This window comes from Rhodanobacter terrae, from assembly GCF_042657005.1.
GTDB lineage: Bacteria > Pseudomonadota > Gammaproteobacteria > Xanthomonadales > Rhodanobacteraceae > Rhodanobacter > Rhodanobacter terrae.
Genome location: NZ_JBHSNG010000002.1, coordinates 112,722 through 224,628, shown reverse-complemented (window position 1 = coordinate 224,628; position 111,907 = coordinate 112,722). Strand labels below are relative to the sequence as shown.

General features: G+C 64.4%; 108 protein-coding genes, 2 tRNA genes and 1 pseudogene (2 of these 111 only partly in view). 52 read left to right on the top strand and 59 right to left on the bottom strand.

Features of this window, described 5'->3' with window-relative positions; genetic code table 11:
* Together ACFPPB_RS02950 and ACFPPB_RS02945 are read right to left on the bottom strand one after the other, a co-directional pair.
* Positions 1–779: the 5' portion of a glutathione S-transferase family protein gene (locus ACFPPB_RS02950; protein ID WP_377324241.1), read on the bottom strand. It extends 106 nt beyond the left edge of the window; the window shows 779 of its 885 coding nt (coding positions 1–779); the start codon lies at positions 777–779; its stop codon lies off the left edge, out of view.
* Positions 780–896: 117 nt separating this feature from the next.
* A complete protein-coding gene (locus tag ACFPPB_RS02945) occupies positions 897–1,793 on the bottom strand; it encodes an SDR family oxidoreductase (protein WP_377324239.1) in 897 nt (298 codons plus the stop codon).
* Between the two features lie 81 nt (positions 1,794–1,874).
* Here ACFPPB_RS02945 and ACFPPB_RS02940 point away from each other — a divergent pair, with 81 nt between their 5' ends.
* Complete coding sequence (locus tag ACFPPB_RS02940; protein WP_377324237.1) at positions 1,875–2,720, top strand: helix-turn-helix transcriptional regulator; 846 nt, start codon at positions 1,875–1,877, stop codon at positions 2,718–2,720.
* 71 nt (positions 2,721–2,791) lie between these two features.
* Here the strand turns inward: ACFPPB_RS02940 and ACFPPB_RS02935 are convergent, their stop codons facing one another.
* Positions 2,792–3,343 (bottom strand): YdeI/OmpD-associated family protein, encoded by a 552-nt coding sequence (locus ACFPPB_RS02935; protein WP_377324235.1) that lies wholly within the window; start codon positions 3,341–3,343, stop codon positions 2,792–2,794.
* A gap of 311 nt (positions 3,344–3,654) precedes the next feature.
* Between ACFPPB_RS02935 and ACFPPB_RS02930 the strand changes: the two genes are divergently transcribed.
* Entirely contained in the window at positions 3,655–5,085 is a 1,431-nt protein-coding gene (locus ACFPPB_RS02930) for an alpha-L-fucosidase (protein ID WP_377324233.1), read from the top strand.
* Positions 5,086–5,546: 461 nt separating this feature from the next.
* Here the strand turns inward: ACFPPB_RS02930 and ACFPPB_RS02925 are convergent, their stop codons facing one another.
* Positions 5,547–6,221 (bottom strand): XAC0095 family protein, encoded by a 675-nt coding sequence (locus tag ACFPPB_RS02925; RefSeq protein ID WP_377324231.1) that lies wholly within the window; start codon positions 6,219–6,221, stop codon positions 5,547–5,549.
* A 249-nt stretch (positions 6,222–6,470) separates the two neighbouring features.
* Here ACFPPB_RS02925 and ACFPPB_RS02920 point away from each other — a divergent pair, with 249 nt between their 5' ends.
* Entirely contained in the window at positions 6,471–6,830 is a 360-nt protein-coding gene (locus ACFPPB_RS02920; protein ID WP_377324229.1) for a helix-turn-helix domain-containing protein, read from the top strand.
* 80 nt (positions 6,831–6,910) lie between these two features.
* Here ACFPPB_RS02920 and ACFPPB_RS02915 read toward each other — a convergent pair whose 3' ends face one another.
* A complete protein-coding gene (locus ACFPPB_RS02915; RefSeq protein ID WP_465269342.1) occupies positions 6,911–7,672 on the bottom strand; it encodes a YceI family protein in 762 nt (253 codons plus the stop codon).
* On the opposite strand from ACFPPB_RS02915, the gene ACFPPB_RS02910 reads away from it, so the two are divergent.
* The 4 genes from ACFPPB_RS02910 to ACFPPB_RS02895 all read left to right on the top strand — a co-directional run bounded on the left by ACFPPB_RS02910 (position 7,671) and on the right by ACFPPB_RS02895 (position 10,223).
* Positions 7,671–7,949 (top strand): hypothetical protein, encoded by a 279-nt coding sequence (locus tag ACFPPB_RS02910; protein ID WP_377324227.1) that lies wholly within the window; start codon positions 7,671–7,673, stop codon positions 7,947–7,949. The genes ACFPPB_RS02915 and ACFPPB_RS02910 overlap by 2 nt on opposite strands.
* 55 nt (positions 7,950–8,004) lie before the next feature.
* Positions 8,005–8,415, top strand: coding sequence for a VOC family protein (locus tag ACFPPB_RS02905; protein WP_377324225.1), 411 nt, complete (start codon positions 8,005–8,007; stop codon positions 8,413–8,415).
* Between the two features lie 527 nt (positions 8,416–8,942).
* Positions 8,943–9,479 carry a hypothetical protein gene (locus ACFPPB_RS02900; RefSeq protein WP_377324223.1) on the top strand — a complete coding sequence of 179 codons (537 nt, stop codon included), beginning with the start codon at positions 8,943–8,945 and terminating at the stop codon, positions 9,477–9,479.
* 252 nt (positions 9,480–9,731) lie between these two features.
* Complete coding sequence (locus ACFPPB_RS02895; protein ID WP_377324221.1) at positions 9,732–10,223, top strand: hypothetical protein; 492 nt, start codon at positions 9,732–9,734, stop codon at positions 10,221–10,223.
* A 596-nt stretch (positions 10,224–10,819) separates the two neighbouring features.
* Here ACFPPB_RS02895 and ACFPPB_RS02890 read toward each other — a convergent pair.
* Positions 10,820–11,455 carry a hypothetical protein gene (locus ACFPPB_RS02890; protein ID WP_377324219.1) on the bottom strand — a complete coding sequence of 212 codons (636 nt, stop codon included), beginning with the start codon at positions 11,453–11,455 and terminating at the stop codon, positions 10,820–10,822.
* Between the two features lie 638 nt (positions 11,456–12,093).
* Between ACFPPB_RS02890 and ACFPPB_RS02885 the strand changes: the two genes are divergently transcribed.
* A complete protein-coding gene (locus ACFPPB_RS02885) occupies positions 12,094–13,719 on the top strand; it encodes a PAS domain-containing protein (RefSeq protein WP_377324217.1) in 1,626 nt (541 codons plus the stop codon).
* Between the two features lie 51 nt (positions 13,720–13,770).
* On the opposite strand, the gene ACFPPB_RS02880 is transcribed toward ACFPPB_RS02885, so the two are convergent.
* From ACFPPB_RS02880 to ACFPPB_RS02870, 3 genes are all read right to left on the bottom strand, one after another.
* The gene (locus ACFPPB_RS02880; protein WP_465269343.1) at positions 13,771–14,724 is read right to left on the bottom strand and encodes an IS4 family transposase; all 954 of its coding nucleotides are present in this window, start codon (positions 14,722–14,724) and stop codon (positions 13,771–13,773) included.
* 171 nt (positions 14,725–14,895) lie between these two features.
* Positions 14,896–15,282, bottom strand: coding sequence for a VOC family protein (locus ACFPPB_RS02875; protein ID WP_377324214.1), 387 nt, complete (start codon positions 15,280–15,282; stop codon positions 14,896–14,898).
* A 138-nt stretch (positions 15,283–15,420) separates the two neighbouring features.
* On the bottom strand, positions 15,421–19,062 hold the full coding sequence (locus tag ACFPPB_RS02870; RefSeq protein ID WP_377324212.1) for a bifunctional diguanylate cyclase/phosphodiesterase: 3,642 nt from the start codon (positions 19,060–19,062) through the stop codon (positions 15,421–15,423).
* 488 nt (positions 19,063–19,550) lie between these two features.
* Between ACFPPB_RS02870 and ACFPPB_RS02865 the strand changes: the two genes are divergently transcribed.
* Positions 19,551–19,841 (top strand): hypothetical protein, encoded by a 291-nt coding sequence (locus ACFPPB_RS02865; RefSeq protein WP_377324210.1) that lies wholly within the window; start codon positions 19,551–19,553, stop codon positions 19,839–19,841.
* A gap of 754 nt (positions 19,842–20,595) precedes the next feature.
* Here ACFPPB_RS02865 and ACFPPB_RS02860 read toward each other — a convergent pair.
* From ACFPPB_RS02860 to ACFPPB_RS02850, 3 genes are all read right to left on the bottom strand, one after another.
* The gene (locus ACFPPB_RS02860; protein ID WP_377324208.1) at positions 20,596–20,937 is read right to left on the bottom strand and encodes a HepT-like ribonuclease domain-containing protein; all 342 of its coding nucleotides are present in this window, start codon (positions 20,935–20,937) and stop codon (positions 20,596–20,598) included.
* Entirely contained in the window at positions 20,927–21,250 is a 324-nt protein-coding gene (locus tag ACFPPB_RS02855) for a nucleotidyltransferase family protein (protein ID WP_377324206.1), read from the bottom strand. Before ACFPPB_RS02855 ends, ACFPPB_RS02860 begins: the two co-directional genes overlap by 11 nt.
* Positions 21,251–21,394: 144 nt before the next feature.
* Positions 21,395–21,706, bottom strand: a complete 312-nt coding sequence (locus ACFPPB_RS02850) for a helix-turn-helix domain-containing protein (protein WP_377324204.1) — start codon at positions 21,704–21,706, stop codon at positions 21,395–21,397.
* 227 nt (positions 21,707–21,933) lie between these two features.
* On the opposite strand from ACFPPB_RS02850, the gene ACFPPB_RS02845 reads away from it, so the two are divergent.
* On the top strand, positions 21,934–22,110 hold the full coding sequence (locus ACFPPB_RS02845) for a hypothetical protein (RefSeq protein WP_377324202.1): 177 nt from the start codon (positions 21,934–21,936) through the stop codon (positions 22,108–22,110).
* Positions 22,111–22,119: 9 nt separating this feature from the next.
* Here the strand turns inward: ACFPPB_RS02845 and ACFPPB_RS02840 are convergent, their stop codons facing one another.
* The 11 genes and pseudogenes from ACFPPB_RS02840 to ACFPPB_RS02790 form a co-directional block, all read right to left on the bottom strand.
* Complete coding sequence (locus ACFPPB_RS02840; RefSeq protein ID WP_377324200.1) at positions 22,120–22,740, bottom strand: Fic/DOC family protein; 621 nt, start codon at positions 22,738–22,740, stop codon at positions 22,120–22,122.
* Between the two features lie 351 nt (positions 22,741–23,091).
* Entirely contained in the window at positions 23,092–23,763 is a 672-nt protein-coding gene (locus tag ACFPPB_RS02835) for an XAC0095 family protein (protein ID WP_377324198.1), read from the bottom strand.
* Positions 23,764–24,678: 915 nt separating this feature from the next.
* Entirely contained in the window at positions 24,679–25,656 is a 978-nt protein-coding gene (locus ACFPPB_RS02830) for an IS1595 family transposase (RefSeq protein WP_377324490.1), read from the bottom strand.
* Positions 25,657–25,739: 83 nt separating this feature from the next.
* Entirely contained in the window at positions 25,740–26,885 is a 1,146-nt protein-coding gene (locus ACFPPB_RS02825; protein WP_377324196.1) for a hypothetical protein, read from the bottom strand.
* Positions 26,886–26,949: 64 nt separating this feature from the next.
* Positions 26,950–27,783 carry a hypothetical protein gene (locus ACFPPB_RS02820; RefSeq protein ID WP_377324194.1) on the bottom strand — a complete coding sequence of 278 codons (834 nt, stop codon included), beginning with the start codon at positions 27,781–27,783 and terminating at the stop codon, positions 26,950–26,952.
* Between the two features lie 67 nt (positions 27,784–27,850).
* The gene (locus tag ACFPPB_RS02815; protein ID WP_377324192.1) at positions 27,851–28,810 is read right to left on the bottom strand and encodes a restriction endonuclease; all 960 of its coding nucleotides are present in this window, start codon (positions 28,808–28,810) and stop codon (positions 27,851–27,853) included.
* 107 nt (positions 28,811–28,917) lie between these two features.
* Positions 28,918–29,163: pseudogene (locus ACFPPB_RS02810) on the bottom strand (urocanate hydratase); the annotation flags it as partial.
* Positions 29,164–29,255: 92 nt separating this feature from the next.
* Positions 29,256–29,606, bottom strand: coding sequence for an HVO_A0114 family putative DNA-binding protein (locus tag ACFPPB_RS02805; RefSeq protein ID WP_377324190.1), 351 nt, complete (start codon positions 29,604–29,606; stop codon positions 29,256–29,258).
* A complete protein-coding gene (locus tag ACFPPB_RS02800; protein WP_377324188.1) occupies positions 29,603–29,968 on the bottom strand; it encodes a toxin-antitoxin system TumE family protein in 366 nt (121 codons plus the stop codon). Before ACFPPB_RS02800 ends, ACFPPB_RS02805 begins: the two co-directional genes overlap by 4 nt.
* Positions 29,969–30,123: 155 nt before the next feature.
* Entirely contained in the window at positions 30,124–31,794 is a 1,671-nt protein-coding gene (hutU, locus tag ACFPPB_RS02795; protein ID WP_377324186.1) for a urocanate hydratase, read from the bottom strand.
* A gap of 85 nt (positions 31,795–31,879) precedes the next feature.
* Entirely contained in the window at positions 31,880–33,514 is a 1,635-nt protein-coding gene (locus ACFPPB_RS02790) for a tetratricopeptide repeat protein (RefSeq protein ID WP_377324184.1), read from the bottom strand.
* Between the two features lie 291 nt (positions 33,515–33,805).
* Here ACFPPB_RS02790 and ACFPPB_RS02785 point away from each other — a divergent pair, with 291 nt between their 5' ends.
* The 9 genes from ACFPPB_RS02785 (at position 33,806) to ACFPPB_RS02745 (ending at position 43,290) form a co-directional block, all read left to right on the top strand.
* Entirely contained in the window at positions 33,806–34,174 is a 369-nt protein-coding gene (locus tag ACFPPB_RS02785; RefSeq protein ID WP_377324182.1) for a response regulator, read from the top strand.
* 1,502 nt (positions 34,175–35,676) lie between these two features.
* Positions 35,677–36,759 carry a catalase family peroxidase gene (locus tag ACFPPB_RS02780; protein ID WP_377324180.1) on the top strand — a complete coding sequence of 361 codons (1,083 nt, stop codon included), beginning with the start codon at positions 35,677–35,679 and terminating at the stop codon, positions 36,757–36,759.
* Positions 36,756–37,328, top strand: coding sequence for a cytochrome b (locus tag ACFPPB_RS02775; RefSeq protein WP_377324178.1), 573 nt, complete (start codon positions 36,756–36,758; stop codon positions 37,326–37,328). Before ACFPPB_RS02780 ends, ACFPPB_RS02775 begins: the two co-directional genes overlap by 4 nt.
* 87 nt (positions 37,329–37,415) lie before the next feature.
* Positions 37,416–37,988 carry a YybH family protein gene (locus tag ACFPPB_RS02770; RefSeq protein ID WP_377324176.1) on the top strand — a complete coding sequence of 191 codons (573 nt, stop codon included), beginning with the start codon at positions 37,416–37,418 and terminating at the stop codon, positions 37,986–37,988.
* A gap of 129 nt (positions 37,989–38,117) precedes the next feature.
* On the top strand, positions 38,118–38,681 hold the full coding sequence (locus ACFPPB_RS02765; RefSeq protein ID WP_377324174.1) for a hypothetical protein: 564 nt from the start codon (positions 38,118–38,120) through the stop codon (positions 38,679–38,681).
* A 170-nt stretch (positions 38,682–38,851) separates the two neighbouring features.
* A complete protein-coding gene (locus ACFPPB_RS02760) occupies positions 38,852–40,357 on the top strand; it encodes an AlkA N-terminal domain-containing protein (protein ID WP_377324172.1) in 1,506 nt (501 codons plus the stop codon).
* Positions 40,354–40,872 carry a methylated-DNA--[protein]-cysteine S-methyltransferase gene (locus ACFPPB_RS02755; RefSeq protein WP_377324170.1) on the top strand — a complete coding sequence of 173 codons (519 nt, stop codon included), beginning with the start codon at positions 40,354–40,356 and terminating at the stop codon, positions 40,870–40,872. Before ACFPPB_RS02760 ends, ACFPPB_RS02755 begins: the two co-directional genes overlap by 4 nt.
* 443 nt (positions 40,873–41,315) lie before the next feature.
* Positions 41,316–41,897, top strand: coding sequence for a TetR/AcrR family transcriptional regulator (locus ACFPPB_RS02750; protein ID WP_377324168.1), 582 nt, complete (start codon positions 41,316–41,318; stop codon positions 41,895–41,897).
* Positions 41,881–43,290: an apolipoprotein N-acyltransferase gene (locus ACFPPB_RS02745; RefSeq protein WP_377324166.1), complete on the top strand. Its 1,410-nt coding sequence runs from the start codon at positions 41,881–41,883 to the stop codon at positions 43,288–43,290. Before ACFPPB_RS02750 ends, ACFPPB_RS02745 begins: the two co-directional genes overlap by 17 nt.
* Before the next feature lie 9 nt (positions 43,291–43,299).
* Here the strand turns inward: ACFPPB_RS02745 and ACFPPB_RS02740 are convergent, their stop codons facing one another.
* Positions 43,300–43,686: a hypothetical protein gene (locus ACFPPB_RS02740; protein ID WP_377324164.1), complete on the bottom strand. Its 387-nt coding sequence runs from the start codon at positions 43,684–43,686 to the stop codon at positions 43,300–43,302.
* A 49-nt stretch (positions 43,687–43,735) separates the two neighbouring features.
* Here ACFPPB_RS02740 and ACFPPB_RS02735 point away from each other — a divergent pair, with 49 nt between their 5' ends.
* On the top strand, positions 43,736–45,019 hold the full coding sequence (locus ACFPPB_RS02735; RefSeq protein ID WP_377324162.1) for an alkaline phosphatase family protein: 1,284 nt from the start codon (positions 43,736–43,738) through the stop codon (positions 45,017–45,019).
* Positions 45,020–45,085: 66 nt separating this feature from the next.
* Here ACFPPB_RS02735 and ACFPPB_RS02730 read toward each other — a convergent pair whose 3' ends face one another.
* The 6 genes from ACFPPB_RS02730 to ACFPPB_RS02705 form a co-directional block, all read right to left on the bottom strand.
* Complete coding sequence (locus ACFPPB_RS02730) at positions 45,086–46,345, bottom strand: MFS transporter (RefSeq protein ID WP_377324160.1); 1,260 nt, start codon at positions 46,343–46,345, stop codon at positions 45,086–45,088.
* Between the two features lie 81 nt (positions 46,346–46,426).
* Complete coding sequence (locus ACFPPB_RS02725; RefSeq protein ID WP_377324158.1) at positions 46,427–46,900, bottom strand: hypothetical protein; 474 nt, start codon at positions 46,898–46,900, stop codon at positions 46,427–46,429.
* 208 nt (positions 46,901–47,108) lie between these two features.
* Complete coding sequence (locus ACFPPB_RS02720; protein WP_377324157.1) at positions 47,109–48,110, bottom strand: multidrug resistance efflux transporter family protein; 1,002 nt, start codon at positions 48,108–48,110, stop codon at positions 47,109–47,111.
* A 666-nt stretch (positions 48,111–48,776) separates the two neighbouring features.
* Positions 48,777–49,202 (bottom strand): GlcG/HbpS family heme-binding protein, encoded by a 426-nt coding sequence (locus ACFPPB_RS02715; RefSeq protein ID WP_377324156.1) that lies wholly within the window; start codon positions 49,200–49,202, stop codon positions 48,777–48,779.
* Positions 49,177–50,562 carry a sensor histidine kinase gene (locus tag ACFPPB_RS02710; protein WP_377324154.1) on the bottom strand — a complete coding sequence of 462 codons (1,386 nt, stop codon included), beginning with the start codon at positions 50,560–50,562 and terminating at the stop codon, positions 49,177–49,179. Before ACFPPB_RS02710 ends, ACFPPB_RS02715 begins: the two co-directional genes overlap by 26 nt.
* A complete protein-coding gene (locus tag ACFPPB_RS02705; RefSeq protein ID WP_377324152.1) occupies positions 50,559–51,260 on the bottom strand; it encodes a response regulator in 702 nt (233 codons plus the stop codon). Before ACFPPB_RS02705 ends, ACFPPB_RS02710 begins: the two co-directional genes overlap by 4 nt.
* A 135-nt stretch (positions 51,261–51,395) precedes the next feature.
* Here ACFPPB_RS02705 and ACFPPB_RS02700 point away from each other — a divergent pair, with 135 nt between their 5' ends.
* Entirely contained in the window at positions 51,396–51,902 is a 507-nt protein-coding gene (locus ACFPPB_RS02700; RefSeq protein WP_377324150.1) for a Spy/CpxP family protein refolding chaperone, read from the top strand.
* A gap of 293 nt (positions 51,903–52,195) precedes the next feature.
* On the opposite strand, the gene ACFPPB_RS02695 is transcribed toward ACFPPB_RS02700, so the two are convergent.
* From ACFPPB_RS02695 to ACFPPB_RS02670, 6 genes are all read right to left on the bottom strand, one after another.
* On the bottom strand, positions 52,196–52,363 hold the full coding sequence (locus ACFPPB_RS02695) for a hypothetical protein (protein WP_377324149.1): 168 nt from the start codon (positions 52,361–52,363) through the stop codon (positions 52,196–52,198).
* 171 nt (positions 52,364–52,534) lie between these two features.
* Complete coding sequence (locus ACFPPB_RS02690) at positions 52,535–53,734, bottom strand: efflux RND transporter periplasmic adaptor subunit (RefSeq protein ID WP_377324147.1); 1,200 nt, start codon at positions 53,732–53,734, stop codon at positions 52,535–52,537.
* A gap of 10 nt (positions 53,735–53,744) precedes the next feature.
* Entirely contained in the window at positions 53,745–55,244 is a 1,500-nt protein-coding gene (locus ACFPPB_RS02685; RefSeq protein ID WP_377324488.1) for an ABC transporter permease, read from the bottom strand.
* Positions 55,219–56,106, bottom strand: a complete 888-nt coding sequence (locus ACFPPB_RS02680) for an ABC transporter permease (protein ID WP_377324145.1) — start codon at positions 56,104–56,106, stop codon at positions 55,219–55,221. Before ACFPPB_RS02680 ends, ACFPPB_RS02685 begins: the two co-directional genes overlap by 26 nt.
* Positions 56,103–56,834, bottom strand: coding sequence for an ABC transporter ATP-binding protein (locus ACFPPB_RS02675; RefSeq protein ID WP_377324143.1), 732 nt, complete (start codon positions 56,832–56,834; stop codon positions 56,103–56,105). The genes ACFPPB_RS02680 and ACFPPB_RS02675 overlap by 4 nt, the downstream gene beginning before the upstream one ends.
* Positions 56,835–56,910: 76 nt before the next feature.
* Complete coding sequence (locus tag ACFPPB_RS02670; RefSeq protein ID WP_377324141.1) at positions 56,911–58,281, bottom strand: formimidoylglutamate deiminase; 1,371 nt, start codon at positions 58,279–58,281, stop codon at positions 56,911–56,913.
* 90 nt (positions 58,282–58,371) lie between these two features.
* On the opposite strand from ACFPPB_RS02670, the gene ACFPPB_RS02665 reads away from it, so the two are divergent.
* From ACFPPB_RS02665 to hutI, 3 genes are all read left to right on the top strand, one after another.
* Positions 58,372–59,931 carry a GNAT family N-acetyltransferase gene (locus ACFPPB_RS02665; RefSeq protein WP_377324139.1) on the top strand — a complete coding sequence of 520 codons (1,560 nt, stop codon included), beginning with the start codon at positions 58,372–58,374 and terminating at the stop codon, positions 59,929–59,931.
* Positions 59,932–60,181: 250 nt separating this feature from the next.
* Positions 60,182–61,660: a chloride channel protein gene (locus ACFPPB_RS02660; protein WP_377324137.1), complete on the top strand. Its 1,479-nt coding sequence runs from the start codon at positions 60,182–60,184 to the stop codon at positions 61,658–61,660.
* Between the two features lie 25 nt (positions 61,661–61,685).
* Positions 61,686–62,948, top strand: coding sequence for an imidazolonepropionase (gene hutI / locus ACFPPB_RS02655; protein WP_377324135.1), 1,263 nt, complete (start codon positions 61,686–61,688; stop codon positions 62,946–62,948).
* Here the strand turns inward: hutI and lpxK are convergent.
* From lpxK to ACFPPB_RS02585, 14 genes are all read right to left on the bottom strand, one after another.
* The gene (lpxK, locus tag ACFPPB_RS02650) at positions 62,885–63,886 is read right to left on the bottom strand and encodes a tetraacyldisaccharide 4'-kinase (RefSeq protein ID WP_377324133.1); all 1,002 of its coding nucleotides are present in this window, start codon (positions 63,884–63,886) and stop codon (positions 62,885–62,887) included. The genes hutI and lpxK overlap by 64 nt on opposite strands.
* A 9-nt stretch (positions 63,887–63,895) precedes the next feature.
* A complete protein-coding gene (msbA, locus tag ACFPPB_RS02645) occupies positions 63,896–65,686 on the bottom strand; it encodes a lipid A export permease/ATP-binding protein MsbA (protein ID WP_377324131.1) in 1,791 nt (596 codons plus the stop codon).
* A complete protein-coding gene (locus tag ACFPPB_RS02640; protein WP_377324129.1) occupies positions 65,683–66,114 on the bottom strand; it encodes an ExbD/TolR family protein in 432 nt (143 codons plus the stop codon). The genes msbA and ACFPPB_RS02640 overlap by 4 nt, the downstream gene beginning before the upstream one ends.
* An 8-nt stretch (positions 66,115–66,122) precedes the next feature.
* Entirely contained in the window at positions 66,123–66,788 is a 666-nt protein-coding gene (locus ACFPPB_RS02635; protein ID WP_377324127.1) for a MotA/TolQ/ExbB proton channel family protein, read from the bottom strand.
* An 87-nt stretch (positions 66,789–66,875) separates the two neighbouring features.
* Positions 66,876–69,170 (bottom strand): DNA internalization-related competence protein ComEC/Rec2, encoded by a 2,295-nt coding sequence (locus ACFPPB_RS02630; RefSeq protein WP_377324486.1) that lies wholly within the window; start codon positions 69,168–69,170, stop codon positions 66,876–66,878.
* Between the two features lie 500 nt (positions 69,171–69,670).
* On the bottom strand, positions 69,671–70,399 hold the full coding sequence (lolD, locus tag ACFPPB_RS02625) for a lipoprotein-releasing ABC transporter ATP-binding protein LolD (protein ID WP_377324125.1): 729 nt from the start codon (positions 70,397–70,399) through the stop codon (positions 69,671–69,673).
* Positions 70,392–71,633 (bottom strand): lipoprotein-releasing ABC transporter permease subunit, encoded by a 1,242-nt coding sequence (locus ACFPPB_RS02620; protein WP_377324123.1) that lies wholly within the window; start codon positions 71,631–71,633, stop codon positions 70,392–70,394. The genes lolD and ACFPPB_RS02620 overlap by 8 nt, the downstream gene beginning before the upstream one ends.
* 111 nt (positions 71,634–71,744) lie before the next feature.
* A complete protein-coding gene (locus tag ACFPPB_RS02615; protein WP_377324121.1) occupies positions 71,745–72,182 on the bottom strand; it encodes a protein YgfX in 438 nt (145 codons plus the stop codon).
* On the bottom strand, positions 72,154–72,408 hold the full coding sequence (locus ACFPPB_RS02610; RefSeq protein ID WP_377324119.1) for an FAD assembly factor SdhE: 255 nt from the start codon (positions 72,406–72,408) through the stop codon (positions 72,154–72,156). The genes ACFPPB_RS02615 and ACFPPB_RS02610 overlap by 29 nt, the downstream gene beginning before the upstream one ends.
* Before the next feature lie 90 nt (positions 72,409–72,498).
* Positions 72,499–73,281: a succinate dehydrogenase iron-sulfur subunit gene (locus ACFPPB_RS02605; protein WP_377324117.1), complete on the bottom strand. Its 783-nt coding sequence runs from the start codon at positions 73,279–73,281 to the stop codon at positions 72,499–72,501.
* Between the two features lie 94 nt (positions 73,282–73,375).
* Positions 73,376–75,163 carry a succinate dehydrogenase flavoprotein subunit gene (gene sdhA / locus ACFPPB_RS02600; protein ID WP_377324115.1) on the bottom strand — a complete coding sequence of 596 codons (1,788 nt, stop codon included), beginning with the start codon at positions 75,161–75,163 and terminating at the stop codon, positions 73,376–73,378.
* A 19-nt stretch (positions 75,164–75,182) separates the two neighbouring features.
* Positions 75,183–75,587, bottom strand: coding sequence for a succinate dehydrogenase, hydrophobic membrane anchor protein (gene sdhD, locus ACFPPB_RS02595; protein WP_377324113.1), 405 nt, complete (start codon positions 75,585–75,587; stop codon positions 75,183–75,185).
* A complete protein-coding gene (gene sdhC, locus ACFPPB_RS02590) occupies positions 75,584–75,976 on the bottom strand; it encodes a succinate dehydrogenase, cytochrome b556 subunit (protein WP_377324111.1) in 393 nt (130 codons plus the stop codon). The genes sdhD and sdhC overlap by 4 nt, the downstream gene beginning before the upstream one ends.
* Before the next feature lie 92 nt (positions 75,977–76,068).
* Entirely contained in the window at positions 76,069–76,236 is a 168-nt protein-coding gene (locus tag ACFPPB_RS02585) for a DUF1674 domain-containing protein (RefSeq protein ID WP_377324109.1), read from the bottom strand.
* Between the two features lie 153 nt (positions 76,237–76,389).
* Between ACFPPB_RS02585 and ygfZ the strand changes: the two genes are divergently transcribed.
* Both ygfZ and ACFPPB_RS02575 read left to right on the top strand, forming a co-directional pair.
* Complete coding sequence (gene ygfZ, locus ACFPPB_RS02580) at positions 76,390–77,193, top strand: CAF17-like 4Fe-4S cluster assembly/insertion protein YgfZ (protein WP_377324107.1); 804 nt, start codon at positions 76,390–76,392, stop codon at positions 77,191–77,193.
* 485 nt (positions 77,194–77,678) lie between these two features.
* Complete coding sequence (locus tag ACFPPB_RS02575) at positions 77,679–78,101, top strand: cell wall hydrolase (protein WP_377324484.1); 423 nt, start codon at positions 77,679–77,681, stop codon at positions 78,099–78,101.
* A 100-nt stretch (positions 78,102–78,201) separates the two neighbouring features.
* Here ACFPPB_RS02575 and ACFPPB_RS02570 read toward each other — a convergent pair whose 3' ends face one another.
* Entirely contained in the window at positions 78,202–78,702 is a 501-nt protein-coding gene (locus tag ACFPPB_RS02570; RefSeq protein WP_377324105.1) for an outer membrane lipoprotein, read from the bottom strand.
* 27 nt (positions 78,703–78,729) lie between these two features.
* Complete coding sequence (locus tag ACFPPB_RS02565; RefSeq protein ID WP_377324103.1) at positions 78,730–79,311, bottom strand: glycine zipper 2TM domain-containing protein; 582 nt, start codon at positions 79,309–79,311, stop codon at positions 78,730–78,732.
* A gap of 176 nt (positions 79,312–79,487) precedes the next feature.
* Between ACFPPB_RS02565 and ACFPPB_RS02560 the strand changes: the two genes are divergently transcribed.
* The 21 genes from ACFPPB_RS02560 to ACFPPB_RS02460 all read left to right on the top strand — a co-directional run bounded on the left by ACFPPB_RS02560 (position 79,488) and on the right by ACFPPB_RS02460 (position 97,631).
* Positions 79,488–80,267, top strand: a complete 780-nt coding sequence (locus tag ACFPPB_RS02560; RefSeq protein WP_377324101.1) for a TatD family hydrolase — start codon at positions 79,488–79,490, stop codon at positions 80,265–80,267.
* Positions 80,268–80,359: 92 nt separating this feature from the next.
* The gene (locus ACFPPB_RS02555; protein ID WP_377324099.1) at positions 80,360–80,884 is read left to right on the top strand and encodes a MarR family winged helix-turn-helix transcriptional regulator; all 525 of its coding nucleotides are present in this window, start codon (positions 80,360–80,362) and stop codon (positions 80,882–80,884) included.
* A gap of 11 nt (positions 80,885–80,895) precedes the next feature.
* Entirely contained in the window at positions 80,896–82,386 is a 1,491-nt protein-coding gene (locus ACFPPB_RS02550; RefSeq protein ID WP_377324097.1) for an efflux transporter outer membrane subunit, read from the top strand.
* Positions 82,373–83,581 (top strand): HlyD family secretion protein, encoded by a 1,209-nt coding sequence (locus ACFPPB_RS02545; RefSeq protein WP_377324095.1) that lies wholly within the window; start codon positions 82,373–82,375, stop codon positions 83,579–83,581. Before ACFPPB_RS02550 ends, ACFPPB_RS02545 begins: the two co-directional genes overlap by 14 nt.
* Positions 83,582–83,589: 8 nt before the next feature.
* Positions 83,590–85,155, top strand: a complete 1,566-nt coding sequence (locus ACFPPB_RS02540) for a DHA2 family efflux MFS transporter permease subunit (protein WP_377324093.1) — start codon at positions 83,590–83,592, stop codon at positions 85,153–85,155.
* An 82-nt stretch (positions 85,156–85,237) separates the two neighbouring features.
* Positions 85,238–85,735, top strand: coding sequence for a polyhydroxyalkanoate synthesis repressor PhaR (phaR, locus tag ACFPPB_RS02535; RefSeq protein ID WP_377324091.1), 498 nt, complete (start codon positions 85,238–85,240; stop codon positions 85,733–85,735).
* Positions 85,736–85,851: 116 nt separating this feature from the next.
* A complete protein-coding gene (phbB, locus tag ACFPPB_RS02530; protein ID WP_377324089.1) occupies positions 85,852–86,628 on the top strand; it encodes an acetoacetyl-CoA reductase in 777 nt (258 codons plus the stop codon).
* 88 nt (positions 86,629–86,716) lie between these two features.
* Positions 86,717–88,171: an FAD-dependent oxidoreductase gene (locus tag ACFPPB_RS02525; protein WP_377324087.1), complete on the top strand. Its 1,455-nt coding sequence runs from the start codon at positions 86,717–86,719 to the stop codon at positions 88,169–88,171.
* The gene (locus tag ACFPPB_RS02520; protein WP_377324085.1) at positions 88,164–88,571 is read left to right on the top strand and encodes a DUF3293 domain-containing protein; all 408 of its coding nucleotides are present in this window, start codon (positions 88,164–88,166) and stop codon (positions 88,569–88,571) included. The genes ACFPPB_RS02525 and ACFPPB_RS02520 overlap by 8 nt, the downstream gene beginning before the upstream one ends.
* Positions 88,572–88,632: 61 nt before the next feature.
* Complete coding sequence (gene ccmA, locus ACFPPB_RS02515) at positions 88,633–89,268, top strand: cytochrome c biogenesis heme-transporting ATPase CcmA (RefSeq protein ID WP_377324083.1); 636 nt, start codon at positions 88,633–88,635, stop codon at positions 89,266–89,268.
* Between the two features lie 85 nt (positions 89,269–89,353).
* Positions 89,354–90,040 (top strand): heme exporter protein CcmB, encoded by a 687-nt coding sequence (gene ccmB / locus ACFPPB_RS02510; RefSeq protein WP_377324081.1) that lies wholly within the window; start codon positions 89,354–89,356, stop codon positions 90,038–90,040.
* Between the two features lie 10 nt (positions 90,041–90,050).
* Complete coding sequence (locus tag ACFPPB_RS02505) at positions 90,051–90,809, top strand: heme ABC transporter permease (protein WP_377324079.1); 759 nt, start codon at positions 90,051–90,053, stop codon at positions 90,807–90,809.
* Positions 90,806–91,051, top strand: coding sequence for a heme exporter protein CcmD (gene ccmD, locus ACFPPB_RS02500; RefSeq protein ID WP_377324077.1), 246 nt, complete (start codon positions 90,806–90,808; stop codon positions 91,049–91,051). Before ACFPPB_RS02505 ends, ccmD begins: the two co-directional genes overlap by 4 nt.
* Positions 91,052–91,075: 24 nt before the next feature.
* On the top strand, positions 91,076–91,552 hold the full coding sequence (ccmE, locus tag ACFPPB_RS02495; RefSeq protein ID WP_377324075.1) for a cytochrome c maturation protein CcmE: 477 nt from the start codon (positions 91,076–91,078) through the stop codon (positions 91,550–91,552).
* A gap of 113 nt (positions 91,553–91,665) precedes the next feature.
* Positions 91,666–93,642 (top strand): heme lyase CcmF/NrfE family subunit, encoded by a 1,977-nt coding sequence (locus ACFPPB_RS02490; RefSeq protein ID WP_377324073.1) that lies wholly within the window; start codon positions 91,666–91,668, stop codon positions 93,640–93,642.
* Positions 93,639–94,181 carry a DsbE family thiol:disulfide interchange protein gene (locus ACFPPB_RS02485; protein WP_377324071.1) on the top strand — a complete coding sequence of 181 codons (543 nt, stop codon included), beginning with the start codon at positions 93,639–93,641 and terminating at the stop codon, positions 94,179–94,181. Before ACFPPB_RS02490 ends, ACFPPB_RS02485 begins: the two co-directional genes overlap by 4 nt.
* Positions 94,182–94,285: 104 nt before the next feature.
* Positions 94,286–94,714, top strand: coding sequence for a cytochrome c-type biogenesis protein (locus tag ACFPPB_RS02480; protein ID WP_377324482.1), 429 nt, complete (start codon positions 94,286–94,288; stop codon positions 94,712–94,714).
* Positions 94,711–95,763, top strand: coding sequence for a tetratricopeptide repeat protein (locus ACFPPB_RS02475; protein WP_465269341.1), 1,053 nt, complete (start codon positions 94,711–94,713; stop codon positions 95,761–95,763). Before ACFPPB_RS02480 ends, ACFPPB_RS02475 begins: the two co-directional genes overlap by 4 nt.
* Complete coding sequence (gene metX, locus ACFPPB_RS02470; RefSeq protein WP_377324068.1) at positions 95,763–96,890, top strand: homoserine O-acetyltransferase MetX; 1,128 nt, start codon at positions 95,763–95,765, stop codon at positions 96,888–96,890. Before ACFPPB_RS02475 ends, metX begins: the two co-directional genes overlap by 1 nt.
* Before the next feature lie 48 nt (positions 96,891–96,938).
* The gene (locus ACFPPB_RS02465; RefSeq protein WP_377324066.1) at positions 96,939–97,520 is read left to right on the top strand and encodes a cysteine dioxygenase family protein; all 582 of its coding nucleotides are present in this window, start codon (positions 96,939–96,941) and stop codon (positions 97,518–97,520) included.
* 25 nt (positions 97,521–97,545) lie between these two features.
* A tRNA-Leu gene (locus ACFPPB_RS02460) sits at positions 97,546–97,631 on the top strand.
* Between the two features lie 292 nt (positions 97,632–97,923).
* On the opposite strand, the gene ACFPPB_RS02455 is transcribed toward ACFPPB_RS02460, so the two are convergent.
* The 6 genes from ACFPPB_RS02455 to ACFPPB_RS02430 form a co-directional block, all read right to left on the bottom strand.
* Entirely contained in the window at positions 97,924–98,700 is a 777-nt protein-coding gene (locus ACFPPB_RS02455) for a hypothetical protein (RefSeq protein ID WP_377324064.1), read from the bottom strand.
* Between the two features lie 391 nt (positions 98,701–99,091).
* Positions 99,092–99,580 (bottom strand): c-type cytochrome domain-containing protein, encoded by a 489-nt coding sequence (locus ACFPPB_RS02450; RefSeq protein WP_377324062.1) that lies wholly within the window; start codon positions 99,578–99,580, stop codon positions 99,092–99,094.
* 214 nt (positions 99,581–99,794) lie between these two features.
* Positions 99,795–100,904, bottom strand: a complete 1,110-nt coding sequence (locus ACFPPB_RS02445) for a hypothetical protein (protein ID WP_377324060.1) — start codon at positions 100,902–100,904, stop codon at positions 99,795–99,797.
* A gap of 90 nt (positions 100,905–100,994) precedes the next feature.
* Entirely contained in the window at positions 100,995–103,373 is a 2,379-nt protein-coding gene (locus ACFPPB_RS02440; protein ID WP_377324058.1) for an MtrB/PioB family decaheme-associated outer membrane protein, read from the bottom strand.
* Positions 103,374–103,388: 15 nt separating this feature from the next.
* A complete protein-coding gene (locus ACFPPB_RS02435) occupies positions 103,389–104,420 on the bottom strand; it encodes a DmsE family decaheme c-type cytochrome (protein ID WP_377324056.1) in 1,032 nt (343 codons plus the stop codon).
* Positions 104,421–104,475: 55 nt separating this feature from the next.
* A complete protein-coding gene (locus tag ACFPPB_RS02430) occupies positions 104,476–104,964 on the bottom strand; it encodes a c-type cytochrome (RefSeq protein WP_377324054.1) in 489 nt (162 codons plus the stop codon).
* Between the two features lie 432 nt (positions 104,965–105,396).
* Between ACFPPB_RS02430 and ACFPPB_RS02425 the strand changes: the two genes are divergently transcribed.
* Both ACFPPB_RS02425 and ACFPPB_RS02420 read left to right on the top strand, forming a co-directional pair.
* A complete protein-coding gene (locus ACFPPB_RS02425; protein WP_377324052.1) occupies positions 105,397–107,427 on the top strand; it encodes a PAS domain S-box protein in 2,031 nt (676 codons plus the stop codon).
* A complete protein-coding gene (locus ACFPPB_RS02420) occupies positions 107,424–108,104 on the top strand; it encodes a response regulator (RefSeq protein ID WP_377324050.1) in 681 nt (226 codons plus the stop codon). Before ACFPPB_RS02425 ends, ACFPPB_RS02420 begins: the two co-directional genes overlap by 4 nt.
* Positions 108,105–108,218: 114 nt before the next feature.
* On the opposite strand, the gene ACFPPB_RS02415 is transcribed toward ACFPPB_RS02420, so the two are convergent.
* A complete protein-coding gene (locus ACFPPB_RS02415; protein WP_377324048.1) occupies positions 108,219–110,156 on the bottom strand; it encodes an SUMF1/EgtB/PvdO family nonheme iron enzyme in 1,938 nt (645 codons plus the stop codon).
* 101 nt (positions 110,157–110,257) lie between these two features.
* Here ACFPPB_RS02415 and rnd point away from each other — a divergent pair, with 101 nt between their 5' ends.
* From rnd to ACFPPB_RS02400, 3 genes are all read left to right on the top strand, one after another.
* Positions 110,258–111,373, top strand: coding sequence for a ribonuclease D (gene rnd / locus ACFPPB_RS02410; protein WP_377324046.1), 1,116 nt, complete (start codon positions 110,258–110,260; stop codon positions 111,371–111,373).
* A gap of 62 nt (positions 111,374–111,435) precedes the next feature.
* Positions 111,436–111,511: transfer RNA gene (locus tag ACFPPB_RS02405), tRNA-Ala, on the top strand.
* A gap of 161 nt (positions 111,512–111,672) precedes the next feature.
* Positions 111,673–111,907, top strand: partial view of an Arm DNA-binding domain-containing protein gene (locus tag ACFPPB_RS02400; RefSeq protein WP_377324044.1) — the start only. It continues 317 nt past the right edge of the window; 235 of the gene's 552 nt are visible here — the first part of the coding sequence; the start codon lies at positions 111,673–111,675; the stop codon falls past the right edge of the window.

Here is a 111,907-nt window from a genome sequence, read left to right as displayed (position 1 = left end):
GGAAAGCCGGCCACCAGATCCGTGTGCCGGATGAACCTCAGCACGGTAGTCATCAGAACGTCGGCCGCCGAGAAACGGCCCAGCAGATAATCGCGACCGTCGAGGCACTCGGAAAGCGCGGTCAATCGGGCCATCGCCTCCTCGACCGCCCCGGCACGTCGCAGCTTCGCCCATGCTTCGCCGGCGTGCAGCTGATCCAGCACAAAAAGATTCCACAGCGGCGGCTCGACGGTATTGAGCGCCGTGAACATCCAAGTGAGCGTTTCGGCACGCCGGCCGGCAGGCATCAGTGCCTCGCACCGTTCGGCGATGGCATGGACGATGGCGCCCGATTCGATCAACGTGTCGTCGCCGGATTCCACAACCGGCACCATGCCGAAAGGATGCTTGCGCCGATAGGCCTCGGAGCTGCGCTCCTCGGTATCGATCCACCGGCTTTCATAGGCAAGCCCCGCCTCTTCCAGCGCCCAGCGCACGCGCAGGTCGCGCACCAGCCCCTGGGCAAAAGGCGGCACCCAGCTGAAACCCCACACGGCAATCTTTTCCATCTCGCTTCTCCTCACGGTCACTCTGTCGATGCCGGTTGTCCCGGCGCGTTGGTTGGTGATCGTGAGAAAGGTTGCGGCCGGGCCATCGCCAGGTGGGAGTGACAAGTGTGGCGCGATTGAATTGGGTTCGCGCAAAGGGACTCGCTGATCACAGCCGCGGCGCGTGCGAGGTGAGACGATCTCCTCGGTGCGTTGAAGCGGGTTCGACGCTATGGCTATCAGGGCGTCCAATCCGCGTCATCAATGACACTAGGCAGAGGAGAGTCCAAGGCATGGCAGCCGGACCGACATTCCTGGGATTGGATCGTCAGCCCCCGACAGCCCTCCAGCCTCCAGCCTCCGCCGATTTCAGCCTTCGGGGATGTGCAAATTTTCGAGATCGACGATCAATCCGGGGCCGGTCGGCTTCCATTCCAGCTTTCTCCGTGTCTGTTCGCTGGAGGCGGGCACGTCGTGCGCGGCAAACATGGCGAGCCAGCCGAAAAAGGCCGGAGCCTCTTCCTGGCCGATGGATTTGACCGGCAGTTTCAGGCGTCGGCCAATGGCTTCGGCGATGTCGCGCATCGACACGCCCTCCTCTGCGACCGCGTGATACCTGGCATTCGGCTCGGCCTTTTCGATCGCCAACCGGTAGAGGCGGGCAACGTCGAGAACGTGCGCTGCCGGCCAGCGATTGAGTCCGTCCCCGACATAGGCGCACGCGCCCTTCTCACGGAATATCGCGATGGCGCGGGTGACGAGGCCTTGCGTAACCGTGTCGTGGACTTGCGGGAGGCGCACGACGGAGACGTTGACCCCGTCCGCGGCGACAGCGGCGGCCGCTTCTTCCGAGGCTGCGCGCGGATGCACGTCGCAGCCGATGATCGCATGGTCTTCCCTGGCCGGCTGACCGGGCACGGTATTGGCCAGCCCGGTTCCGGAGGTCACGATCAAGGGCCGGCCGGAGCCGGCGAGAACCGAGCCCAGCGCCTCGATCACACCACGATCGTCCTCGCAGTTCTGGACGAATCTCGAGAAGTCGTGGTTGAAGGCCAGATGGATGACGCCGTCCGATCGGGCGGCCCCCTCCTTGAGGCTGTCAGGGTCCGCGATCGACCCGCGATAGACCTCGGCGCCGGCGGCCGCCAGAGCCGGCGCCTTGTCGTCCGAACGGCAGAGGCCGATCACCTGATGGCCCGCCGCGATCAATTCCTTCACGACGTTCAAGCCGATGTTTCCAGTAGCACCCGTAACAAACACACGCATGAGCCAGGTCTCCGAGTTTCGTTGGAGACCAATGTCGCCGTAAAATCTATCCCGGTAAATTAGTGAAATCATCATAGTAAAATGACTAACAGGATCAGCGAGCGTCCGGCTGCCGAGAACCCGTTAGGGACCTATCTGCGCGATCGCCGCACCAGGCTCGACCCGGCCGTCCTCGGCTTTCCCCCGGAGCGTCGCCGCACCTCCGGCCTGCGCCGCGAGGAAGTGGCGCAGCGAGCCAACATCAGTCCGACCTGGTACACCTGGCTGGAACAAGGGCGCGGCGGCGCACCCTCGGCCGAGGTGCTCGATCGGATCGCGCGTGCGCTGATGCTGACGGATGTCGAGCGCGAGCATCTCTTCCTGCTCGGCCTCGGCCGTCCGCCCGAGGTCCGCTACAAGAAGAACGGCGGCATCACGCCGCGGCTGCAGCGCGTTCTCGATGCGCTGGACCCCAGCCCCGCCCTCATCCGGACCGCGACCTGGGACGTGGTCGGCTGGAACCGGGCAGCCACCGTCATCCTGGGCGACTACGGCTCCGTACCGCCGCATCAGCGCAATGTGCTGCGCACGCTCTTCCTCGACCCGCGTGCCCGCGCCGTGCAGTACGACTGGGAGAGCGTGGCGCGCCACGTGGTGGGCGCGTTCCGCGTGGACGCCGCGCGCGCAGGGGCCGCGGCGGAGGTGGAGCCTCTCGTCGATGAACTCAGCCAACTCAGTCCCGAGTTCAGAACGATGTGGCGGGACAACGACGTTCGCGGCACCCATGGCGAAGCCGTCAAGCACATCCGCCACCCCGCGCTCGGTCCGCTGGCGTTCGAATACTCCGCCTTCGCGGTCGACGGCCGGCTGGACCTCAGCATGGTGGTCTACAACCCGGCGACATCGGAGGACGCCGACAAGATCAGGTCGGTGATGGAATGTCGGTGACGCCGTGGCAACAGAGGAGACGGAGGTAATTATTCGAAAATTGATTACCTCCATCCTTATCTCGTTCCGCCCTACTCCGCCGCTTCAGGCGCGCCCATGCTGCCCTTGCTGTACATCCCGGAGCGATCGAAACAGCAGGCATTGCGCTTGCCGCACGCCAGCTTGTCGCATGCGGTGGCGATGCGCTTGCCGCGCGTCTCGGCCTTCTTGCCAGAGGTGATCCAGTGGATCCAGTCGCGGCGCGCCACCGGCGTGATGTCGGCCCATGTCGCCTTGGCGTCCGCGTTGGACGCCAGCGCCTTGCGCAGGTCGGCGGGTACCTTCGGTTCGGGCTCCTTCTCCACCGGCGCGATCTCCAGCGCGACGCTGTCGCCCGCGGCGACCCCCGCGGCCTCGCGCAAGGCCTTGTCGATCTTGAGCCAGTGACTGCCGTGGCCATCCGGTTCCAGCGTCGCCTGGAAGGGCCGGTCTTCAAAGCGGCCCTCGACGGTGACCATGCTCCGCGTCGGCAGCTTCGCGCTCGCGGCCACGGGCAGCACCAGGAAAGTCCACGCCGCGCCCTTGGGTATCGCGGGGCGCGACAGCTTCGCCCTGAACTTGATCACCGCGGTAGGTTTGGCCATGGCGAAACGGTAGCACCGGTCCTCGCGATCGACGAAGCGGGACCAGTTGGCCCCGTACGCTATCCACGTGGGTGATCAGTGCCGCCATCGGGCATGCGTGCGTGGGGAAAGCGCCTCTGCGGCGATTGGTGAAATAGATGAGGGCGGATGGAAGAGCGCATCGAGCGCATTTTCGAACGTCAGGTGCTGCAGCGCAGCTTGAATGTTTTCTATTTGAAAAATAGATTCATATATGAAATTTCGCAGTTCGGGTGTTCCGGCCCGTATCGCCACTCGTGGCCGCAAGGCAGACATCGAAGGGGATATATGCAATGAAATCGCTGATTCATGCCGTATCGCTGGCGTCGATGCTGGTGGCGTCATCCGCCTCGGTGGGCGCGAAGCAGGTGCCGCAGTTGCCTTCGTCTCATCCGGTTCCCGCGATCCAGGACACCGAAACACCTGCGCAGCGCGATGCGCGCATGGCGCAGTGGCGGCAGGCGCGGTTTGGCATGTTCATTCACTGGGGGCTGTATGCCGTGCCGGCGGGTGTCTGGCAGGGCAAGCCGGTCGACGGCATCGGCGAATGGATCATGTACAACGCGAAAATTCCCGTTGCCGACTACAAGAAACTGGCATCGCAGTTCGATCCGACGAAATTCGACGCGCACGCCTGGGTGGCCCTGGCGAAAGCCGCGGGCATGAAATACATCGTCATTACCGCGAAGCATCACGATGGCTTTGCGATGTTCGATTCGAAGGCCAATCCTTTCAACATCGTGGATGCGACGCCGTTCAAGCGCGATCCCTTGCGGGAGCTCGCCAGGGAAGCACAAAAGCAGGGAATCAAGCTGGGTTTCTACTATTCGCAGGATCAGGACTGGACTGCGCCAGGCGGCGCCGCGCTCACGTTCGACAAGTCGCATGACGGCCACTGGGACAAGGCCCAGCTGGGCAGCTTTGCCGAGTATCTGCATACCAAGGCCATCCCGCAGTTGAAGGAGCTGCTGACCAACTATCAGCCGTCACCGGCGATCGTCTGGTTCGATACGCCCACTGCCGACATGACGCCGCAGCTCGCCTCGGAAATCGTCGCGCTGCTCAATCAGCACCCGAACCTGATCTGGAACAATCGTCTCGGCGGTGGCTACAAGGGCGACACCGAAACGCCGGAACAGAGTGTTCCCGCGCAGGGCTACCCGGGCCGCGACTGGGAAACCTGCATGACGATCAACGACACCTGGGGCTACAAATCGACCGACACGAATTTCAAATCGACGCAGGAACTGCTGCGCACGCTGGTCGATGTCGCGAGCAAGGGCGGCAACCTGTTGCTCAATGTCGGACCCGACGCACAAGGGGTGATTCCCGCGCCGGAAGTGGAGCGCCTGCAGGCGATCGGCAAATGGCTCGATGTCAATGGCGAATCGATTTACGGTACCGGCCCTACGCCATTTCCCGGTGCTCGCGGAAAGTTTTCGACCACGGATAAAATGCTCGGCGGGAACAAGCTGAAGTGGATCCCGGCCTGGGATTGGCGCGCCACCCAGAGGCCGGGGAAAATCTATATTCACCTGTTGACCTGGCCGGGCAAGGCATTCCACCTGGCGAACGCAAATGTGCAGGTCAAGCAAGCCTATTTCCTTGCCGATCCGAAGCGTGCGCCGCTCATCTACACGCAAAAGGGAGGTGCGCTCGATCTGCAACTGCCCGGCAAGCCGCTCGATCCGAACGACACGGTGGTCGTGCTCGAGACCGACTGAATCCCGGCTGCTGCAGGAGGATGAAGCTCGGCGTTGCGCTGTAGCTGCCAGGTCCTTTTAGACGTCCCTACGGCGCACCTCGAACAACTCCGATTTGTAGGAGCGCACCCTGTGCGCGAACCCCGTCACCGCATCGCACCGTGCTTTCGCGCACAGGGTGCGCTTGTATGTTTGGTCCCGGCGAGCGAGAAAGAGCTTGCCGGGGTTCCCTCCGCAAAGAAGCGCTTCCCCGCGAGATCACATCGCCGTGGGCGGCAATCGTCCGGACAAAGCGGTCGAGTGCAGCGACCTTATCGAGACTGATGCCGAAGGCTAGGCGCCTGGAAGCGATATCGCCACCCCAGCTCACAACTGCTGGATCAACTGGGTGTGCCGGCATGAATTCGTGGGGAAACCTCAGGGACAGAGCCGAGTTTCTACGACGCTTGCCTCAGGAAAGCGCGCGCTGCCCCCGTCTCCCGCTACTGATAGGTCGGGTGCTGCCGCACGACGCAGGACGCGCCGCCCGAGGGCCAACGCGCGAGCAGCGCGAGATAGGTGGCCTGCTCCTCGCGCACGCCGGGTTTCGTACCGTGCGGCGGTTCCAGCCGCTGCTCATCATGGATGTCGTCGATGATGTCGTGCAGCTTCTCCGCGTCGCGGACGATGGCGTCGCCCATGATCGACAGCGTGACGTCGGATAACTCGGCATGATCGCTGCAGGTCACCACATTGCCATGGGCCCGCAGGCTGCTCAGCAGCAGGTTGATCTCGTCGAGCTGATTCAGGGTGACACCGAAGAGGTGGCGGTTGCCGGCTTCATCCATCACCGGCTCGGCGGCGTTCGGTGCGGCGGCTTCCGTGCAAGCCTCTGCTTGCGCATCGGCCTCGCCTGCCGCCGCCATGTCGCCACGCTCGGCCGGCCGGGAGAGTTCGTCCAGCACCTGCCCGATCTGCTCCTTCAGCAACTCCATGCAGATCGCCACTTCGCCCGGGCGAATCTCCGCATACCACTCCCGATCCTCGTCCGGCCTGCGCGGTCGCGCCAGGTTGGCCAGAAACTCCACATACTCGCGCAGCTGCTTCAGCCGCAGCTGGCTGTCCTCCGGCAGGAAATAGCCGGTCGTTTCCAGATCATCCGCATCGAACGTCGACATGGTCGCCTCCTGGTTCCATAGAAGTGCCCATCTGAAAGGATCAGAGTCGGCTTCTACAACTCTTCCTCGAGAACGTGCACTCTGACTCCTGTTTCCGTACCTCGCATGGCAACCATAATGCAACTGAAACGTGGCATTGTCAACAACCGAAAGTCGCCTGATCGCGAACGTGCGTGCGCAACAATGCAACGCACCTGCTAAACGTCGCCATGCGCAAGCACCGGGGACGATGCGACAACAGGAATTTGAATGGCCGCACCCTACGAGAACTTCGCGAATCGCCTGCGAAAGGCGCTGGACCGGACCGGTTTCGTACAAGGACGCGGAAGAACGAGCGCCCTGGCGGATCGCTACGCCGTATCGCGGGAAACAACCCGCAAATGGCTCACGGGCCTTGCCCTGCCCGAACTCCCTCGCATCATCGAACTGGCCAAGGATTTCGACATCAGCCTCGAATGGCTTGCCACCGGGCGCGGGCCCATACCGCTGGGCGTGGGAGAAACCAGCGCCGTCTATCGGCGGCTGACCGACAGCGAGGGTCGCCTGCTCGACGCGTTCCACAAGCTGCCCGAGCCCAAGCGGCAGTTGCTGGTGAAGTTCCTCTCCTAAAAACAAGAGGACGGGGACACGGCCCAGGGTGACCCCGTTTTGCTGCGCCAACTACTCTCTTTGTCGGGTTTCGGAATGGGTCATTGGTCCTGAACTGCTTCGACCTGAATGCGGAGGGTGACTTTCATGTCCATTCCGAATGACTTGCCGCCATCCAGTCCGAATTGGTCCCGCTGGAACGTCCCCAGCGCGTCGGCGCCGCAACGCAGCCGTGGCTTCAACATGAAATCGGGGATGCATTTGAACCTGTCGATGGCGAGTGTCAGCGGCTTGGTCACCCCGCGCATCGTCAACGTGCCGACGGCCTTGGTCGGCGCCCCGTCGACGAAATCCGTGAGCTTGCCGCGATAGTGCGCGGTCGGATACTTCGCCACGTCAAACATGCCGCACTGCGTCTGACACATCGGTGCGCTTGCGCCGAGCATCACCTTGTTCAACGCCGGATTGCCGAAGTCGATGCTGGCGATGTCGACGGTGACATCGACACTGCCGGTTTTGCCCACCGTATCGAGTGTGGCGGTGCCCGTGCTGTGATCGAACTTGCCGCGCCAGATCGACAAGCCCATGTGGTCCGCTTCGAAGCTGGGGTACGTGTGGTCCGGATCGAGGGTGTAATGCACCGGCGCGGACGCGGCGGTGGCCGTGGTTGTCGTCAGCAGCAACAGCATGGCGAGCTTGTGAAGGCGCATCGTGGTTTCTCCGTGACATGGACATGGTTGAGGGTGGCTGACCGAATGTCGGCTTTCCGAATGTCGGCTTTCAGGGTTGCGACGAACGGCAACGCTGCAGATCGACATCCTGTCCCGCTCGCCGAAATGGCCGGTGTGCATGATCACCCACATGAAAACCACCAGCCGTCCTGCCGCCAAATCGAAGGTCGCCAAGCCCACGCGGGACGCCTTCGTGCGCCTTGCGGCCAGTTCCACGGCCGTCGAGACCGGCCGGCCCATCGGCAAGATAGAGCGCGCCCTGCGCGCGACGGCAAGTTCAGCAGCCTACAGCCGGCGCGCTGACCCTTTCGGTCAGCCCGGCGAAATGGTGACCCGGTTCGTCCCCTTCTTAATCCGAACATCCGTTCATCCATGTCGAAAACGTCGAATGCCGTTCGTCGAATGGTAGGCAGCACCACTACGCTGCCTCTCAACCAAACTGGAGCATATCCACCGTGCCACGAATGATTTTTGTGAACCTTCCTGTTGGCAATCTCGACGCGTCCATGGACTTCTACAAATCCATCGGCTTCGAGAACAACCCTCATTTCACCGACGAAACGGCGGCGTGCATGGTATGGAGCGAGGCCATCCACGTCATGCTCCTCACGCACGCCAAGTGGCGCACTTTCACGAATCGCCCCATCCCGCCCACTGGCTCAAGCGAAGTCATGCTGGCGATCTCACACCTCGAGCGCGAAGCAGTCGACGCCATGAGCGAGGCGGCGGCGGCCAACGGCGGAACCGCCGACATCAATCCCGTGCAGGACCTTGGCTTTCTGTACAGCCGCAGTCTGGCCGACCCCGACGGACATGTCTGGGAGGCCATGTGGATGGACCCGGCAGCCATTCCCTCGGGCGATCAGCCGGGCTGAGCCAGCCAACATACCGATCAATCTGCGCAAGCGACAAAGCGGGGCCAGGTTCATTCGTCTGGCCAAAAGTGAACCTGGCCCCGTGTTCGATCTTGGCACCGCATGAAACACAGCGGCTGGTGGCCAGAGGCAAGACGGGACATCATGATCTCTGACGCAGATCGGAGACGGGTTTTTGCGTGCCTATTGACCTGAGGATGCTCTGAATAAGCCCCAGCGCAAAGTCTGGAAGCCTTTTATCCCGACGACTAGCGGTGGCAGGCGTTGCACAACGGCTGCGGCTCAACTTTGTGGGAGCGACTTCAGTCGCGACGGTGTGGCAGCGCGCCGCGCCGCCCAGCTGTACACCGAACAGTTGCGACGCTGCGGGCCGCTGCTGCGGCCATCGCGACTGAAGTCGCTCCCACAGGCGGAAGCTTGTTCAGGTGTTCCCTAAATTACCTCCGGCCGCTGATCTCGCGGGACTGACAGAACCTGCGGCCGAAATCCGCACTGTATAGCGGGTGGTCAACCAGGGAGAGAACCTCATGCCCAAGACACATTCCGGTCACGCCGTTGCTTGCCTGCAGGTGGGCGCCTTGGGAATAGGCGAAGACCACACCATGGCCGCTGGACGCAACCTGGCGCTTTGGCTCATCGAAAACGGTCATGTGCAACACCTGTTTGTCGAATTTCCCGCACCGAACTACGGCCAGGCACTCAATGCAGCCATACAAGCGGCCGGAACACAGCCACCGCCGACGCGCCAGACCCTGGCGCAACAGATGAACTGGGAGAATCGCCACCTTCCCGCCATCCCGTTGGGTGAAGTGATGGCGGAGGCGTTGCTGCGAGGGGTCACGGTGCACCTCGCGGACGATTCGATGCAGATGGTGCACCCCAACCGCTTCGCTCGAAGACACACCACTATTCAGAACGTATTTCGCCAAGTCGCCGGCCAAGTCGGGACACCCTCGGCGGCAGGCGCGGTCGGTTGCCTGCTCCTGTGGGGAGGAGCCCACTTCGAGGGCAACCACGCGCTCGACAACTACATCATCAACCTACCCTTCGTGATCATGGATTGAAGCCAAAGTGCCATGAACGGATTCCGCCGGACCGGCCGCTTCAATACCCCGGCCTCCCGCAAGGATGCTCGCCCCATGAGCAAGGGATGCGTGTGACCTCCGCCCCGTTATCGGGCCACCATGTCAGGCGCCGGGGCGATGCCTGCAGCCATCTGAAACTATCTGGAGACAGCCATGGGATTGTGCGGTAGCAGGATCGCAGCCATCGATCAGGACCCCGACTCGGTGCCAGTTCACTCCACGTCGGCCACGATGGAAAAACTGCTGGAAGAAATGCAGACCCCATCGACCACCGTTACGGTCACTCTGTTGTCCGACCCTCATGACATCCCTTATCCCGATGGGGCACAGGCGGTGAAGAACACCGAGGTGACGGTTGCCACCCGTTACCGCGCCCGGTGCACCGGCATAGGCTGCATCGCGGAAATCGGCGACAAGGTTTTCCTTGTCTCGGACTCGTTCGCACCCTGCGTTCCCATCATCGTTTTCAACGCGAACGGTGCGTGGCTCGCGCACTCGTTCGGCCTGTCGGGCGTAGATCAGGTTCGAAAAGTCGCAATCGCGCACAATGACTGCGATATCATCATCAGCAAGAAACATGCGCGAAGTGCGCAGATCGCCCGGGCGATCTTCGAACAACTGGGGGAGTTTTCTGTCCAGCTCCTGGACGTCGATATCAGCGGCACGATAGGAGTCGTGGTCAGCGCGGTCAGCAAGACCATTCTGGTCTATCGCCAAACCTAGCCCTGCGTTGCACATCGACGTCGCCGAAGAAAACGCGCCGTGAAACACCGGAGCAAAAATTTCTCGTGGAGACCTGATCAGCATCAAAACTCAGCCGTCACCGTTCGCCCTGAGCGTAGGCCCGGACGGCCGCTGTCGAAGGATCGCCCGGGACGGTGCTTCGACTTCGCTTGCTGGCGCAAGCTACGCTCGGCACGAACGAGTGTTGGCGACTGAAAATCAGGGCCCGTCGGGTCGCCCCAAAGCCTTGCTAGGGAAACTCCGATTTTGCTCGTCATCCCAGCGAAGGCTGGGATCCAGCGTCTTTAGGGCGGTCTGAATAAGTCCACTGCGGCCTGGAGAAGGGCGCCCCTTGTGGGAGCGACTTCAGTCGCGATCGCGTAGCAGCGCGCTGTGCCGCCCGATTGTGCATCGAGCCGCTGCAACGCCGGGATGCTGCAGGCCGCTGCCGCGGCCATCGCGACTGAAGTCGCTCCCACAATCTCGGCGACGAGCAGAAGCTTGTTCAGACGTTCCTTTAGCCCATTAAACAGAAGGACACTGGATTCCTGCCTTCGCAGGAATGACGAGCGAGCTGCCGATTAATCGGACCTTTCCTAGGGATTCTTTGCGTCGAACGGAATGACCGATCCCATGTTGAGCGAGCCAAGCCGCCCCGACCTGATGTGATAGCTCCCCGTCAACAGGACACTGCGGGCCAGCGTTCCATTGGGCACGACCGCGCGAATCTGCTGAAGCATGTGGGTATCACGCAACGCCAGGCCTTCGGCCGAAGTCTCCGCAGGCCCCGTCATCTTCCCCTTGCCTGCCGAAACACGGGTGTTGCAGTCCACCAGGAAGATATTCACGCCTCGCCGCACCGCGAACTCCATCAACCGGGCTGTCTTGACCGGGTTCGTCTTGTCGCCGGGCCACATGAGGCTGGACTGGGCTCTGAATTCCTGCCATGCCGGAATCTGGCTGATGTCCTCGGAGCCCGCTGCGCGGTCCCTCAACCAGCGACCCAGCGTTTGGCCTCCCGGGAAGTCGAAACCCAACTCGGCGGGCACGAACTCGACATCCTCCAGGAACAAATTGTCCACGACCCCATCCTGGATCAAGTTGCACAACAGTCCGCGAGGATGCGGATTGACATGCGTTTCGCCGATCATCAACCCACGCGCCCTGACATCCAAGTTCGCGGCGCGGCGCAATTCCCCGGCTCGTTGCAATTCCTCTTCATCGAATGGCATCGACCTACTCCTCAGTCCGAACGTTCGCTATCGAATCTAAAAAACAGAAATCAGAGCACACATGCTTTTAGGCCGGCTCGTCGAATGGCCGACCCCGGTTTCGCCAAGGGCGATCGCCTTAAGGATGGTCTGAATAAATCCACTGCGGTCTGGAGAAGGGTGCCCCTTGTGGGAGCGACTTCAGTCGCGATCGCTAGCAGCGCGCTGCGCCGCCCGATTGTGCATCGAGCCGCTGCAACGCCGGGATGCTGCAGGCCGCTGCCGCGGCCACGGCGACTGAAGTCGCTCCCACAATCTCGACGACGAGCAGAAGCTTGTTCAGACGTTCCTTAATTCGGCGCCCAGTCGTGGAAGTGATGCCGGACGTGGCCGGCCGGCATCTGGCTTGGCCAAAGCCGAGGCCGTCGAAGTCTTCCCTAGGATAAGTGCGTGAAACCGCGCCGGATCCGGTCACAGGGTGCGGGGTTGTCCCCTTCCGCACACCGGCCCATAGCGCTACATCGTCTTGGACGATCAGAAATTATCCTTGAAACCTTCTCCGCCGACATGGCGGGCCCGATGGACTGCATCATCCTGGCCCGGGCATCACGCTCAGGGGGTGGACAGGACGATAGGGCTTCGATGAGCATAAACGACAGATGCTTGTCCCTTCCACGCCGCCCGACGAACTGCTGCAGCTGCTGCCCGACGCGGTGGTGCAAACGGACGCGCTCTGGATCATCACCTACCTCAATCCCGCCTGGCACAAGCTCACAGGCCATTCGCTGGATGGAGCGCTCGGCAAGTCTCTGCTCGACTTCGTGCATCCCGACGACACGGGAACCTTGCGATCAGGCATGCCGGTGTTCCGGCTGCGCATGGCAAACTCGGACTATCGCTGGATGCGTCTGCAGATGCATCCGAAGTCCGATGCAGCGAATCGAGTGATCAGTCGCCAGGGCGTTCTGATCGAGATCACCGAAATCACCGAACAAGTATTGATGGAGGTCCGCCAGCGCTTCCTGCGGCTGCTGGAAACCATCGACGGCGTCGTTTGGGAAGCAGAGCTCGGCGTGGGCAATACGTTCCTGAGTCCGCAGGTCGAGCGCCTTTTCGGCTACACGGTCGAAGAGTGGCGGTCCGACCCCGGTTTCTGGCGGCAGCATGTGCATCCCGACGACTTGGCCGAAGCGCTGGTCATTGACGATGCCGCGTACCACGCAACGCACAGTTACGCGTACGAGATGAGTTACCGGTTGACTGCCAAATCCGGCAAGGTCGTATGGGTGCGCGACCTGTGTCGCGTCGATGTCGACAAGGGTCGCCCGAATCGCATGATCGGCCTGATGATCGACGTGACCCAACAAAAAAAAACCGAACTCGAGCTGGTGCAATCCGACAACCGCTATTCACTCGCCACCCGCGGATCCAATGACGGCATCTGGGATTGGAACCTGCAAACGGATGTCTTGCATGTGTCCCAGCGCTTCAATGAGATTGTCGGGCTGAGCGACACCGGCAACCTGCATGATGACGGCTGGCATTTTCTGCAACAGCTCATTGATCCCGATGACCATGAGCGCGTGCAGATGGCGTACCGCAGGCACCTGTCGGGCAACCGCCCGAACTTTTCCGTCGATTTTCGCGCTCGTCATGGATCGGGGCGATTGGTGTGGCTCAATTGGCGCGGGGTGGCCCAATTCGAAAACGGCGTTGCCGTTCGGATGGCCGGGTCGTTGAGCGACCTGGCGGAACGCGGCAGCTCCTACGACGCATTGACCAACCTGCCCGGCCGGCCCTTGTTCCGCGATCGCCTTGAGCACGCCATCGCGCTGCATCAAGACGGCGCTTCGAAACGTGGTGACACGCTGACACAGGGCGACAACACGATGTTCGCAGTGCTGGTGCTGGACCTCGACCGGTTCAAGGCAGTCAATGACACCCTTGGACACCATGTAGGCGACCAACTGTTGCAGCAAGTTGCGCGCCGGCTCGAGTCCTGCGTGCGGGCTGTCGATCTTGTCGCCCGCATGAGTGGCGATGAGTTCAACGTGCTGCTCGAGTCTGTCGATCACGCGGGTGCAGCCGACCGGGCCCGACAGATTGCCGCCGCCCTCGGGGCCCCCTATCAGATCGGCATGCACACAGTGACCAGCGTCGCAAGCATCGGGGTGGTCAGCAGCCAAGCCGGCTTCGCGACAACCGATGACTACCTGCGCGCCGCCGACGCCGCCATGTACCAGGCCAAGAGCCATGGATTGGGCGTGTGCGTTTTTTCCGGATAAGGAAAAGGGGACACCAAAAAGGGGGACAGGATCTGAGGTTTCCCCACGAGTTCATGCCGGCACACCCAATTGATCCAGCAGTTGTGAGCTGGGGTGTCGTAGCTGATCGATGAGTTCGTTCAAGCGCGTGCTCGACCATCGCCGCACAAGTGCCTCGCGGCCCAGCCGCATGACAGAGTAGAGGCGTCGTCTCGATCGGAACGGCGCGAGCCAAGCGTCGATACCACTGGCTTCGCACGCCATGCCCACGAGCCAGCTGGCAAACGCGGCCATCGCGCTGAGCAGCAAGAGCACTTCGATACGCGCTCCTTTGCGGGTGAGGCTGTCTTCGAAGCCCTGCCCGTAGCGATGGGATTTCAGATCACGGAACGACAGCTCGATCTGCATGCGCCGGCCGTATAGCGTGATCAGCTGGCGCGCACTGAGCGCTAACGACGGAGAGGCCACCAGCAGCCACGGCTCGCTCTCGCGTTGCGCGTTCTTTCGGCTGTTGGAGTTGCGCGCAAGCAGGCCTTGCCGATTACGGTGCTTGCGCCCTTTGGGTGGCTTGGCATGCAACACCACGCGCGCTGTCAGGGGATTGCTGCGTGCGATATTCATCGATCCGAAATCGCGCGGCTTGCGTGCCGCCAAGGCATACATAGCTTTGCACGTCACCCATTCACCAGGCTCGTCGGGTACCTCGACGGGTTTGAGATACGTCGTGTTGCGCAAGCGTCCCAGCCACTGCCAGCCCATCGCCTCGACGGCTCGGAACCATGGCCCACGGAAGCCGGCATCGGTCACCAGAATCGGCCGCACGTCATCGGGCAGCACCTGCGCCAGGCGTTGTAGGAACCGCTTTTCAGCCTTCGGCGAGCCTTGTTGCCCGTTGGGAAACACCATGTCCAGGATCGGCAGCGAACGGCCACCCACGGGAATCGCCGCACGCAGCAAATGCCAGCTCCGATCGGACTTCAGATCCGACCAATCGATGAGGATGACGGGTTGTTTGCTACGCACCATCCACAACGGCGCCTGGACTCTGATACGGGTTTTCCATGATTTCCCCTGATCGATTTTGAGTGATTTGCAGATAGTCTGCGACGCGCCGCCGTTCCAGGTCATCGCATTAAGGATGTCCTGCCCCGACCTGCCCTCGATGTGCTTGATGCCCCCGCCCCCCCTTTGCTCTGTTCACTGACCAGCCGGCGGCTCCCACAGCTCCGCCTTGTTCCCCTCCGGATCGATGACCCAGCCGAAATTACCGAACTCGGACTCGTCGATCTTGTCGACGACGTTGCAGCCTTCGCTGCGTAGGGCCGCCAGCAAGGCGCGCAAGTCGGCCACCCGGTAGTTGACTATGAAAGCCGCCTGGCTCGGCTCGAAGTAACTGGTGTCGGCCGCTAAGGGACTCCACGCCGTTGTCCCGACACCGGGCGGATTGTCGGACGACGCCCAAGGAAACGCCGCACCGCCCCACGCCTCGATCTCGATGCCCAGGTGGACCCGATACCACTCGGCCAGGGCCTTCGGGTCCTTGGCCTTGAAGAAGATGCCACCAATGCCTGTAACTCGTCTCATGCTGGGCCTCCGAGCAAGATGTGCTTACTTAAATAGAGAGGCAAAGGGGACTGAGGCAGTTAATTCGCCTTAACTTTCATCCCGGTTTCACCTCGCCAGCTTAACTTCCTCCGTCCCGGTTTCATTGGACGGTTCCGATCAAGGTCCAGTCGTGAGCAGCAGGGAAGTCGCTTCTCCCCCAGTCAAAGGGCGATACAACCAGTAGCCCTGAAGGCTGTCGCATCCGAGCCGCACCAGCAGGTCGCGCTGGAGTTCGGTTTCGACGCCCTCAGCCACGACACCCAGTCCGAAGTTGCGTGCCAGCGCGATGATCGTGCGAATGATCGGCGCCTCCTCCTGGTTTCGCTTCGACTCGACTCCGATCTCGCGCACGAAGGACTGGTCGATCTTCAGCGTGGTAACCGGTAGCTTGTGCAGGTAACTCAGGGACGAATAGCCAGTGCCGAAATCGTCGATCGCAATTCCCACGCCCAGGGCACGCAACTCGAACAGGTTGGCAGACGTTTCAGTCACGCTCTGCAAGATCAGACTCTCGGTGATCTCCAGTTCCAGGGCACTGGGTTCAAGTCCGGTGTCGCGCAGTGCGCGGATAACGGTAGTCACCCAGTCGGGCCGCTTGAACTGGATCGCCGAGACGTTCACTGCCACACGCAGGGAAGGATGATCGCAGCGCCACCTTGCGATCTGGGCGCAGGCCTCCCGCAGCGCCCATTCTCCCATCTGGACGATCAGGCCGCTCTCTTCAGCGAGCGGAATGAAGCGCGCCGGTGAAATCATGCCCAAGGTGGGATGGTGCCATCGCATCAGGGCTTCGAATCCCTGAATGTTGCCTTCCGCGCCACATTGCGGCTGGTAGTGCAAACTCAATTGACCCAACCTCAGCGCATGGCGTAACTGACCCACCAGTTCCATGCGCTCTCGTGCCAGCGCGTTCATCTCCGGAGCGAACCACTGGAAATTGTCGCGACCGCTGTCCTTCGCCCGGTACATGGCCGAGTCCGCATTGGCCATCAAGCTCTCGCCATCCAACCCGTCGGTTGGATAGATGCTGATACCCAACGACACGCTGATGAACACCTCCTGTCCTTCGATCTGAAACGGAGCCTGCAGGGCTTTAGTCAGTTCGGTTGATACACGCATGGCGTCCTGTGAATTCTCCAGTTCACCGACCACCGCGACGAACTCATCGCCGCCGACCCGCGCCAGGGTATCGCTCTTGCGGATGCATGCGCTTAGGCGATTGGCAGCGTGCTGCAGCAACGCATCACCTGCGGAGTGGCCAAGCATGTCGTTGATGTGCTTGAACCGATCCAGATCCATGTAGAGCACCGCCACCTGTTGCTTCTTGCGCTTCGCCTGCGCCAACGCCTGCGTCAGACGATCCTGGAACAGCAGGCGATTTGGCAACCCGGTCAACGCATCGTGGTGGGCCTGGTGCTCGAGTTGATCGGTGAGCAGCCGATGCTCAATAGCCACTGCAGCAAGCTGCGTTGCCATCGCCATGAACGCCAGATCCCGCGCGCTGGGTGCGGATGGCTCGGCACGGTAAATAGCGAAGGACCCCAGCACGCCTCCTGCGTTGGAGGGGATCGGCATCGACCAGCAAGCGCGCAATCCATGGGGCAACGCCAGCTGCCGATGGTCATCCCAGTCGGGATCGGTGGCGATGTCCTCGGTGATGACGATCTCTCCCGTGGAGCACGCGCGACCGCACGACCCGACTGTCGGCCCAATCGGCAAGCCGTCCAATGCCTGGGAATAGACCACTGGCAAGTGCGGAGCAGCCGCTGTTTGCAGGCGACCTTCCTTTAGCAGGACCACCGAACACTTCGCTCGTGGGATCACTGCTTCCAGCATGCTGCTGATGCGGGAAAGAATATCCGGCAGCGACTTGTTCTGCGCGACCTGCTCAAGGATCAGGCTGCGATCCCGCTCGAGCAATTCCTCCATCTTCCGTGAAGTGATGTCCAAACACGCCCCGACAATTGCCACAGCGCGCCCCCCTTCGTCGATCACGACCTCACTCTGGTCGAAAATAGTGCGTACTTCGCCATCCGGCCGGATGATGCGCAATTCGTGGTTGAAGGGTTTTCGATCGAGCAGTGCTTGCAACACAATCGATTCGACCTCGGCGCGATCGTCAGGATGCACGCGGCCGAGGAAATCCTCAAAGCCCGGCGCATGAGCAACCGGGTCAACCCCGTATATCCGACAGAGCTCGTCGGACCAGCTCAAGGTCTGGCTGGAGAGATCCCAGTTCCAGTTCCCCAGATGGACCATCCGTTGGGCTGCTTCCAGCCGGGACTCGCTCAGATGCAAGGCTTCCTCAGCTTGCTTGCGTACGATCGCCGCAGCTACCTGACTGGACACGAATTCAAGCAACGCCTTGTCCTTGTTCGTGTAGCGCAGATCACCGGAGTAGCTCTGCACGACGAGGGCGCCGATCGTTCGTGATTGCGCCTTGAGGGGAACCCCAAGCCAATCCACGGAACCCACACCGAAGGCGTTCTTGTCTTGATTAATCCGCTTGCGCTGCCCTTCCGGAGTCAGGAGCATTGCCTCCCCAGTGCGGATGACTTCACCGGACAGGGTGCCGTCGTTGAGCCTCATCGGATCAGGCGTGCGATCGAACTCGTCCACAAAGTACGGGAACGTCAGCTCGTCCCTGCCTGCATCGTAGAGAGCGACAAAGAAGTTTTTTGCCGGAAGCAACCCGTCAATGATGCCGTGGATGCGATGAAACAGTTCTTGCAGGTTGGCGGTGGTTTGGGCCGCCTCGGAAATTTGGTACAGCGCTGCCTGCGTCTGCTCGTCGTGTTTGCGCTCCGTGATGTCGCGCAAGGTGGCGACGATGACGTGTTGTTCGCCCATCAGGATGGGTGTGAGCAGCACTTCCGCTGGAAATTCAGCCCGCTGTGCGCTGCAATGGATCCATTCAAAGCGATGGCTGCCGTTCCGCAGAGCGATGGAGATCATTTCTTCGGCTTTCTCTGCGGATGGCCAACCGTCTGGCTGATTCGGCGGAGAAAGATCGGTTGGGTGCAGCGACAGAATTTCGGCCTTGTCCATGCAGCGGAGCATTGCCATCGCCGCTCCATTGCAATCAATGAAGCGACCGGTTGCGCTATCGAGGAGCAGCATCGCGTCCGCCGTGTCTTCGAACATCAGGCGGAACCGACTTTCGCTCAGCCGCAATGCCGCCTCGGCTTGCCGACGAAGGGCTCTCGCTTCGAAGTAATCGAGAGTGAACGAAAGGTGGCCCGCCGCCTTCTCCGGCAGCTCGACCTCCTGGAGACCGAAGAAATCCAGTTCATCCGAATATCCGGCCAGCGCGCCGCAGATTTGCCCACCCATGCGGACAGGAAAAGCTCCGATCGACCGGAACCCGGAACGCACCGCCGCACGGCGCCAAGGCAGCGTTTCCGCAGCTCCCAGAAAATCGTTGAGCACGCAGGGCCGGCCATTCCGAATGGCCAGACCGATCGGTCCCGAGCCTTCGGCGGATTCATCGCTGCGTACAACAATGCCGTTCAGATAACCGTGTGTGTCGCCGTACTGATTCTCGACACTGACGTTGAATGTGACCGGGTCGTTCCAGCCGATCCAAGCCATCTTCAACTTGCCAAATTCAACGAGAGCTTCGCAAATCTTCGCAAACAGGTCCTCGCGGGTTGTCACCCGAAGAAGCACGGCTTCGTTGATGTGACTCAGCGCGGCGTAGAGCTGCGTCATGCGGTGCAATGCACGGGCCTGGGCCCGGCTGTCGGTGATTTCGATCATCACGCCACACAAGGTCGTTGGAAGACCCGACTGGCTTCGGGTTTAGTGTTGTAGATACTTGAGTGCGCACCAATGATCATAAAAAGGAGCTCCGATGGTGTCGGCTGCCGCCAGATCGATAGGCATCAAGAGTAGTTACCAACGGCTGTTGTGGGCCGAACTCTGCCCGTCTCAGCTTGCCCGGCCGTCATCGGGACCGCAAGGGCAGTTCACGGTAGAGTCGAGATGTGGCGCGGTGGCGTTAGGTTCGGCATATCTGTAGCCGCCTCTTTCGATTGACGGTGCCTTACTGTCCGAACCATGACTCCGTTTCCACATCCCGCTCATCGAACCGAACATGCAGATCTCCCGCATCCGGCTCTCGGACAAAACATCACGCCTTCGTCCACGGCACGTCACGCCCAAGTGCGGAAAGACGTACGAAACCGAAGTACCCGTAAAGATGCGAGAGTGGATGGCTCCCGCCCCTGCGTCGCCTCACCTTATGCTTGTGGCGCAACCACCGGCGTAAGCGTCTGCGACGCCTCCAGCAGCGGATGTACGGGTGCATCGGTGCAGCGATTGACGGCCAGCTGACCGCCCAATTTCCTGAAACCAAAGGAAAGAAGATCATCGTTTCAGTTGACTTCTACGGTGCTCCTCAGAGGGAAGCCGCTGAGTTTTTCGACAGGTTCTCAAAACAAGTGTTCCTGATCCCGTCGTACAGCGCTGCTTTGAAGCAAAGCAGGTTCGTGAATGAAATCGCTTTTGAAGCGAATTTTGAAACACCGCCGATATAGGCCATCCATGGCCTGCCATCAGTCGTTGTCGCAGAAGTCCGGCGTGATCGGTTTGTGTCCGAACACCGTCTCGGCGAATTTCGCGTACCCGATTTTATTTCCTCCGTCCCCTTATCGCCGCCCTGATTTGTTCCGACAGTCCCGCGGAAACACTCTTTGCCTCATGGATGAGGTTGCCGTGCACCTCATCGGTGAGCCAGAAAGGCTCAGCGGTGAGGTTTTCGATACTCGGCCGTGAAGCGTTCTGGCTCGGCGCCGGGTGAACAGGCTTCATGCATGAGCGGGAAGACCTCATCGTTGAGCAGCGGGAGCCTCATGCGTGAGTCTTTCTGGCTCATCGATGAGGCAAAAAGACTCGACGACGAGCCGGCGAGCCTCATGCGTAAGTGGTTGTTGCCTCGTCGATGACATGAAAAGACTCGACCGTGCGCATGGGCGGCAACATCGTTGAACAAGGGAGCCTCACGCGTGAGTCTTTCCGGCTCATCGTTGTGGCAAAAAGACTCGACGATGAGTCGGCGAGGCGCTGGACGAAGACGCATGGCCTCGGCGCGGGGACCGAAAGACGCAAGCGACATGGAACAGCGCGGCTGGGACGTGGCGCCCGGCAAGGCGTGCTGCGGTCCCGGCATGCGTGTGGATCTGCAACCGTCGTCGATCGAAAAAACTCGAGGATGCAGGCGTGCCGAGGTCCGCCGGTATCGAGTGGCACAGCAGGTTGGAGTCCAATCCCCCGTGAAGGAGAGCGCTGGCTTCAGTGACCCGCGAGCAGCTCATCCACCTGCTGGCGCAGCGGCTCCAGTCGGGACTGCACCACGTCCCAGACCAGGGCATCGTCGACCTCCGCGTAGCCATGGATCAGGATGTTGCGGAACGCGATGATCTGGCGGTGGTGTTCGATCCGCGCCAGCAGCGCCATATCGTGGCGGCCGAGCTGGGCCAGCGCCTCGCCGATGATCTCGAACTGGCGCTCCACGGCGGCGCGCAGCATGGCATTGCGCTGGTATCCGGCCCAGTCGCACCCGTCCACGAACCCGGCCAGCGCAGTGGCTGCGCTCTGCACGTCGTACAGGTACTTGGCGGTTTCAAGCCGCATATAACTCCTGGCGCTGCGCTTGTACCGACTGGCGGAAGTACGGATTGCGGATGGCACGCTCCACGACCAGCTCGACCGGCGCGCCCAGCAACGCCTGCAAGTCCTCCTGCAGGCCGAAGAAAGCCGTGGCGTAACCACCCGGCGGCAAGGCATCGAACTCCACCAGAAAGTCGTAATCGCTGCCGGCCCCGGCCTCGCCCCGTGCTGTCGAGCCGAACACTGCCAGCCGGCGCACATGGTGGCGGCGGCACAGCGCGGCCAGGCCCTCCCGATGGACCTGCAGATGTTGCAGCGATGGCGTGACGACGTTCATGGCGGCAGCATAACGCGTGGCGACGCGGGCGTGGCGACCGTCATCGGGGGCCGAGCCGGCCTTCCAAGGCGGCGACCGAAAAGGTGTGCACTCTGCCCGTTTCCGATGACCACTTTTCTTGACGTGGTTTTCTTGATGTCTGCCTCAAGCCGCCGCCAGCACTTTGCGCACCGTCTTCGGCGCCGCCGCAGCAACCTTGAGCAACGCCTTGGCAGCTCGGCTCGGCTCGCGCCGCCCCTGTTCCCAGTCCTGAAGCGTACGAACGGACACCCCAAGCATTTCGGCGAAATCAGCCTGTGACTGACCAAGCTTGATCCGGGCTTCAGTGGCCTGGCTCACCTGCACGGTGAACTTGCGCCCGCCACCTGCCTTGATCTCGCGGATCGCTTCGAGCACTTCGGCACCGATGTCACGCTTGGCATCGCGGGTGAGGATGGCTTCGCTCAACTTTTTCATGACTTCACCATGTGGTCTTTGATCAGGCGTGCGACGCGCGCCGGGAGATTTTCCTGTCGGTTCTTCGCATAAATGGCCAGCAACCCTATCTGCCCAGCCTGAGTCTTGCGCGAGGAAGGCGCCAAGAAGCATGTCCAACGCTGAAAAATCCTTCTGAAGACTGAAGCAGCTCCACGCGTCATGTCGCTGGCATCGTTTTCAGATGGTCGAGGTGTATATTTAGAGGCATGAAAACCACCAGCCGTCCTGCTGCCAAATCGAAGGTTGCCAAGCCCACACGAGATGTCATCGTGCGCGCTGTGGCCAGTTCCACGGCCGTCGAGACCGGCCAGCCGATTGGCAAGATCGAGCGCGCCCTGCGCGCGCGCGGCGGCAAGTTCAGCGGCCTGCAGCTGGCGCGCTGACCCTTTCGATCAGTCCGGCGAAGGATTCCACGCGGTTGCCAGACAGGCTCGCATCGGCGCGTAGTCGCCTGTCAGGCCCGCGTGGATGGCCGCGATATAGCGGGCCTTGCCTGCATCCCACGTGCTGTAATCCAGCGGCCCGTGCCCGGCCTGTGTAGCCATCACGTCGGCCAGCAGGCGCGACAGGCGCCCATTCCCCTCGCGGAACGGGTGGATCAAGATGAACTCCACGTGGGCTTCGGCGATCGCCTCGATCGCCGCAGCGCTCTCGAAGTGGCAGGGCGTGAAGCGTGCAAGGCAGTCGCGCTCGAAAGCCTCCAACAGGCGCGGCACCTGCGCCGCCGCCGCGAAATGGAAACCGCTCTTGGCAAGATTGACTGAACGTTCCTGTCCAGCCCAGTCGTAGACGTTACCCAACCAACGGCGGTGCCAGGTCTTGAGATCCGCCACACCGAGGCGGCGGTCGGGAAAATCCTCCAGCAGCACCGCCTCGTAGAGCTTGTGCAGTAACGCCAGCTCGGCCTCGTCCATTTCCGAGGAGTCTGCAATGGCCAGCTTGTTGCGCAGCACCCGTCCATCGGAGCCCGGCTGGCACTCTCCCTCGGCACCAGCCGTATAGCGGCCGCTCACGCGGCCGCATCCGATGGCAGTCGGTCCCTACCATGCACCTCGCACGGCCTGCCGGCAGGCGCCTTGCGGCCCAGCGATGGCAGCATCTTCAAGAACCGTGCTCCCTGATGACTCATATGCATCCGAACCTCCCGGCCACGTATCGGCCGCTGTTCGAACATCGTACCGATCCGGCGAAGGCCAAACCATCGGCAACATTCTCCTGCTCCGTTGCATACTCGAACGCCGCCCAACCAGGAACCCAGTAAAGGCGCCGGACTGAGATATTCCGGCCAGCAAAAAGGGAGAGAGAGAGCGCGCGACTTTCCATGACGCCTGCCCCGGGAAAGCGCGCCCTTCCCCCGCCTCCCGCTACTGGTAGGTTGGATGCTGCCGCACGACGTGCGACGTGCTGCGCAGGGGCGAATGCGCGGGCAGCGCGAGGTAGGTGGCCTGCTCCTCGCGCACGCCGGGTTTCGTCCGGTGCGAGGGCTCCAGCTCCTGCGCATTCACGTCTCTGTTGATGTCGCGCAGCTTCTCCACGTCGCGGACGATGGCGTCGCCCATGATCGACAGCGTGACGTCGGATAACTCGGCGTGATCGCTGCAGGTCACCACATTGCCAAGGGCCCGCAGGCTGCTCAGCAGAAGGTTGATCTCGTCGAGCTGATCCAGGGTGACGCCGAAGAGGTAGCGGTTGCCGGCCTCATCCGTCATCGGCTCGGCGGCGTCCGGTTCCGCGGCTTCCGTGCAAGCCTTCGCGTTTGCAGCGGCCTCGCATGCTGCCGTCCGGTCGCGGCGCTCGGCCGGCCAGGAGAGTTCGTCCAGCACGAGCCCGATCTGCTCCTCCAGCAACTCCATGCAGATCGCCACTTCGCCCGGGCGAATCTCCGAGAACCACTCCTGATCCTCCTCCGGCCTGCGCGGTCGCGCCAGATGGGTCAGGAACCCCACGTATTCGCGTAGCTGCTTCAGCCGTAGCTGGCTGTCCTCCGGCAGAAAATAGCCGGTCGTTTCCAGATCATCCGAATCGAACGTCGACATGGTCGCCTCCTAAGTTCCATAGAAGTGCCCGTCCACGGCATGACGACGGACGGGAAGTCGGGAGGCTAGAAACCGCACACAGCCGGCGGGCTTATTCCCCTTGCGGGTGTTGTATTCGCCGCCCTCCCGACACAGGCTTCGCGTCGGTTGTACCTACAACGCACGTAGGCACAAAAAACCCACCGGTTTGTCGGAGGTGGGTACCGCTGTGTGGGGAGTTTCTAGGCTCCTTGAGATGGAGTGTGCTATTGCGGGTGGGTGGTGTCAACAGCTGCCTACATGACACTATGTCTAGTCGACTAGAAAATACGAAACGCGCGGCTTCCTCGCGAGCCCTCCGACGAATGTTCGAACGATGTACCGGTTTTCTGCATCGTATGTGAAGCCTTCCACTAGGCAGGCTGCGGCTATGTTCGGATTGGCGAGGTAAAGTCGACGAAAGTTAGCTCTTGCCCAGTTGAGGACCAACGAATGGAAGTGACGCTCAGCTTTCTTCCTTTTGTCGCGCCAAGCGCGAAGACCTAAGACGTTGAGGCAGAATCCTAGAAGGCTTGCACCCCTAAAATTTGGGAACGTCTCCAGTCGATGAATCTCTGTACAGATTCGTCGAAACACATCTGCACGGATGATTCTGCCAGCCGTAGTGTCAAATCTGTCCAATTCGAATACGTCCAGCCAAACCGCATTGAGTTGAATCCATCGAGCTGAATCGACTGGAGATCGAACGGTCGCCGCGTGCTCAATCAGATCGAAAATTGCTTCGGCAATCAGGCTATAGATCGAAGGCATGACGTGGTGCTTCTGGCGCCCCCGTAGCCTTTGATCCATGACCGTTTCACGGTCGTTCAAGTTATCGAGCGCGTGTTGAACTAGATTCGTGACGATACCGAATCGAGAGGCCATGTCCGAGCCTGATTAGCGCTGAAGTTCAGCCGGTCGAAATGGTGTAACGGCGCGCAAACGCCGCTCTGGCCAAGGTTGGCAGCGTGCGAGGGCAACCAGCAACCGCGGCACAAGAATCTTGAGGTCGAATCGACGGTTGAATCGCCACTGGGCTTCGGCAAGGTAACGATGAATATAGGCCGAAAACTTGAACGCGTGATAGGTGCCGTCGAGCGATCGTTTGACGTTGCTCAGCACCGTGTTGAGCCAGCGCATGTCGCCCGCTTCCGTGGCGGCACGGCCGCCGGCACTTTCGATCACGGTGTGCGCGTGGCCTTCGGCGATGACGGAGCGAAAGGCACCCAGTCCGTCGCTGTAGACATCGGCCTGCGGGCGCAGATGCTGCTGCGTCCACGCGGCGAGCGCCTTCAGCGTGAAGCCAGATACGGGCGTCATCACGGCTTGGTGCGGATACCCCACATCGGAAAGCTCCAAGGCGATCACGAAAGGCACCTTGTTCTCCGAGCCACGTCCCGCTTTGCCGCCATTCCGCTCCCCGCCAAGATAGGCATCATCCATCGTCACGATGCCGCCGAGTTGGCGCCCCGCCTCACGTTCGGTCATGCCCTGCATGATCTTGTGCTTGATGCGCCAAGCCGTGCGATAGCACACGCCCAGGTGCCGCATCAGCTCCAACGCGGCCATGTTGGTCTTGCTCTGCGTCAGCAAATACAACGCCAGGAACCAACGCGTCAGCGGCAGTTTCGTGCTGGCGAACAGCGTGTCAGAGATCAGGCTGGACTGGTGCCGACAGGCCGAACACTGCCACAAGCGTTCGCCGTGCCGGTTGGCGCAGCGGCTGTAGCGCCGATACTGGCAACGCGGGCAAACAAAACCCTTCGGCCAACGCGCTTGACGCAGCGCGCGAGCGCACGCCGCTTCCGTACCGTACTGATCGAGGAAACCGGCCAACGACAGACCGGGTTGAAACTGGATACGATTCATAGCCATGAGCGTGACCATCTGCGATGGAGGCTGCAGCGTCACTCAAACCCGTCGCATGGGCCGCGACTGTGGCTGAACTTCAGCGCTAATCAGGTGTCCGAGAGAGCCTCTTGAGAATCGATGCCATTTATCCTGTAGGCATAGCGAGTCACATCTCCAAGTTTTCCGATGGCTCGATTGATCGTTGTGCGTTCGCGATAGTTTCCCTTCGCGATGAAGTCGGCCACGGTGATCTGCATAGCCTTGAAATAGACGGACCAGTGCTCGGTGTCCCACTTTCCCATTTCTTGATGGTCGACGTAGAACAGTTTGTCGACGCCCGAGACGAGCTCGTAGTCCGCGAACATTGCCTTAACCACCGGCTGCGTCATGCCGAGGAACCCCGACCAATACCAAGGCGTGGTCTCGTGATAGATAAACGAATCCTTATTGGCAATCGCCGCCCCGACGAAGTTCGATGCGAACGTCCCAACCTCGATATCGAACCGCTTCTGTTCTTTAATTTCCTGGAACAGAAACAAGGCCGTCCGTGGCGAACTGGCGACCATAGCGCGGCATAGTCTCCTATCTCCAATCATGCTGAGAATTGAGTTCGCGCAGCGCTCGACTTCGGATGGCTCGTAAGGCTGAGATTCCAGCGGAACGCGCCGAAAATCGCGGTTTGTAGCGTGCTTGACTAAGCCATACGCTGCTGCGGCGAGTTCGTCCGCGATTACGGCTAAATCCAAGGAGTTTCCTCGAAGCGTGGCTTTCGCCATCGCGCTTACGTAGCGGACGGCGTTTCCTCGATGAAACTTTGCGGGAATGAAGAAGGCGATGGCAGCCCAGCAAATGAACGCGCCAATAAAGACCGCCGCCAAGATGGCCTGCCACGTTACGGGCGTAAATGGCGATCCTGCGGCCTCGATAACGCACCAGCCCTGTGCGCGCCATACGTCGGTAAGAAGCGTGGCGGCCCCAACTGCTACAACGACAGCGTATGTGATCAATCGAGCGTTGAATGGCGCAACATCGAGACGAAAGTGGTACTTCGCGTCAGCAATTGTCCAGGCGAGGACCATCAGTGCTAAGCCGGATATGTACTCGGGCAACCCAAAGGTTTTCGCGCCAGTCGTTTGAAGAGGGACAAAATGTAGGCTGGCAAAATAGTAATCCCCTCTCATCTCGCATTCCGTATGTGTTTGTTCTTCGAAACTAGGGTCCACCATGATGCGAAAAAATGGTGTCAGGGACAATTTGGCCACTTCTTTGACCAGCCAAAAATTGTCTCTGGCACCTTTTCGTTTGTAGCCACCACTTTCAGGCGGCGGATGGCTTGAGCGGTGGTCCCGCCAACAAGGTCACTTTGCCGAGCAACGTTTCATGAAACCACACGCGCTCAAACGCTGAGTTTTCCAAGCCAGCAGTGGCTACAGCCTGGAACATTCCTATTTCACCCAAATGGGCGCTCTCGCCCATTCTTACGGTCAAAACAAGATCCGTTGGCACCGTGATGTCGTAGGCGCTGGTCAGTTTTTTTTTCAGCACGGAAATGTCCAAAGGCATCACCGATCCGCCGCCACTTCCAATGAATTTTAGCGGTTGGTCATTGGGTGCGCGGGACACGTGAAGGCTGGTGAGCATGTCAACGCCATTCCTCAACGCAAGGTTCCGGAGGTACTCGGCAATGGCTTGTTGGCTGTGGTTGCGTCTGTACTCAAAAACGTCACCTGTGTAGCCGCCAGGGAGTGCCTCCAGGAGTTCAAAGAGTTTCGGGATGGCTTTCTTAAAGGACACCTCTGGTGGCTGCTGGGATGGCGTGTGCGATATCGAGATCATGATGTGTGCACCACGATATTTTTCCTCGAACCGCGTGTGGCGCTCGGTGGACAACGACTGATGGTGGCCGTCCATCAAGCCGGGGGCCTGCGTGAATATCGACAATCCTTTGTGACGCTCCGGTGAATTGACGTCACCCATTTCAAAGGCCATCACCCCTATGCCGTTGACGTGCACCTGTATGTCCGGCGCACGCGGCGGCGGCTGTACGAGAGTGTCCTCTTTGACCGACAAGCCGGCGGCATACGAAAAGCACAGAAAATCCTGCGCTTCTGTACTTTGCTTGCGTTGCTCGATCTTGCTGCCCGATGACATCAATGTGCTCCCTGTTGCCCGACATTGCCAAAAGGGAAGGACTCGGTTAGCTGCTTGTCCCCTCAAGCTAGCAGAGAATTTCCAGATACGGTTTCTTATCAACTATGGCGGCACGAGATTTCTTCTTGAGAAATTCTACAAGATCGTCTTGTCGCTGAAGTAGCAGCACAAATTCTTGCAACGAACACAAAAAAATGGTCTTAAGACTCAACGCGTTCGTGCACTCTGTGATGACCGGCTGCGTGTAGCCATTTGTTGCAATGAAAATTCCATGTGCGTTCGCGCGCATAAATAGTCGACTGAGATGCGGTGAAAACTCCCCCATTCCTACGGGTGAGTTGAGCCATTTCATTTCAACAAGGTGAATCGTGCCATCGAGTTCAATTACGCCATCAATCTGTTCAAGGACGACGCCACTATCCGGTGCCCTCCTGCGAAAATCCTCGCGAACATGGACGCCGTAGACTTTGAAGAGGTCGTTTAACACAGCTTCGAGAAGCTTACCCCGCTCTTGAGGTTCCTTATCCATTGAAAACAAGGCAAACAGCCGCTTGCTAACGTCTTCGATTTTTTCTCGTTTAAGAGCTACAGCCACACGCTCTCGCCGTTGACCGGAAAGCATTTGCTCGCGCTCCATATCGCGTTCTTGCTTCATCCTCGTGAACGAGTCTTTGGCATTGACCGCTTCACGAACACTGGCAACGAGACCTTTTGCCTCAAGCCTATCCTCTGGCCAACAGGTATCAAAATTTTCAAACTCGATGACGCGTTTGATGATCTCGCGACGAGGGCGCAGGCCGCTGTCTCCACGCGCATTCACCTTTGTGAGCACCTTGCGGACGATTTCGAACTTATTAATAGATTTTGGGTTAGTACGAACGATTTCGTTGACCTCAGCAAGGTCTTCTTGCGCAACTCCAGCACCCTGGAGAAACAGAACGACACCCTTTTTGCCTCGACTCAGGCGCGAAATGGTCTCAATCAGTAACTCGAATACATCCGGTGGATATTGAAACTCGGCTTCCATTTTGTTCTTACCCTCGCCGTCCCGCGGACGTGGTTTTCAAGGATGACGCTACTCCTCCAAAACCTCGATTGAGGAAGCGCACATCGGAATGTGCTACCGGAACGCTCTCATACCATCGGCGGCAACTTCAACCCCTGCTCTTTGGCACACTCCACCGCCACCTCATACCCCGCATCCGCATGCCGCATCACGCCAGTGCCCGGATCATTCCACAACACCCGCGCAATCCGCTTGTCCGCCTCAGCCGTGCCGTCGCACACGATCACCACCCCCGAGTGCTGCGAATACCCCATCCCCACCCCGCCACCATGATGCAACGACACCCACGTCGCGCCACCTGCAACATTCAACATTCAACATTCAACATTCAACATTCAACATTCAACATTCAACATTCAACATCGCGTTGGAAATAAAGAGATCAAGTTCATGTAGATCGTCGACCTCACGCCGCCTGAATCACAAATTCGCTGGCCGTGGCGACAGGCTGCACGTTACGCAGTGTACGGCGCATCTCCACCAGCCCATAGCGCTCCATCGTCTTGAGCGTACGCGACAAATTGCTGGGCGCGCGACCGGTAAATTCCGCCAGCTGGCTCAGCGACACGGGCTTCTGCTCCCTGATCACGCGCAGCAACGCGCGATTGTCGTCGGACAGCACTTCGGCCAGCGAGCGCATGGAGGTGAACCAGATCTTCGGCTCGTTGGGGCGTGGCTGATGGTTGCCACGGGCGATGGCCAGCGCACGGGCGCGGATGGCCTGCTGGGATGCGATGCCGATGACCATTTTCTTCATGACTTCGTTTCCTCGAGTACGCGGTCGACTTCGTTGAAGAAGCCTTCGAGCAACTGTTGCGGGCCGGTGAATTCGTACGGCACGCCCTTGTCGCGGGCGTGACGATGGCGATGGTCGTAGGCCAGACGCCGACCTGCATAACGTTTGCGCTTCGGTGGCTTGACGGCATGCGCATTGTCGAAGCCGAGCAACCGCATGCCGTAGCGATCATGCAATGTCAGCGCATAGCGTATGCCGTGAGGCACATGCTCGTTCATCTCAACACGCCACGCCTCGATCTTGATCCAGTAACCGTTGCCTTGATCGTAGATCTCGCCGTTGAGCAACAACAGTGTTTCCAGTCCCACGTCTTCCGTTGACATGACTATATATCATCCGGTGATAACTTCAACGAAACCCAAAAGGCCTCACGGGCGCTAGCTGGCCGGCTTTGCCGATGTGAAGCGATTCCGGCTTTCGCCGGAATGACGACCATGGCCTGGACGATCGAAACTTGGCAGCACCGCGAGCCGGCTGATCAAACCATCGGCAACTTCAACCCCTGCTCTTTGGCACACTCCACAGCAACCTCATACCCCGCATCCGCATGCCGCATCACCCCGGTACCCGGATCGTTCCACAACACCCGCGCAATCCGCTTGTCCGCCTCGGCCGTGCCATCGCACACGATCACCACGCCGCTGTGCTGCGAATACCCCATCCCCACCCCGCCGCCATGATGCAGCGAAACCCACGTCGCGCCGCCGGCCACATTCAACATCGCATTGAGCAACGGCCAGTCGCTGACGGCGTCGCTGCCATCCTTCATCGCTTCGGTTTCGCGGTTCGGTGATGCCACCGAGCCGGAATCGAGGTGATCGCGGCCGATCACCACCGGCGCCTTCAGCTCCCCATTGCGCACCATCTCGTTGAACGCCAGCCCCAGCTTGTCACGCAACCCGAGCCCCACCCAGCAGATCCGCGCCGGCAACCCCTGGAAGCTGATGCGCTCTTTCGCCATGTCCAGCCAGTTGTGCAGGTGGGCGTCGTCGGGGATCAGCTCCTTCACTTTCTGGTCGGTCTTGTAGATGTCTTCCGGGTCGCCGGACAGCGCGACCCAGCGGAACGGGCCGATGCCGCGGCAGAACAGCGGGCGCACGTAGGCGGGCACGAAACCGGGGAACGCGAACGCGTTGTCGCAGCCGACGTCTTTCGCCATCTGGCGGATGTTGTTGCCGTAGTCGAAAGTGGGGATGCCTTGCGCGTGGAACGCGAGCATCGCCTCGACGTGGGTACGCATGGAGTGCTTGGCGGCATCGCGCGTGCCTTCGGGATCGCTCTTGCGGCGCTCGAACCACTGCTCCACCGTCCAGCCCTGCGGCAGATAGCCGTTGACCGGGTCGTGCGCACTGGTCTGGTCGGTGACGGCGTCGGGACGCACGCCGCGCCTGACCAGCTCGGGCAGGATGTCGGCGGCGTTGCCGAGCAGCGCGATGGATTTCGCTTCGCCTGCTTTCGTGTACTTCTCGATGCGCGCCAGCGCGTCGTCGAGGTTGCTGGCCTGCTCGTCGACGTAGCGGGTCTTGAGGCGGAAGTCGATGCGGCTCTGCTGGCATTCGATGTTGAGGCTGCACATGCCGGCCAGCGAGGCGGCCAGCGGCTGCGCCGCGCCCATGCCGCCGAGGCCGGCGGTGAGCAGCCATTTGCCTTTGAGATTGCCGCCGTAGTGCTGGCGGCCCATCTCGACGAAGGTTTCGTAGGTGCCCTGGATGATGCCCTGCGAGCCGATGTAGATCCACGAGCCGGCGGTCATCTGGCCGTACATCATCAGGCCTTTCTTATCGAGCTCGTTGAAGTGCTCCCAGGTGGCCCAGTGCGGCACCAGGTTGGAGTTGGCGATCAGCACGCGCGGCGCGTCGGCATGCGTGCGGAACACGCCGACCGGCTTGCCGGACTGCACCAGCAGGGTCTCGTCGTCCTCCAGCGTGCGCAGCGATTTCAGGATCGCGTCGAAGCACTCCCAGTTGCGCGCCGCCCGCCCGATGCCGCCGTACACCACCAGCTCGGCCGGGTTCTCCGCCACCTCGGGATCGAGGTTGTTCTGGATCATGCGGAACGGCGCTTCGGTGAGCCAGCTCTTGCAGCTGAGCTCGGTGCCGCGCGGCGCACGGATGGTGCGGGTGGTGTCGATGCGGGTGGGTGCGGTCATGGTGGCGAGGCTCTGGTGGGACAGACCCGCGAGTATAGGTCAGCTGCCGGAAGCTGCAGACGGGGCGGCTTTCGGATACGTGCGGTCACTGATGCGCCGGGGTGGTCGCGGCGGCCGCAGGACGGCTCGCCGCCGCTTCCTTCGCCAGCGCGGCGTGCATCTCGCGCACTTGCAATTGCAGGTGCGGGTCGTCGCCGAAGTGCGCCAGGAAATAATGCATGGTCTCGTCCATGCCGGCCCGCGGCTGATCCTTCTGGATGCTGGCGCGCAGGATCCAGCCCTGCGGCTTTTCCGGGTGCGACTGGATCAGCCGGCTGGCTATATCCCAGCCCTTGTCCCAGTCGTGGATCCGGTAGACGTAGATATCCCCCAGTTCGGCCAACGGCCAGGTGTCGCTGGCATCGAGGGGTATCGCGGTGCGCAGATCCTGTTCGGCATGGACGTAATCCTTGATCGACTCGTAGGCATACGCACGGGCGTTGAAACCGCCCGCTTTCTCGGGCCAGGTGTCTACCAGCTGGTTGGCGTCGGCCAGGGCCCATGCCGATTCACGCAATGTCGTCAGGTCGTAGTTGCGGTGCACGCGCACGTCGATGTTGTCCGGGAGAAACCGCGATGCCTCGGACAGATAAACCACCGACAGCTCGGAGTGGCCGTTCCGGGTGGCGGCGTATCCCGCGTTCTTGAGGAGAGTGGAGCTGGCGAGGTTGTCGAACACCGCCGAATCCGCCGCCCAGACCGCCCTGGATTCGCAGTCGCAGACGTCGTACGCGTAGGCCGGCGCCTCCGCCAGCAGCAAGGTCAGCAGGGGGTTGTTGCCGACGTGGGCCTGCGCGCTGCGGGCGAGCCTTGCCATCGCCAACAGCGAGCCGCCCCATTTGGGCTGGTCCGCCATCATGAGCGCGTTGTAGATCGAGTAATCGGCGGGTGCCGCTGCCAATCCGCGGCGGGCGGCCTGGTCGATATAGGCACGACCCAGGCTCATCTTGCCGGCATCGATCATGGCGACGTAAGCCGGCGTGACCTTAGGATTCAGTTCGATGGCCCGCCGCAGATCGGTATCGGCCTGCGACAGCAGTTTGTCCATGGCGTCCACGTTGCTTTGCGGCGTCTCGCTTATGTACGCGTTGCCGCGCGCGCTGGCCGCCATGGCCACGTAGGCGAAGCCGCTGGCGGCATAGGCAAAGGCACTTTTCGGCGAATCACGCTTCCACGCATCCAGCGTCGGGCGGATATCGAACGATCCGTCGTCGAAGTCCTGATAGAAGATCTGGTCGAGAAGTCCGGCCGACTCCTTTTGGGTCTGCTGCTTGTCCAGCGCCTGCGCCATGAGGCGATCGAGATCTGCGGCATGGCCGTGCTGGATCAGCGCCTGCACCTCGGCAAACGAGATCACCGACCGCAGGCGGTAATGGCAATACGCGACCACCGCGTCGTGCGACCAGTGGCTGTCGGGCGGGTCGGGATAGAACAGGCAGCGCTGCAGCGGATCCTCGATCGCCTCGGCGCGTTTCGCCGCGGCGAGAAACGCATGCGTCTCGTCGTGCGTGAACAGGTGGCCCTTGGCCAGCGGCAGCGGCGGATGCGCGTGCCGTCGCACCTGCTCGGCATGGATACGTGCGGTGAGCCGCGACGTCGCCGAATGGATACCCCACGCCCATTCGCCGAGACCGAGCAAAACGATCGCCGCAATCAGCAGCCAACGCGGACCGGAACCCATAGCGCCTCCCCTGGCAGACCGGTCAGACAGTAGCACCGCGCCCTGTCGATGTCAGGACGCGCTGGCGCCCCGGCAGCGCCGGCGGTGTCACGTACATCAATCGCCGCATGCATTTCCTTCGCCCCATCTTCGCTTCGCCTTCGCGCGGCAGGGGTCGTAGTGAAGCCGACCGTTGCGATTGTCGCGGCGGCCATACCTGAAGGATCAAACGACATCGCTCACTCCCCGCATGGCACGGCCCGGTTCATCCCCGGCATGGTTTCCATGCAGAACCACGAAGGATTGCACGACATGAATGCCCCGTTCCCGAAGTGGCCGCAGATCATGGTGGTGGAAGACGACATGCTGGTTTCCGCAGCGCTGGAAATCGCGCTCGAATCGAAGCATTGCCGCGTGCTGGGGCCGGTCGCCACCCTGGAGGATGCGCACGCATTGCTGGATGCGTCGAATCCGGACTTCGCGCTGATCGACTATCGGCTCGCCGCCACGACCACCGAAGACCTGCTGGCGTCGCTCGATGCCAGGCATATACCGACCTGCGTACTGACCGGTGCCCGCGCCAGTGAATTGCCGCAGGCGTATGCGCAGTGCGCCGTGTTGCAGAAACCGTTTCGGCTGGACGCGTTGCTTGATGCGCTGAGGCAGGTCAGGCCGGGGTGATTGGGGGCCTCTGGGGGAAGTTCGGGCCGTGGGCTCGTCATCCCAGCGAAGCGCTTTACAGCAAGACATCTCGAACAACCCGGCTTTCGGCATTTGTAGGAGCTATTCGAGGATGCCTGTGGGAGCGACTTCAGTCGCGATGGCCGCGACAGCGGCCTTCGGCATCGCGGCGTTGCAGTGGCTCGATGCACAGGCGGGTGGTGCAGCGTGCTGCCGAGCCGTCGCGACTGAAGTCGCTCCCACAGGATAGGCTGCGGCCGCTGAGGCAGGTCGGGCCGGGGTGATTGGGGGCTCGGGGGAAGCTCGAAAAACTGGCCATGGGCTCGTCATCCCGGCGGGACGCTTTACGACAAGGCATCGCGAATAACCCGGCCTTTGGCACTTGTAGGAGCGCACCCTGTGCGCGATCCCCGTCACCGCAGCGCACCGTGTTTTCGCGCACAGGGTGCGCTCCTACAAATCGGGGCTATTCGAGGATGCCTGTGGGAGCGACTTCAGTCGCGATGGCCGCGGCAGCGGCCTTCGGCATCGCGGCGTTGCAGTGGCTCGATGCACAGGCGGGTGGTGCAGCGTGCTGCCGAGCCTTCGCGACTGAAGTCGCTCCCACAGGATAGGCTGCGGCCGCTGAGGCAGGTCGGGCCGGGGTGATTGGGGGCTCGGGGGAAGCTCGAAAAACTGGCCATGGGCTCGTCATCCCGGCGGGACGCTTTACGACAAGGCATCGCGAATAACCCGGCTTTTGGCACTTGTAGGAGCGCACCCTGTGCGCGAATCCCGTCACCGCATCGCACCGCGCTTTCGCGCACAGGGTGCGCTCCTACAAATCGGAGCTATTCGAGATGCCTGTGGGAGCGACTTCAGTCGCGATGGCCGCGGCAGCGGCCTTCGGCATCCCGGCGTTGCGGTGGCTCGATGCACAGGCGGGTGGTGCAGCGTGCTGCCGAGCGTTCGCGACTGAAGTCGCTCCCACAGGATAGGCTGCGGCCGCTGAGGCAGGTCGGGCCGGGGTGATTGGGGGCTCGGGGGAAGCTCGAAAAACTGGCCATGGGCTCGTCATCCCGGCGGGGCGCTTTACGACAAGGCATCGCGAATAACCCGGCCTTTGGCACTTGTAGGAGCGCACCCTGTGCGCGAACCCCGCCACCGCAGCGCACCGTGTTTTCGCGCACAGGGTGCGCTCCTACAAATCGGGGCTATTCGAGATGCCTGTGGGAGCGACTTCAGTCGCGATGGCCGCGGCAGCGGCCTTCGGCATCGCGGCGTTGCAGTGGCTCGATGCACAGGCGGGTGGTGCAGCGTGCTGCCGAGCCGTCGCGACTGAAGTCGCTCCCGCAGCATAGGCCACAGGATTGGGCCGCTTCGTCTGCGTTGCTTGAATCGGCGCAATCCATCTGAACGAAGCGCCGACGCAGGTAACCGGTCGCGGCCGTGCAGCGAAGAGTTGACAGGTGAGCGCTGCAGGCTTGCGCCATCCATCGTTGCCAACACACGCGGAGCATGACATGCATGACCACGCCTCAGCCGATTCGCCGCCGCGCCGGATCGGATCATGGACTTTGATCGCCGCCGCCGTGGCCGTTGCCGCGCTGTCGTTCGGCTACGTCGGCGGCTGGCTGGCGCCGCGGCGGCTCACGCCGCAGAAACTGGTGAACCAGCTGCAGGACAACGCGGGCACGTTTGCCGGCTATCGCCGCAACCACGCGAAGGGCGTTTGCGTCACCGGCTATTTCGACAGCAGCGGCGGCGCCCAGCCGTATTCGGTAGCGCAGGTGTTCGAGCCGGGCCGCACGCCGGTGGTCGGCCGCTTCGCGATCCCCGGCGGCAATCCTTACGCTCCCGACGGCAGCGTGCCGATCCGCAGCATGGCGTTGCGCTTTGCGCTGGCGAACGGACAGCAGTGGCGCACCGGCATGAACAGCATGCCGGTATTCCCGGTCGCCACGCCGCAGGCGTTCTACGCGCAATTGCAGGCACAACAACCGGACCCTGCCACCGGCAAGCCGGACCCGGCGAAGGTCGCGGCGTTTTTCGCGGCGCATCCGGAAACCGCGGCGTTCCGTGCCTGGGCGAAGACGGCGAAACCGTCCGCCAGCTTCGCGACGGAGAACTACTGGAGCCTCGATGCCTTCGTGTTCGTCGATGCGGCCGGCCGACGCCAGCCGGTGCGCTGGCGCATGGTGCCGGAGGCGACCGACGCCCATGCCGGCAAGGCCGGCGACGCGGACTATCTGGCCAGCGACCTGGCCGCACGCCTGGCACAGGGGCCGCTGCGCTGGCAGCTGCAGGTGACGCTGGCGAATCCGGGCGATCCGACCAACGACGCCACGAAAACATGGCCGGACGACCGCCGCACGATCGACGCCGGCACGCTGGTGCTCGAACACGCCGAGCCGCAGGACAGCGGCCCCTGCCGCGACATCAACTACGACCCGCGGGTGCTGCCGGCCGGCATCGAGGCTTCGGACGATCCGCTGCTGCCGGCCCGTTCGGCCGCCTACGCCGATTCGTACCTGCGCCGCACCAGCGAGGAGGCCCACTTGCCCGGCACGGTCGCCGCGCACACGCCGCCGGAGAAGACGCGATGAGGACCGACCCGAACACGTTCACGCTGGCGGCACGCGTGCTGCACTGGCTGATGGCGGTGTTGATCGTGGCGATGCTGTTCATCGGCGTCGGCATGGTGGCGTCCGTGTCCGAACGGCACGCATGGCTGCTCGCGATCCACAAGCCGCTCGGCATCGCGATCCTGATCCTGGCGATCGTGCGACTGGCCGTGCGCCTGCGCCATCCGCCACCGCCGCTGCCGGCGGACCTGCCGGCGATACAGAAACTGGCGGCGCTGGCCTCGCACTGGCTGCTGTATGTCCTGATGCTGGCCATGCCGCTGATCGGCTGGGCGATGCTGTCGGCCGGCGGCTATCCGGTGATGCTGGGCACGTCGCTGCGGCTGCCACCGATCTTTCCGACCAACGCCGTCGCGTTCGCCGTGCTGCGCCATCTGCACGGCGGGTTCGCGATGCTGCTGTTCCTGACGTTCCTGGCGCATATGGCGGCGGCGCTTTATCACGGGCTGATACGCCGGGACGGCGTGCTGCCGTCGATGCTGCGCGGCGTGAAAACGGCACCGCCCCTGGAGCACGTCGACCCATCCTGAAAGACCGGGGTCCCGTGCGTTTCGGCACTGGCGAGCGGGCGCGGCCCAGCGGAAGCTGTCCGGCAATCCGAACGAAGGAGTCGTCCGATGTCGCGTGCCACCTGGTTTGTTCTGTTGCTTGCTGTCTCGTCGGGCACGATCTCGTCGGGCGCACTTGCGATGGCCCACTCGAACAATCCGAACCGAGCGGCATGCGAGGTATGGCTGCGCGAAATGGCGTTTGCGAAGAGCGTGCAGCGGCACGATGCGGCGGCGTTCGCCACGTTCCTCGCCGGCGACGCCGTGTTCGACGCGAACACGGACAAGCCGACGCATGGCGCCCGTGCGGTCCGCCAGCACTGGGCGGCGATCATCGCGGGCAAGACCGTACGCCTGGACTGGTATCCACAGCATGTGGTGGCGGCGGCCGATAGCGCGCTGGCGTATTCCAGCGGCGTCTATTTGTTCGAAAATCCGGAGACCCACGCGAAGCCGCGCTACCTGACCGGTCATTTCTCCACCACCTGGCGACGCGACGGTGACGACGTCTGGCGTGTCGCGTTCGACGGCGGCGATGAGGGCAGGCCGGCCAGCGACACGCAAGTGAAGGCGTTCCGCGCAGGCCGGCGGAACGAGTGCCCGATGGTCACCGTGGCGGAGCTGCCCACCATCCGGCATTGATGTCCGAAAACGGCGCTGTACCGCCCGCGGGCTAGGCCGTTTCGCTGATTGACCGATGACGGGGGAGCAGCCCAGACTACGCGCGGGGAACCCGGCGATGACTGTTCACGTCATCATGGGAAAGCCGTCATGCATACGAGTTCGATCCACTGGTTCACCGTTGCCGCGATGCTGCTCGCTGTCATCGGCGCGGCGCAGGCAGCCGACAACAGCAAACCCACCGACGCGCAACTGATCGCGAGCGCGATGCGCGCGGCGCCGAAGCGCGTGGCGAAGGACGCGACGATCATCGCGATGGGTGCGGATGGCCAGATGCGCACGCTGCGCAAAGGCAGCAACGATTTCACCTGCATGCCGGACAACCCCGCCACGCCGGGGCCGGATTCCATGTGCATGGACAAGAACGCGACGGAATGGGTTAACGCGTACATGGCGCACAAGACGCCGCCGGCCGGCAAGCTCGGCCTGATGTACATGCTGGAAGGCGGCACGGATGCGAGCAACACCGACCCGTACGCGAAGAAGCCGGACGGCAACAACCACTGGATCAAGACCGGGCCGCATTTCATGATCGTGGGCGCGGACCCGGCGTTCTACGCGAACTATCCGAAGAGCCCGAACCCGGATACCGCCGTGCCGTATGTCATGTGGGCCGGCACGCCGTACGAGCATTTGATGGCGCCGATCAAGTAATCCCGCAACCGGGGTTGCGCGGCCGCCGGCCGGTGGGTGCGAGACGCATCGACCGGTCGTTCGCGTGCGTCATCGCAGCCCGCAAGGCTGAATTCCGCCGCCTGACGCGGCGCGGTATTGATGTCCGAAAACGGCGAGTCCGGCCGGCCCAGTGGTGCTAGCCTGCACCCATGAACGAGCTCCCCACCCTGCCCGACGCGCACATCTGCGAACAGGCCCGGCTCAGCCGCGATGCGCGTTTCGACGGGCTGTTCTTCACTGCCGTGAGCAGCACCGGCATCTATTGCAGGCCGGTGTGCCCGGCGCCGCGGCCGAAGCGCGAGAACGTGCGCTATTACGCGAACGCGGCAGCGGCGGAAGCGGCCGGCTTCCGGCCATGCCTGCGCTGCCGGCCGGAGCTCGCGCCGGGCAACGACCAGTGGCAGCGCGGCAATCATGTGGTCGCACGCGCGTTGAAGCTGATCGAGGCCGGCGTGCTGGCGGAACAATCGCTGGACGAACTCGCGAGCCGGGTCGGCATCGGCGCGCGGCAGTTGCGCAGGCTGTTCGTGGAGCGCGTCGGCGCGCCGCCGATCAGCGTGCACACGACGCGGCGGTTGCTGTTCGCGAAACAGTTGCTGACGGAGACCGCGCTGCCGGTGACGGAGGTCGCGCTCGCGTCCGGCTTTCGCAGCCTGCGCCGGTTCAACGCCGCGTTCCTGCAGGCGAACCGCATCGCGCCGCGCGAATTGCGCCGGCACCCGCGCACGGCAGCCGGCGCGGCACTGGTGTTGCGGCTCGGCTATCGGCCGCCGTACGACTTCGAGGCGCTGCTGACATTCCTGCGCACGCGTGCTCTGCCGGGCGTGGAACGGGTCGACGAGCACAGCTACGCGCGCGTGTTCGGCCCGGCCGACGCGCCAGGCTGGCTGCGCCTCGGTGCATGGCCCGGCGGCGGGCATGCGCTGCAGCTGGAGTTGCATTGCCCGCAGCCGACGCGGCTGCTTGGCGTGGTGACGACGTTGCGGCGCATGTTCGACCTGGATGCGAATCCGCAGGCGATCGCGGACACGTTCCGGCACGACGCGCTCCTGGGCCCGTTGCTGGCGCGCCGCCCCGGCCTGCGCCTGCCCGGCGGCTGGGACGGTTTCGAGATCGCCGTGCGCGCGATCCTCGGCCAGCAGATCAGCGTGGCGGCGGCGCGCACGCTGGCGACACGCATCGTGCAGCGCTGGGGCGAAGCGTTGCCGTCGGCACCGATGGCGGGACTGGAACGACTGTTCCCGACGCCGGCCGCGCTGGCGCAGGCGGACTTGCGCGAGATCGGCCTGACCGCGACGCGCGCCGCGACGATCAGCGGGATGGCGCAGGCGCTGCTGGATGGCAGCGTGGATTTCGGCGCGGAGCAATCGCTGGACGAATTCGTGGCGCGCTGGGTCGCGCTGCCCGGCATCGGCGAATGGACGGCGCATTACATGGCGATGCGTGCCTTGAGCGATCCGGATGCGTTCCCGGCCGCGGACCTGATCCTGCGCCGCGTGGCCACGACCGACGCGACACCGCTCAGCACCAAAGCACTGGCGCTGCGCGCCGACGCGTGGCGACCGTGGCGTGCGTATGCCGTGATCCAATTGTGGCGTGGCGCCTCCGATGCGCTGCCGCCGCCACGCCGCAGCAAACGGGAGGCGATCGCATGACAACCATGACCGACATCATTCATTACGACGAGATGGACAGCCCGGTCGGCACGCTGCGGCTGGTCGCTGACAGCCAAGGCCTGCGCGAGATCTGGTTCGAGCGCGAGCGTCATCCGAAGAAGGCCCACTCGAACTGGGTCCGTGCGGCCGCACCGCTGAAGTTCGCCCACGTGCAGTTGGAGGAATACTTCGCCGGCGTACGCCGGCACTTCGAGCTGCCGCTGCATCCGCACGGCACGCCGTTCCAGCTCGCGGTGTGGGACGAGCTCGGGCGGATTCCGTACGGCGTCACCATCAGCTACGGCGAACTGGCGCGGCGCATCGACAAGCCGCAGGCAGTGCGCGCGGTCGGCGCCGCGAACGGACGCAACCCGCTGCCTATCGTGCTGCCCTGCCACCGGGTGATCGGCGCCGACGGCAGCCTCACCGGCTTCGGCGGCGGCCTGCCGACCAAGCGCTACCTGCTGATGCTGGAAGACAGCATCGCGCGAGGCGACCTGTTCGGCGGCCTTTAGGGAACCTCTGAACAAGCTTCCGCTCGTCGCCAAGATCCCCGTTTGCCTGTGGGAGCGACTTCAGTCGCGATGGCCGCGGCAGCGGCCTGCAGCATCCCGGCGTTGCAGCGGCTCGATGCTCAGTCAGGCGGCGCAGCGCGCTGCTACGCGATCGCGACTGAAGTCGCTCCCACAAGGGTGAAGTCGCTCCCACGAGGGGCACTCTTCTCCAGACCGCAGTGGACTTATTCAGGCCATCCTTAGGGATGCTCTGATTGACCTCGATTTTCGTCATTCCGCGAAAACGGGAACCCAGTGTCTGTGACGTTGATGCACAAAGGCGCTGGGTCCCGGATATCGCTTCGCGATTTCGGGATGACGAAAAAAATCAGCGCATCCTTGGCAGTTCGCTGATACGCCGTTCGATCTTGACGCTGCGAAAATTTCACGTATACACTGTATACATGAAGAAACTCGCCACGCCGGAAAAGATCCTGCGCGCCGCCCACAAGCTGTTCGAACGTGAGGGCGCCGACGCCGTCAGCATGCGCCGCGTCGCCGATGCGGTTGGCATCACGCCGATGGCGATCTATCGGCATTTTCCGAATCGCGAGGCGCTGCTGAAGCGGCTGTCCGACGACAGCTTCAACGCGGTCGCGCATGAATGGGAAGCCCGCGCGACACATCCGGACATCCTCAAACGGCTGCACGCGCTGCTGGAGCCGTATCTGCAATACGCGCTGGAGCATCCACACCTGTTCGACCACGCGTTCTCGGTGCGCCGCGACGATGCGCGGCGCTTTCCCGAGGACTTCCGCTCGCGCCAGTCGCCCACGCTCAACGTCATTGCCGATGCGGTCGCCGAGGGCGTGCGGCGCGGCGTGCTGAAGCAGGACGACCCGTGGGACGTGGCGATGTCGCTGTGGGCGCACGCGCACGGCCTGGTCGCGCTGTATCGCGCCGGCCGCTTCAGTGACGACGAGGCGCAGTTCCGCAAGTTCTATTTCGAATCGATAGGGAGACTGATCGATGGCATCAAGGCTTGATCGTTCCGCGCTGCCCGCATGGCTGACGGCGACCGCACTGGCCGCGCTGGGCTGGTGGTTTGGCAGCGGCGTGCAACCGCTGTGGTGGCTGACCTGGCTGGCACCGTTGCCGGTGCTGTGGCTGGCGCCGCGGGTTCGCGCCCTCTGGGCGGCACTGGCTGCCTTCGCCGCCTACGCGATCGGCGGCATCAATCTTTGGGGTTACCTGCACGGGTACATCGGCCTGCCGGTGGCGGCGATCATCCAGGCCGTCGGCACACCGGCCCTCGTGCTCGCCCTGTGCACGCTGCTGTTCCGGCGGCTGCTGCTACGCGGGCACGCGCTGGCCGCGGCGCTGGCCCTGCCGGTGACGTGGGTCGCCGTCGAATACGTCAACAACTTGGTCTCGCCGCACGGTACGTTCTTCAACGTCGGCTATACGCAGATGGATGCGTTGCCGATCATCCAGATCGCCGCCGTCACGGGCATCTGGGGTATCGGCTTTCTCGTGCTGCTGTTGCCGGCGGCGATCGCGGTGCAGAGCGCACACCAGGCGCCGAAGCGCGGTCGTGTGGCGGCTGCCGCGATCGTCACGCTGCTGCTGGTGGCCACGTTCGCCTACGGCAGCTGGCGATTGCAGGCCCCAGCCACATCGACGATCCGCATCGGCCTGGTGTCGCTGCAGGAGCGCGCGCGGTCTGCCGCAGACCTGCAGGCGCGGGATGCCCATTACGTGGACGCGATCAAACGTCTGGCGGATGCCGGCGCCCGCATCGTGCTGACCCCGGAAACCTCCTTCGCCAGCGACGATGCCAACCTTCCCGCATTCGCGGAACTGTCGAATCGACGCGACCTGACGGTGGGCATCGGTGTCGATTCCACGAGCGACCCTCGCGCCGAGCGCAACATGCTGATGGTGTTCCAGCCGGGCGTCATGTCGCCGGCCACTTACAGCAAGCATCATCTGCTCATCGGCTTCGAGCAGTACACCCCGGGCGACCGCTACACCGTGCTCGAAGGTACGCCGCGGATCGGACTGGCGATCTGCAAGGACATGGATTTCCACGACGTCGGGCACGCCTATGCGGCTCGCCATGCGCAGCTGTTGCTGGTGCCGGCATCGGATTTCACCATCGACGGCTGGCTGCACAGCCGCATGGCGATCATGCGCGGCGTGGAAAGCGGTTTCGCCGTCGCACGTGCCGCCCATTCCGGCCGCCTCACGCTGAGCGACGACCGCGGCCGCGTGCTGGCCGAGGCTTCCAGCGAGAAGCACGATGCCGAGCTGGTGGGCGACTTGCCGCTACGCGAGACGCACACGCTGTACACGCCATGGGGTGACTGGTTCGCGTGGCTGGATCTGGCTGGGCTGGTCATGCTGCTGGGCCTGGCCTGGCGTCCGCTGCCCCGCTGAAGCCAACGGTCAGCCGCTGCGCGGGGGTGCGGGAGAATCCTTCGGCGCCACGCGCGGCAACATCGGGGTATCCCGTTCGCGGTCGAGCAGGTCCTGCTGGGCCGCGCGAGCGCGCTCGCGCTGGACGCGATCCGCCGCGTCCATCTGCTGCTGGATGCCGGGGCTGTTCGCGGTCGGGCGCTTCGCGTTGTCCGACACGCTTTGATGCAGACGCTGGTCCAGCTGGCTTTTCTGCAGTTGATCGCGGGTCTGCTGCTGTTGCGCAGCCTGCTGGAACTGCTGGCCCGACGACTGCGGATTCGATTGCCACGCGCCCGCCATGCCGAACGGCGCCAGCGCCAGCGCGACTAGCAGCAGTGTGCGCATGTGCTGCGAAACGGGACGTGTAATGGTCATGACGATGGGCAATCATGGGGGATGGTTTTCGCATCCTAGGACTCCACACATGAAAATCCTGTTTCGCCTGCTGCTGTGTACGTTGGCGGCATTCAGCGCCGGTTGCGCCACCCGGCCACCGGCAGCGCCGGCCGCCGTCGCGGCAGCGACCAGCCGGCCCGCGCCGCTGCTGCTGATCTCGATCGACGCGTACCGCTACGACTATCTCGAGCGCGGGCTCAGCCCGACCCTGGCGATGCTGGCGAACGACGGTGTGCGGGCGGCCTCGATGCAACCGTCGTTTCCGTCGCTGACGTTCCCGAACCACTACACCATCGTCACCGGCCTGCGCCCGGATCACCATGGCATCGTCAACAACACGATGTTCGATGCCGCACTCGGCAAGTTTTCGCTGGGCAACCGCAAGGCGGTCAGCGACGGCCGCTGGTGGGGCGAAGGCACGCCGATCTGGGAGACGGCCGACCAGCACGGGTTGCGCACCGCGACGATGTTCTGGCCCGGGGCCGAGGCGGATATCCATGGCCGCCACCCGGACGAGTGGATGCCTTACGACGGCAACGTGACGCCGGACCAGCGCGTGGACCGGGTGCTGGCATGGCTGGACCAGCCGGCCGCGCGACGCCCCACGTTCCTCACCTTGTATTTCGATGCGGTCGATCACGCCGGCCACAAGTACGGGCCGGACACGCCGCAGGTGGACGACGCACTGCGCGAAACCGATGCGGCGATGGCGCGGCTGGTGCGGGGCCTGCGGCAGCGCGGGCTGTTCGACAAGATCAACCTGATCGTGCTGGCCGATCACGGCATGGCCAGCGTGCCGGAACGGAACAGCGTGATGATCGACCGGCTGATCCCGCAGGATCGCGTGCAGACGGTGAGCATGGGCATCCTCGCCGGCTTCAATCCGAAAAACGGCAGCGCGCAAGCCGCCGCCGATTTCGCCGCGATCGAACACCAGCTCGAGCGACCGCAGAAGCATATGCGTTGCTGGGACAAGACCCGCGTGCCGGCGCGCTTCGTTTACGGCAGCAATCCGCGCGTGCCGCGGCTGCTGTGCCTGGCCGACGTCGGCTGGCGCATCACCACCACCGACTACGCCGCCAGCCACAAAGGCAAGGTCAGCATCGGCGAACACGGCTACGACAATGCCGATCCGCTGATGCAGGCGCTATTCGTGGCGCACGGCCCCGCGTTCCGCGTCGGTGCGAAGGTGCCGGCATTCCCGAACGTGGACGTCTATCCGCTGATGACCCACCTGCTCGGCATACCCGCCGCCGCGAATGACGGCGACTACGACGCGGTGATGGACATGCTGAAACCCGCAGCACGCTGAAGCCATCACCCCGTAGGGCGAGCAGTGCCCGCCCTACAAAGCCCCCCGATTCCCGATTCCCGGCTCCTACGGCATCGCGCCCTTGCTCATCGGCGTCGGCGGCGTCGCCACGTTCACCAGCGGCGGCAGCCGGAACAGGCGCAGCGCTATCAGCAGGCCGGCCAGCACCAGCGCGCCGACGAACAGCGCCACGCCATTCCAGCCATGCGACGCATAGAACAGCCCGCCGCTGGCGCCGGCGATGCTCGAACCCATGTAGTAGCAGAACAGGTACACCGACGAGGCCTGCGCCTTCGCCGCGCCGGCGCGGCGCCCGAGCCAGCTGCTGACGATGGAGTGGCCACCGAAGAAGCCGAAAGTCACCGCGACGATGCCGAGCATGACCAGCGGCAGCGGTTGCATCATGGTCAATGCCACGCCGGCCAGCATCAGCGCGAACGCGGTCCACAACACCTTGCGCCGCCCCAGCTGGCCGGCCAGGTGGCCCATCCACGCCGAGCTGAAGGTGCCGACCAGATAGATGCCGAAGATCAGCCCAACCGCGGCCTGGCTGAGGTTGTACGGCGGCGCCAGTAAGCGGTAGCCCAGATAGTTGTAGACGGTGACGAACGCGCCGAGCAGCAGGAAACCCTCGACGAACAGCCACGGCAGTCCGCGGTCGCGGAACATGCCGGCGAAGCGTGCCAGCACCATGCGCCAGTGCAGCGGCTGCGCCACGAAATGCCGCGACGGCGGCAGCGCGCGCCAGAAGATCAGGCCGGCCAGCACACCGATCGCCCCGACCACGCCCACGCCGAAACGCCAGCCGAAGAAATCGTCCAGCACACCGGTGATCAAGCGCCCGCCCATGCCGCCGACTGCGCTGCCGCTGATGTACAAGCCCATGCCAAGGCCGATCGACTCGATGTCCATCTCCTCGCCGAGATACGTCATCGCCACCGCCGGCAAACCGCTCAAAGTCAAGCCGAGCAAGGTACGCACCGCCAGCAACGCCGGCCAGCTCGGCATCACCGCCGTCACCAGCACCAGCAGCGCCGACGACAGCAGCGACGCCACCATCACCGACTTGCGCCCCCACGCATCCGACAGGGCACCGGCAAACAGCATCGCGAACGCCAGCACGCCGGTAGTCAGCGACAACGACATGGCCGCACCTGCCTCGCTAACCCCGTAGTCGCGGCTGAACTCCGGCATCAGCGGCTGCACGCAGTACAGCAGGCCGAACGTGGCAAAGCCCGCCGCGAACAGCGCGAGATTGGTGTGGCGGAATGCCGGGGTGCCGTGGTGGATCTTCGGTATGGCGCCTGCTGCCGTGCCTGCTGTCATGAGATGGATCCGCTAGAACGACGGAGCAGTATGGCAAGACGCGCGAGTACGGCCTATCCCTCCGATGCAGCAATCATTCCCTCATGGCGACCCGGGCGCCGACGAAGCATCGGCACTGCGTGCAAAGAACGCCACGATCAGCCCGAACAGCATCATTGCCAGCAGATTCTCGATAAACGATCGGGTCGTGAAATGCGGTTTCGGCCACGCCGCGGAAAGCGGCACGACCACGTATTCCATCACCACGAACACCACCGCGCCGTATAGCACGCCGGCCGTCACCCAACGCCGGTTCAGCCAGGTCAACTGCCGCGCGGCAAAGACGAAGATGGCCGCGATCAGCAGAGACATTCCCCACTGCAGCACAAGCCCCAGTAACGAGACCGGCATGCCGCCATGAAACGCAACCTTGCCCAGCAGGCCGCTGGCAATGGCGCGCAGGATGATGAGCGGGCTGATTCCGTTGATCAGAGATGCGACACCGATATCGATCGTGCCGGCGATGAAGCCGCCGTATAGGATCGCGATCAATGTGGATGAGCGGGTGGCTGTCATGGACGATCCTCATCAGGCTGCGGCGGACGAACCGGACTCCCGGCTACGGCGGGTCAATGCAGGCGGCCACCTTGCTGCGGGCCGACACACGGGAGATACGCCGTCGCCCGGGCACCTACATGTGCCAGCAGTCATGCCGCCATCCGCGACGGCCGGCGTCATGGACTTCAGCCGCTGAGCGGATCGACGGATGCGCCAGTAGTTTCGGTCAAGCGCTGCGATCGCTGCGCAGGGCACGCACCGCCTCCTCATCGCCGGCCGCGCCGCGCCCGCTGATCCAGCCGAACAGCGCGATGCCGACGATGATGGCCAGCGCGCCGAACAGCGCGTAGCCGTGCGGCCGTGCTTCACCGAGAAACAGCACGCCGAGCAGCGTCGCGAACAGCAACTCGGCCGCCTGCATCGCCTCGACCGCGGCCAACGCGGTCGGCTCGCGCCGCACCATGTCGGTGGCACGGAAGAACAGCACCGTGGCGATGGTGCCCGACGACAATGCCACCCCGCCGGCCAGCAGCGCCTCGCGCAAGGTCGGCGGTCCGATCGTGCACCAGGCGATGACGGCGAACAGGAGCCATAGCGGCCAGCTGCACAAGGTCATGCCGAACACGCGCTGTACGGCGTTGATGTGGCGTCCGCCCGGCTCCATCTGGGCATGCTCCAGGTGCAGCAGCAGCTTGCGGTTGCCCAGTGGATAGGCGAATGCGGACAGCACCACTGCACCGATCGCCAGCCAGTCACTCGCATGCAGCCGACCTTGCGCATGGCCCCACTGTAAGGCGAACACCCCGGCGACGATCAGCGCGCCGATCGCCAGCGTGCGCCACGCCAGTCGACGCCGCTCGTCGCGATAGATCAGCGGCGCCAGCAGCGGCCCGGCCAGCACCGTGGTCTGGAAGCTGCCGGCGATCAGCCACGACGGCCCGCTGTTCGCGGCCCAGGTCAGCGGCACGCCGAACAGCACGAAGCCGACGCTGCTCCACAACAACCACGGCCGCGCATGCCGGCGCAGTTCACGCGGCAGATCACCGAGTCCACCCTGCATGGGCAGCGCCAGGGCCAGCAATGGCAGCGTGAACAGGTAACGCAGGATCACCGCCCACGCCCAGTGCCCACCGCCGGCGACGAGGCTGCGATTGAGCACGTAGGTAAGCGTGAAGAACAGCGCCGAACACAGCGCCAGTCCCACCGCGGCGAGAGCATTCGAACGCATCGCTACCGGTCGGCGAAAGATCCGAGTGTGGCAAATCGCGGCGGGTTTGCGTAGCGCCTGGCTGCTCGACTGGTGGGTTTGAAGCGAGGCGCTTTCACCTTCCGGGCATCTCGCCCTATTTGTGGAAGCGACTTCAGTCGCGATGCTCTTGCTCTTGGTAGTTGGTTTGAAGCAAAGAGCCTACGTTCTCCTACGGAGAGCAAGCCACTCCACGCTGTGAGTTCCTGTAGGAGCCCGCTGGCGGGCGATGCCCTTGCTGTGAGTTCTTGTAGGAGCCCGCTGGCGGGCGATGCCCTTGCTGTGAGTTCTTGTAGGAGCCCGCTGGCGGGCGATGCCCTTGCTCTGGGTGGTTGATTTGAAGCAAAGAGCCTTCGTGCGCCTACGGCGCCCGAGTCACTCTTCTCTTGGACAAGCAAAAGAGAAGTAACTCGCCCTCCGCAGGAGGGTGAAAGCTCCTCGCTTCAAATCAACTGCCAAGCGCAAAGGCATCGCGACTGAAGTCGCTCCCACAGGAGGCCCCAGAGGCCTTGCCTGCTTTTTGTAGGAGCGGCCTCGGCCGCGATGCTGTTGCTGCGGGGCGAAGGCGAAGGGCATCGCCCGCTAGCGGGCTCCTACAAGATGGGGCTAGGCCTGGTCGCCCGCTAGCGGGCTCCTACACGAGACGGGCTAGGCCCGATTGTTGGCGAGTGCGGCGACGCCGGCTGCGGCCACTTGTGCGTCCTGTGTCGACTGCATGCCGGAGACGCCGATCGCGCCGATCACCTCGCCGTCCACGATCAGCGGCAGCCCGCCGTCCAGCGGCAGCAGGTTGTGCATGCCGAGCAGGCGCAGGCCCAGGCTGCCGGAGGCCACGGCGTCCTCGAAGATCTTGCTGGGCCGGCGGAAGTTCACCGCCGTTTCGGCCTTCGCCTGCGCCACCGTCACGCTGGCGTGCTGCGCCTGGTCCAGCGCATGCAGCATCACCAGATGGCCGCCGCTGCCGACCACGGCGATCACCATCGGCCAGCCGTGCGCCTGCGCCTCGGCCTCCGCGGCAGCCATCACGCGGCGTGCCCGGTGCCGCCGGCTAAACCGATGGCATTGCCACAGCATCGCCCGGCGCCAGCGGCAGGCGCAGATCGACGTCCAGTCCACCACCGTCGCGATTCGCGGCCCGCAGCGCGCCGCCGTGTATTTTCACCACCCGCTGCACGATGGCCAGGCCCAAGCCATGGCCGTCGGCGCGCACGGCGTTGCTGCCGCGGAAGAACGGCCGGAACAGCGATTCCAGTTCGGCCTCGGGCACGCCCGGACCGCGGTCGCGGATCGAAACTCCGGTGTATCCCTGGGCAGCGCGTACCAGCACGTCCACCTCGCCGCGTTCGGCGCTGAACTTGATCGCGTTGCCGATCAGGTTGTCCAGCGCGCGCTCCAGCAGCGGCGCGCTGCCGAACACGACGACCGGCGCACCAGGCGAGGTCAGCCGCAGTTGCACATGACGGGCTTGTGCTTCGAGCTCAGCTCGCTCCACGCACCCGCGCACCAGCTCGGCGAGGTCCAGGTTTTCGCGGCTCATGCCGGGAATGCTGCCTTCCAGCCGCGACAGCGCGAGCATCTCGCCGGTCATGCGATCCAGCCGCACGATCTCCAGTTCGGCCTGATGGAAGTACGCATCGGCCTCGGCCGCATCGCGACTGCGCTGGGCGAGGTCGAGTATCAGGTGCAGCCGCGCCAGCGGCGAGCGCAACTCGTGCGACAGATCCTGCAGCACGCCGCGATCGTGCGCGACCAGCGCCTCGATGCGTTCGGCCATCGCATCGAAGTCCCGTGCGAGCTGGGCCAGTTCATCGTTCGCCATGCCGCCTTGCCGACCCACCCGGGCGGAAAGCTCGCCGGCGGCCATGCGTCGCGTGGCACCGCGTAACGCCTCGACAGGCCTGGCCACGCTGCGCGCCACCCACCAGCCGACCAGTCCGATGAACAGCAGCGACAGCGTCAGCTGCACGCCCAGCAGGATCTTCGCCCGGGTCTGCGGACGCAGCCGCGTATGCGTGCGGCTCAGCGCCACCAGGTACCGGACCTGGCCATCGCTGCCGACCACCTGTTGCATGGAAACATACAGGCCTGGCCGGGGCTGCAGCAGGACGTTGCGTCCGGCATCGAACCAGGCCGGCAGCGATTGCCGGACCGACGGCGGCAGCCACACCGGCGACAGCGCCTGCCCTTTTTCGTACAAGGTGGCGTCTATGCCTTCATGCCGCTGCTGCACTATCCAGTTGCCGAGCGCCGGGGCGCCGCCGCTTTCGTAGCTCTGGTTGGCGTCCCGCGCTAGCGCGGTCCAGTTGATCTCCACCGCCGTGGTGTATTCGATGAAGCGCTGCGTGAGGAAGCTGCCCAGAAACAGCACCAGCAGGTTCGCCACGCAGAACCAGATCAGCAGGCGCCAATAGATGGAACTCTTGAACGGATTCACGGCGTCCCCGCAATCATCAGATAGCCGGAACCGCGTACCGACTCGATCCGCGGGGATCGCTCCGACGCTTCCGCCAGCTTGTGGCGCAGGCGGCTCACGTGCACGTCGATGCTGCGGTCGAACCGTTCCAGCTCGCGCCCCAGCGCGATGCGGGTCAGCGACGACTTGTCGACCAGTTCGCCGGCGCGCTGCGCCAGCGCCAGCAGCAGCATGAATTCGGCCCCGGTCAGCACCAGTTCCTGCTCTCCGACGAAAGCCCGGCGGTCGCCGGGCTGCAGGCGCAACACGCCGACCTGCAGGTTGGCGGCGCTGGTCGGCGTGTTGCGCCGCAGTTGCGCGCGCACGCGCGCCAGCAACTCGCGCGGCAGGCACGGCTTGGACAGGTAATCGTCCGCGCCCAGCTCCAGCCCGATCACCCGATCCACCGGCTCGCCTTTCGCGGACAGCATGATCACCGGCAGGCGGTGCTGCATGCGCAGCTCGCGCAGCGTGTCCAGGCCGTCGCGGCCGGGCATCATCACGTCGAGGATCAGCAGGTCGGGACGCGAGGCCGGATTGCGCAGCTGCGTCAACGCCGTTTCGCTGTCGTGCGCGAGATCGACCACGAAACCTTCGCGCTGCAGGTACTCGGCCAGCAGCCCGCACAGCGCGCGGTCGTCGTCGACGATCAGGATACGGGGAGCGGCGGCTGGTTGCATGGCTTCCATTCAAGCGGTGCGGCGGAACGAACTCCACAGGCTTTACGCATCTTTACCTTCCGGCAAAGAACATACACATCGCCTTGTCGTCAAATGAGTTGCAAGTCCCCACCCCAACGACAGAGGTTCCATACCATGCGCAAGAACATCACCCTAGGCCTGATCCTGAGCTCGGCCATGGCTCTCACCACGCTGGCCGTGGCGGCTCCCGCCGGCCAGGCTGACGGCACGCATCAGGGCCGGTTTTCACACCGGCACGGTCACGGCATGGGCTTCGAGAAGCTCGACCTCACCGATGCGCAGCGCGCCAGCATCAAGCAGATCGTGCGCAGCCGTTTCGCGCAGAACAAGACCCAGTGGCAGGCACTGCGCCAGCAGCGAAGCGCGTTCCAGTCGATGACGCCGGATCAGGTGGGCTATCAGGCGGCGGCAGCCAGCCTGGCCCAGGCCGAAGCCGACGCCACCCGGGTACGCGTGCAACAGAGAGCCACCGTGCGTGCGCAGATCTACGCCTTGCTGACCCCGGCGCAGAAAGCGCAATGGGCGTCGATCAAGCAGGAGAAGCAGGCACGCCGGCAGCAGTGGCAGCAGTTCAAGGCGGAGCATCCGGCCGCGTCCTCGACGACGCCACCGGCGCAGTAAGCGGTTCACAATGACCCGCGATAAAGGCTGCGCCAGCATTCGTGCTGGCGCAGCTTCGCATCGGGAAGCCTTTCGGGAACGTCTGAACAAGCTCCTGCTCGTCGCCGAAGTGCTGTGGGAGCGACTTCAGTCGCGATGGCCGCGGCAGCGGCCTGCAGCATCTCGGCGGCTCGATGCACAACCGGGCGGCGCAGCGCATTGTTGCGCCGTCGCGACTGAAGTCGCTCCCACAAAACAAGCCACGGCCGATGTGCGCGTTCTCCGGACCGCTGTGGACTTCGTTCCTTGGCCGATCAGCGCCAGTGGCCACCCACCCAGACATGCCGCGGTGCCCAGTACCCGGGCACCCAGACACCGGCGTGATAACCACGGCGCGGTGCCACCACCACGCAGCCGGTCATGGCGAGACTGCCGCCGATCAGGGCGGCGGCGATGAGACAAGCGGACATGAATCGACGCATGGGGCACTCCTTCGTGGGATGTGCCATGAAAAACGCCGATGCCGGCAGTGTCGATGACCACGGCCGCCAGCCGCGATGGCTGGCGTTCATGTTTTTCGCAACGCGACGTCGGCGTGCGGCCTTGACCGTTCTCCGCTGCCGCCGCGTCGTCAGCGCAGCGGATCCTCGCGGTCACGGCGATGCGACCAGCGGGCGCACGCGCAGGCCATCGGTCAGGCGATCGTCCGGATAGGCGATCACCCGTTCGCCCTGACGCAGCCCCGCCAGGACCTCCGTCGAACCATCGCCCTGCATACCAGGGCTCACTGCGGTCAGGCGTGCGCGACCGCCGTCCACGCGATATACCGCCCAGCGCCGGCCGGCGCGGAACAGCGCACTGGACGGCACTTGCAGCACGTCGGGCCGACGCGCCAACTCGAACTCCACTTCGACACGGTAGCCGTCGCCCAGTTGGGCCCACTGCGCGCGCGGCGCGACGATGTCCAGCCAGACCTGCGTGCGCTGCTCCTCCACACCCAGCGCCGATATCTTGGTGAAGCCGCCCGGCTCGATCCGCGTCACCCGCGCCGGCAGCGCACCTTCGCCGCCCCAGCGCAGAATTCGCGCCGATGAGCCCGGCCGCAGCGCGATCGCCTGTTGCGACAGCGCCTGCACCATCACCTGCAACTGGCCCAGGTCGCCGAACTCCAGCAAGGACTGAGCCGCCTGCACCGGCATGGCGCTCTGCTGGTAACGATGCAGCACCACGCCGTCGATCGGCGCGCGCAATTCGATTTGTTGCCCGCCACTATGGCCCTGTCCCTGCAGCAGCGCAGCCAGCGCCGCGCGCTGCTGCCCGGCGGCGCGCTGTTCGGCCAACGCCGCGGCGGATGCCGCCTGCGCCCGGGCAACGCTCGCTTCTGCAGCGTCGAGTGCGGCCACGCTGACCACGCCCGATGCGCCCAGCGTGCGCATGCGGCCCACGTCACGCGAGGCCAGCCGGGCGTCCGCCTGCGCCGCGGCGAGTCGCTGCTGCGCCGCCTGCATGGACGCCTGTGCGGCCTGCTCCTCGGCCAGCAGCCGCGCCCGGTTGGCCGGATCCAGCAATGCACCCTGCAGTGGCTCGATCGTCGCCACCACCTGCCCGGCCTTGACCGCATCGCCCTGCAGCAGGTCGATCCGCCGCAGCGTGCCGGCGATCGGCGCCGACAGCACCCAGCGTCGCGGCAACTCGGTGCGGCCCTCTTCCTCGAAGCGCTGCACCAGCGGACCGCGCGTGACCTGCGCCACCTCGAGCGTGCGCGGCGCGGCCTGCAGCGCCCACCACACCACGGCCGCGACGGCGACCGCCGCGGCGGCAGCAATAATCCAGTGGCGGCGTTTCATGCTCATCGGGCGGTCCTCATTCACGGGTCTTCAATACGGCGATCAGGTCCAGCCGCGCGATGCGCCGGCGCACCAGCAGCGCGGAGACCACGCTGGCGCCCAGCACCATCAGGCCGGCGAACGCGTAGGTGGCGGTGGTCAGCCGGATCGGTATGCGGAACAGCTCGGACTGGAAGCCCTGCACCATCAGCCAGCACAGCCCCCAGCCAGCGGCGAAGCCGAACGGCAGCGACACCACCACCAGCAGGCCCAGCTGGCCCAGCAGCAGCGCGCTCACCTCGCCCTCGGTCATGCCCAGCACGCGCAGGCTGGCCAGCTCGCGGCCGCGCTCGGACAGGCTGATCCGCGCCGCGTTGTAGACCAGTCCGAAGTTGATCACCCCGCCCAGCAGCGCCGCCACCAGGGTGAACACCAGCAGGCTCTCGCCCATGGTGGCGTAGAAGCTGCGCACCGAGGCCAGCCGCGAACTGATGCCGGCCACCCACGGGCGCCGGTCCAGCCGCGCATAGAGGTCAGGCTCGGCGCCCGGCAGCACACCCAGCAGCACGCCGGAGACCACGTCGCCGTCGCCGAGCAGCCGGTTCAGCGCGTCCAGATCCATGTAGCCCTGCGCCCCGATGGTTTCGTGCACGAAGCCGACGACGCGCACGCGGCGCACGCGGCGATGGCCCTCCAGCGCCTGCACCTCGATCTCGTCGCCGGGCGCGAGCGCCAGCATGCCCTGCAGGTAGTCGGTCAGCAGCACGCCATCGGCGGACGGCGTGATCGGCCGCAGTTGCGCATCCAGCGGCCGGCGCAGGCGCGCGTCCGGCGTCAGCCCCTCGATCGTGGTGCGATAGCTGCGGTGGCCGTGCACCAGCCGAACCGGCGCCATCCGCACCGGCTCGGCCGAGCGCACGCCCGGCAGCGCGGCCAGCTCGAACAGCACCCGCCGCGGCGCCGGTTCGATGAAGCTCACCGCCAGATCGTGGTGCTGCGCGATGCTGAGCTGGGTGTCGACCATGTAGCCGATCGCATCGCCCTGGAAGCGACCCACCATGGTCACCGCGCAGGCCAGCGCCAGCCCCAGCACGGTGAACGCCGCGCGACCGGGACGGCGCTCCAGGTCGCGCAGCGCCATCCGCGCCGGTTGCGACAGCCAGCGCTGCAGGTCCAGCCGCTCGATCACGGTGGGCCCGAAGTGCGCCGGCGCACGCATCGCCTCGGCCGGCGGCAGGCTGGCCGCCGCGCGCAGCGCCATCAACGCGCCGGCGGCCGCGGCCGCCAGGCTCACCGCCACGCCGGTGGCAACCGCCTGGATGCTCAGCTGATAGGCCAGGAACGGAAAGCGGTAGATGCCTTGGTAGACATGCGCCAGCCAGCGCCCCAGCCCTCCGCCCAGCGCGACGCCGAGCGCAGCGCCGAGCAGCGCGATCGCCGCGGCCATGCCCAGGTAATGCAGCGCCAGCGCGCGATGGCTGTAGCCGAACGCCTTGAGCACGCCGATCTGGTCACGCTGGGTGCCGACCAGGCGCATCAGCACCACATGCAGCAGGAACGCGGCCACGCCCAGGAAGATCGCAGGGAACAGCCGCGCCATGGTCTGCAGCTGGCGCATCTCCTCCTCCAGGTAGCGCGCCGAGGTCTGCTCGTGGCGGCCGTAGGCGCCCACGCCGCCGTAGCGCGCCAGCAGGCGGTCGAGTTCGGCGGATCGCCGCAGCGGCACGCGCACCTGGCAGCAGGCGTAGCGTCACGCTGTTGAACGCGCCGTCCATGTTCAGCGCCTTTTCCGTCGCATGACGGTTCATCCATAGCACCGCATAGCGCTTGAAATCGGGAAACATCGCGCCGGGTGGGCTCTGGTAGACGTACTCCGGCGAGGTGCCCACGCCCACCACCTGCAGCCAGCGCTGGCGCCCGCGCAGGGTCAGTCGCAACGTATCGCCGGCGCGCAGCGCCTGCGCAGCCGCAAAGGCCTCGCCCACCACCACCTCGTTGTCGCGCTCCGGGTCGGGCAGCCGCCCGCTGCGCAGTTGCACGCGGTTGAGCAGCGGCTGGCCGCCGTCCAGCGGCAGCGATACCACCTCGGCGCGCACCGGCTCGTTGAAGCCCGGCACGCCCAGCGTGCCCAGCGCCAGCAGCCGGGCCTGTGCAGTCTGCACGCCCGGAATCGCGGCCAGCTGCGGCAACAGTGTGTCGGGCGCGCGCTTGAGCGGGGCCCACAGGTCGGCCAGCGCGCCCTGCCGGTAGAACCGTTCGCGCGTGGCGGTGAGCGATTCGTAGGTGGACTGCGACATCACCAGCGTGGCGACGCCGCCAGCGATCACCAGCGCGATCGCCAGCGCCTGCCCGCGCAGGTGCCACAGGTCGCGCGCCGCCTTGCGGCTCAGCGCGCTCACCAGTGCAGCTCCGCTGCCGGCATGCGCTGCGCATTGCGTTCCTCGCGCACGATGCGGCCGTCGCCCAGGTACAGCACGCGATGAGCCATGCGCGCGATGTCGGCGTTGTGGGTGATCACCACGGTAGTGGTGCCCAGCTCCGCGTTGACCAGCTCCAGCGCCTCCAGCACACCCACGCCGGTGGCCGAATCGAGCGCGCCGGTGGGCTCGTCGCACAGCAGCACGGCGGGCCGCTTGGCGATCGCGCGGGCGATCGCCACCCGCTGCTGCTGGCCACCGGACAGCTGCGCTGGAAAATGATCCATGCGGTCGGCAAGACCCACCCGCGCCAGCGCCTCCTCCGGCGTCATCGGTTGCCCGGCCAGCTCGGTGACGATCGCCACGTTCTCGCGCGCGGTGAGGCTGGGAATGAGATTGTAGAACTGGAACACGAAGCCCACGTGCTCGCGGCGGAACAGTGTGAGCTCGCGCTCGGTGGCGCCGGTGAGGTGGTGCCCCTCGTACCAGACCTCGCCGGCGGTGGGTACATCCAGCCCGCCCAGGATGTTCAGCAGGGTCGACTTGCCGCTGCCCGAGGGCCCCAGCAGCACCACGAACTCGCCGCTGTACAAATCCAGGTTCACCCCACGCAACGCCTGCACCTCGACCTCGCCCATGCGATAGGTCTTGGTGAGGCCGCGGGCGCGAAATACCGGCTCCGCGGCAGGCAATGGCGAGGCCAGGGCCATGCATGCTCCGTTCAAGGCCGCCCGGGGGCGGCAACGGAACTCAAGCTAGCGGTATCCAGGGCCTCGAATAATGATTTCAGACAACTCCAAGCGAGTTGACGGCGTTGCGGTAGTGCATCGCAATACGCTCCTCGTCACGATGGTGAAAATCGCGCACCACCCACTCGCCGCCGCACATCACGTCGCGCACCAGCGGCGTATTGCCGGCAAACAGGAAGCTGTCCAGCATGGAGCCGGTATCCCGCGCCGCCAGCAACGGCGAATTTTCATCCAGCACGATCAGGTCGGCGCGCATGCCGCTGCGCAGTTCGCCGACGGGCAGGCCCGAGGCCTGCGCGCCGCCATGCAACGCGGTGCGCCACAACGTCTCGCCTACGCTGACACCTTGCGCACGCGCTGCGATATTGCGATGGCTGCTGGTCAGGCGCTGGCCGTACTCCAGCCAGCGCAGTTCCTCCACCGGCGAGACCGAGATATGCGAGTCCGAACCGATGCCCAGCGTGCCGCCGGCGTCCTGGTAGTCGGGCAACGGGAACAGGCCATCGCCGAGATTCGCCTCGGTCGTGGGACACAGCCCGGCCACGGCGCCGCTGCGCGCGAGCCGCAAGGCTTCGGCATCGGTGAGATGGGTCGCATGCACCAGGCACCAGCGCGCATCCACGTCGGCATGCTCGAACAACCACTCCACCGGACGCGCGCCGCGCGTGGCGAGGCAGTCCTGCACTTCGCCGATCTGTTCGGCGATATGGATGTGGATCGGGCAGGCCTTCGCCATGTTGCTGGCGAACACTTCACGCATCGCCGCCTCCGGCACGGCACGCAGCGAATGCAGCGCGATGCCGATACGCAGGTTATCGCTCTCGTGCTGGCGCAACGCTTCGAGCAGGCGCAGATAGCTGTCCACGTCATGCCCGAAACGACGCTGTCGCGCGGTGAGCGCGCGGCCGTCGAAGCCGCCGCTGATGTACAGCACCGGCAGCAGGGTCAGCGCGATGCCGGCTTCGCGGGCGGCCTCGATCAATGCCAGCGACATCGCCTCGGGCTGCGCGTACGGCATGCCGTCCGGCTGGTGATGCAGGTAGTGGAACTCGCAAACCTGGGTGTAGCCGGCCTTGAGCATCTCGACGTAGAGCTGGGCGGCGATCGCCTTGAGTTCGTCGGGGCCGATCGCGGCGGCGAACGCGTACATCGTCTCGCGCCAGCTCCAGAAACTGTCGTCGCTGCGCCCCTTGCGCTCGGCCAGCCCCGCCATCGCACGCTGGAATGCATGCGAGTGCAGGTTCGGCATGCCGGGGAGCACCCAGCGGCCGATCGACTCGCCGGCGCCGCCCGTCGCATCGAGCAGCCGGCCGTTCGCCGTCACGTCGAAAGTCGCGTCGGCCTGCCAGCCGTCGGCGCACCACAGCTGGTCGGCCCCGAGGCGGCGGATGGCGGCGCTGTTGCTCATGGGGCGTCTCCGGACAACGATACGTGCAGTGTAACCGGTGGATGAACGCGCCTTCACTTGATGGTCCGGTGGCCTGTGCATAATCGCGCGATGGCCAAGAAACCACACGAAAACGCGCCGAAGCTGCTGCTGCGGCAGGCCGTCCTCGACGACGTGCCGCAACTGGTCGAGCTCACCTCGCGGATCTACACGCCCGAATGGGGCCACTCGGCGGAAATGCTGCGCTCCCAGCAGACGCACTTTCCCGAAGGCCAGTTCGTGGTCGAGTACGAAGGCAGGATCGTCGGCTACTGCGCCACTTTCCGCATCGACGAAGCCACCGCACTGGCGCCGCATACCTGGATGCAGATCACCGGCGGCGGCATGGGCTCGCGCCACAGACCGGACGGCAACTGGCTGTACGGCATGGAAGTGGTGGTGCACCCCGACTACCGTGGCATGCGCATCGGCCAGCGGCTGTACCAGGCGCGCAAGCGGCTGTGCATGGAGCTCAAGCTGCGCGGTATCGTGTTCGGCGGCCGCATCCCGGGGCTCGCAAAGAACCTCGCGCGCTACGGCACTGCCGAGGCGTACGTGCAGACGGTGGTGGAAGGCAAGCGGCGCGACCTCACGCTGAGCTTCCAGTTGTCGAACGACTTCGAGGTGATCGGCCTGCTGCGCGCGTACGTGCCGACCGATCACGAGTCGCTGGGCTACGCCGCCCATCTGGTCTGGCGCAATCCGCAATTGTTGGACCAGCCCGACATGCCGCCGATCACCTCGGCCCGGCTGCTGCCCGACTCGGTGCGGGTGGCTTCGGTGCAATACCAGCAACGGCGAATCACCTCGTTCGACGAATTCGCCACCCAGGTCGAATACTTCACCGACATCGCCGCCGACTACAGCGCCGACTTCGTCACCTTCCCCGAGCTGATCACGCTGCAACTGCTGTCGATCGAGAACACCGAGCTGTCGCCGGTCGAGTCCATCCGCAAGCTGAGCCACTACACGCCGCAGGTCAAGGAGCTGTTCAGCCGGCTGGCGGTGCACTACAACATCAACATCATCGCCGGCACGCATCCGACCGAGCAGGCCAACGGCGACATCCACAACGTCTGCTATGTATGCCTGCGCGACGGCTCGATCCACGAGCGCGAGAAGCTGCATCCCACGCCGAGCGAACGCAACGTGTGGAACATCAGCGGCGGCGACAGTGCCGCGACCGTGCTCACCGACTGCGGCCCGATCGGCGTGATGATCTGCTACGACGCGGAATTTCCCGAAGTGGCGCGCCACCTCACCGACCAGGGCGCGCTGATCCTGTTCGTGCCGTTCTGCACCGACGTGCGCGAGGGCTACCTGCGCGTGCGCTACTGCGCGCAGGCGCGTGCGATCGAGAACCAGTGTTACGTGGTGCTGTCCGGCAATGTCGGCAACCTGCCCGGCGTCAACAATTTTGACATCCAGTACGGCCAGAGCTGCATCCTCACCCCCAGCGATTTCGGTTTCGCCCGCGACGGCATCGCCGCGGACTCCACACCGAACATCGAGACCGTGCTGTTTGCCGACCTGCGGCTGGAGACCCTGGCCCGCGCCCGCAACGCCGGTGCGGTGACCAACCTCAAGGATCGCCGCTTCGATCTGTACGAGACGCGCTGGCGGCCGCGCTGAATCCGCGAAGAGCCGCTTGTGCAGGTGCATGCAGCATGTAGGAGCGACTTCAGTCGCGATGCTCTTGGCTGAAAACAAATAAGAGCATCGCGACTGAAGTCGCTCCTACAATGGAGCAGGAGCATCGCGACTGAAGTCGCTCCTACAATGGAGCAGGAGCATCGCGACTGAAGTCGCTCCCACAGTGTCGCTCCCGCAATGAGGTCTCCGTTCCCACATTTATGTCGGTGACGTCTGCGATAATCGCGCCATGTCCGAGTCATCCGAGCCCCTATCGAAATCACCGAACCCGCGCCTGCAGGCGCTGCTTGGCCATGAGTTCTTCGCTCCGCACCACTGGAAACGTCGGCTGGTACTGTGGGTCGGCGCCGTGCTGGTAGCGCTGGCGGCGATCCTGTTTGCCAAGGCCAGCGTGTGGTCGTATCAGCTGTTCCTGCGCGTCCTCGATCACGGCAGCTGGATACCGCTGATCACCACCCCGATAGTGTTCGGTCTGCTGGCCTGGATCACCGAGGGGCGCTTGCGCGCCACCCGCGGCAGCGGCATTCCGCAGGTGATCGGTACGCTGCATATCGAAGACGCGGGTTTTCGCGCACGCATGCTGTCGCTGCCGATCGCTGCCGGCAAGATGGCATTGACCTTGATCGCCCTCGCTGTCGGCGCGTCGATCGGACGCGAGGGGCCGACGGTGCACGTCGGTGCCGCGCTGTTCTATTCGATCGGCAAACGTTTCGGCTTCGACGATCCCAAGGCCGCCTCGCGCTTCATTCTCGCCGGCGGTGCCGCCGGCATCGCCGCGGCGTTCAACACGCCGCTGGCCGGCGTCATATTCGCAATCGAGGAACTGGCTGGTACCTTCGAGCACCGCTTCAGCGGCCTGCTGCTGACTGCGGTGTTCATCGGCGGCGTGGTTTCCCTGGGCATCATGGGCAATTACTCGTACTTCGGCGAGGTGCAAGCCAGCCTGCCGCTGGGGCACGCGTGGCTTGCCGTACTGCTGACCGGCGTCATCTGCGGGCTGCTCGGTGGCTTGTTCGCACGGCTGATCCTGCTCAGCCGGCACGGCCCGCTGGCCTACGTCGGTCGCCTACGCGCGCATGCGCCGGTGCTGTTCGCCGTGGCTTGCGGCCTGGCACTGGCGCTGCTCGGGCTGTGTTCGCACAACGGCGTCTACGGCACCGGCTACGACCAGGCCCGCGCCATCGTGCAGAACGCGGCCAGCATGCCGGACCAGGGATTCGGCATCGAAAAGCTGCTGGCCAACGTGGTGTCGTACTGGGCCGGCATCCCGGGCGGCATCTTCTCGCCGGCACTCGCGGTCGGCGCCGGCCTGGGCCAGAACATCGCGCACTTCCTGCCCGGTGCGCCCGCCGCCTCAGTGGTATTGCTGGGCATGAGCGCGTACCTGGCCGGCGTCACCGGTGCACCACTGACTTCGGCGGTGATCGCGATGGAGCTGACCGACAATCAGGCCATGGTGATCCCGATCATGGCGGCCTGCCTGCTTGCCCGCGCCGCCGCGTCGCTGTTCTGCCCGACTCCGGTTTACAGGGATTTCGCCGAGCGCATGGTGCAGGACTTTGAACGTCAACAGGCCAGCCGCACCCGTGCGGACGCCCCGGCCGATGAGCCGACCGATCCGGATGAGCTCTCGTTGCCTGGCGGCCGCACCAGTGCATTCGACGAACCCGCCACGCCAGCCGATACCGATCCACCCCATCCGCCATGAACACCGTCACGGAGTCAGCGCAGCCATGAGCGCACCACGCTGGGACCGACTGCTGTTGAACGCCACGCTGGCGACGTTTGCCGGCGACGCGCCGTACGGCCTGATCGGGCACGGCGCCATCGCGCTGCATCACGGCCGCATCGCCTGGATCGGCGGCATGGATGCGTTGCCGGATGCGCCTGCCGCTCTGGCCGATGTCGTCGAGTCGCTCGATGGCGCACTGGTCACTCCTGGACTGATCGACTGCCACACCCATCTGGTGTTCGGCGGCGATCGCGCACAAGAATTCGACCTGCGGCTCAACGGCGCCAGCTACGAGGAGATCGCCCGCGCCGGCGGCGGCATCGTCTCCAGCGTCAGCGCGACCCGCGCGGCCAGCGAGGAACAGCTGTTCGCGCAGTCGCTGCCGCGTGCCCGGGCACTGCTTGCCGATGGCGTGACCACCCTCGAAATCAAGTCCGGTTACGGCCTGGATCTGGACAGCGAGCGCCGCATGCTGCGGGTGGCCCGCCGCCTCGGCCGCGAGCTCGGCATCAGCGTGCGCACCAGTTTTCTTGGGCTGCATGCGCTGCCGCCGGAGTATCGGGACAGGCGCGCCGACTACGTGACGCTGGTCTGCGACAAGATGCTGCCTGCGCTCGCCGCCGAGGGGCTGGTCGACGCGGTCGATGCGTTCTGCGAGAACATCGGTTTCAGCCGCGACGAAACCCGCCGCGTGTTCGAGCGCGCAAGAGAGCTCGGCCTGCCGGTGAAGCTGCATGCGGAGCAGTTGTCCGATCAGGATGGCACCGCGCTGGTCGCCGAATACGGCGGCCTCTCCGCCGATCACCTGGAATACCTCGGCGAATCCGGCGTCCGCGCGATGGCCCGTGCGGGCACCGTCGCCGTGCTGCTGCCCGGCGCGTTCTACGCGCTGCGCGAAACGAAACTGCCGCCGGTCGCCTTGTTGCGCGAACATGGCGTACCCATGGCGGTCGCCACCGACTGCAACCCGGGCACCTCACCGCTGCTGTCGCTGCGGCTGGCTGCCGGCATGGCCTGCACACTGTTCCGATTGACGCCCGAAGAAGCGCTGCTGGGAGTGACCGTCAACGCCGCCCGTGCCCTGGGCCTGACCGATCGCGGCACCCTAGCGATAGGCCAGCGCGCCGACCTGGTGGTGTGGGACGCGCGCGGACCGGCCGACCTGTGTTACTGGATCGGCGGCAGCCTGGCCCGCAAGATCTATGTGGCCGGCGAAGCCGTCTCGCGGCGCAAGCCTTCCAGGCGCTCATCCAGCGCCTCGTAAAATGCCTGCGGCAGGTCCGCCTGCACCGGCACCCGCCACCAGTGCGGCTGGGCGAAACACCGGCATTTGACGGCGTCCTTGTCGGTCATCAGCACCGGCAGGCCATCCGCGAAATCCAGCTCCGCCACCGCGAAGCCGTGATGATCCGCAAAAGAGTGTTCGATCGGCAGGATCCCGGCCGCACGCAGGCTGTCGAAGAATCGCTGCGGGTTGCCGATCGCCGCCACCGCGTGCACGCGCTGGCCACGGAAGCTGGCCAGGGACTGGACTCGCCCGTCGCTCAGCGCGACGACATCGCCACCGCGCAGTTGCATCAGGTACTCGCCGTCTTCGGCGATGCCGCCGTTGCAGACGCGCAGATCCACCTGCCGCAACCGGCTCAACGGCTCGCGCAACGGCCCGGCCGGCAGCAGCCGTTGATTGCCGAAGCGGCGCACGCCGTCGATCACGCAGATTTCCACATCGCGCGCCAGCCGGTAATGCTGCAGTCCGTCGTCGGCGAGCAGCACATGGCAGCCGGCGTCGAGCAGCAATCGCGCCGCAGCAGGTCGATCGCGCCCCACCGCCACCGGCATGCCGCTGGCGTGGATCAGGCAGGGCTCGTCGCCGACCTGCGCGGGGTCAGGCGCATCGCCGAGCAGCAATGGCTCGCGCCGACTGCCGCCGTAGCCGCGGCTGACCACGCCGGGCCGATAGCCGCGTGCGCGCAAGGCGGCCGCTACCGCGATCGTCAACGGCGTCTTGCCGGTGCCGCCCACGCTGAGGTTGCCGATCACGATGACCGGTGCGGGCAGGCGCACGCTGCGCCATATGCCGGCTCGATAAAGCCCGCTGCGCAGACCGATCACGCCCCCGTACAGCGCCGCCAGCGGCCACGTCCACCATGGCGCGCGGCCACCGGCGTACCAGGCTGATTCGAGCGTGTCGATCAGCGCCATGGATGATCCTCAGTCGCCCGACTGCTGGTTGGGGTAATCGTGGAACTGCATGCGGTGCAGCGCGGCATAGTGGCCGCCCAGCGCCAGCAGTTCGGCATGCGTGCCGCGTTCGACGATGCGGCCCTGATCCATCACGGCGATCTGCTGCGCGCCTTCGATGGTGGACAGGCGGTGCGCGATGACCAGCGTGGTGCGGTCCTTCATGAGGCGTTGCAGCGCCTGCTGGATCAACCGCTCGGACTCGGTATCCAGCGCGCTGGTGGCCTCGTCCAGCACCAGGATCGGCGCGTTCTTGAGGATGGCGCGGGCAATCGCGATGCGTTGGCGTTGGCCGCCGGACAATGTATTGCCGGCCTGCCCGATCTGGGTGTGTATCCCTTGCGGCATGCGCGCGATGAATTCCATCGCGTTGGCGGCCTCGGCGGCGGCGATGATGTCCGCCTCCCTGGCGCCGGCCAGTTCGCCGTAGGCGATATTGTCGGCCACGGTGCCGTCGAACAGCACCACGCTTTGCCCCACCCAGCCGATCTGCCGGCGCAGCGAGGCCAGCGTATAAGCCTCGTAGTTCTCGCCGTCCAGCATGATCTGCCCCTCGCTGGGCGCGTAGAAGCGCGGCAACAGACTGACCAGGCTGCTCTTGCCGCTGCCGGAGCGGCCGACCAGCGCGGTCACCGTCCCCGGCGCGCAATGCAGGTCGACGCCGCGCAGGGCTTCGGCCTCGCTGCGCGGATAGACCAGCCGGATGCCGTGCATCGACAGCTCGCCGCGGGTGCGATCGAGCACCAGCGTGCCGTTATCCGGCTCCGGCGGAAGGTCGATGATCTCGAACAAGTCCTCGGCCGCGGACAGGCCGCGCTGGACATTCGCCTGCACGTTGGCAAGCCGCCGCAACGACGGCAGCATCGTGCCCATCGCGGTCAGGACGGCGAAGAACACACCCGGCGAAATTTCGTTCAGCACAGCGGGTCGCGTACCGAGAAACACCAGCAGGGCCAGCGCAAGGGCCGCCACCAGTTGAATGGTGGAGCTCGATGCCGCATTGGTTGCCGCGATCTTCACATTGAGACCGCGAGTGCGCCGAGTGACCTCATCAAAGCGTTTGCTCTCATGCGCCTGGCCACCATAGATGCGCACCTCGCGATGCGCACCGACCGATTCCTCTACCGTGCCGGTCACCGAGCCCATCGACCCCTGAATCCGGCGGCTGATCTGCCGGTAGCGCCGACTCACCACGGCGGCGATGAGCGCGATCGCCGGCACCATCACGAGCAACGCCAGCGTAAGGTAAGCGCTGTTGTGCAGCATCACCCAGAACATGGCGAGGATGGTAAAGCTGTCGGTCACCGCGCTCTTTATCGCATCGGTCGCAGCCGATGCCACCTGCTCGCTGGTATAGGTGATGCGGGAGATCTGCTGTCCCGACGGCTCGGCGCCGAAAAACGCCGCCGGTAGCCTCAGGTAGGCATCGAAGACATCCTGCTGGATCGCCTGCACCACATGCCGGCCCATGTACGAGATGCCGTAACTGCTGGCGTAGGTGCCGCAGGAGCGCACAAAAAAGATGCCGATGATCCAGATCGGCATCCAGAAAATCAGATACGGATCTTTCTTCGTGAACAGGTTGTCGATCATCGGCTGCAGCAGCTGGGTGAAGAGCGCCATGCCACCACCGTCCAGCAACATGCCCACCAGCGAGATCAGACCCACCAGCCAGTAGCGCCGGGTATAGCCGAGCAGTCGCTTGTAGATCCGCCAGGACTCTACGTCCCAGATCGTGACCTTCTTGTTCGCATCGCTCACTGTGCGGCGCCCGGCTTGCTCGGAGTCGTGGCGATGGACAGCTTGGTGAAACCGAGCTGGCCGAGCGCGTCCATCGCGGTGACCACGTCCTGGTGCGGCGTCATCGCATCGGCGCGGATCGTGACCTGCCGATCGCGGTCGGTGCCGGCGTTGCGCGCGATGGTCTGCTTGAGCGGCTCGATGCCCTCGCCCAGCACCTCGTCGCTGCCCACATAGAAGCGACCATCGCGGTCGATCATGATGGTCAGCGCCGGGGCGTTCATGTCGCGGTCCTGTGCGCTGGCCTGCGGCAAGGTCACCTGCAGGCGCGAATGCTGCACGAACGTGCTGGTCAGCACGAAGAACATCAACAGGGTCAGCAGCACGTCGATCAACGGAATCACGTTGATCTCGAAATCGTCCTGGCGGCGGTCGTTACCGATGCGCATCGGTGCGCTCAGCCCGGATCCGGCGTGGCGGACGTCGGCATGCGCCGCGGCCGCAGTGGTGCCGCCGCGGCGGGCGCCAGGGTCAGGTCGTCAAGCAAGGCGGTGGCCTGCTTTTCCATCTCCACGCAATAGCCGGCCACGCGCGAACGGAAATAACGGTGCAGCACATACGCGGGGATCGCCACGGTCAGGCCCGACGCGGTGCAGATCAGCGCCTCGCCGATGCCGCCGGCCATCTTGGCCGGATCGCCGATGCCGCCGGCCATCACTTCCATGAACATGCGGATCAGGCCGATCACGGTGCCGAACAAGCCCAGCAACGGACCGATCAGCGCGATCGTGCCCAGCGTGTTGAGATAGCGCTCCATCCGGTGGATGACGTGCCGGCCGGTGTCCTCGATGCGCTCTTTGATCAAGTCGCGCGGCTGGTTGCGCACGGCCAGGGCGGCGGCCAGCAACTCGCCCAGCGGCGAACCATTCGACAGCGTGTCGAGATGGCCCGGGTCGAGCTGGCCGGAACGCGCCCACTGGCGCACCTCGTCACCCAGACCCGACGGCAACACCGACTTGCGGCGCAAGGTCCAGCAACGCTCCAGCACGATCGCCAGGGCAATCGCCGAACAGATCAGGATGGGCACCATCGCCCAGCCGCCAGCCATCAGAATTTCCAGCACTTTTCGACCCACCGCACTGCCTGACAAGGAGCGCGCATGATAGCAGTCTCGCCCCGCCGTACTGCGGCAGGCGTGGCATTCCCCGCCTCACTCGCGCCAGTAGCGCGTCTGCCGCCGGCGCCAACCCTGCTGCCGCCGCGGCGCGGCATCCGCGGGGAAATCCAGCGGGATCGCGCCCTGCTCGGCGGTATTGAACAGCGGCACATGGGCCTCGGCATAGCGCGCCAGCACCTCCGGCCTGGGGTGCCCGAAGCGGTTGCGCCAGCCTGCAGACACCAGCGCCAGCGGCGGTTGCAACGCCTTGATGAAGGCCGTGCTGGACGAGGTCTTGCCGCCGTGATGCGGCACCAGCAACACCGGCGCCGGTCCCGCATCGAGCGCGGCGGCCACCTGCGGCTCCACTTTCGACGTGATGTCGCCGGTCAGCAGAAGACGCCCGCCGCGACCCTCGACCAGCAGCACGCAGGAGCTGTCGTTGTCCCGATCGCCTGCGCCGTACGCAGGGCTCAGCATGCGAAAGCGCACTCCGTTCCACTGCCACGATTGCCCGGCCGCGCACTGGCGCATCGGCAACGGCATTCGCGCTGGCTCGCCCGCATAGCGCAGCGCCTGCGGGAAAGCCGCCGCCACCGCCTCCGCGCCGCCGGCATGATCGTTGTCGCCATGGCTGGCGATCAACATGTCCAGCCGGCTGATGCCCAGCGCATGGATCGACGGCAGCGCCACCGCCTCGCCCAGATCGAAACCCGACGGATAGCGCGCGCCGGTGTCGTACAGCAGCGCATGGTCGCGGGTGCGCAGCAGCACCGACAAGCCCTGCCCCACGTCCAGCACCCACGCCTGGAAGGCGCCTTCGGCGGGCACCTGGCGTGGCGGCCACAACAACGGCAGGAACAGCAGCAGGCCCAGCCAGCGCAACGGCACGCCACGCGGCAGGAACAGCCACAGCGCGCCGGGCAAGGCCAGCAGCAGCGCATGCGGCTGCACCGTCGGCAGGTACCAGTGCGCGCCGGGCCACGTTGCCATCCGGGCCAGCAGCCACCAATGCGCATGCGCCAGCTGCGCGGCCAGCCACAGCACCGGCGTCGCCAGCGGCGGGCACAACCCCAGCAGCAGCGTGCCGAACAAGGCGCACGGCACGATCAGGAAGCTGACCAGCGGCACCGCGATCAGGTTGGACAATGCGCCCACCAGCGAAGCCTGACCGAAAAACCACAAGGTCAGCGGCAGCAGCGCCACCGTCATCACCAGCTGTCCGGCCGACAGCTCATGCACGAATGCGCGCCAGCCGCGTCCGCGCGCCTGCAGGCACAGCATCAGGAACAACACCCCGACGAACGACAGCCAGAAACCGGCCGCCAGCACCGCCAGCGGGTCGAACAACAGGATCGCGATCAGCGCCAGCGCCAGCGATTGCGCGCCGCTGCTGCCGCGCCGACTGCAGCGCGCCAGCGCCACCACGGCGATCATCAGCAGCGTGCGCACCGTGGGCAGGCCGAAACCGGCCAGCGCGCTGTAGATGCCGGCGACCGCCAAGGCGGCCGCCGCCTGTGCCTGCGCGCGCGGCAGCCTCAAACCCAGCCGCGGCCACAACGCGTAAGCCAGCAGCGCCAGCCAGGCTCCGAACACCGCGGCCACGCCCACGTGGAAACCGGAAATCGCGATCAGGTGCGACACGCCGTTCGCGCGCGCCACCTCCCAATCCTGTGGCGTCAGCCCGCGTGTGTCGCCGACCGAAAAAGCCTGCAACAACGCCGCGTCGTGCGGATCATGCACGCGCGCCGCAATGCCGCGGGCGATCGCGTCGCGCACGCCATCGACGCACCAGCGTGGGCTGGCCAGCGGGGTATTGTCGGGATCGTCGCGCACATAGCCGGCAGCGACGATGCCGCGCTCCAGTGCCGAGCGCTCGCTGTCGGCCACGCCCGGATTGAGCAGGCCGCGCGGCCGTTTCAGCCGCAGCAGCAGCTGCCAGCGGGAACACGGCCGCAGCGCCGGTGCATCGTCATACCAGGACACCGTCACCCGGCCGTGCAGCGCGACCGGATGGCCGTCCAGCGTGGCCTGTTCCACCCGCAACATGAAACGGCTGGCGTCGCTGCCGGCCTGCGGCAGGTCGATGATGCGGCCGATCACCGCGATGTCCTGGCCTTCCAGCGCACGCGGCAACCGCGCCTTCATTGCCGCGGCGCCGTGCCACGCCGCCCAGGCCATGCCGAACAGCAGGCATGCCGGCCAACGCCAGCGCGGCCTTCGCCACGCCAGCAGCAACGCCGCGCACAGCAGCAGACCGAGACACCCGCGCGGAGGCAGCTGCGGCAACCACTGCACCAGCAGTACGCCGATCAGCAAGACCCATGCCGTCGCGATCGCCGCGGGCATTGTCGTCACTCGCACCACGTCGCACGCCCTGTTCCGTCCTGGAAGGGATCGAGCCTAGCGCGGCCAGTACGACGGCGTGGATGAAAGATGTGTAGGTGCGCGCCGGCACACCCACCCCGGAATCCCGCTGTTGCTCCCTTCTGTGGAACGTCTGAACGAGCTTCCGCTCGTCGCCGGGATCATCGTTTGCCTGTGGGAGCGACTTCGGTCGCGATGGCCGCGGCAACGGCCTGCAGTATCTCGGCGTTGCAACGGCTCGATGCGCAGCCGGGCGGCGCAGCGCACTGCTACGCAAGTCGCGACTGAAGTCGCTTCCACAAAACAGGCCGCGACCGGTGTGCGCCCTTCTGCGGACCGTTGCGGGCTTCGTTCCTTTGGGATGGCCTGAATAAGTCCGAATTTTCCAGTGCTTGTCACCGCAAGTCATCAAGAGAAAAGGCTCTCAATTTTTGCGTCTGGACTTATTCAGACCATCCCAGCCGGCGGGGACGAGCCGGAGATCAGGCCTTCAGGTTTTCCTGCAGCACGCCGTTGTGCAGCACCAGCGTGCGATCCATCCGCGCCGCCAGACGAGTGTCGTGGGTGACCAGGATGAAACTGGTGCCGATCTCCCGGTTGAGCTCCAGCATCAGCGCGTAGACCTGCGCGGCATTGCCTTCGTCGAGATTGCCGGTGGGCTCGTCGCCGAGCACGCAGGCGGGCCTGGTCACCAGCGCGCGCGCCACCGCGCAACGCTGGCGTTCGCCGCCGGACAGTTCCGACGGCTTGTGATGGGTGCGGCCAGCCAGGCCCACCCGCTCCAGCAAGGTCATGGCTTGCTGTTGTGCCTCGCCGATCGCGGTGCCGCGGATCAGCAGCGGCATGCACACGTTTTCCAGCGCGGTGAACTCGGGCAACAGGTGATGGAACTGGTAGATGAAACCGAGCGAGCGGTTGCGCACGCGGCCGCGTTCGGCGTCGGACAGTTTCGACAGCACGCGGCCATCCACTTCCACCTCGCCGGCGGTCAGCGTGTCGAGGCCGCCGAGAATATGCAGCAACGTGCTCTTGCCCGAACCGGAGGCGCCGACGATCGCCATCGTCTGGCCGCGCTTCAGGGTGAAGCTGACGTCGCTCAGCACATCGGTGCGCAGGCCGCCTTCGTCGTAGGTCTTGGCAATGTGGCTGGCACGCAGCACGTTTTCGCTCGACGGCATCGTGGCGCTCTCTTTCCTGGTGGTCTCATTCATAGCGCAGCGCCTGCGCCGGCTGCGTGCGCGAGGCGCGCCACGCGGGATAAAGGGTGGCCAGCAGCGAGAAGGCGAAGGTCAGCAACGCGGTCCAGAGCACGTCGTGCCAAAGCAGCAAGCTCGGCACCTCGCTGATGTAGTAGACGTCCGGCGACAGGAAGGTGACGTGGAACGTGTGCTCGATCCACTTGATGATGCCCGGCAGCTTCCACGACAGCAGCGAGCCCAAGCCCACGCCGAAGCCGATCCCCACAAATCCCACCAGCACGCCCTGCACCATGAACATGCCCATGATGCTGCGCGGCGTGGCGCCGAGCGTGCGCAGGATCGCGATGTCGGCCTGCTTGTCGGTGACCAGCATCATCAGCATCGAGATCAGGTTGATCACCGCGACCAGGATGATCAGCGACAGGATCACGAACATCACCATCTTTTCCATCGACAGCGCCGCGAACAGGTTGGCGTTGGTATCCATCCATGTCTGCACGCGATAAACCTGGCCCAGCTGGTCGGCCAGTTCGCGGGCGACCGGACGGGCATTGAACAGGTCGTCGAGCTTCAGGCGGATGCCGGTGGGGCCGCTGAGGTCGTTGAGCTTCTCGGCATCGCTGATGTTGACCAGAGCCAGGCCGGAATCGAACTGCTCCATGCCCAGCTCGAACGTGCCCACCACATGGAAACTGCGCATCTTCGGAAAACTGCCCATCGGCGAGGCGCGCAATTCCTGCACGGCCATGGTCACCCGATCACCGACACTGACCCCGAGCGTCATCGCCAGCTCCCGGCCCAGCACGATATTCCAGCTGCCCGGGGTCAACTCATCAAGCTTGCCCTCAAGCATGTGCTTATTGATGTCGACGACCTTCGGCTCCTGCGTTGGCTCGATGCCGCGCACCATCGCTCCGCTGGAACGCCGAGCCAGCAACATCGCTTCGGATTCGACGTACGGCGCGGCGCCCAGCACGTGTGGATTCGCCTCGGCTATCTTCAATGCACGCGGCCAGTCCTGCACGCTTTCGCCGATGCCAGCGACGGTGGCGTGCGAGATCGCGCCGAGAATGCGCGAACGCATCTGGTAGTCGAAACCGTTCATCACCGACATCACCGTGATCAGCGCGATCACGCTGATCGCGATGCACACGATCGATACGGTGGAAATGAAGGAGATGAACTGGTTGCGCCGCTTGGCGCGGGTGTAGCGCAGGCCGATGAAGAGTTCTAGCGGTCGGAACATGGGCGGGTCGCTTGTGGGGATCGCAGGGCGGGCCGCCCGGTCGTCCATTATCAGGTATTCGATGGGACCGCGCTGCGGCGGCGAAGTTGCCGGTGGCGGGGGGCATGAAGGTCAGAGCTGCGGCACGGCGCCGTCCGGCTGCATCGTTGCCAGTCGCATGCGCAGACGGCGGCGGATATCGGCGTCGCTGTTGTCCGGCGCCAGCAACAGCACCTGCACGCCGTGTTCCACGGTTTGCAGACGCAGCAGCACGAAGTCGCCGAACACACGGAATGAAGCCAGCGTGGCCGGTACGTCCTTGTGGTCGATCAGGCGCAGCGTCCAGTCGGTTTCGGCGCTCCAGCCTGCAGCGGCCACCGGAACAGCGGCGAGGCGGCGCACCGATCGCCATGTCGCCAGCGCTGCGGCGAGGCCAAGCGGCAATTTCAGCCACAGCGCCAACCCGCTCAGCGCCACGGCCAGCACGGCCACGGCGGCGACCGCGATCAGCGCTCGCCGCAGCAGCCGCGAGGGCCGGCATTCAAAGCCGATGGCGGGTGCGGATGTCATCGATGATCGCCTGCCAGTCCGCCCGCGCGGGGCGCGCATGGCCCATCACCCAGTCCCACAGATCCGGATCCTGCGCGTCGAGCAGTTCGTCGAACGCCTGCTGCTGCGCTTCATCCGCGCTGGCGAAACGCTCGTCCAGCCAGCCGCCGAACAAGGCGTCCAGCTCACGGGTACCGCGGCGGGCGCGCCAGCGCAGGCGCTTGAGACGGGCAGCTTCAGCTTCCATGAGATCGATTCGCGCGAAGCGCCTCCGTTGCCTCCTCTCCCCCGCGGGGAGAGGTTATGCGGCGTCGCCGCCACGCGGCGACAGGTGCTCTTATGCCGAACGCCGCTCCACCATCAGCTTCTTGATCTCGGCAATCGCCTTGGCCGGATTCAGCCCCTTCGGGCAGGTGCGCGTGCAGTTCATGATGGTGTGGCAGCGGTACAGCTTGAACGGATCTTCCAGATCGTCCAGGCGCGCGCCGGTGGCTTCATCACGCGAATCCACGATCCATCGATAGGCCTGCAGCAGGATCGCCGGACCGAGGTACTTGTCGCCGTTCCACCAGTAGCTCGGACAGCTGGTCGAGCAGCAGGCACACAAGATGCACTCGTACAGGCCGTCCAGCTTCTTGCGCTCTTCCGGCGACTGCAGCCGCTCGCGATCCGGGGCCGGACTCTGCGTGCGTATCCACGGTTTGATCGAGGCGAACTGCGCGTAGAAGTGGGTCAGGTCGGGCACCAGATCCTTCACCACCGGCATGTGCGGCAGCGGATAGATCTTCACGTCGCCGGAAGCGCACTCGCTGATCGCGCGGGTGCAGGCCAGCGTGTTGGTGCCGTCGATGTTCATCGCGCACGAACCGCAGATGCCTTCGCGGCAGGAACGGCGCAGCGTGAGCGTGGGATCGATCTCGTTCTTGATCTTCAGCAGCGCGTCCAGAACCATCGGACCGCACGCGGCCAGGTCGACCTCGTAGGTGTCCGTGCGGGGGTTCTGTCCATCATCCGGCGACCAGCGATAGATGCGGAAGGTACGCGGCTTCTTCGCATCCTTGGCCGGGTAGTGGCGGCCCGGCTGGATCTTGGAATTCTTCGGTAGCGAAAACTCTGCCATGTGCTGAACCCTTCAACTTTCTGCAGGAGGGCTTGCGCCCCGGCCGTACAACCAATGATGTTGCCGCCACGCTGCGGCCGCAGCCGCACCGTGGTCAGTAGACGCGCTTCGCCGGCGGCACAGCCTTGACCTCGTCGGTCATCGGATTCATGTGCACCGGGCGGAAGTCAAAGCGCGACTTGCCCGCCTCGTCGACCCATACCAGGGTGTGCTTCATCCAGTTGACGTCGTCGCGCTCAGGGAAGTCTTCGCGTGCATGCGCGCCGCGGCTTTCCGGCCGCTGTTCGGCCGAATGCATGGTCGCCACCGCCTGTGCCAGCAGGTTGGACAGTTCCAGCGTCTCGATCAGGTCGGAGTTCCATACCAGCGAACGGTCGCTGACGCCGACGTCCTCGAACATGTCGAACACTTCCGAGATCTTCTGCTTGCCTTCGGCCAGCGTGGTGCCGGTACGGAACACCGCGGCGTCCTTCTGCATCGTGCGCTGCATCGCGGCGCGGATCTTCGCCGTCGGCATGCTGCCCTTGGCGTTGCGCAGCGCGTCGAAACGCGCCAGCGACTTGTCCAGCACATTGGTCGGCAGATCCTTGTGCGCCGCACCCGGCTGGATCAGTTCGGCGCAGCGATGCGCCACTGCCCGACCGAACACCACCAGATCGAGCAGCGAGTTGGAGCCGAGCCGGTTGCCGCCATGCACGGAGACGCAGGCCGCTTCGCCGATCGCGAACAGGCCCGGCACGATCGCGTCGACATCGTCGCCGCGCTTCTGCACGACTTCGCCGTGATAGTTGGTCGGGATGCCGCCCATGTTGTAGTGCACGGTCGGCAGCACCGGGATCGGTTCCTTGGTCACGTCCACGCCGGCGAAGATGCGCGCCGACTCGGCGATACCCGGCAACCGCTCCTGGATGACCTCGGGGCCGAGGTGCATCAGGTTGAGATAGATGTGGTCCTTGTGCTCGCCGACGCCGCGACCCTCGCGGATCTCGATCGTCATCGCACGGCTGACCACGTCGCGCGAGGCCAGATCCTTCGCGCTGGGCGCATAGCGCTCCATGAAACGCTCGCCGGCGGAATTGGTGAGGTAGCCGCCTTCGCCGCGCACGCCCTCGGTGATCAGGCAGCCGGCACCGTAGATGCCGGTCGGATGGAACTGCACGAACTCCATGTCCTGCAGCGCAAGACCCGCGCGCAGCACCATGCCGCCGCCGTCGCCGGTGCAGGTATGCGCCGAGGTGGCGCTGAAGTAGGCGCGGCCGTAACCGCCGGTCGCCAGCACCACGGCCTGGCCGCGGAAGAAATGCAAGGTTCCTTCGTTCATGTCGAGCGCGAGTACGCCGCGGCACGCGCCGGCTTCGTCGAAGATCAGGTCGATCGCGAAGTATTCGATGAAGAACGCGGCGTCGTGCGCCAGCGCCTGCTGGTACAGCGTGTGCAGGATCGCGTGGCCGGTGCGGTCCGCCGCGGCGCAGGTGCGCTGCGCGGTACCCTTGCCGTAATGCGTGGTCATGCCGCCGAACGGGCGCTGGTAGATCTTGCCTTCCTCGGTACGCGAGAACGGCACGCCGTAGTGTTCCAGCTCGATGATCGCGGCGGGCGCGTTCTTGCACATGTACTCGATCGCGTCCTGGTCGCCGAGCCAGTCGGAGCCCTTGATCGTGTCGTAGAAGTGGAAGCGCCAGTCGTCCTCGCCCATGTTGCCCAGCGCGGCGGAGATGCCGCCCTGCGCCGCCACGGTGTGCGAACGGGTCGGGAAGACCTTGGTGATGCAGGCGGCCTTGAGGCCCTTCTCGGCCAGGCCGAAGGTGGCGCGCAGACCCGCGCCGCCGGCGCCGACCACGATCACGTCATACAGGTGTTGCTGGACTTTGTAGCTTTCCATGAAACCTTTTCCTCGCGTCTTATGGGGTCAGCGCAATGCGCAGCACGGCCAGCACGCTTGCCAGCGCGCCGAGTACCGCGAGGAACTTGATAGCCACCAGCAGGGCGACTTCTTTCCAACGGGTGTGCACGTAATCCTCGATCACCACCTGCAGGCCCAGCACGGCATGCCAGAACATGGTGAGCACGAACGCGATCAGCAGCAGCGCATTCCACGGCTTCGCCACGGCGGCGCGCGCGGTGGCGTAATCGGCATGCAGCAGGCTCAGCACGATGATGACGAACCACGCGCCGAGCAGCACCAACGCGGCGGCCGTCGTCCGCTGGGTCCACCAGTGGGTCACACCGGACTGGGACGAACCCAGTCCGCGGGCCGTCTTCAACGGGTTGCGCCGATCTTTCACGACGGCGTCCTTCGCGCTCATGCCGCACCTCCCGCCATGACACAGGCCCAAACCAACACGGTGAGCACGAAACTGCCGACGACCGCCAGCCAGCTGGAGCGTACGAACTGGGGAATCTCGTAACCGAGGCCGGTATCCTGGACCAGATGGCGGATGCCGTTGCACAGGTGGAAGAACAACGCCCAGCTCCAGCCGATCAGCAGAACCGTGCCGAGCGGGCTGCCGACGATGCTCCTGAAATCATTGAAGCTGTCTTCGCCCGCTGCCAGATTCCACAGTCCGCATACCACCAGCAGGCTGCCGACGGCCAGCGCTATTCCAGTGGCTCGATGCAAGATGGAAGTCATCATCTGCACTTGCCACTTGTAGATCTGTAGATGCGGCGAGAGCGGTCGTTGCGTGTCTGCCATGGCGGCTACCCCGAGTGGAATCGCTGTTCGTGCTGATGTCAGTGCCGCATCTTCCCCTGTACGCGATCGGCGACGAGCGCCTTTGCGGTCGTTCAGAAGTCGATACAGCGCCCGTTCTTTTCCCAGTCGCCGTAGCGGGTGGGGTCCGGAGCCGGCCGCTCGGCCGGCAACTTGTCCTGCGCCGGGCCCACGGGCACGACGATTGCTTCCGTCGAAACGGAGGCTGGCGTGGGTTCGGCTGAGGAGAAGGTATCGGACATGATTTTTTTTGTAAGCCGATGAAGGTTAATACTTGCGGCAAAGCAGCACAACCTTGACTGAGACACTGCATTGACGGTGACGCCTGCGAAGAATTGACCGGAGCATCCCTAGCACTTGCGAGGGGTTCCCGTTGCCCCAATGTCACGCTGCCTATGCCGACATTCTATCCCGCGGAAACCCTGCTGATCGAAGGCCCGGATGCGATGGCGTTTGCGCATGCGCAGTTCAGCAGCAACGTCAGCTCGCTTGCCACCGGCCGGTGGCAGTTCAGTGCATGGCTCGATCCGCAAGGCCGCGTGCGCGCGCTGTTTCATCTGGCCCGACTCGCCGACGATCGCTATCTCGTATTGCTGCGCGGCGGCAGTGCACTGGCAATGGTCGAAGCGCTGCGTCGTTTCGTGTTCCGCTCGAAACTCAGCCTGGCGGCATTGCCGCTGCGCGCATTGACCACTGGCCCGAGCATGCCGCTGCACATGTTCGGCGACGACGCGGGGATACTCTCGCTGGGCTGCGACACGCATAGCTTGCAGATCACCGCGTCGGAGATCGGCGACGATGCATGGCGCTTGCCGCAGCTGCGCGCAGGCTGGCCATGGCTGCCGACGCAGAGATTGAACGAGCTGCTGCCGGCTTCCTTGTCGCTGCAGCGCCTGCATGCGGTCGCGGTCGACAAGGGCTGCTACCCCGGCCAGGAAATCGTCGCACGGCTGCACTACCGTGGCGGCCACAAGCGGCACCTGCACAGCGTCACATTGTCGCAAGCAGCGAATGCCGGCGACACGTTGCGCGATGGCGATCGCGAAGTCGGCTGCGTGCTCGATGTTGCGGCCGCGCATGACGGCATCGCCGCGCTCGTCGTGTTGGTCGATGACGTTGCTGCACAAGCGCGCGAGGGATATCTTGGCCCACTCGACGACGGCTTGAAGATTCATCTCGACGCGTCATGGCCGGCATGAAGCGATGCTCGTCTCCACTGGCGGAATGCGTAGTGGCAAATGTCAACGAATCGTGAGCAGCAGCTAAACTTTAATCACTCGGCACTTGCCAGTGGCGAATACCGCCACTAGGCTTCCCCAATCGAATATCGCGGCATCCGGAACACGGGGTGTCGAAGTACGCGACGAACCGGAAGAATCCGAATCGGCGCGACCCGGCAGCAACATCGCCGGATGGCATACGCCTCGCATCCAACGAGCGCGCAGCAGTTGCAGGCAACACGGCCGACCCGGCACGCGCAACGCCCGGCAGCACAATTCCCGATCGGCACAGACAGCCGCTCGACCCGCCACAATCCCGTGGCAAAGCGCCTGACCACAAGTTTCGGTCATGGCGATAGATCCAGATGGAACGGCCTGCCCGCCCGTCCATCGCAACGGCGCTCAAAGCTTGCAGTCTGCTTTGCGCGTACAGCACGTTGGAGGCAGAACTCGTGAAACTTTCCATGTTGTTGTGGCTGACGTCATTGATGCCCCAGCCCATCGCCGACCATGCTTGCCTCGCTACCACCGTCTATCTGGAAGCGCGCAGCGAATCGACCAACGGCCAGCTCGCCGTCGCCGAAGTTGCCCTGCGCCGGCGCGACCGCGGCCAATGGGGCAACACGGTATGCAAGGTAGTGACCGCGCCGCATCAGTTCGCGACCACCACCACGCCAGGCTCATTCGAGATTTCCAATCTGGAATCCTTCAGCAAGGCGTGGCAAATAGCCGGCAGGTCGCTCAGCAACTGGGAGCTGCCGCTGGCGCAACGCCATATGGTGGTGCCTCGCGCCGATCACTTCGCCACGACGGCAATCAGTCCGGCCTGGTCGCACAACCGCCCCAGCGTGACGATCGGCGAGCATGCCTTCTACGCAGTGAATTGATCGACGATTCGCCATTTTGCGTCATTAAAAAAGCCCTCGCATGAGGGCTTCTTTAATTTTGGACGTCCATATAAATGGACGTCCATACGGCCGAGTCGAATCATCGCGCGTAGACGTGGCCGTTGCTGACGACGACATAGTCGCCATTGCGAACACCCGGATCCTCGCGCTGGGTCACCGTGGCGTATTGGCCGTTGTCGAGCCGCACTTGGATGCGCCAGGCAACGTTGCTCCCGTCGCTGCGCTTGCCGACCTGGTTGCCGACGACACCGCCGGCAACCGCACCAGCCACGGTAGCCGCCTTGCGGCCATCGCCCTTGCCTATGGTGCTGCCCAGCACACCGCCGGCGACCGCACCGATGATCGCCCCCAGCGTACCGCCATTGCCGCTACCGCCATCGGTGTAGACCTGCTGCACGTCCTGCACCACGCCGCACGTCTCGCAACGGGCGTTTCGACTGCCATACCCGCCCTGCTGGCCCTGGTAGTAGCCGCGGTTGTAGTTGCCGCCGTTGTTGTAGGGAGCGGTGGTACAACCGACAAGGGACAGGCCCGCCGTCAGCGCAGCCGCGAGGGCGATCTTGCTAGTCAGTGCATTCATGGGGTCGCTTCCTTTTCAGTGGTCGATTCAGCGGGCGTCGGAGACAGCCGTCACACCTTCCTGCACCTGTACCCGATCGCCCGGGTCATGATCCATGCGCACGGTGCGGGTAACCCCGTTGTACACATAACGCACGTCGTAGCCGACGATCTTGCTGCTGGCATCGTTGACGGTGTCGCACTTGCGCTCGACCGACGTGGTCACCTGTGCATGCTGACGACTGGCCTCGATGCGGTTGCCTGCATAGCCGCCGCCGACAGCGCCGGCCACCGTGGCCAGGGTGTTGCCCTTGCCGCCGCCGACCATGTGGCCGAGCAGACCGCCGGCCACCGCACCGATCGCCGTGCCCGCAATCCGATGCTGGTCCTTCGGGGGTGCCGTCCGCGAGACAGTCTCGTCGTGGCAGACCTCACGGGGGTTGTTCACCGTCGAACGCACCGGATCAACGCTCACGACCTTGGCATACTTGGCGCCGGCATCGGCACCCGCACTCGCATCAGCGGAACCGTTCGAAACACCGGCATCCGCATTGCGGTTGCAGGCCGACACGCCTGTCGCAAGCACCGCGGCCATGGCCACATTGAGTACATTGACCGTTAACCTGTTCATTACCGTCCTCTCCTCTGTTTGTTTAGATGTGCATCGCCCGGCAAGGGTTTGCCTCATCGCAATAATCTGCGATGCCATTGAACCGTTGTCCAACTGAATCGGAGCTAGCTCGTGGCCGTTACATTATCTTCACATTGAAACTACAGAACTCTCTCACGGCGCACGAAAAACACAGCATGTCCAAGTTTGTCGACAGCCACGTTCATCTTGACGACGACGCATTCGACGCCGACCGTGACGCGGTGATCGAACGAGCCGGCCGGGCCGGCGTCGACACGATGATCATACCCGCCGTCGATGCCGACAGCTGGTCGCGGATCGCGGCACTCTGTGCGAACTACCGTCAGTTGCATCCGGCCTTCGGCCTGCACCCGATGTTTCTGTCCAGGCACGCACCCGGACATGTGGAAGCCCTGTCTGCATGGCTCGACGAAAATCCTGCGGTCGCGGTCGGTGAGATCGGCCTGGATTTTCATGTGGACGGTCTCGACCATGAACTCCAGCGACATTACTTTCTGCGCCAGCTGCGGCTGGCACGGGAGCGGGACCTGCCGGTGATCGTGCACGCGCGCGGCGCACTGGAAGAGGTGAGCCTGACCCTGCGCCGCACCGGGGGCCTGCGCGGCGTGGTGCACAGCTTTTCCGGCAGCGAGCAGCAGGCACGGCAGTTGTGGGAGATCGGCTTCCACCTCGGCATTGGCGGCCCGGTCACCTATCCCCGCGCGCAACGTCTGCGCCGCATCGTAGCGCAGACGCCGATCGAATTCCTGCTGCTGGAAAGCGACGCTCCGGATCAACCCGACGCAGCCCATCGCGGCGAGCGCAACGAGCCGGCACGAGTCGCCGAGGTATTGCGCTGCGTTGCCGAATTGCGCGGTGAATCCCCCGCCGACATCGCCGCTGCAACCAGCGCCAATGCGCAACGCCTGTTCGGGCTGGCTCGCCACGACAGCTGAGCGGCTATTCAACCACCGTGTCGACGGCCACTTGCGCAAGCGATCCCTGGCTTGCTATCTTTTATTTCATCGATGAAATATAAATTGATGAAATGGCGCGACTGACAAATTGCATCGCGATGATGGACGAGGGCATCGGCCGGGTGAGCCAGATCATCCCGCAGCTGCCCGCCGCCGAAGCGCGGCTGAGCCGGCTGATGCTGATGGTCAGCGCCAGCCTCGAGGAGGAGCTCGAGTTCAAGCTCAAGCCGCACAAGCTCAACCACAGCGAATTTCTCACGCTGATGGTCCTGTACAGCCGCCCGGACGGCAGCTCGACGCCGGGCGAGCTTTGCGAGTTCGCCTCCCAGGGCGCCACCAACATGACCCGCATCGGGAATGCCCTCGTGAAACGAGGCCTGATCACCCGTGGCGCCAGCGAAGAGGATCGCCGCTGCGTACTGATCCGCATCACCGCGGCAGGCCGGCGTTTCGTGCAGAAGGTGCTGCCGCCGATGTTCCCCCGCGTCGCCACCCTGTTTGCCGGCTTCAGCGACGGCGACAAACGCAACCTGAGCCGCTTGCTGCGCAAGCTGGCCCGTAACCTCGACCAGTTGAGCGAGGCCCCCCAGCCATGAAGGAAGCTCCGATGACGCATGCCCTGCTACGCGGCCGCACGGTGCTGGCCGCGGCGACCCTGCTTGCGCTGGCGGCCTGCGCCGGTACACCGAACAGGCTTGGCTCGCCGACGTTGCGCGACAACGTGCCCCTGGCCGGCCTGCAGGCGCCGGTCCGCCCCGGCTGGCCCGCGGCATCGTGGTGGCGCCAGTACGACGACCCGCAATTGGATGGGTTGATGGATCGGGCCATGCGGCAGTCGCCGGATCTCGCCCTGGCGCAAAGCCGCGTGCAGAACGCCGACCAGTCCGCACGGCTTGCCGCGGCGCAACTGGGGCTGTCGGTCAACGGCAATGCGCAGGTATCGCGCACACGCATGAGCGACCACGGACTGATCCCGAGCAAGTTCCTCGGTTTCTCCTGGTACAACCAGGCCGACCTCGGCGTGCAGCTGCAATACGACTTCGACTGGTGGGGCAAGAAGCGCGCCACCATGGAAGCCGCGCTGGACCAGGCGCATGCCGCCGAGGCACAACGCAGCGCCGCCGCGCTGGCGATCCAGTATGCCGTCGCCGACACCTACTTCGGCTGGCAGGCCGATCAGGCGCGCCTGCAGCTGGCCGATCAGCTGCTCGCCACCCAGCAACAGCTCATGCACATCGCTGAATTGCGGGTGCGGCAAGGCGTCGACCTGCCGGACGAAGCGCAGAAAGCCGGGGCGCAGCTGGCCGCGGTGCGCGAAATGCGCGTGGCGCTCGACGGTTCGGCGAATATCCGCCGCGCCGCGCTCGCCTCGCTGCTCGGCGTCACGCCGGCCCAACTGCCGCAGCTCAAGGCTCGCCCGCTGCCGACGGTCGCACTCGGCATACCGGCCCAGGCCGGACTGGACCTGATCGCCCGCCGCCCGGACATCGCCGCCAGCCGCTGGCAGGTCGAGGCCGCGCTGAAGCAGACCGATGCGGCGCGTGCCGAGTTCTTTCCCGACATCAGCATCACCGCGCTGGCCGGCCTGTCCAGCATCGACATGGGCAAGCTGCTCACGGCCGGCAGCCGCACGTTTGCACTGACCCCCGCACTGCATCTGCCGATCTTCAACGGCGGTGCGCTCGAGGCCAACTACGGCCTGAGCAGGGCCCAGCTCGACGCAGCGGTGGCGCAGTACGACAGCACGGTGCTGGTCGCCGCGCGCGAGGTGGCGACACAGGCCTTGGGTGCCGAACAGATCGCGGCCCGCCAGCACGAACAGCAGGCTCAGATCGATGCCGACCAGCAATTGCTGGCGAGCGCACGGGCGCGCATGCACCAGGGCGTGCGCGACGCCCGTGAAAGCCTGGGCGCGCAAGCCCAACTGCTGCAGCAACGCGATGCCGCGGCCCAACTGCAGGCGCAGGCGCTGAGCACGGATCTCGCCCTGATCAAGGCACTCGGCGGCGGTTATCGCGACAACCCGTCGGCCGCCGCCCGCACCGAATCCCCCTCCTCTTCTGTTACCACCGGAGTCGCCGACCATGAGCGCCACTGAGTCCGACAAGGCGTCCGTCGACGCCAACGACAGCGGCATGGCCGCAAAAGACCCGGCCAAGCGCCGGCGCGTACTGCTGATCGTGGCCGGCGCGTTCATCCTCGCCGGACTGTGCTGGTTTCTGCTGTGGCTGTTCGTGTTTTCGACGCGCGTGAAAACCGACAACGCCTACGTCGGCGGCAACCAGGTGGCGATCTCGGCGCAGGTGCCGGGCACGGTGGTGGCGATCCTCGCCGACGACACCCAGCACGTCGACGCCGGCCAGGTACTGGTGAAGCTGGACAGTACCGACGCCGACACGCGCCTGCAGCAGGCGCGCAGCGCGCTGGCCCAGGCGGTGCGCGGCGTGCGCCAGCAGACCAGTTCCGCCAGCAGCGCGGATGCCCAGGTGGCCACTGCCAGGCTCGCGCTGAAGAAAGCCGAAGCCGATCTCAAGCGCCATCTGCCGCTGGTCGCCGCGCAGGCCGAATCGCCCGAGATCGTGCAGCACATGCGCGATGGTGTCGAACAGGCCCAGGCCGCCTTATCCGCCGCCGAGGCGCAGTCGGCCGCCGCGCATGCGGCGATCGAAGGCACCGATGTGGCGCAGAACCCGGCTGTGCTGCAGGCCCGCGCGAACTTCCGTGCCGCCTGGGTCGCGGCCCAGCGCAACGAGATCTATGCACCGGTGTCCGGCTACGTCGCCGAACGCAGCGTGCAACTGGGCAACAGCGTCGCGGCCGGCCAGCAGCTGATGACCGTAGTGCCGCTGCATGACCTGTGGATCGACGCGAACTTCAAGGAAAGCCAGCTGCGGCATATCCGCATCGGCCAGCCGGTGACTGTGACCTCCGATCTGTACGGCGGCGATGTGGAATACCAGGGCAAGGTGATCGGCCTCGGCGCCGGCACCGGCAGCGTGTTCTCGCTGCTGCCCGCGCAGAACGCCACCGGCAACTGGATCAAGGTGGTGCAACGCGTACCGGTACGCATCGCACTGGACAACCAGGCGCTGGACAAGCATCCGCTGCGCATCGGCCTGTCGGCCGACGTGACCGTGGACATCCGCGACGACAAGGGCAGCATGCTGGCCAATACGCCCGCGCAACAGCCGGTGGCGCAGACCACGGTGTACGACCAGATGGCCAGCAAGGCGGATGCGGAGGCCGACCGGATCATCAGCGCCAACCTGCCCCACACCGCCGCCGCCAACTGAGCCGGACCATGGCCGCCACGCCCAACGAAGCCACGTCCGACGCTGCACCGCTGAAGCCGCTGCACGGCGGTCCGCTGGCGCTGCTCACCATCGCCGTCGCGTTCAGCACCTTCATGGAGGTGCTGGACATGACGATCGTCAACGTCGCGGTGCCGCACATCGCCGGCAGCCTCGGCGTGAGCCCCAGCGAAGGCACCTGGACGATCAGTTCGTACGCGTTGGCCAGCGCGATCATGCAACCGCTGACCGGCTGGCTGGCGCGCCGCTTCGGCGAGGTGAAGACCTTCGTCGGCTCGGTGCTGATGTTCGTGATCTTCTCGATGCTGTGCGGCCTCGCCACCAGCATGCCGATGCTGGTGATCGGCCGCCTGTTGCAGGGCGCCGGCTCCGGCCCGATGGTGGCGCTGTCGCTGACCTTGCTGTTGTCGAACTACCCGAAGGAAAAACAGGGCATCGCGCTGGCGCTGTGGGCGATGACCGTGGTGGTAGCGCCGATCTTCGGTCCGATCCTGGGCGGCTGGCTGACCGACAATTTCTCATGGCCGTGGATTTTCTACATCAACCTGCCGGTGGGCATCATGGCGGCGGTGGTCACCTGGGGCTTGTTGCGCAAGCGCGAGACCAGGACCTACAAGGCGCCGATCGACGCGATCGGCCTGCTGCTGCTGGTGGTCGGCGTGGGTTGCCTGCAATTCATGCTGGACAACGGCAACGACCACGACTGGTTCTCCTCGCCGATGATCCTGACCCTGGGCCTGATCGCGCTGGTCTGCCTCACCTTCCTGATCGTGTGGGAGCTGCACGCGAAGCATCCGGTGGTGGACTTGTCGCTGTTCAAGGAACGCAATTTCACCGTCGGCGTGATCAGCCTCTCGCTGGGCATGTTCGCGTTCTTCGGGATCAACGTGGTGTTCCCGCTGTGGCTGCAGATCACCCTGGGCTACACCGCGACCTGGGCCGGCCTGGCCACTGCACCGGTCGGCATACTGGCATTCCTGATCGCGCCGATCCTCGGCCGCAACATGCACAAACTGGATCTGCGCGCGGTGGTGACGTTCGCGTTCCTGGTGTTCGCCAGCACGGCGTACTGGTTCTCCACCTTCGACAGCTCGGCGTCGTTTTCCACCCTGATCGTGCCCCGCTTCGTGATGGGCCTGGCGATTCCGTGCTTTTTCATCCCGCTGAACCAGATCTACCTGTCCGGCCTGCCGGTGGATCAGATCGCCAGCGCTTCGGGACTGTCCAATTTCTGCCGCACCATCGGTTCCAGCGTATCCACCGCGATCATGGTGACCTTGTGGCAGCACCGCGGCGAAACCCACCACGCCACCCTGACCGAGTACGTAAGCCCGGGCCATCCGGCCGCCACCCGGTTTCTCGGTCAGCTTTCGCACAGCGGCCTGTCGCATACGCAAAGCCTGGGGTTGGTCGATCAGCTGCTGACACGCGAGGCGCTGACGCTGGCGGTAAACGACGTGTTCTGGGCCTGCGCCATCCTGTTCGTGGCGCTGATCCCGGTATTATGGTTCGCCAGGCCGCCGTTCGGCAGCGCCGGCGGCGCGGTCGGGCACTAGGAAAATGCTGCAGCAGACGGCCGCAGCATTTTTCCAGCCCCCTGGCTGGTGCGCCGCAATATCTTCTGTTAGCGTTCGCCGCATGGCACAAACCAAACGCATCATCAAGAAGTACCCGAACCGGCGTCTCTACGACACGGAAATCTCCAGCTACATCACGCTGGAGGAAGTCCGCCAGTTGGTCCTGGACAACGAGGATTTCGAAGTCCGCGACGCGAAAAGCGGTGAGGAACTGACCCGCTCGGTACTGCTGCAGATCATCTCCGAGCACGAGGACAAGGGGCAGCCGATGCTGTCGCCGCAGTTGCTCAGCCAGATCATCCGCTTCTACGGCGATTCGCTGCAGGGATTCATGGGACCCTACCTGGAGCGCAGCCTGCAGGTGTTCCTCGACCAGCAGACCCAGTTCCGCAGCCAGCTCAACAGCTTGATGGGGCAGACCCCATGGAACACGCTGAATGACCTGACCGAACGCAACATGGCGGCATTCCAGGCGATACAGCGGGGGCTGATCGACACTGCCGCCAAGGTGATCCCGACGCCGGCTGCCAACAGCCGCAGCGGCAAGAAATCCGGCTGATAACGGCCCGGCTGGCGGCGCGCATCGACGCGCCGTCCGTTTGTTCCTCCCCGACCGATCGCTGCAGCACAGCATGTGCTGCCCTGCCGCATGATCAAGCCATCGACCAGAAATCCATGAACCAGACTGCCGCTTCGAAACCTGCTGTCGAGAGACGTGTGGCGCTGGTCACCGGCGGCATCGGTGGTCTAGGCACGGAAATCTGCCGCCAGTTGGCCCGCGCCAGACGCGAAGTGGTCGCCGTGGATCTGGCCGCACGCAGCGAGCGAGTCGCCGTGTTCCGCGAAGAGGTCGCCGACTTCGACGGCAGCATCAGGTTCGAACCGGCCGACGTCAGCGATTTCGACAGCTGCCGGCAGCTGATTGCCCGGGTCGAACAGCAGCACGGCAGCGTCGACATCCTGGTCAATGCCGCCGGCATCACCCGCGACGCCAGCCTGCGCAAGATGTCGCCGCAGCAGTGGCACGAGTTGATGCGGGTGAATCTCGACGGCGTGTTCAACATGTGCCGCAACGTGGTCGATGGCATGACCGAGCGCGGCTTCGGCCGCATCGTCAACATCAGCTCGGTGAACGGCCAGACCGGCCAGTTCGGCCAGACCAACTACTCGGCCGCCAAGGCCGGCGTACACGGCTTCAGCATGGCGCTGGCGCGCGAAACCGCGCGCAAGGGCGTCACCGTCAACACTGTCTCGCCGGGCTACTGCGACACCCCGATGGTGGCTGCCATATCGGCCGAGATCCGCGCGCAGATCATCGCCGACATTCCGGTCGGACGACTCGGTGCTCCCGCCGACATCGCGCGCGCCGTGAAATTTCTCGCGGCGGACGACGCCGGCTACATCACCGGCGCGAACCTGCCGGTCAACGGCGGCTATTTCATGAGCTTCTGAGCGGGTCCCGACGCTATTCGGCACAGCCGGGATTGCAGTCACGCGCCGCTTGCGGAACAGTGGACGGATTCCCTCCACGGATCGCAGCATGGCGCAGCAAACCATCACCCTCATCGGCGGCGGCCTGGTCGGCGCATTGCTGGCGCAACAGCTGGCGCAACGAGGTTTTGCCGTCGAGGTCTACGAGAAGCGGCCCGATCCGCGGCTGAGCGGTTTTCCCGGCCGCTCCAGCGCGTCCTGCGCTCGCGGCACTCGTCCATCCATGGACAGCGGTGGCCGCTCGATCAATCTGGCCCTGGCCGAACGCGGCCTGCAGGCGCTGCGCACCGCCGGTCTTGCCGACGATGTACTACAACGCGCGGTGATGATGCGTGGCCGCATGGTGCACGACCGCGACGGCAACAGCAGCCTGCAGCGTTACGGCGTCGACGACAGCGAGGTGATCTGGTCGGTTTCGCGTGGCGCATTGAACATGTTGCTGCTGGATGCCGCCGAAGCGGCCGGCGTGCAGTTCCGTTTCGGGCAGTCGCTGGTGAGCGCCGACTTCGACGCGCAGCGCATCCGGCTGGCCGATGCCGCCGGTGTGGAACGCGAGTTGCCGGCCGGAATGGTGATCGGAGCCGACGGCGCGGGCTCCGCGCTGCGCGCGACGATGAATGCGCACAGTCCGCTGGGCGAGCGCGTCGAGTCGCTGGGCCACGGCTACAAGGAGCTGGAGATTCCGCCGGCCGGCGAGCTGCCGGCCGGCGTGCTGCAGCTCAGCGGCGGTCGCGATCAGTACGCACTGGAGCCGCACGCCCTGCACATCTGGCCGCGCGGCGGTTACATGTGCATCGCGCTGCCGAATACCGAAGGCAGCTTCACGGTGACGTTGTTTTTGCCGGCCCAGGGTGCGGCGCCGAGTTTCGCTACCCTGCCCGACGCGGCGGCGGCGACCGCATTCTTCAGCGAACAGTTCCCGGACCTGCTGCCGCTGATCCCGTACTTCAGCGAGGACTTCGACGGTCACCCGGTCGGCACCTTGTCCACCCTGTACCTGCAGCGCTGGCATCTGGACGGTCGCGCGCTGCTGATCGGCGATGCCGCCCACGCGATCGTGCCGTTCCACGGCCAGGGCATGAACTGCGGCTTCGAGGACACCGTGGTGCTGGCCAACCTGCTGGCCGCCGCACCGAACGACAGCGCCGAGGTATTCGCCGAATTCCAGCGCGTGCGCCAGCCGAACGCGAACGCGATCGCCACGATGGCGCTGGAAAACTACGTTGAGATGCGCGACTCGGTGGCCGACCCGCACTATCTCGCCAAGCGCGAACTCGGTGCGCTGCTGGCCGAGCGCGCACCGCAGCACTACATGGCGCGCTATCGGCTGGTCACGTTCTCGCATGTGCCCTATGCCTACGCGCTCGAACGCGGTCGTGCGCAGGACCAGTTGCTGGAACAGCTGTTGCGTGACACGCCGAACGTGGCGGATATCGACATCGAAGCCGCCGCGCGGTTGTTCCAGTCGAACCTGGCGCCGCTGCCCGGACTGCGCCATGGATGAGGCCCTGCTCGAGGCGTTTCGCGCCACCGCCTACCATGTCTGCCTGGACACTGTGACCTGGGCCACCATACGCGTGGATCTGCCCTTGCCGGCCCAGATCGCCGAGATGGTCGGTCCGCATCCGTGGGCTTTCATCACGGCATGGAACCCGCAGGCGCGCCGACGCCCGCCGGCCGAGAACCTGGCCGCACAGCGCGAACTGCTGGCCGCACTGCAGAAGCAGTCCGGTGTCGCTGTCCATCCGGCCATCGGAGTGGGCACTTCCGGCTGGAGCGAGCCCAGCCTGTTCGTCGTGGGAGCAGGCATCCATTCGCTGGACCTGCTGGCCAGAACTCATGGGCAGTTGGCTTATGTGCACGGTGAAGCCGGCGGCGCCGCCCTTCTGCGCGTACTGGAGTGATCGGGTCAGCGGCAGCACGCCGCATGGACAAGCGCCATCGGCATTGCGGACAATCGAATCGATGACCGCCGAAAATCCCACTGCGCCCCTGCTTGAAGCGCGAGCCCTGAGCTTTCTTCGCCAGGACGAACCGGTGTTCGCACCGCTGGATTTTCAGCTGCGCGCGGGCGAACTGGCGCTGGTCGAGGGCGACAACGGCAGCGGCAAGACCACCTTGCTGCGCATGCTGGCCGGCCTGTTGCACGTCGGCGAAGGCGAGCTGCGCTGGCGCGGCGAACCACTGCAGCGCGATTGCTGCGCCGGCGAGATCCTGTTCCTGGGCCACCAGCTCGGTCTCAAGGCCGATCTCAGCCCGCGCGAGAACCTGCATATCGCCGCGGGCCTGCATGGTGGCCGCGACGGTGCCGGCGTGTCGGCGGTGCTGGCCGACATCGGCTTGCGCGGTTACGAGGACGAACCGGTGCGTCGATTGTCCGCTGGCCAGAAGAAGCGCGCCGCGCTGGCCCGATTGCTGCTGCTGCCGGCCACGCTGTGGCTGCTCGACGAACCGTACGCCAACCTCGACCGTGTCGGCATCGCGCTGGTGAACGGCCTGCTGGAGAGCCACACCGACGCCGGTGGCGCGGCGATGGTCACCAGCCATGGCGCGGTGAGTTTCCATGGCGGTGAGCCGCGACGGATCCGCATGCATGAATAAGGTTCACATCACCGCGAACCCCGGCGCAGCGATGCTCGAGCCCGCTCCCCTTCAGGCAGCGCGGGGAAGCACGAGCAAAAGCGGCATGAGTCGCGCGAGCCTGTCCACCGCCTGCGCCGCGATGCTGCGGCGCGACCTCACGCTGGCGTGGCGGCGGCGCGGCGATATCGCGATGCCGGTGCTGTATGCGCTGATCGTGACGATGCTGTTCCCGTTCGCACTGGGGCCGGAAGACACCTTGCTGCAGCGGATCGCCGGCGGCGTGGTGCTGGTCACCGTGCTGCTGGCGATGCTGCTGGCCCTGGACGCGATGTTCTCCAGCGATATCGAGGACGGCTCGCTGGAACAGCTCGTCGTGGCGCCGCAGCCGCTGGCGCTGATGCTGGGCATGAAGATCCTGGCCCACTGGCTGACCACCGCGCTGCCGCTGATCGTGATCGCACCGCTGATGGCCGCGATGCTGCACCTGCCCGGCGCGGTGATCCCGGTGTTGTTGCTCGCGCTGCTGCTGGCCACGCCGCTGCTCAGCCTGCTCGGCGCGGTGCTGGTGGCGCTGACGGCCGGTACCCGGCGCTCTGGTATGCTGCTCGCCTTGATGCTGTTGCCGCTTTGCGTGCCGGCAGTGATCTTCGCCGCCGGCGCCGTCGCCGCCGCCCAAGAGGGGCTGCCGTGGCTCGCACCGATCACTTGGCTCGCCGCGGCACTGGTGCTCGCTGTGGTGCTGGCGCCATTGGCCTGCTCCGCTGCCCTTCGTATTGCCCTGGACGCATGAGAGCCTATTTATGGCTAACTGGATTCCGCTCTGGTTGCACAAGCTCGGCTCGCCGCCGACGTTCTACCGCTTCGCCGGTGCGCTGCAGCCGTGGGCGACGGCACTGGCGCTGGTGCTGGGCGCGATCGCGCTGTACGGCGGCCTGCTGCTGGCACCGGCCGACTACCAGCAGGGCGACGCCTACCGCATCATCTTCATCCATGTGCCCAGCGCCGAAATGAGCATGTTCATCTATGCGATGATGGGCGTGGCCGCATTCATCGCGCTGGTATGGCGGATCAAGCTGGCCGAAGTGGTGGCGATGGAATCGGCGCCGATCGGTGCGGCATTCACCTTCATCACCCTGGTCACCGGCTCGCTGTGGGGCAAGCCGATGTGGGGCACCTGGTGGACGTGGGATGCCCGGCTCACCTCCGAGCTGGTGCTGCTGTTCCTCTATCTCGGCGTGATCGGGCTGTATCACGCGTTCGAGGATCGCCGCCAGGGTGCGCGCGCCGCGGCCTTCCTGGCGATCATCGGCATCATCAACGTGCCGATCGTGCATTTCTCGGTGAACTGGTGGAACACCTTGCACCAGGGCAGCACGATCAACATGTTCGGCCGGTCCAAGATATCCTGGGACATGCTGTGGCCGCTGCTGACGATGATGCTGGCGACCAAGTTCTATTACGCCGCCAGCCTGTTCCGCCGCGTGCGTACCGATCTGCTGGCGCTGGAAGGCGGCAAGGACTGGGTGCGCCGGATCGCCGAAGAAGAGGCCGGCCGATGAGCATGCTGCAGAGCGTTCTTGCCGCGAACGGCGACGTCGCCGGTTTCTTCAGGATGGGCGGTTATGCCGCCTATGTATGGCCGGCGTATGCGGTGTTCTTCGTCGTGTTGATCGTCGACACGGTAGCGCCGCGCCTGCGCCGTCGCCGCGTGCTGCGGGAACTCAGCGCCCGGCTGGCGCGTCAGCAGGCGCGACAGGATCGTACCGGCGGCAACTCCATACCCTCTCCACCTTCCCCTTGACGGGGGCGGCTACCGACCATGCCCATGAATCCCACCCGCAAGCGCAGGCTCACCATTGTCCTGCTGATCCTCGCCGCCGCCGCGATCGCCGCCGTGCTGGTCGTGGTCGCCCTGCAGAACAACATGAACTACCTGCTCACCCCGAGCCAGGTGCAGTCCGGCGAGGCCAGCGGCTACCAGACGTTCCGCCTGGGCGGCATGGTCAAGGCCGGCTCGATCCAGCGCAGCAGCGACTCGCTCAAGGTCACCTTCACGGTGGTCGATGCGGGCGGCGCGATGCCGGTGGAGTACACCGGCATCCTGCCCGACCTGTTCCGCGACAACCAGTCGGTGATCGCTACCGGGCATATGGACAACGCGCACTTCATCGCCACCGAAGTGCTGGCCAAACATGACGAGACCTATATGCCGAAAGAGCTGAAGGACGCGATGGCCAAGGCGCACGCGGGCAAGCAGGTCAAAGAGGCGGCGAATGGGGAATCGGGAATGGAGAATCGTTAAGCCATGAACCGCCTGCCTCATCGCTCGCCCATGTTACGGAGCAAATTGCCCATGCGCGCCTCGACCCACTTTACGATTCCCGATTCCCGATTCCCGATTCCCGGCACACAGCCATGACCCCCGAACTCGGCCAGCTCGCGCTGATCCTCGCTCTGCTGCTGGCGCTGGCGCAGAGCATCCTGCCGCTGCTCGGCGCATGGCGCGGCAACCGCGCGCTGATGGCGGTGGCACGTCCGGCCGCGGCGGGTCAGGCGGTGTTCGTGGCGTTCGCGTTCGGCATCCTGGTCTGGGCGTTCCTGCGCTTCGACTTCTCGGTGCAATACGTGGCCGACAACTCGAACCTGGCGCTGCCGTGGTATTACCGCGTTGCCGCGGTGTGGGGCGCGCACGAGGGTTCGCTGCTGCTGTGGATCCTGATCCTCAATGTATGGACGATGGCGCTGGCCGCGTTCAGCCAGAAGCTGCCCGAGGTATTCGCCTCGCGCGTGATTGCCGTGATGGGCCTGATCGCGGTGGGTTTCCTCGCCTTCATCATCTTCACCTCCGATCCGTTCGGGCGGCTGTTGCCGATGCCCGGCGATGGCGCGGACCTCAACCCGGTGCTGCAGGATCCGGGCATGACGTTCCACCCGCCGATGCTGTACATGGGCTACGTAGGCTTTTCGGTGGCGTTCGCGTTCTCGATCGCCGCCCTGCTCGGCGGTGAACTGGAGCAGGCATGGGTGCGCTGGGCACGGCCGTGGACGAATATCGCCTGGGGCTTCCTCACCTGCGGCATCGTCGCAGGCAGCTGGTGGGCGTACGCGGAGCTGGGCTGGGGCGGCTGGTGGTTCTGGGATCCAGTGGAAAACGCCAGCTTCATGCCGTGGCTGGTCGGGCTGGCGTTGATCCATGCGCAGGCAGTGACCGAGAAGCGCGGCTCGCTGCGCGCATGGACGATACTGCTGTCGATCTTCGCGTTCTCGCTGAGCCTGCTCGGCACCTTCCTGGTGCGCTCGGGCGTGCTCACCTCGGTGCATGCGTTCGCCTCCGATCCGCGCCGCGGCATTTTCATCCTGGCCTTCCTCACCATCGTGGTCGGCGGCTCGCTGCTGCTGTACGCGCTGCGCGCGCCGAAAGTGGTCGGCGGAAAACCGTTCAAGGTGGTGTCGCGCGAAACCGTGCTGCTGATCGGCAACCTGATGTTCGCGGTGGCCGCGGCGATGGTGCTGCTGGGTACGCTGTTTCCGTTGATCGGCGACGCGCTGAATCTGGGCCGCGTCTCGGTCGGGCCACCGTATTTCGGTTTTCTGTTTCCGCTGCTGATGCTGCCGGTAGTGCTGTTGCTCCCGTTCGGGCCTTTCCTGCATTGGGGCAACGGCGAATGGCCGGCGCTGAAGCAGGTGTTGTTGCGCGCCGGCATCGCTGCGGCGGCCTGCGCGATCGTGGCGGCGTTCTTCGTGCATGGCCAGCTCAAGGCGATCGCCGGTGTCGCATCGCTGGCCTGGCTCGGCGTGGGCGTGCTGCTGTACGCGGTCAAGCGCTGGCGTGAAATGCCGCCCGGCCGGCGTTACCCGGCCGAGATGGCCGGCATGCTGCTGGCGCATCTGGGCATGGGCGTGTTCGTGGCCGGCGTGCTGTTGTCCGAATCGCTCAGCGTGACCAGCGACGTGCGGATGGCGCCGGGCCAGACCCAGCACATCGGCGGCTACGACTTCCGCTTCGACGGCGCGCACCGCACGACCGGCCCCAACTGGAGCGCGGACCAGGGCGTGATCACGGTCACCCGCGACAGCAAAGCCGTCGCCGTGATGCATCCGCAGAAACGCACCTACCTGCGCGGCCAGGTGCAGACCGAGTCGGCGGTGAACGCGGGCATCTTCCGCGATCTCTACGTGGCGCTGGGCGAGCCGATGGATGCGAACCACATCGAAGGCGCATGGTCGCTGCGGCTTTACTACAAGCCGTTCATCCGCTGGATCTGGGGCGGCGGCCTGCTGATGATGCTGGGTGGCTTCGTCTGTGCCGGCGACAAACGCTTCCGCATCAAGCAAAGCGCGAAGATCGAAGAAGCCGCTGCCGGTCTGCAGATACGGGAAACGCGCGCATGAACCGATTGTTGCCGTTCTTCGGGTTCATGCTGCTGGTGGCGCTGTTCGGCTTCGGAATCTGGTGGAACACCCAGCACGACCAGAACGCGATTCCGTCGCCGCTGCTGAACAAGCCGGCGCCCGCATTCGACCTGCCCAAGCTGTATGAACCCGCGCAGACGGTGAGCAAGGCCGACCTGCTGGGCCGGCCCTACCTGCTCAACGTGTTCGCCAGCTGGTGCATCGAGTGCGGTGTCGAGCATCCGGTGCTGGAAGCCGAAGGTCCGGGCCTGGGCGTGCAGCTGGTCGGCTACAACTACAAGGACGCGCCAGCCGACGCCAAGCGCTGGCTGGCCGAGCACGGCAATCCGTACAACCTGCTGATCGCCGATGAGCCGGGCCATACGGCGATCGACTTCGGCGTGTATGGCGCGCCGGAAAGCTTCCTGATCGATGCGAAAGGCGTGATCCGCTACAAGCACATCGGCCCGCTCACTCCCGACGTGATGGCGAACGAACTCAAGCCGGCGATCGCCGCGATGCTGAAGGAGACGCCGTGATGCGCCTCGACCGTCGTAGGAGCCCGCTCGCGGGCGATGCTGTTGTTTTAAATCTTCCGGACATCAGAACCACAGCATCGCCCGCGAGCGGGCTCCTACGACGGGTGATCTTGGTGGTGTTGCTGGTGTGCGCCAGCGTCGTGCACGCACAGGCGATCGAGCCGATGCCGTTCGCAAACCACGCGCAGGAACTGCGCTTCCAGCACCTCACTCGGCAACTGCGCTGTCCGATGTGCCAGAACGAGACGCTGGCCGATTCCAACGCACCGATTGCACGCGACCTGCGCAACCAGATATTCCGGATGATGCAGCAGGGCAAGAGCGATGAAGAGATCAAGCAATACCTGGTCGCGCGCTATTCCAACTACGTGCTGTATGACCCGCCGCTGCAGCCCGGCACATGGCTGCTGTGGTTCGGGCCACTATTGATACTGTTCGGCGGTGCCTACGCGGTGGTGATTGCCATCCGCAAACGCCACCGCAGCGATGATGCAACCGCCGAGGCACAGACCGGAAACGGGGACGACTGGTGAAAATGGCCTTTTATGCAATCGCCGCAGCGATGATCGCGGTGGCGCTGGCAGCCGTGTTGCTGCCGCTGGTCCGCCACGGGCGCCGCAGCGGTCGTCCGCGTGGCGTATTCGTGCTGACCCTGGCGATCGCTCTTGTGCTGCCGCTGGCAGCGGGCTGGCTGTATCTGGAGGTAGGCACGCCGGTGGCAATCAACGGGGTCGCCGCACAGACCGGCATGCCGCTGACCATGCAGCAGGCGATTTCCCAGTTGCGCGCACACCTGGCGGAAAAGCCCGATGACCTGCAGGCCTGGACGCTGCTGGCACAGACCAGCGCGATGCTGCACAGCACGGCCGATGCGCGCGATGCCTACGAACACATCCTGAAACTCGATCCCAACAATGCCGACGCGATGGTCGGCTGGGCCGAGGCCGATGCGATGCTGAAAAGCGACCACGTCATCGGAGCTCGCGCGGTGGCGCTGCTCAAGCATGCCGTACAGCTTCAGCCCGACAGTCAGCGCGGCCTGTGGCTGCTCGGCACCAGCCAATTCCAGCAAGGCGACTACGCCGGTGCGGCCGCTACCTGGCGGCTGCTGGCGCCGCAGCTCGAACCGGGCTCGGAGGTCGCCAAGGCCGTCGCCGCGCAGATCAGCCAGGCCGATGCCCGAGCCGGCGGCGCGCCGGCGGAGGCTGCCTCCAGTCCCGCCGCCGCCACGGCACCGGAAGCCGCCCTGCAGGTGCGGGTATCGCTGGCATCCGGCCTGAAAGCGAAACTCGCACCTGGGGACACGTTGTTCATCTTCGCCCGACCGGTGAACGGGCCGCCGATGCCCTTGGCGGTGACCCGACTGCAGGCCGATCAGCTGCCGACCGAGGTGACCTTGACCGACGCGATGGCGATGACGCCGGCACTCAAGCTGTCGTCGGTGGCCAAGGTATTCGTGGGCGCCCGGATCAGCCACAGCGGTCAGCCGATGGCCCAGCCGGGCGACCTGGAAGGCAACGCCGGCATCGTCGACGTGGCCCGCAAGACACCGGTCGAAATCCTGATCGACAAAGTGCACTGATGGACCGGGACGCGCGACGCTACTTCGACCTGCCCTCGCCGTTCGCGATGAAGCGTGGCGGCGAGCTGCATGGCGCACACGTCGCCTACGAAACCTGGGGCGAGTTGAACGCCGCACGCGACAACGCCGTGCTGGTGCTGACGGGGTTGTCGCCCAGCGCGCACATGACTTCCTGCGAGCAAGATCCTTCGCCGGGCTGGTGGCAGGAAATGGCCGGCCCCGGCAAGGCGATCGACACCACGCGCTGGTTCGTGATCTGCGTGAACTCGCTGGGCAGCGACAAGGGCTCGACCTGCCCCGCCTCGATCGATCCGGCCACCGGCGAACCCTACAGGCTGAGCTTTCCGGAGCTGGCACTGGAGGATGTCGCCAACGCCGCGCACGCCGTCGTCGGCAGCCTTGGCATCACCCGGCTGGCCTGCCTGATCGGCTGCTCGATGGGCGGCATGAGCGCACTGGCCTACATGCTGCTGCACCCGGGCAGCGTGCGCGCGCACATCAGCGTGGACACCGCGCCGCAGGCGCAGCCGTTCGCGATCGCGATCCGCTCGCTGCAGCGCGAGGCGATCCGGCTCGACCCGCAGTTCAATGAGGGCCGCTACGATATCCATGCCACCGAAGGCGGCAGCTATCCCGACCTGGGCATGAGCATCGCGCGCAAGCTCGGCGTGATCACCTATCGCTCGGCGATGGAGTGGAACGGCCGCTTCGCGCGCATCCGGCTCGACCCGGAACAGCGCGAAGACGAGCCGTTCGGCCGCGAGTTCCAGGTCGAGTCCTATCTCCAAGGCCACGCCCAGCGCTTCGTGCGCAACTTCGATCCCAACAGTTATCTGTACCTGTCGCGCGCCAGCGACTGGTTCGACATCGCCGAGTACGGCCATGGCAGCGTGCTGGAAGGGCTCAAGCGCATCCACATCGAGCGGGCGATGGTGATCGGCGTCAGCACCGACATCCTGTTCCCGCTGCAGCAGCAGGAGCAGATCGCCGAAGGCCTGCAGGCGGCCGGCGCCGAAGTGGAATTCGTGGCGCTGGATTCGCCGCAAGGCCACGATGCGTTCCTGGTCGACATCGACAACTACAGTCGCGCGATCGGCGGATTCCTGAACGGCCTTCCAGCCGCCTGACCACCCCGCTGCTAAGATAAGCGGCACCACGCACCCTCCGAGACCACCATGCTCACCCTGGATTTCCCCGGCAGCCGCACCCTGATCGATGCGATCGACGCCGCCGTGGCCAAGCCGACCACCCACGAACTCACCGACAGCCTGCGCAACAGCTTGTGCAAGCTGATCCGCGACAAGGCGGTGACCCTGCCCGACTGCGTGTTCGAGGCGAATGCCGAACATTACGCCCGCCGCGAGCTGTACCGCAGCGAAGAGCACGGCTATTGCGTGGTGGCGATGACGTGGGGCCCGGGCCAGGGCACGCCGATCCATGACCACGACGGCATGTGGTGCGTCGAGGGTGTCTGGAACGGCGCGCTGGAGATCGTGCAGTACGAATTGCTGGAGCACGACGCGCAGCGCTACTGCTTCCAGCCGGTCGGCTCGATCCAGGCCGGCGCCGGTTCGGCCGGCAGCCTGATCCCGCCGCACGAGTACCACAGCATCCGCAACCCCAGCGACAACAGCGTCACGGTCAGCCTGCACATCTATTCCGGCCCGATGACCCGCTGTTCGGTGTTCCGGCCGCTGCCGGAAGACCGCTGGTACGGCCGCGACGTGCGCCAGCTGGGACTCGACCGCGTGCACTGAACCCGGCATAATGCGCAGCTCACATGCCGGTGTGGCGGAATGGTAGACGCGGCGGACTCAAAATCCGCTGGCAGCGATGTCGTGTAGGTTCGAGTCCTATCACCGGTACCAAGTGAGGGTTTTAGCCCGTACCAGCTGGAACCATGAAATCCCCGAAGCCCGCATGACAGCGGGCTTTTTCATGCCTGGAGGTTTCAAGCGGCCCCGCGGGATCGCAGGGAAGTCGATGGTATCTGACGAGCGCCGCAGGAGCCCAGGGAGGTCCCGATGGTCCTCTGGCGACGCCGGCTGAAACATGTCGCCGCGATCGCATCGCCCGCTTGGGCGCTCAACGGTCGCCTCGACTGGTCGCGCGGGAGAAAGGTGACCCTCGGGAGAGGGTCACCCAGGCGACTGCCAGGAATTACTTGTGAGACGGCTGGTAAGTCAGATCCACGCTGTAGCTGTCCACGTGCGACGACACGTCCTGGATGGCGTCGTTGAGCGACTTGCGCAACGCAGCGGTATCCTGCTTGCCATAGTTATTTTCAACCATTTTCCACAGCGGCGGATTGGCATCCTCACCGAAGTCGGCCCAGCTCTTGGAATAGCTCACCACAATGAAATCCGGCGAGCCCTGGCCGCCGTCCTTGACCTTCAAGACCATGAAATGCGCGGGCCATTTGGATTTTTCGGCGGCGGCGGCGATTTTCTTGGCCGCGTTCGTGAACGCCTCGGACGCTTCGTGGCCTGGTTTTAGCTTGAAGTAGGTGACCTCCGTGAGCGGAGCCGCCGGAGACATGCCAGCCGGCATATAGGTAAGTTCAGGCGCGCGCACGAGAAATGCGCTCGTCTCGCTTTTCAGATGCGGGTTTACATCCTTCCGCCACACCGCGTCGCACGCCATGCCTGTCGTGTGCATCGCATCGAAGCTTCCCCAGGTCGATGGCTCCGAAACATACGAGTACTGATACGTATCCCCGGTTTCATGCAGCACCGCAGTCCATGTGTATTTGAAACCATGCTGGCTCAGACACTGGTTGTAGCTTTTGACGCCAGCCTCGTAGGCTTGCTGATCTGCGGGTGCTACGGTGTCGGTGTAGTCCCGGATGACATTCGCCTTGTCCATTTCTGCTGCGTGGACGCCGGTGATGCATAACAGCGCAACCACAGGCGCCATCCAAGGTTTGATGCTTTTCATAAAAGCCTCCCTCAGAGCTTCCGCTCTACAGAATGTGAATTGTGTTGCTGTCTCCCCTCTTCGCCAGAGTGCGAAGGTCGATGAGTATGCGCGCAATTCCAAACCGTGCACCAGGAAAACTCTTACCCCCGGTCGAAGCAAGGCTTGCGCCTGATTTCCGCTAAATGGGGGGATTACCGTACCAAGTCAGGGTTTTAGCCCATGCCGGCAAGAACCTGAAATCCCAAAACCTGCATAACAGGGGTTTTTACGCATGAAGTCTTGCGGGCGGCCCATCGCGAAGCTGGGCGCGGCGCTGTTTCGGGGCACTTCGGATGGAAGCCGCGCAGACAAGCGTCTCAGTGCCAGGCTCAGCAGGCCAGCAGGCAGAGGTTGCCCGGCTAAAACCCGCTCAATTATTCCTGGCGCCCTGGTCGACCCATGTCGTGATCAATTCCACGTCCCGTGAAGGCAGCTCGCGCGCATCGGCCCCCGGCAGAACGATATTGTCGTGTCGGGTCAGGTCGATCGTGTAATTCTTCGGCATGTTGATCGTCTTGTCGGCCTGGTGCTTCACCAACCTGACCAGGGTGCTGCTGACGCTGCTTCCCGGGTGGACGACGGGACCGTACTTGGTACCTTTCATGACGTCCTGGTATGTCGCCACGCTGAAACCGCTCTGCTCGAAACCCGCACCTCCCGGGCTGTGGCAAATGGAACAGTTATTCTGGAATATCGGGTCTATGTCCCGGCTGTAACTGACCGTGCGCTGGCCGCAGCTGGCGACAAGGAAAGCGGCCAGTGGTGCCGCATAGATGTATTTTTCGAAAGACATGGTCGCCTCCTGACGTGCCACAAGGAAATCGGAAATCTCCGAGCGAATAACAGCTCGGAAATCCATATCCGGAAATCAGCCATCCATGGCGCGTCAGGCGTCCGCGACTACCGGGGTCGACCGACTTGCTGATCACCCTGCGCGGATTTCTCGCCGGACCGAACCACTACGACCTACCATCCGCCCTCTACCGAAAGAAGGTATGTGGTGCAAGATCGAGCGTTTTCTCATGGATCGCCTGCACGCACATCCATCCGCATCGACAAGTCCATTCATGCAGCTATGCCTTTTTCTCCGCGGCGGGAAGAAAAATGATCTGGTAGAGAGAAACGAATATCTGGATGCCCCAGGCACTCCCCAATATCAAACCCGAAACGACTACGGTGTAGGCAAAAACCGGATCCCACTTGGTCAGATACCAGGTCGCGATGTCTATGACCATCGCAAAGAAAGGCGCGACGATGACGACATTCTTGAACCAGGCCGGCAGCGTGGAAAAACAGAAGACGAATCCCAGCACAAAAGTCACCAGGCCGATGCCGAAAAGGTGGATATGGGACAATTTCACCAAGGTCTCGATCGACATGCCATGGTCGACCGTCGCTACCGGGATGATGCCCTCGTAGGTCGTGTAATCCCTGAGGTTCTTGCCGGATTTGGCGCTGTGGCAACTCGCACAGTCTTTCATGATGATCGGATAGATCGTGTCGTCGTACTCGTCCTCGGTCGAGCCGGATTTCAGCCAGGCAACCACCCGGTCCATTTCATCGGGGCTGATCTTGTCCCGCATCTGGCCGCGCAGCATCAACTCGAGTCGGGTACCGCTTCGATTGCCGTAATACGTGATGGCGATATCCTGCACCGAAATCCCGGGCTTGCCGTTGAGACCCGCGTGGGTCATGTACAGGTAACCCAGCGCCATGCAGTAACCCAGGCCAAGAACGCAGATCACCAGCCCGTACAGCGTGCGCTCGCTGCTCGAACACTCCCGAAAGGTTCGCCCTTTCACCACCGGGCGGTCCTGGGGAATGCGCCCGAACATCCGCCGTATCCAGAATACGGATACCACGATACCGGCGGCACCAAGGATGAGATGCATGATGGACACGTCTTTTGCCGCCGAGCTCAACGTGTCGGGAGCGAGGATTATCCATACCGTGAGCAGGAAAAACGCCCACGCAGGCCAGAGGGCGTGGCGCCAGATCAACGCGACGATGGCGACCGTCGCCATCAATACGCCGGTGATGACGTAGGTCCAGAAAATGCCGCGATTCAGCGTCGCCAGGGGACCGCTTATATACCAGGGCGCGAGAACCGTCAGCGTACCGATGACCAGCGCGGAAATTCGGGCCGCCAGCTTTTTTTGACCGGGCAGATTGCTGTCATTCATTGCCAACTTCCTGGAATTCTTCTGAAAAATGATGGCCTTTCATAAGCCGAGTCCAAGACATGCCGTCGAGGCATGCCAGGCTGATCCGCGTTACATGAAGCTGTAGCGGTAGGCCACGAACACCACGTTCTCGGTGTAGCTCGGGCTGAGCTGATTGGTCGGCATCGTGGTGGTGCCGGTGGAGCGCAGCTGGTAGTAGTTGTAGTAATAGTCGTTCGAGTTCAGTTTCTCGAAGTAGTAGCCGAGCGTGACCGAGCTGCGCCTGTCGATGTGGTAATTCGCGGTCAACGACGCCCGCAGCAATTCGCTGGTGACATTCGGTGTGGAACCACAGTTGTAGCCAGCGTTTCCGGGCGTCGTCGCACATACCACGCCGGGGATGGCCGCGGTGGTGTAGCTCTGGGTGTTGTAATGCGTCCTGTCCAGCGAGTACGAGGCGTCGGCCTTGAGATCGAGCTTTCCATGCATCAAGCCGCCGTGCGTCAGATTGGCGCCGAAGGCCGAGCCCTTGTCGATCAGGTTGTTCGACCACCCGGTGAGTCCGGCAGTACCCACCGAATCACGCCCGGTGGCGCTGACCATGTCGCGCGACCGGTACTGCCAGTTGGCGTAGACCGACGCCGTGGTTTTCTCCGAAACCTGGTAGGCCGCGTCCAGATTGACGCTGGATGATTTGCCCTGCTGCACACCCATGACCGAATCGTAGTATTCGTCTTTCGTGCCGCGCAGGTCCATGCTCAGGTTCAACTTGTCCGTCGCCTGATAATTGACGCCCGCCTTGACCAGCTGTTCGCGGCGCGACCCGTCGAAGAATGCCTGGTAGTTGTAGTTCTCGAAGCCTTCGCTGTTGGCTTGCAAGGGGCTGTAGAACGCCGGATTCACGGTGGAGCTGCGATCCGAATAGGCGTACCCCGCATTGAAATTCAGCGCATCACTGGCATTCGCACGGTAGTTGACCACGAACTTGTTTTCCTCCGCCTTGGGCACCTCGACGCAGTCGAGTACCGAGACGGCCTGGTAATAGCGGGCATTCGTCGCGGAGACGCGCGCGCCCACAGGAAGGCCGGTCGCGGGATCGATGGGCAGAACACTGTTGCACCAGCGCTTGGTTTCCTTGTACTCGTAGCCGAAGTGCAGCCGCTGAGCGCTGGTGATCCGGTAATCTCCACCGAGCGTCCCCTCGGTGATCTTGTAACTCAGCGGGATGCTGACCGATGTTTCGGGACCGGAGCCAAGATCGAAAAAGCGGTAGGTGTACGCCGGCGTCTGGTTGTCATGCTCGTTGTAGTTGATGCCTGCCGACAGGCTGAGATCCCTGGTCGTCTGGTTGGTCAGCTTCAAGTCGGCATGCGTGGTGATGACCTTGCCATGCAGCGAATTGACGGGCAGGCCACCAGGTTGCATCTGGTCCTGGTTGACGTATCCCATATTCTGCGTGTTGCGGCCGTAGGAGTAGCCGCCGACCAGGTGGGTTGTCGGCGTCAGGTTGTAGCCGCCGCTGAAATTGACCTGGTTGAAGTCGTTGCTTGGAGGCGTGCTGAGTGCATCGACGGGATACGGTGCCCCCAGCAGGGAACCATTCGGCGCCTTCCCGCTGCTGTAGGGATTGGAAAAACTGACGCTCGAGTAGTTGTCGACGAAGCGCGAGCCGTAGTAGCTCGCAGTGAAGAACGCCTTGGCCCCGGCCCAGTTCAGCGCCAGATTGAAATTGTCCGTCGTGTAGTCCGTCGGATTCATCAACATCTGGATGGCTTCTTTCCCTGTGCTGTAACCGGCCAGCGTCGCCCCGAAAGCCTTGTTGTTGCCGTCGGTGCCGGAAGAGATCAGCTTCGATCCGGACTGTTCGATGTGGTTCCAGTCCAGTTGGACGTTCCACTGTCGATCGATGTCGTAGCCGAGGGTGACACCCGTGTTGTAACGGTTGGTGTGCACGTTGACCTTGTGGAAGTACCCGACCTGGGTCGGCGTCAAAGCCTGCGTCCCGTAAGGGACCGCGGCGGTCGCGGTGCTGATCGTGCCGAACCCCTGCGGCAGCCTAAAGGTATTGCCTCCCATCGATCCCTGCATCGGCGTCCAGAAGTCGGCGATGTCGTGGTGCTGCTGGGTGAAGTTGAGGCCGAACATCCAATGCCCCTGGTCCCGGATCGAGGCATCGACTGCTCGGATGTCCGTTCCCAGATTCGTACCGTCAATCGACCAGCGGCGCGTGCTCAGGCCCTGCCCGTAGGCATCGCCGCCCTGCACGCTCAGATTGCCGATGCCGAAGATGCCGGACCGGCCCAGCCCGTTGTATTGACCGAAGCCGTAGGAATCATTCGGTACATTGCCCAGACCCAGTTCGACGAAGTTGGTGGGCTTGGTCAGGATCGAAACGTCATCATCACCCTGGGCGGAGACAACCAGCGGCAATACCGAGAGGATCGCTAGCACCAGTGACTTGACGGAAAGCACTCCATTTATGGATTTCATATCACGTCCTAATAGTTAACGATGCAGGAAGGCGCCCGCGGGGCTGTTCGAGCCATGGACCATCACGTGGCAATTCAGGCAGGCGCGTCCGGCACCGCTCGAGCTCGGGTTCGGTGCGCGACCGCCGCTGGGAGCGAAGCCCGACATGGTCGACTGCAAGCCCCCGACATTCGCGCCAAAAGCCGACTGACTGTTGTGCGGACCGTCGTGGCATTCGGCGCACAGGAAAGGTGGACGCGACTTCAGCAGCGGCGAGATGTTCGAGCCATGCGGCGTGTGGCAGTTCGTGCAGTCTTCGGCCACCGGCTGGTGCTCCCACAGGAACGGTCCGCGCTTTTCCGCGTGACAGGTCGTGCAGGTCTCGTTCACCGTGGCCTTCTTCAGCAGGAACGGTCCGGTGGATCCGTGCGGGTTGTGGCAGTCCGAACAGGCCACCTGGCCTTCGCCAACGGGGTGGTGCGATATCTTCAGCAGGTCGGCCTTGCGGTCCTTGTGGCAGGTCTCGCAGACGGCGGCCTGGGTTTCCCGGTTGCGCACCGGGTCGACGGCGTTGTGAACCTTGTGGCAGTCGTTGCAGGCAAGGCCGTTGGTCTGATGGGCGCTGCCATCCCAATGGGTGCGCTGCGTGCCCTTGTGGCAGGTCAGGCATACACCGGCACGGTCGCCGGCCTCCGACATCGGGTAGTCATGTTTGTTGAACATCACATCCGGCGGTGGAATCCCCTTTCCCGTCTTGTCGCCGGCCAGATGGTTCTCGCTCGCGCCGTGGCACGATTGGCAGGTCGGTGTCCGCGCATCGCCTTTGACGCCATGCGGCGTCTGGTAGATCGAAAGAATCGGCTTCGATTCGTTCTCGTCATGACAGCGGGTGCACTTGGCGTCGTCGGCCAGCGCGTGCTTGGCTGTTTCAGCGGCCGACTGACTCAGCGCCGCGTGGTTCGAGCCAAGGTCGGGCAGCTGGATGGGAGGGTTGCCTGCCAACGCCGGAACCGCCCAGCTCGCCAGGATAAGGGTGGCCCCCAGCATGAGTTTCTTTATGAGATGCATTTATCAGGTCCCTTCCTGCTCTTTCGATGGGGTGATCAAGCTCGGCTGGAGATGCCTACAGCGAAAGGATCCAGTCCACCAGATTCTTGATTTGCGCCGTGTCGTTTGCCGGGTCCGTCTTGATGATCGCGTGGTGCACCTGGCTGCCATCGGCGAGCTTCACCATCTCGCCCGAGGTCAGGTGATGGATCAGCTTTGCCTCGGCGCCCGGGTTGCCCTTGTACTTGGCCGCCACCTTGTTCCAGGCGGGGCCGTCCTTGTCGCGCGAGATGGCGTGACACTTGAAACAATTGTTGGTCCTCGCCAGCGTCTTGGCCGCATCCATGTCGGCGGCGCGAGAGACGGGAGCAAGCGCAAGGATGGCGATGCCGGTGACGATGCCTGCCAGTGCGGAGCGAGAGATATTCGTCATTTCCATTTCACCTTGTTGGATGATTTTTCCGAGTACCGGCCTGTGGCATCGCTTGAAGCACACCAGAGGCGTGAACAAATTATGGTCGTGGCCCCTGGGGCCAACCATCGGAGACGGGATGAAAATCGCCATAGGATTTGTCCTATGGCGAATAGGAAGAAATGACTGCGGTACTGCCATGGGCGATGGAGTCGCACCGGCCAGCTCGACATGTACGGGCCAGGAGAGGTTCTGCCAGGCACCCGGAACGGCCAGCGAGTCCGGCGGCGCCGACGCCATCCGGATGTGGTGAGGTTGACCTGCGTCAACTGACGCCCCCGCCCGCCTGAGTAACCTCTGCGGCAACACGGGGACAGGTCCGGATTCCGGTAGGGAGCGCAGGGGCACGAAGGTCGGAGTGCGATGCCCCCGGTCCTTGCGATCGCACATGTTCACGGTGGTCCGCATCCGGGGCCATCGCGCAGCCAGGTCTGCGATGAACCGCCCGATCGCTCGCCAGGCTCGCCATCGTCCGTACGCTTTTCCTTGCCGCGCCCAGGCCGAGCCACCTTCGAGAACTCGAGCATGCCCAAGAAATTCCGCCCGGCCCGCCCCATCTATCTGCTGGCTGCGCTCACCATCGTCGCCATAGCCATGCTGGTGACCTCCTTTCTGCTCAATCTGCGTGCCCGCGACCTGATGCGTGCGCACCAGGAGAACAACAGCCTTGCGCGCCTGCTCATGGAACAGACCCAGCAGTCGTTCCGCAACGCCGATCTCGCCCTGCGGGGCGTCCAGGACCGATTGCAGACCCCGTACGGAACCCAGCTCGGCCTGGATGGGCCGCTGGTTCGGCTGCTGCTCAACACCCGGATCGCCGGGTTGCCGCAGGTAGCCAAGATATTCGTCGTCGACGCGAACGGTCTCGTCGCCAACTCTTCCGGCCCCGAGACGGGGCTGCACGGATCGGTGTCGGGCACGGACTATTTCAAGCTTCTCTCCCAGGGCCGGGAAACCGGGCTTTTCATCGGCCATCCCGCGAAGAACGCGGCCAAGGGCAGCTGGCAACTTCAGCTCGCCCGCCGCATCAATGATCCGGATGGCACGTTTCGCGGCATCGCCGTCGTCGCGATCGACCTCGATCACTTCGAGCAGTTCTATAGCTACATGGAACAGGACTTTCTGCGGCCGATCGGACTCTACATGAACGATGGCACGTTGATTGCGAGCCTGCCCCATCGTGAAGCGGACATCGGCAAGCCGGCGCCCGAACTGCAAGGCATCCGCTTCGAGTCGACCAACGAGGACTTGCGGCAATTCAGCCACAGGAACACGGACAACAGCCAACGGGTGTTCGCCCTCGGTTACGTCAAAGGGTTCCCGTTCCTCGTGAGCGTGACCAGCAACGACGCGGAAACGCTGTCGGTCTGGCGAGAAAGCGCGATGACGGTCGTTGCCGGTACCTTGCTGGTGTCGTTCTTCATCCTCGTCGCGGCTGCCCTGCTCGCGATCGAGCTGCGGCGCGAGGCGGCGCTCAATTCCGCGCTGCAGGAGGCGGACGACCGCTATCGACTCACCATCGACTCGGTCATGGATGCCATCGTCTCAGTGGATCAGGCGCAGAACGTCGTCATGTTCAATCTGGCGGCGGAACACATGTTCGGGATTTCCGCCGCCGACATCATCGGCAAGCCGCTGGCCAGCCTGATGCCGTTGTCGCGGCGCGATGCGCACTCGGGGCATTTTCGCTCGTTCATGAACTCGAGCGTGTCCTCGCGGGGGATGGGAGAGCAGGTGGATATCTTCGGGCTGCGCGCCGACGGCAGCGAGTTCCCGCTGGAATCGGCCATCTCGCAGACGATGATCGACGGCAAGCCGCAGTTCACCGCCGTCCTGCGCGACGTCACCGAACGCCATCGCAAGGACGCCGACCTGCACAGAGTCAACTCGGAGCTGCGCCAGCTGTCGATCTCGCTGCAATCCGTGCGCGAAGAAGAGCGCACACGCATTTCCCGTGAATTGCACGACGAACTGGGCCAGCAGCTGACCGGGCTCAAACTGGAATTGACCTGGCTCAGCGCACGTTTGCGGGAAGGGCGGCAGCCGGAGCCCGGCATGCTGGATGCCATGCGCGAAATGCTGGACGGCACGATCCTGTCCGTTCGCCGCATCTCGACCGAACTGCGGCCGCGCATCCTGGACGATCTCGACCTGGCAGAGGCCGTATGCTGGCAGGTGGACGAGCTCACCAAGCGAAGCAACCTGCAGGCCGTGTGCAACCTGCCGGCCGCGGAGCTCGTCAGGGAAGACTCCCTGGCCACGGCACTCTTCAGGATCGTGCAGGAGGCGTTGACGAATGTCGCGCGCCATGCAAACGCGGATCGTCTGGAAGTAAGTTTCGTCAGGGACGGCGACGAACTGGTCCTGAGCGTGCGCGATTCGGGTAGCGGTTTCGTGCATGACGAAAACGGCAGGGGCATCGGCCTGGTCAGCATGCGCGAGCGCGCCACAGCCATCGATGGCAAGTTCACGATCATGAGCGCACCGGGGCATGGCACCACGATCGAAGTGCGGGTTCCGTTCAAAGTTCCGATGCCGGTGGGAGACGAGACATGACCAGGGTGCAGGTACTCGTTGCCGATGACCATGGGGTGATCCGCAACGGTCTGAAGAAAATCCTCGACGACACGCCGGACCTGGAGTTCGCGGGCGAGGCCTGCGATGGCAAGTCGGTCCTCGAGAAGGTTCGCGAGCGCAGCTGGGACATGCTCATCCTCGACCTGTCGATGCCCGGACGCAACGGACTGGAGCTGATCAAGCTGATCAAGGAAGCGCGACCGCCATTGCCCATACTCATCTTCAGCATGCATCAGGAAGAACAGTACGCGGTGCGCGCGCTGCGCGCGGGCGCCTCCGGCTATCTCACCAAGGAGTTCGATGGCGACCTCCTGCTGTCGGCAATACGCAAGGTAGCCTCGGGCGGCGTCTACGTGAGCACCAAGGTCGCCGAGCTGCTCGCCAGCGACGTTTCCAGGCCGCTGCAGGCCCCGCCGCATACGCTTTTGTCCAATCGCGAATACGAGGTTTTCACCCGGCTGGTCCGCGGCATCAGCCTGACCGCGATCGCCTATGAATTCTCGTTGAGCATCAAGACGGTGAGCACGCACAAGTCGCACCTGTTCGAAAAAATGGGAGTGATCAACCAATCCGATCTGGTGCGCTACGCCATCAATCACGGGCTGCTGGACCAGGAGCCGGACAATCTGCGGATACAGCATTCCTCGACCATCTAGGAGCCAGGGGACGCGGCGACAGCCGACCGTATCGCCCGGTGTCGACCGGGCTGGATCGCACAACCACGGGTTATGCGGTTTCCGCCGCAGGCGCGGCCGTCGCGGCGGCCCGATCTACAGTTCGCGTACCACGCGGAAACCCACCCTGCCGCTGCGCGTATCGGCATCGGGACCCAGCCGGTAGGCCGAGCTCACCTGCTCCGGCGAGCTGCCCCAGGAGCCGCCGCGCACTACGCGCGCGCGGCAGCCGGGGTTGAGCCATGCGCTGCCGTCGACCGGCGCACGCAGGTAGCTGTCGTGCCAGCAATCCTGCACCCACTCGGACACGTTGCCGTTGATGTCGTACAGGCCGAACGGATTGGCGAGGAAGCTCATCACCGGCGCCGGTCCCCAGTAGCCGTCGCGATAGCCGCGGAAGGCATGGCTCCAGCGCCGGCCGCTGCGCGAGCGGTCCCCGGAGCCGGTCAGATTTTCCACCGGGCGGGTGGGTGCGCCGTTGCCCCACCAATAGCGGGTGGTGGTACCGCCGCGCAGTGCGTACTCGAATTCGGCTTCGCTGGGCAGCCGGTAGATCTTGCCGGTACGCTGGCTGAGCCAGTCGGCGTAAGCCTTGGCGTCGTTCCACGAGACATTCACCACCGGCAACCTGGCGTCTGCCTTGCGACCGGCGTAGTCGTCCTGCCAGGTCGCCTCCGAGTCGTCCCTCAACGCGCCGCTGCGCTCGTCGTACACGCTGGAGCCGCCGAGCCTGACCGAATCGGGCACATAGCCGCTGGCCCGTACGAACTCGCGGAACTCGCCTACCGTCACCGTCGTGCGCTCCATCGCGAAACCCTTGTCGATGGTGACCATGTGCTGCGGCATTTCGGCGTCGATGCGGTCTCTCTCGTCGGCCGATGCACCCATCTGGAAACTGCCGGTGGGGATCACCACCATCACCGGCGTCTTGCCCGGCAGGTCGACATAGCGATCGGTGAAGACCTGCCCGGGCTTGTAGCTGGCATACAGACGCGCGTTGGTCAGCTGCTCGTCGAAATCCGCCAGCGCAGGCAGAGCAGGATCGGTCGCCCGGGCCTGCGCCGCCAGTTTTCTCGCCAGCTCGATATTGCCGGCATCCAGCGCCGAACGCGCCTGCGACAACACGCCGCTCGCGCGCTGTTCTCGCATGTCGTCGACGCGCTTGTGCACGTCGAGCATCTGCTGCGAACCGGGGCGGATGGCCTGCGCTTCGGCAAGTTGCTTGTCCGCGCCGGCGAAATCGTTCTGCGCCACCGCGGCCAGGGCACGGTCGAGCACTGCGCGCTGCACCTGGAAAATGCCTTGTTCGGCCACTGCATTCTGCGGATCGAGCTGCTGCACTTCGCGGTAGACGTCCAGCGCGCTTCCGCCGCGGGGTTGATCCACCTTGCCCTGCTGCAGCAAGCCGGCTGCCTTCGCCAGCATGGGCCGCACCTTGATCAGGGTTTTCAGATTGGCTTCCAGTTTGGCCACATCGGCGGCCGCATCCGGCAGCGGACGCAACGCACCGAGCAGATCCTCCGCGGCATCGGCGTCGCCCAGCGCGATGTCCTGGTCGATCTCCGCCACCAGCCGCGCACGCACGTCGAACAGACCTTGTGCGGCGTGACGGCTGTCCGGCTTGTCCTTCAGCGCCTGCGCGAACAACGCGGCGGCGCTGTTCGCGTCGCCGGCCAACTGTCCGGCATGCAGCGCCTTGCTCGCTCGCGCCAGCAGTGCCTGCACCGCCGGCGGATCCGCACTCATCTGCTCGGGCAGGTTCGCATTCTTGCTGCTGTGCGCGGCGATCACCGAGGCCGGGGCCAAGGTCAGCGGAGGCCCGGCGTTGACTTCGTTGATCGCCGATATGCGTTCCGGCTGCAACCCGCTGGCCGGCACCTGCGCACCCATCGACATCGAACGAAGCGGCGCCTGGGTGGGTTCGACATGAAATACCCGCGGGAAAAAGTGATACGTCAGCGCGAACCCCAGCACGATCACCCCCAGCGCCCCGCCAAGAGTGCGCTGACGGCGGAGGGTTGCATTGCTCGGCATAGATGGGCGTCCTCGGTGCGGCCTGTTATCGTGCTCCGCTCACCATAGGCACAAACCGCCGACAGGGCAATCCACGCCCGGCAACCTTTCAAGGAATATCGATGTCATTGTCAGAAACCGCCGCCGCCGAGTGGATCGATCATCGCGATGCGTTGCAGGCGTGGCTGGCCGCGGTACCCGCGGACGCCGCGGTCGGCCTGGACACCGAGTTCATGCGTCGCAACACGTTCTATCCGCAGCTGGCGCTGCTGCAGCTGGGCTGGGACGGCCACCATGCGCTGATCGATCCGCTCGCCTTCGAGATCGGCGACACGCTGCAGCCGCTGCTCGGCGCCGGCCCGGCCGTCACCGTGATGCACAGCGCCAGCGAGGATCTGGAGACGCTGGCACCGCTGCTGCCCGACGGCCCGCGCATCCTGTTCGATACCCAGATTGCCGCGGCCTTCGTCGGCATGGGCCTGGGCATCAGCTATCGCGCGCTGGTCGCCGACCTGGTCGGGGTGGAACTGGACAAGGGCGAGACCCGCTCGGACTGGCTGCAGCGTCCGCTCACCGCTTCGCAGTGCAGCTACGCCGCGCTGGACGTGGTCTACCTGAAGACCATCCACGAACAGCTGGCCAAGCGTCTGCGGCAACGCCACCGCGGCGCCTGGCATGCCGAGGACTGCGAGCGCCTGAAAAACCGCGCCAGCCATCGCGCCGGCGATTCGCAACCGCAACGCACGATGCGCGCCGCCGCCGAATGGCCGGCCGCACAGCAGGCCCTGCTGCGCCGCCTGCTGCAGTGGCGCGACCGCAGCGCACGCCGCCTCGACGTGCCGCGCCCGTGGCTGCTCGACGACACCCTGGCGCTGAGCCTGGCGCAGCGGCCGCCGGCCAGCCTCGCCGATCTCGAACAGCGCGGCCGCGGCCAGCGCGCGCTGCGCTCGGCCCAGCGCAGCGAATTGTTCGAACTGCTCGCGCCCGCCGTCAGCCCCGAGGAGATCGCCACCACCGCACGCATCCCCGGCCATCCGCAGGGCGAAGCTAAGAAGTCGCTCGCAGCGATGAAGCAACTCGTCGACAGCCTCGCCGGCGAACTCGACCTGCCGCCGGGCCTGCTGTGCCCGCGCAAGGCGCTGGAGGAATACGTGGTCACCGCCGAATGGCCGGAGTTCCTCGAAGGCTGGCGCCGCGACGTACTGCACGACCGTCTCGTCGCCTTGCTGCCCGGCTGAGCCCACCTTGGCTCCAGGTCTTGGCGAACCCCCGGCACACTGCTAACATTCGCGGCTCGCGTGGGGCGGTAGCTCAGCTGGGAGAGCGTCGCGTTCGCAATGCGAAGGTCGTGGGTTCGATCCCCATCCGCTCCACCACGGAATGATTCACCAGTGTCACGCAACACCCCTGAAACCGCGCTCCGGCGCGGTTTTTCTTTGGTCGACGTCCCGGAAGGCTCCCCCGGATTCCCTTGTTATCACCCAAGTTTGGGGGTAGCTTTAAGGAGCGCCAGCTAGGCGCGCTGGGTGTTACCCCAATGGCGAAGCGCGTTGATCCGCTAACCCCGTCCGGTGTTGCCAACGCAAAGCCGCAAGCGAAGCCGTACAAAATGGCCGATGGTGGCGGTTTGTTCTTGCTTGTCCAGCCGACCGGCGCGAAGTGGTGGCGTCTGAAATATCGACGCCCTGAGACGCCCACCACGTGTAGATCCGCCAGCGTCACGCAATATCCTGGAAACCGCGCTACGGCGCGGTTTTTCTTTGGCCACACGT

What these genes read in the sequence shown, in the direction of transcription:
- ACFPPB_RS02945 (WP_377324239.1), bottom strand. Translation starts at nt 1,793, where the DNA reads ATGCGTGTGTTTGTTACGGGTGCTACTGGAAACATCGGCTTGAACGTC.
- ACFPPB_RS02940 (WP_377324237.1), top strand. Translation starts at nt 1,875, where the DNA reads ATGACTAACAGGATCAGCGAGCGTCCGGCTGCCGAGAACCCGTTAGGG.
- ACFPPB_RS02935 (WP_377324235.1), bottom strand. Translation starts at nt 3,343, where the DNA reads ATGGCCAAACCTACCGCGGTGATCAAGTTCAGGGCGAAGCTGTCGCGC.
- ACFPPB_RS02930 (WP_377324233.1), top strand. Translation starts at nt 3,655, where the DNA reads ATGAAATCGCTGATTCATGCCGTATCGCTGGCGTCGATGCTGGTGGCG.
- ACFPPB_RS02925 (WP_377324231.1), bottom strand. Translation starts at nt 6,221, where the DNA reads ATGTCGACGTTCGATGCGGATGATCTGGAAACGACCGGCTATTTCCTG.
- ACFPPB_RS02920 (WP_377324229.1), top strand. Translation starts at nt 6,471, where the DNA reads ATGGCCGCACCCTACGAGAACTTCGCGAATCGCCTGCGAAAGGCGCTG.
- ACFPPB_RS02910 (WP_377324227.1), top strand. Translation starts at nt 7,671, where the DNA reads ATGAAAACCACCAGCCGTCCTGCCGCCAAATCGAAGGTCGCCAAGCCC.
- ACFPPB_RS02915 (WP_465269342.1), bottom strand. Translation starts at nt 7,672, where the DNA reads ATGTGGGTGATCATGCACACCGGCCATTTCGGCGAGCGGGACAGGATG.
- ACFPPB_RS02905 (WP_377324225.1), top strand. Translation starts at nt 8,005, where the DNA reads ATGATTTTTGTGAACCTTCCTGTTGGCAATCTCGACGCGTCCATGGAC.
- ACFPPB_RS02900 (WP_377324223.1), top strand. Translation starts at nt 8,943, where the DNA reads ATGCCCAAGACACATTCCGGTCACGCCGTTGCTTGCCTGCAGGTGGGC.
- ACFPPB_RS02895 (WP_377324221.1), top strand. Translation starts at nt 9,732, where the DNA reads ATGGAAAAACTGCTGGAAGAAATGCAGACCCCATCGACCACCGTTACG.
- ACFPPB_RS02890 (WP_377324219.1), bottom strand. Translation starts at nt 11,455, where the DNA reads ATGCCATTCGATGAAGAGGAATTGCAACGAGCCGGGGAATTGCGCCGC.
- ACFPPB_RS02885 (WP_377324217.1), top strand. Translation starts at nt 12,094, where the DNA reads ATGCTTGTCCCTTCCACGCCGCCCGACGAACTGCTGCAGCTGCTGCCC.
- ACFPPB_RS02880 (WP_465269343.1), bottom strand. Translation starts at nt 14,724, where the DNA reads ATGGTGCGTAGCAAACAACCCGTCATCCTCATCGATTGGTCGGATCTG.
- ACFPPB_RS02875 (WP_377324214.1), bottom strand. Translation starts at nt 15,282, where the DNA reads ATGAGACGAGTTACAGGCATTGGTGGCATCTTCTTCAAGGCCAAGGAC.
- ACFPPB_RS02870 (WP_377324212.1), bottom strand. Translation starts at nt 19,062, where the DNA reads ATGATCGAAATCACCGACAGCCGGGCCCAGGCCCGTGCATTGCACCGC.
- ACFPPB_RS02860 (WP_377324208.1), bottom strand. Translation starts at nt 20,937, where the DNA reads ATGCGGCTTGAAACCGCCAAGTACCTGTACGACGTGCAGAGCGCAGCC.
- ACFPPB_RS02855 (WP_377324206.1), bottom strand. Translation starts at nt 21,250, where the DNA reads ATGAACGTCGTCACGCCATCGCTGCAACATCTGCAGGTCCATCGGGAG.
- ACFPPB_RS02850 (WP_377324204.1), bottom strand. Translation starts at nt 21,706, where the DNA reads ATGAAAAAGTTGAGCGAAGCCATCCTCACCCGCGATGCCAAGCGTGAC.
- ACFPPB_RS02845 (WP_377324202.1), top strand. Translation starts at nt 21,934, where the DNA reads ATGAAAACCACCAGCCGTCCTGCTGCCAAATCGAAGGTTGCCAAGCCC.
- ACFPPB_RS02835 (WP_377324198.1), bottom strand. Translation starts at nt 23,763, where the DNA reads ATGTCGACGTTCGATTCGGATGATCTGGAAACGACCGGCTATTTTCTG.
- ACFPPB_RS02830 (WP_377324490.1), bottom strand. Translation starts at nt 25,656, where the DNA reads ATGGCTATGAATCGTATCCAGTTTCAACCCGGTCTGTCGTTGGCCGGT.
- ACFPPB_RS02820 (WP_377324194.1), bottom strand. Translation starts at nt 27,783, where the DNA reads ATGTCATCGGGCAGCAAGATCGAGCAACGCAAGCAAAGTACAGAAGCG.
- ACFPPB_RS02815 (WP_377324192.1), bottom strand. Translation starts at nt 28,810, where the DNA reads ATGGAAGCCGAGTTTCAATATCCACCGGATGTATTCGAGTTACTGATT.
- ACFPPB_RS02805 (WP_377324190.1), bottom strand. Translation starts at nt 29,606, where the DNA reads ATGAAGAAAATGGTCATCGGCATCGCATCCCAGCAGGCCATCCGCGCC.
- ACFPPB_RS02800 (WP_377324188.1), bottom strand. Translation starts at nt 29,968, where the DNA reads ATGTCAACGGAAGACGTGGGACTGGAAACACTGTTGTTGCTCAACGGC.
- hutU (WP_377324186.1), bottom strand. Translation starts at nt 31,794, where the DNA reads ATGACCGCACCCACCCGCATCGACACCACCCGCACCATCCGTGCGCCG.
- ACFPPB_RS02790 (WP_377324184.1), bottom strand. Translation starts at nt 33,514, where the DNA reads ATGGGTTCCGGTCCGCGTTGGCTGCTGATTGCGGCGATCGTTTTGCTC.
- ACFPPB_RS02785 (WP_377324182.1), top strand. Translation starts at nt 33,806, where the DNA reads ATGAATGCCCCGTTCCCGAAGTGGCCGCAGATCATGGTGGTGGAAGAC.
- ACFPPB_RS02780 (WP_377324180.1), top strand. Translation starts at nt 35,677, where the DNA reads ATGCATGACCACGCCTCAGCCGATTCGCCGCCGCGCCGGATCGGATCA.
- ACFPPB_RS02775 (WP_377324178.1), top strand. Translation starts at nt 36,756, where the DNA reads ATGAGGACCGACCCGAACACGTTCACGCTGGCGGCACGCGTGCTGCAC.
- ACFPPB_RS02770 (WP_377324176.1), top strand. Translation starts at nt 37,416, where the DNA reads ATGTCGCGTGCCACCTGGTTTGTTCTGTTGCTTGCTGTCTCGTCGGGC.
- ACFPPB_RS02765 (WP_377324174.1), top strand. Translation starts at nt 38,118, where the DNA reads ATGCATACGAGTTCGATCCACTGGTTCACCGTTGCCGCGATGCTGCTC.
- ACFPPB_RS02760 (WP_377324172.1), top strand. Translation starts at nt 38,852, where the DNA reads ATGAACGAGCTCCCCACCCTGCCCGACGCGCACATCTGCGAACAGGCC.
- ACFPPB_RS02755 (WP_377324170.1), top strand. Translation starts at nt 40,354, where the DNA reads ATGACAACCATGACCGACATCATTCATTACGACGAGATGGACAGCCCG.
- ACFPPB_RS02750 (WP_377324168.1), top strand. Translation starts at nt 41,316, where the DNA reads ATGAAGAAACTCGCCACGCCGGAAAAGATCCTGCGCGCCGCCCACAAG.
- ACFPPB_RS02745 (WP_377324166.1), top strand. Translation starts at nt 41,881, where the DNA reads ATGGCATCAAGGCTTGATCGTTCCGCGCTGCCCGCATGGCTGACGGCG.
- ACFPPB_RS02740 (WP_377324164.1), bottom strand. Translation starts at nt 43,686, where the DNA reads ATGACCATTACACGTCCCGTTTCGCAGCACATGCGCACACTGCTGCTA.
- ACFPPB_RS02735 (WP_377324162.1), top strand. Translation starts at nt 43,736, where the DNA reads ATGAAAATCCTGTTTCGCCTGCTGCTGTGTACGTTGGCGGCATTCAGC.
- ACFPPB_RS02730 (WP_377324160.1), bottom strand. Translation starts at nt 46,345, where the DNA reads ATGACAGCAGGCACGGCAGCAGGCGCCATACCGAAGATCCACCACGGC.
- ACFPPB_RS02725 (WP_377324158.1), bottom strand. Translation starts at nt 46,900, where the DNA reads ATGACAGCCACCCGCTCATCCACATTGATCGCGATCCTATACGGCGGC.
- ACFPPB_RS02720 (WP_377324157.1), bottom strand. Translation starts at nt 48,110, where the DNA reads ATGCGTTCGAATGCTCTCGCCGCGGTGGGACTGGCGCTGTGTTCGGCG.
- ACFPPB_RS02715 (WP_377324156.1), bottom strand. Translation starts at nt 49,202, where the DNA reads ATGCTGTGGCAATGCCATCGGTTTAGCCGGCGGCACCGGGCACGCCGC.
- ACFPPB_RS02705 (WP_377324152.1), bottom strand. Translation starts at nt 51,260, where the DNA reads ATGCAACCAGCCGCCGCTCCCCGTATCCTGATCGTCGACGACGACCGC.
- ACFPPB_RS02700 (WP_377324150.1), top strand. Translation starts at nt 51,396, where the DNA reads ATGCGCAAGAACATCACCCTAGGCCTGATCCTGAGCTCGGCCATGGCT.
- ACFPPB_RS02695 (WP_377324149.1), bottom strand. Translation starts at nt 52,363, where the DNA reads ATGCGTCGATTCATGTCCGCTTGTCTCATCGCCGCCGCCCTGATCGGC.
- ACFPPB_RS02690 (WP_377324147.1), bottom strand. Translation starts at nt 53,734, where the DNA reads ATGAGCATGAAACGCCGCCACTGGATTATTGCTGCCGCCGCGGCGGTC.
- ACFPPB_RS02685 (WP_377324488.1), bottom strand. Translation starts at nt 55,244, where the DNA reads ATGCGCCTGGTCGGCACCCAGCGTGACCAGATCGGCGTGCTCAAGGCG.
- ACFPPB_RS02675 (WP_377324143.1), bottom strand. Translation starts at nt 56,834, where the DNA reads ATGGCCCTGGCCTCGCCATTGCCTGCCGCGGAGCCGGTATTTCGCGCC.
- ACFPPB_RS02670 (WP_377324141.1), bottom strand. Translation starts at nt 58,281, where the DNA reads ATGAGCAACAGCGCCGCCATCCGCCGCCTCGGGGCCGACCAGCTGTGG.
- ACFPPB_RS02665 (WP_377324139.1), top strand. Translation starts at nt 58,372, where the DNA reads ATGGCCAAGAAACCACACGAAAACGCGCCGAAGCTGCTGCTGCGGCAG.
- ACFPPB_RS02660 (WP_377324137.1), top strand. Translation starts at nt 60,182, where the DNA reads ATGTCCGAGTCATCCGAGCCCCTATCGAAATCACCGAACCCGCGCCTG.
- hutI (WP_377324135.1), top strand. Translation starts at nt 61,686, where the DNA reads ATGAGCGCACCACGCTGGGACCGACTGCTGTTGAACGCCACGCTGGCG.
- lpxK (WP_377324133.1), bottom strand. Translation starts at nt 63,886, where the DNA reads ATGGCGCTGATCGACACGCTCGAATCAGCCTGGTACGCCGGTGGCCGC.
- ACFPPB_RS02640 (WP_377324129.1), bottom strand. Translation starts at nt 66,114, where the DNA reads ATGCGCATCGGTAACGACCGCCGCCAGGACGATTTCGAGATCAACGTG.
- ACFPPB_RS02630 (WP_377324486.1), bottom strand. Translation starts at nt 69,170, where the DNA reads ATGCCCGCGGCGATCGCGACGGCATGGGTCTTGCTGATCGGCGTACTG.
- lolD (WP_377324125.1), bottom strand. Translation starts at nt 70,399, where the DNA reads ATGAATGAGACCACCAGGAAAGAGAGCGCCACGATGCCGTCGAGCGAA.
- ACFPPB_RS02620 (WP_377324123.1), bottom strand. Translation starts at nt 71,633, where the DNA reads ATGTTCCGACCGCTAGAACTCTTCATCGGCCTGCGCTACACCCGCGCC.
- ACFPPB_RS02615 (WP_377324121.1), bottom strand. Translation starts at nt 72,182, where the DNA reads ATGACATCCGCACCCGCCATCGGCTTTGAATGCCGGCCCTCGCGGCTG.
- ACFPPB_RS02610 (WP_377324119.1), bottom strand. Translation starts at nt 72,408, where the DNA reads ATGGAAGCTGAAGCTGCCCGTCTCAAGCGCCTGCGCTGGCGCGCCCGC.
- ACFPPB_RS02605 (WP_377324117.1), bottom strand. Translation starts at nt 73,281, where the DNA reads ATGGCAGAGTTTTCGCTACCGAAGAATTCCAAGATCCAGCCGGGCCGC.
- sdhA (WP_377324115.1), bottom strand. Translation starts at nt 75,163, where the DNA reads ATGGAAAGCTACAAAGTCCAGCAACACCTGTATGACGTGATCGTGGTC.
- sdhD (WP_377324113.1), bottom strand. Translation starts at nt 75,587, where the DNA reads ATGAGCGCGAAGGACGCCGTCGTGAAAGATCGGCGCAACCCGTTGAAG.
- sdhC (WP_377324111.1), bottom strand. Translation starts at nt 75,976, where the DNA reads ATGGCAGACACGCAACGACCGCTCTCGCCGCATCTACAGATCTACAAG.
- ACFPPB_RS02585 (WP_377324109.1), bottom strand. Translation starts at nt 76,236, where the DNA reads ATGTCCGATACCTTCTCCTCAGCCGAACCCACGCCAGCCTCCGTTTCG.
- ygfZ (WP_377324107.1), top strand. Translation starts at nt 76,390, where the DNA reads ATGCCGACATTCTATCCCGCGGAAACCCTGCTGATCGAAGGCCCGGAT.
- ACFPPB_RS02575 (WP_377324484.1), top strand. Translation starts at nt 77,679, where the DNA reads ATGTTGTTGTGGCTGACGTCATTGATGCCCCAGCCCATCGCCGACCAT.
- ACFPPB_RS02570 (WP_377324105.1), bottom strand. Translation starts at nt 78,702, where the DNA reads ATGAATGCACTGACTAGCAAGATCGCCCTCGCGGCTGCGCTGACGGCG.
- ACFPPB_RS02565 (WP_377324103.1), bottom strand. Translation starts at nt 79,311, where the DNA reads ATGAACAGGTTAACGGTCAATGTACTCAATGTGGCCATGGCCGCGGTG.
- ACFPPB_RS02560 (WP_377324101.1), top strand. Translation starts at nt 79,488, where the DNA reads ATGTCCAAGTTTGTCGACAGCCACGTTCATCTTGACGACGACGCATTC.
- ACFPPB_RS02555 (WP_377324099.1), top strand. Translation starts at nt 80,360, where the DNA reads ATGGCGCGACTGACAAATTGCATCGCGATGATGGACGAGGGCATCGGC.
- ACFPPB_RS02550 (WP_377324097.1), top strand. Translation starts at nt 80,896, where the DNA reads ATGACGCATGCCCTGCTACGCGGCCGCACGGTGCTGGCCGCGGCGACC.
- ACFPPB_RS02545 (WP_377324095.1), top strand. Translation starts at nt 82,373, where the DNA reads ATGAGCGCCACTGAGTCCGACAAGGCGTCCGTCGACGCCAACGACAGC.
- ACFPPB_RS02540 (WP_377324093.1), top strand. Translation starts at nt 83,590, where the DNA reads ATGGCCGCCACGCCCAACGAAGCCACGTCCGACGCTGCACCGCTGAAG.
- phaR (WP_377324091.1), top strand. Translation starts at nt 85,238, where the DNA reads ATGGCACAAACCAAACGCATCATCAAGAAGTACCCGAACCGGCGTCTC.
- phbB (WP_377324089.1), top strand. Translation starts at nt 85,852, where the DNA reads ATGAACCAGACTGCCGCTTCGAAACCTGCTGTCGAGAGACGTGTGGCG.
- ACFPPB_RS02525 (WP_377324087.1), top strand. Translation starts at nt 86,717, where the DNA reads ATGGCGCAGCAAACCATCACCCTCATCGGCGGCGGCCTGGTCGGCGCA.
- ACFPPB_RS02520 (WP_377324085.1), top strand. Translation starts at nt 88,164, where the DNA reads ATGGATGAGGCCCTGCTCGAGGCGTTTCGCGCCACCGCCTACCATGTC.
- ccmA (WP_377324083.1), top strand. Translation starts at nt 88,633, where the DNA reads ATGACCGCCGAAAATCCCACTGCGCCCCTGCTTGAAGCGCGAGCCCTG.
- ccmB (WP_377324081.1), top strand. Translation starts at nt 89,354, where the DNA reads ATGAGTCGCGCGAGCCTGTCCACCGCCTGCGCCGCGATGCTGCGGCGC.
- ACFPPB_RS02505 (WP_377324079.1), top strand. Translation starts at nt 90,051, where the DNA reads ATGGCTAACTGGATTCCGCTCTGGTTGCACAAGCTCGGCTCGCCGCCG.
- ccmD (WP_377324077.1), top strand. Translation starts at nt 90,806, where the DNA reads ATGAGCATGCTGCAGAGCGTTCTTGCCGCGAACGGCGACGTCGCCGGT.
- ccmE (WP_377324075.1), top strand. Translation starts at nt 91,076, where the DNA reads ATGAATCCCACCCGCAAGCGCAGGCTCACCATTGTCCTGCTGATCCTC.
- ACFPPB_RS02490 (WP_377324073.1), top strand. Translation starts at nt 91,666, where the DNA reads ATGACCCCCGAACTCGGCCAGCTCGCGCTGATCCTCGCTCTGCTGCTG.
- ACFPPB_RS02485 (WP_377324071.1), top strand. Translation starts at nt 93,639, where the DNA reads ATGAACCGATTGTTGCCGTTCTTCGGGTTCATGCTGCTGGTGGCGCTG.
- metX (WP_377324068.1), top strand. Translation starts at nt 95,763, where the DNA reads ATGGACCGGGACGCGCGACGCTACTTCGACCTGCCCTCGCCGTTCGCG.
- ACFPPB_RS02465 (WP_377324066.1), top strand. Translation starts at nt 96,939, where the DNA reads ATGCTCACCCTGGATTTCCCCGGCAGCCGCACCCTGATCGATGCGATC.
- ACFPPB_RS02455 (WP_377324064.1), bottom strand. Translation starts at nt 98,700, where the DNA reads ATGAAAAGCATCAAACCTTGGATGGCGCCTGTGGTTGCGCTGTTATGC.
- ACFPPB_RS02450 (WP_377324062.1), bottom strand. Translation starts at nt 99,580, where the DNA reads ATGGATTTCCGAGCTGTTATTCGCTCGGAGATTTCCGATTTCCTTGTG.
- ACFPPB_RS02445 (WP_377324060.1), bottom strand. Translation starts at nt 100,904, where the DNA reads ATGAATGACAGCAATCTGCCCGGTCAAAAAAAGCTGGCGGCCCGAATT.
- ACFPPB_RS02440 (WP_377324058.1), bottom strand. Translation starts at nt 103,373, where the DNA reads ATGAAATCCATAAATGGAGTGCTTTCCGTCAAGTCACTGGTGCTAGCG.
- ACFPPB_RS02435 (WP_377324056.1), bottom strand. Translation starts at nt 104,420, where the DNA reads ATGCATCTCATAAAGAAACTCATGCTGGGGGCCACCCTTATCCTGGCG.
- ACFPPB_RS02430 (WP_377324054.1), bottom strand. Translation starts at nt 104,964, where the DNA reads ATGGCGATTTTCATCCCGTCTCCGATGGTTGGCCCCAGGGGCCACGAC.
- ACFPPB_RS02425 (WP_377324052.1), top strand. Translation starts at nt 105,397, where the DNA reads ATGCCCAAGAAATTCCGCCCGGCCCGCCCCATCTATCTGCTGGCTGCG.
- ACFPPB_RS02420 (WP_377324050.1), top strand. Translation starts at nt 107,424, where the DNA reads ATGACCAGGGTGCAGGTACTCGTTGCCGATGACCATGGGGTGATCCGC.
- ACFPPB_RS02415 (WP_377324048.1), bottom strand. Translation starts at nt 110,156, where the DNA reads ATGCCGAGCAATGCAACCCTCCGCCGTCAGCGCACTCTTGGCGGGGCG.
- rnd (WP_377324046.1), top strand. Translation starts at nt 110,258, where the DNA reads ATGTCATTGTCAGAAACCGCCGCCGCCGAGTGGATCGATCATCGCGAT.